This window comes from Streptomyces sp. B15 (assembly GCF_018070605.1).
GTDB lineage: Bacteria > Actinomycetota > Actinomycetes > Streptomycetales > Streptomycetaceae > Streptomyces > Streptomyces smyrnaeus.
Genome location: NZ_JAGPXJ010000028.1, coordinates 1 through 87089, shown reverse-complemented (window position 1 = coordinate 87089; position 87089 = coordinate 1). Strand labels below are relative to the sequence as shown.

Genomic DNA, 87089 nt, shown 5'->3' with positions numbered 1-87089 from the left:
CCCCCCCCCCCCCCACCACCCCTCACGGCGCAGCAGCCGTCAGGCTCCCCGGTGGCTCAGTAGACCGGCTTGTCCGGCTCGATCTGATTGACCCAGCCGATGACACCGCCACCGACGTGCACGGCGTCGGAGAAACCGGCGTTCTTGAGCACGGCCAGGACTTCCGCGGAGCGGACACCCGTCTTGCAATGCAGGACGATCTTCTTGTCCTGCGGCATGTCCTGCAGCGCGTTGCCCATGAGGAACTCGTTCTTGGGGATCAGCCGCGCGCCGGGGATCGAGACGATCTCGTACTCGTTCGGCTCCCGCACATCGATGATGTCGACGCTCTCGCCGTCGTCGATCCACTCCTTGAGCTGCTTGGGAGTGATCGTGGAGTCGACGGCGGCCGCCTGCGCCTCGTCGGAGACGACACCGCAGAACGCCTCGTAGTCGATGAGCTCGGTGACCGTGGCGTTCGGGCCGCATACCGCGCAGTCGGGGTCCTTGCGGACCTTGACCTGGCGGTAGGTCATCTCCAGGGCGTCGTAGATCATCAGACGGCCGACCAGCGGGTCACCGACACCCGCCAGCACCTTGATGGCCTCGGTCACCTGGATGGAGCCGACGGAGGCGCACAGCACGCCCAGCACGCCGCCCTCGGCGCAGCTGGGCACCATGCCGGGCGGCGGGGGCTCCGGGTACAGGCAGCGGTAGCACGGCCCGTGCTCGCTCCAAAAGACGCTGGCCTGACCGTCGAAACGGTAGATCGAGCCCCACACGTACGGCTTGTTCAGCAGCACGCAGGCGTCGTTGACCAGGTAGCGGGTGGCGAAGTTGTCCGTGCCGTCCACGATCAGGTCGTACTGCGCGAACATCTCCATCACGTTGGAGGAGTCCAGCCGCTCCTGGTGCAGGTTGACCTGGGTGTAGGGGTTGATCCCCAGCACCGTGTCCTTGGCCGACTCCGCCTTCGACCGGCCGATGTCCGACTGGCTGTGGATGATCTGCCGCTGCAGGTTGGACTCGTCGACCTCGTCGAACTCGACGATGCCGAGCGTCCCCACGCCGGCAGCCGCCAGATACATCAGGGCGGGCGAACCGAGGCCGCCCGCGCCCACACAGAGGACCTTCGCGTTCTTGAGCCGCTTCTGACCTTCCATCCCGACATCCGGGATGATCAGGTGACGTGAGTACCTGCGGACCTCGTCGACGGTGAGCTCGTCGGCTGGCTCGACCAGGGGTGGCAGTGACACGGAGACTCCGATGGTCGGTGGGACGTGCGGGAAGTCACCCGCTCGGGGGCGGGCCGTTCCTCTCGTAACACTGCCACGCGCTATCTCATTCCGAGACACCTGGTCCAAGGCACGAGACGATCTCGTCCCAGTAGCCGGGCAGGGCCGCCCATGGGTCCTGTCCTCTGTCCCGGGTCCGATCGGTGAAGCAGACGGTGCCCGCGCCCTGCCAGCGGGCGGTGCGCAGCGCCTCCTCCAGATGGGTGCGCGGCAGCGAGTGCACCAGGTGGCAGAAGCACTCGGCGGGGTACGCCGCCGTCCACTCCTCGCACTGCGACCAGCGGTAGTCCGCCCAGCTTCCGGCGTAGGTGACGAGCTGGTCGGCGCATTGCAGATAGTCCGGATGCGGATGGAAGCCGGGCGCCAGCACCAGCCGCCCGCCGTGCCCGCCGTCGGCACCGCCGCACAGCGCGCGCAGGGTCGCGGTGAGGCGCTGGGTGTGCCCCAGCCGGGCCGGGTCGCCGGGGCAGTGCGCCAGATAGAAGCCGTCGACCCGGTACCAGTCCAAAAACCGGTGTGCTTCGGAGACCAGCTCACCGAATGTCCGCGTACCGTCTCGCATGTCGAGACGCCCCAGTACGGCGACGCCCGCGGAGCGCAGCGCCGCCGCCGCGGGGGCGCAGAAGGGGTCGGGCCGTGCGCCCGGCCCGCCGTCCCCGACGTCCAGCACCACCCAGTGCAGCGGCCCCGCGACGCGGTCCGGCCCTGGATCGGCGCCGAGACCCGGCCGGGTCAGCTCCGCCCACTCCATCGGCGCCAGCATCGGATGGGCACAGCCCGGCACTGCCAGCCCCAGCCGCTGTCCGACCGCACCGCCGATGTCACCGGCCGGACGAACCTGCCCGGGAGGTGTCGTCAGATACGGCATGCCGCCTCCATCCAGATGTCGGCCAACGACTCCTCCAGACCGATCCGGGGCCGCCAGCCGAGCCGGTCACGCGCGGTGCGCACATCCGCCTGCTGCCAGGCGCCGCAGCCGTCGGGGTACGGATACGAGGCCTGCTGCGGCTGCGGAGGGTGGGCCTGGACCGCATGGGGACCGTGCGCCTGCGCAGGAATCACGGGAGCGTTGCCGCCCAGCCCGCCGCCCATCGCGCCCGGACCACCGGGGCCCGCGGGGCCTCCCAGCCCGGCCGGACCGGCGGGACCGCCCGGGCCGCCGACGACACCGGCCGGGTGGTGGCTCTCCCCGGCCCCCGGTCCGGGCGGGCCGCCACCCTGCTCGTGGACGGCCCCCGCGTACCCGGCGACACGCGCCAGCAGGGACGCGGCGTCACGCAGCCGCACCGCCCTGCCGGTGCCGATGTTGACGATGCCCTGCGCCGCCGAAAGCGAGGCGGCGTGCACGGCACGCGCGACGTCACGGACGTCGACGAAGTCGCGCTGCGCACTCAGCCCGCCCAGTTTCAGCTCGCTGTCGCCCTGCTGCATCGCCCGCCGCATCGCCTCCGCGACCCTGCCCAGCGGCGAGCCCGCTGGGGTGCCGGGGCCGATCGGCGAGAAGACCCGCAGCACGACGGCGTCCAGCCCGGAGGCGAGTACCAGTTCGGTGCCGGCGAGCTTGCTCACACCGTAGGGCCCTCCGGGGCGCGGCACCGCGTCCTCACCGGTGGAGGAGCCCACCTGGGAGGGGCCGTACTCGGCGGCACATCCCACGTGCACCAGACGGGCGCCGCAACCGCTGCGGCGCAGCGACTCGCACACGGCCGCGGTGGCCACTACGTTGTGCCGGATCAGCTCGCGCCCGTTGCCCCTGGTGGTCCCGGCGCAGTTGATGACGACGCCGGGGTGCACCGCGTCCAGGAAGCGGGTGAGGGCGCCCGGGCTCCCGGTGGACAGGTCGAAGCGGACATCCGCCTCGTCGCCCCGGCCGAGGGCGGTGAGCTGTACGGCGGGGTCGGCCAGCAGCCTGTCGGCGACGAAGCGGCCCAGGTATCCGCTGGCGCCCAGCAGCAGCACTCTCATCGTGCGACCTCCCCGTGCGAGAGGGAAGTCCGGCGCCGCCGCACGCTGGTGTGCGGTCGTCGCCCGGCGGTGCCACGGTGTGCCAACTGCGGATGGGTCATGGGGGCTTGCTCCTTGTCGATGTCGCACGGGCGGGTCCATAAGTCCGTGCCGGAACGAGGGATCGGGGGCGGCCCTGCGCTCATGCGGGCACCGCCTCCCGGTGGTGTGCGGAGGCGCCGGCCAATGCGACGGCCGCGTACGCCAACAGAACGAGGGCCGCGCAACCGCAGGCGACGACGGGGACGGTCGCGGCTGCCTGGTGGGCGGTCAGGGCCTCGACGGGGCGGCCCAGCACCGCCAGCCCCGGCAGCCGTGCGACCGGTACGGAGAGCAGCGCCGCGGCCTGCAGAGCGCAGGCGACGGCCGACCCGGCCGAGGCCGCGCGCCGGAAGCCGTGCGCGGACAGCAGCAGCACGGCGAACAGCAGCATGCCGAGCGCGCCCGCGCCGACCGCGGCGGACTGCCAGGTCTCCTGCGCCTCTTGGTCGCCTCCCGGTACGCCCGGGGCGGCCGGGGCGCCGGACAGGGCGAGAGGGCCGGCGACGAGGGCGTGGGCCGCCCACTGGAGCACCGGGAGGCTCACCGCGACAGTGCACACGGCGAGCACCAGCAGTGGCCGCACACCTGCGGCGAACTCCTCCAGGCTGCGGCTGCCCGCCAGTCTGCGCCGCGCCGCCCGTGCGAAGCCGCGCGCACACCAGACGGCAGGCGCGACCGCCAGCGCGAGGCCCAACGTGAGACCCGGTGAGGGCAGGCGCGGGGCACCGCCCGGCAGCAGCTCCGGCCCACCGGCCAGGAGCTGTTCCAGCAGCCAGTCGCCGTAGAGCGCGTATCCGGTCAGCCAGCAGCCGGAAAGGAAAAGGGTGGTGGGAAAGGCGGGCCCGCCGACAGCACGCGGAACGCGGGGCACCAGGCGGACGGCCACGATGACGCTGCCCAGCACCGCCGCCGCACCCAGAGCGCACAGGGCGGCACGTACAGCCGGAGGGCTGCCGCCCAGCACGACGAGCCAGGCGAGCGTGCCGGCGCACAACAGTCCGGGCAGCAGTGGCAGAACGAGCGTCGCGCACCAGGAGAACAGCCGCTGTCCCAGTCCCGGCTGCGACTGCTGCGGCCACCCGGCATCCGGCGCGGTGGGTCGGATCCCGGGCCGACTGCCCGCCACGGCGCCGCTCCCGGCGTCGTCGGCGCCTTCGGAGTCCACCGCGCTTCCGGCGTTCGCAGCGTCACCTGTCTTCTTGTCGCTCCCCGTGTTTTGCGCGCTGTCCGGGGTCTCCGAGCTCTCCGCGCTCCATGCGATCCCCGTGTGCGCCGCGCGCGATCCGGCGTACGGGGCGCGTGCGTACAGCTCTTCGGCGAGGGAGAAGACATCGCGGTGGCGGCACCGGGCAGCCGTCCGGTCCGTGATCCCGCTGGCCTCCAGGCCGGCGGCGATCTCCAGCGGATCGACGGCGCACTCGCACAACGCGCGGTGCCGGCGCAGCAGTACGCGCACGGGATCGCCGGGCGCGGGACGGGGCGTCACGGTGCTGTCGCCTCCCCGGGTTCGGCTCCGACGGCTGCCCGCTCGACAGCGGGGCGCTGCGAGGCGGCACCCTCGCGCGCCGTACGGTCCGGACGGGCCCAGCTCGGTACGTGCGCGGAGCTGCCTTTGGTGGTCCGCGTCCCGCTCGGGCGACGAGCGGGACGGCTGCCCGGGCGGCGCCCTTCCGGGCTGTTGGCGGCGCTGCCCGGGGCACCGCTCTCGCCGTTCACGGCACTGCTCGAAGCGCCGCTCACCAGGCCACTCGACACCGGGCTGCCGCTGCGCCGCGCAGCGGCAGCCGCCCAGCGGCCCGGCAGATGGGATTCGGCGGGGTGGGCGAAGGGGTGCACCTGGGCCTTCGGCTGGGCGTCCTCGGCCGGGGCCTCCTCCCGGCCGACCGGGTGCCGGGACATCAGTTCCAGGTAGATGCCGCGGAACGCCTCGACGTTCTGCCGCACCGTGAACAGCTCCAGCGCCCGCGCACGCGCGGCGGCACCCAGCCGTGCGGCGCGCGCCGGGTCGCGCAGCAGTGCGGTGCAGGCGTCAGCCAGCGCCCCGGGATCGCATGGCGGGACGAGGAGCCCGGTGCCGCCGACGACCTCCAAGGCGGCACCGACATCGGTGGAGACCGTGGCCCGGCCGCAGAACATCGCCTCCACCAGCGACACCGGGAACCCCTCCAGCACGCTGGAGAGCACCACGACTCCGCCCAGCGCATAGGCGTCCGCCAGGGTGGGCACGGCGGTGCCGCCCACTTCCTCGAAGGTGACCGGTTCTGCCCCGTCCGCCGATCCGTGGGGGAAGAGCCGCGCCGCGAGCGCGCGGCAGTGCGCCGTATAGGCACCGTCCCGCTCGGCGGCACCGTCGTGGGCGGCCGGCCCGTGCGGGGTTCCCGGTCGGCCCTGCGAAGCGTCTCCTCCCGGTGGGGACGCCGAGGGCTCCGTACGGCCGCTCGCCCCACCCGTCTCGACGATCCGCAGCCGCGCCTCGGGCACCGCCTCCCGCACCTGGGCGAAGGCGTGCAGCAGCGTGCCCAGGTCCTTGGCCGGGCCGCCGACGCCCACCCACACCAGCGTGGGCCGTGCGGTGGGCCGCGCGCCGTCGGGCGGCGGCAGCAGCGTGGTCTGCTCGCCCACGGCCTCGAAGGGAGCCGCGTCCATGCCGGGATAGACGGTGCGCAGCCGCTCGTTGTCGGCACCGCAGCGTTGCTGCCAGCGCCGCGCGTGGGAGTTTCCCGGGGTGATCAGCTGCGCCTGGGCGTACGCCTCGCGGGCGAGTCTCCGTTGGAAGGAGGCGAGCAGCGCGCGTACGGGGGCGCCGGCGACCCCGCGCGCCACGGCGCCGGCGGCGCTGGTCAGGTAGTGCTCGCGCAGCCGCACGCCGTACTCCGTGATGAGCAGCGGCACTCCGTACGCCCGCTTGGCCAGCAGTCCGGGCAGCGCGGCGGGTCCGGCGCCGACGGCGTGGCACAGATCGGCGGCCGACAGTCCCGGGTCCTGCCCCCGCTGCCCGTACCAGTCCAGTGACAGGGGGCGCAGGGCTCGCTCCAGGCGCTCGACCACGGCCAGCAGATCGGGTACCTGGGCGGCGTGTGCGGCGGGGAGCGCGCCGGGCGCACGGCAGACGGACTCCAGGATGCGCACGGCGCTCTCGGAGCGGAGCGCGGTGGCCAGTCCGCCGCGCTCGGCGGCGAGTTCGGCGAGCCCGTACAGACCTGCGGCGAAACGGTCCGCCTGCCCGGTGGCGGGATCGGCGTCCGCCTCGGTGCGGCAGACGGCTTCGGCCAGCGCCGTGAAGTGTTCGCGGAAGCGCCGCTTGTCGCGCCGCCCGTAGGAGCCGCACGCGAGCCCGCGTACGCCCCCGGTGGCGGGCCCGGGGCCCCACAGCGGCGCGGTGCGCACCCGGGCGACATTGGGGGGCAGAGCACACCAGCCGGCCTCCTCCTGCCGGGCGCTGCGGCTGAGGGCGAACACCGCGAACTCGTGGCCGTCCAGGCCGCGCAGCAGGCGGTCGCACCACAGCGCGGACTCACCCCTCACATAGGGGTAACCACCCTCCGTAAGCAGTGCGATGCGCACGTGCGCACCCCCGATCACTCTCGTGGCGTGTCGCGCGCCTGACGCGGCTCAGCGCGTGGCGCGGCGGTAGGACGTTGAAGACGCACCAGACGCTATGCGTGCGCCCCCACCGCGTGCTGGACGGTTGTCCGTCACGCCACCGGAAGGGGTGAACACCCGTGACTTTCGCGCGAGTCGCGCGTTTGCGCGCCCCGGACCGGCTGCCGGACGGGGCGGCGCGCCCTAACCGCGGGGGTACGGCCAGGCGTTGATACGGCAGGTCTTTCCGCGCGTGGTGAGGTATTTGGTCTGCTGCATCATCACCGGCGCGAGCTTGCCGTCGGCCGAGCAGCCGACGTGCCCGTGGCCGAGCCGGTGGCCGACCTCGTGGTTGACGAGCATCTGCCGGTAGGCGTGCATCCGGTCCGGACCGTAGGTCTCGGCGCCACGCGCCCACCGCCAGGCGTTGATCATGATGCGCTCGGTGGCCGCCGAGTCGCAGGAGACCTTCTCCTCGCTGGTGTCCAGGCCCGATTTGGCGCACCACACATCGGTGGTGCCCGGACTTGCCAGGGTGATGACGAACTTGGCCTTGCCCGAGGAGACCCGCTCGAAGCTGCGCTTGCCGTCGTGCGCCCAACTGCGCTCGTCGTTGAGCGTCTTGTGCACCGCCTGTGCGAACAGCTTGCCGTCCAGCGGCAGCCCGTTCTCGATGTCCACGCGGTAGCGCACCACCTCGCCCTTGCCCGGGCCCTTCTCGTGACCGGGTACCGGGCTGAACTTGCCCGAGCCCTTCAGGTCGTCGGCCAGCGGGTACTGGCGGGCCATCTTGGCCTCGTACGTGTCGGGCTCGCTGCCCGGGGTGGGACGCGCGCCGCGATCGGCACGCTCGTGGTCGGTCGGGACGTCCGGGTCGTTCGGCGTGCGCTCGCCGGTCTTCAGCCCCCGGTCGGAGTCCCCGGCGCTGTGCTCACCGCCCGCCACCTGTGCGGCGACGACGACGGCGAGCACGGTGGTGATGGCAGCGGCGACGATCCCGGTGGCGGTACGGGCGCGGCTGCCCTTCTTCCGTGAGCCCGGTTCCGGTGCCGGCGAGGTCCGCGACGCGCCGGGGGGAGGCTCGCCGGCAGCGCCGTCCCGGTGCTCTCCGGATTCCTGGCGCGGGGTGGGCCCGGACGGTGCGACAGCCGCACCGGCGGCCCCTGGCCGGTTCCTGCCGGGCGGGACGGCGCCGGGGGCACCCGCCGCGAAGACGTCCTCCTCGAAGGCGTCCAGATACTCCTGACGCGGCCCACCGGGCTGCTGCCGCTGTCGGGGCACCTGGTCGTGGGCCGGGCCCTGTCCCGGGCCGCGCCCGTACCCCTGACCGACCCCGCCGGCGGCGTCGGAGCGGGCGGCGCGCCGATGGGGAGCGGCGGGACCGCCCTCCGGGTGCTGCGGGTGGCCGCCACGGGCGGGCTGTTCGTCCGGGAACACCGGTACGCCGTGCGCCGGGGTGCCCTGCTGTCCGGGGAGGCCGGGGTGCCGCCCGTACTCCGGGGGTGCGGCGGGCGACGGCCCGGCAGGGGCCTCGGGTGCGCGGCCGGGACGCGTCCGGGCAGCGGCGGCGGGGCCGGGGTGCTCGGGTATCCGGGAGCGTTCCTCTCTGCGCCCGGTTACAGCCTTGCCCTTGCGGCTATGGCGTCCCACTAGTCACCTTCCGGGGTTGCCGGGGCCTGCCTGCCGGCACCGGCGGCGGAGTCGTCCGACCGCTGCGTCGCCGTGTCCGCGTCGTCGATCAACTCGCGAACCGCACCCGCGACGATCTCGGGGTACTCCATCATGGCGACGTGGCCCGCGTCCGGCAGCGTGAGCAGCCGGGAGTCGCGGAAGGCGGCCGCAGCGCGCCGCGCCATACGGAAGGCGACCAGTTGGTCGCGCCCACCGTAGACCAGAAGGGTGGGTGCCAGCACCCGCTCGGCCTGTCGCCACAGCGCGTGCTGCCCGCCCAGTGTGTAGGCGTCGACGATGCCCCGCGTGGAGCGGACCATGGCGTCCCAGAAATACGGCAGTTCCGCCCTGCGCGCGTACTCCTCGACGGCTGCCGCGAAGTCCTCGGGCGAGACCCGCGCGGGGTCGCCGTAGCAGAGACCGAGTACACCGCCGGTACGCCGTTCGGCGGGCCAGTCCCGGGTCAGCCTGCAGAACAGCGAGGCGATGCCGGGTATCGCCAGCATCGCCGTCGGCCAGGCGGTGCGCTGCGGAGGGATCTCGGGCAGCGCGGGCGAGACGAGCGTCAGTGTCCGCACCAGGTCGGGCCGCACGGCCGCCACCCGGGTCGTCACCGCGCCACCCAGCGAGTTGCCCAGCAGGTGCACCGGGGCGTGGCCGCAGGAGTCCAGATAGCGGATGACGGCGCGGGCGTGCCCGGAGACCGAGTAGTCGCCGTTGTCGGGCGGCGGGGAGTCACCGAAGCCCGGCAGGTCGATCGCCTCGCCGCGCACATCGGGAGCGAGGTGCCGCATCAGCGCGGACCAGTTCAGGGAGGAGCCCCCCAGACCGTGCACGTACAGCGCGGCCGGACGGCTGTCCTTCTCCGGGGCCTCGCCGTCGTCCCGCCGGCCCCGCACGGCCAGCGTCAGTCCGGGCAGCGAGACCGTCCGCAACGTCTCCTGCTCCCCGACGCGGGACCGCGTGAGCGAGGGGTGCGGGGCAGCGGTACGGGCCGCGGAGGCGGGGGCTCCCGGCTGCTCGGTGGAGGACATGGAGCAATGTTACGAGACGATCACACGCGCCCTCACGTGTTCACCGTCACAAGAAGAAGCACACTGGTGTACAGGGGAGGTACGGGCACTCGCCCGTCGCGACCACCACCGGGGAACGCCGGAGAGCATGCGCAGGGAAGCAGGAGGCATGCGGCGTGCGCCCCCGGTGACCCGCTCGTAGTCTCGTAAGTAGGGCCCGCGCACTCGGGCCCCGCCTGGAAAGGGGAGCCGGCATGCCTGTCGATCCGACCGATCCGGAAACCATCGACCCCTATGACGCCTACGACGCCTATGACGCCTACGAGGAGGAACCGGAAGGACCCGGGACCCCTGAGGCCCCCGAGGCGGACGCGGCGGAACAGCAGGCCGACCTGCTGGTGCAACGCGACGACCCGCTGACCGGAAACAGCTACCACGAGGTCGATCCGGCCGACGCGGCGGAGCAGGCCCGCGTGGTGGAGCTGAACGAGGACGAGTACCGCTGACGCGTACCGATCCAGTACCGATAAGAGGACGAGTGCCGCCGAAGCGCCGTCGGATCCGGTACACCGGAGGGAACGGAAGCGGACACCGGAGCGAAAATTTCGTGGGCCGGGAAGCTACCACCCCCGTTACCGAAAAGTACGATGGCGGCGCAGCGCAGCTCGCGCTCAGAAACATTCAGGGAGGCGGCGTGACAGCCATCGAGCAGACCGAGGCGCGCCCGCGTGGCACGCGTCTGCCCCGACGGGCGCGACGTAACCAACTGCTGGGCGCGGCTCAGGAGGTCTTCGTCGCGCAGGGCTACCACGCGGCGGCTATGGACGACATCGCCGACCGTGCCGGAGTCAGCAAGCCGGTGCTCTACCAGCACTTTCCGGGAAAGCTCGAGCTGTACCTCGCGCTGTTGGACCAGCACTGCGAGGCGCTGCTCCAGGCCGTCCGCGCGGCTTTGGAGTCCACCACGGACAACAAGCAGCGGGTGGCGGCGACCATGGACGCCTACTTCGCCTTCGTGGAGAACGAGGGCGGTGCCTTCCGGCTGGTCTTCGAGTCCGACCTGACCAACGAGCCGGCGGTACGCGAGCGCGTGGACAAGGTGAGCCTGGATTGCGCCGAGGCCGTCAGCGAGGTCATCTCCGAGGACACCAAGCTGCCGGCCGAGCAGTCGATGCTGCTGGCCGTGGGGCTGTGCGGGATGGCGCAGATCACCGCGCGCTACTGGCTGGGCGCGGGTCAGCAGATCCCGCGGGACGCCGCGGCCAAGCTGATCTCCTCGCTCTCCTGGCGCGGCATCGCGGGATTCCCGATGCAGTAGAGACGCGGTGCGGCTACGGCAGGAAGCGGTAGCGCAGCACACAGGGGGCGCGGTTGTTCGCTGCCGGCGTGCGACCGCGCCCCCTCGGCGTCCCTGCTGAGAGCTAGGGTTGCTCCGTACGGCGCGGCTGACCGCGCATCGCATCCCGGGCGTCGCCACGGGATACCAGGACAGTCGGAGGGACATAGCCGTGGAGGTCAAGATCGGCGTGCAGCACGCGCCTCGCGAGATCGTCATGGAGAGCAAGCAGACTCCTGACGAGGTCGAGAGCACGGTGGCGGCTGCACTGGAGAAGGGCTCCGGCATGCTCAGCCTCACGGACGAGCACGGCCGGAAGATCCTGGTCCCGTCGGACCGCATCGCCTATGTAGAGATCGGTGAGGCGTCGGGCCGCAGGGTGGGCTTCGGCGCGATCTGACCAGGCGGCGCCGCCCCGGCGCACGCGGGGGCGGCGCACGGGACGCGTGCACGGGAAACGCACAGGTGTACCCCCTGAGCGGCGCAGGTGAACGCAGGCGACGGCGGTCGCGGGATTCGTCCCGCGACCGCCGTTTCAGATTCCGTACCCGAGGGGAGGACGGGAGCGACCGCGGACCGCTGGTACGCGGACCCGCAACCGGCCCCACCCGAGGAGGTCCTCATGATCTGGGAGGCTCTCGGCTCCGCAGCCCTCGGCTTCGCCCTCGCGCTCGTCGCGGCCAGGCGATTCCCCGCGCGGCTCCCCGACCGGCGGCTGGTGCTCGCGACGGGCCCCGTCGCCGCGCTCGTCGGCGGACTCATCAGCCACACCGTGCTCGGCCCCGGCCACCTGGTGGTGACCTGGTGCGTGGCCCTGGGCTTCAGCACGGCACTGCTCTCGCTGCTGCTGCGGGACGATACGCCCGGACGCCGGCAGTGGCGTCAGGACGCCCTGCGCACCGCCCCGGCACCCGCACCCGCGGGGGCCGGGTTCGCGCAGCACTCCGGCTTCCGGCAGGACGCCGGCCGCAGGTAGGTCCCGTCCCTCAGGCCGCAAGGCCGAGGGCGGCCATCCGCTTCGTATGGGCCTCGGTGATCCGGGAGAACATCTTGCCGACCTCCGCGAGGTCGAAGCCGTCGGCCACCCCGCCGACCAGCATCGTCGAGAGCGCGTCCCGGTCGGCCACCACCCGCTGGGCCTGGGAGAGCGCCTCCCCCATCAGCCGCCGCGCCCACAGGGCCAGCCGCCCGCCCACCCGCGGGTCGGCCTCGATGGCGGCGCGGACCTTCTCCACGGCGAAGCTGGAGTGCCCGGTGTCGTCCAGCACACTCAGCACCAGGGCGCGGGTGTCGGCGTCGAGCCTGGCTGCGACCTCGCGGTAGAAGTCGGAGGCGATGGAGTCCCCGACGTAGGCCTTGATCAGCCCTTCCAGCCAGTCGGACGGGGCGGTGAGGCGGTGGAAGTCGTCCAGCGCGGCGGCGAAGGGCTCCATGGCGGCCGTGGGGTCCTCGTCGATCCGGGCCAGCCGTTCCCGCAGCTTCTCGAAGTGGTGGAACTCGGCGGACGCCATCGAGGCCAGCTCCGCCTTGTCCGCGAGGGACGGTGCCAGCTTGGCGTCCTCGGCGAGCCGCTCGAAGGCCGCCAGCTCTCCGTAGGCCAGCGCACCCAGCAGATCGACGACCGCGGCCCGGTAGGTCGGGTCCGCCGACGCCTGCTCCCAGCTCTGGGTGGCGATCGAGGTGGCGGGAGCGGATTCGGGACCGGCGGCCCCGCTGTCGGCGGCCCCGGATTCGGCGGCGGTCTTGTCAGGCGTCTCCATACCTCGCACGATAGCCCGCAACCGCAGGTCGGGAAGGACCTGTCCGGTTCCCGCCGGTCCCGGTGAGCTCCGGGGTGAGCTCGTACACAGCGAGAGCCCCGGTACAGATGCGCGGATCCGGGGTACAGTGATATTGAGTCCACCGGATGGCGTGGACTCGCTGCATGCATGAAATGCGGATGCCCGGTCGGTGGCCCGATCGGCTCCGACCCGACAGCCTTCCGCCGGGCCGTGCTGGGAGCACGGACCGCGCCGAGAGGGACCGCTCGCGCAAGTGAGGCGCTTGAGCGGGAGACAGTGGTCCCGCGCCGCTAGGCGGGCCGCAACGACGGCCGCTTGGCCGCGGTAGATCCTCTCCTCGCTCCGTCGGCCCGCCCAGAAGCTGGGTCGGCCGGACGCCGTAGCCGCATTCGCGCGTCACACAGAAGAGGCAAGCATCCTGTCCACTACGTTCAGAGATCTCGGGATTCTCCCCGAGACCGCCGAGGCACTCGAAGCCGTCGGCATCACATCCCCCTTTCCGATCCAGGAGATGACGCTCCCGGTCGCCCTCGCCGGCACCGACGTCATCGGCCAGGCGAAGACCGGCACCGGCAAGACGCTGGGGTTCGGGCTGCCGCTGCTGGAGTCGGTCACCGTCCCCGCCGACGTCGAGCTGGGCCGCGCCAAGCCCGAGGAGCTGACCGAGGCCCCGCAGGCACTCGTCGTCGTCCCCACCCGTGAGCTGTGCCAGCAGGTGACCAACGACCTGCTCACCGCCGGCAAGGTGCGCAATGTCCGCGTCCTGTCGATCTACGGCGGGCGTGCCTACGAGCCCCAGGTCGAGGCGCTGAAGAAGGGCGTCGACGTGGTCGTCGGCACGCCCGGACGGCTGCTGGATCTGGCGGGCCAGAAGAAGCTGCGGCTTTCCGAGATCAGGACGCTCGTCCTGGACGAGGCCGACGAGATGCTCGACCTGGGCTTCCTCCCCGACGTCGAGAAGATCATCGAGATGCTGCCGACGCGGCGCCAGACGATGCTCTTCTCCGCGACCATGCCCGGCCAGGTCATCTCGCTCGCCCGCCGCTACATGAGCCAGCCCACGCACATCCGCGCCACGGCGCCGGACGACGAGGGCCAGACGGTGGCGAACACCACACAGCACGTCTTCCGCGCCCACTCGATGGACAAGCCGGAGATGGTCTCCCGGATCCTGCAGGCCGAGGGCCGGGGTCTGGCGATGGTCTTCTGCCGCACCAAGCGCACGGCGGCCGACGTCGCCGAGCAGCTCTCGCGGCGCGGCTTCGCGGCCGGCGCCGTCCACGGCGACCTGGGTCAGGGCGCCCGCGAGCAGGCGCTGCGCGCGTTCCGCAACGGCAAGGTCGACGTGCTGGTGTGCACGGACGTCGCCGCGCGCGGTATCGACGTCGACAACGTCACGCACGTGATCAACTACCAGACCCCCGAGGACGAGAAGACCTATCTGCACCGCATCGGCCGCACCGGCCGCGCGGGCAACTCCGGCATCGCGGTCACGCTGGTCGACTGGGACGACATCCCGCGCTGGCAGCTGATCAACAAGGCGCTGGACCTGGACTTCAACGACCCGGAGGAGACCTACTCCACCTCGCCGCACCTGTACGAGGCGCTGCAGATCCCCCAGGAGGCCAAGGGCGTCCTGCCGCGTGCCGAGCGCACCCGGGCCGGGCTGGCGGCCGAGGAGATCGAGGACCTGGGCGAACCGGGCAGCCGCTCGCACGGCAAGTCCGGCAGGTCCGCCGCGGCCGCCGAGCGCACCCAGCCGGCGCGCAAGCCGCGCCAGCGGCGGCGCACGCGGGGTGCGCTGCGCTCCGACGAGTCCGGCGGCGCCGGTGACACCGGTCAGGACGCCACCGGCTCGGCCGGGAGCGCCGCGCGGCAGGCCGTCGCCACCGCCGAGGGCGCCGAGGCAGGCGAGGGCGGTGCCGCACGCAAGCCCCGGCGCCGTCGGCGCACCCGTGCCGGAGCCACCACCTCCGCCTCCGAGGCCGGGGCGAAGGCCCCTGCCACCAAGGAGAGCGGCGAGGCCGGTCAGACCGCCGTCGCCACGGACGAGGCGCCCCGCAAGCCGCGCCGCCGCAGGACGCGGTCCGGCGGCGCGAGCAGCCGCACCGCCGGTACGGCGCAGTCCGCGGAGGGCTGACCGCCGACCTCGGCACCACCCGGCAGCACACGGCCCGGCATCCCCTCGTGGGTGCCGGGCCGCTCGCTGTCCGGCGCACCGACCCGCCGGTTGCCCGGCCGACGCGGGCGCCGGCCCGGCCGACGCGGGCGTTGGAGGCGGAGGGTGGGCTGCGGGTAGCGTCCTGGTATGAGCAAGCCCCCCTTTCTCGCACTGCCCGAGGGCGTGCGCGCGTACCGGATGGCCACCGCACGCGGGGAGTTCGCCGTGCACGACATGGGCAGCCCGGGCAGCACCGGCCGCACCGCGCTGCTGCTGCCCGGATTCACGGGCAGCAAGGAGGACTTCATCGGGCTGCTGGAGCCGCTGGCGCGGGCGGGGTTCCGGGTGGTCGCGGTGGACGGGCGGGGGCAGTTCGAAACCGGCGGGCCGCGCGAGGAGGCCGCCTACACGCAGCTGGACCTGGCCCGGGACGTGCTCGCGCTCGCGACCGTACTCGGCCTCGACCGGCCCGGCACGGTGCATCTGCTGGGCCACTCGCTGGGCGGCCTGGTCGCCCGCGCCGCGGTGCTGCTGGACGCCGCTCCGTTCGCCTCCCTGACGCTGATGAGCAGCGGTCCGGCCGCCGTCTCGCCCTCGCAGCAGGAGCGCGTCAGAACGCTGCTGGGTGCGATGGAGACCATGAGCATGGCGGCGATCTGGGAGGTCATGCAGGAGCTCGACCAGTCGGTCGGCTCCGCGGGTGAGGCGCCCTATTCACAGCGGGAGGTGGAGGAGGCGTCCGCGGCGATGGAGGAGTTCCTGCGCCGCCGGTGGCTCGCGAACGTGCCCGAGCAGCTGTCCGCGACCGGGCGGCAGCTGCTCGCCGAGCCGGACCGGGTGGGGGAACTGGCCACGCTGGAACTGCCGTTCCACGTCGTCTCGGGCGCGGAGGACGACGCCTGGCCGGTGCCCCTGCTGGACGGCATGGCCGAGCGGCTCGGGGCCCGCCGTACCGTCGTCGCGGGCACCGGCCACTCCCCCAACGCGGAGCGGCCCGCCCGGACGGCGCGGGCCCTCGCGGACTTCTGGCTCAGCCTTTCCCCTGGATGAACTGGGTGATGCCGCCGGCGATCTGCTGGACGGCGATGGCCGAGAGCAGCATGCCCGACAGCCGGGTGACGAGCACGACGCCGCCGTCCTTGATGACGCGGATGATCAGCAACGAGTAGCGCATCACCAGCCACAGCACCAGGTGCATGGCCACGATCGCGGTCCATACGGACAGCCGGCCGCCCCAGCCGTCCGCACGCTGCACGGCCAGGATGACGGAGACGATCGCGCCGGGCCCCGCCAGCAGCGGCATACCCAGCGGCACGAGCGCCACGTTGACGTCCTTGGTCTGGGTGGGCTCGTCGGACTTGCCGGTCAGCAGGTCGAGTGCGACGAGCAGGAGCAGCAGCCCGCCGGCGACCATCAGCGCCGGAATGGAGACGTGCACATAGTCGAGGATCTGCTTGCCGCAGATCCCGAACAGGGCGATCACCCCGAACGCGACAGCTGCCGCCTGCCACGCCATCCGGCGCTGGACCTTCACCGGCCGCCCCGAGGTGAGGCCGAGAAAGATGGGGGTGATGCCGGGCGGGTCCATGATCACGAAGAGGGTGAGGAAGACGGACCCGAAGAGCGCTGTGTCGAACACGGTGGTGCCTGTGCCTTGCTGAGATGGAACGGGACGGGGGGACGACGAGGAAAGACGGGGGAAGACGAGGGAGGTGGCGAGCCGGGGCTTCGTAGCGCAGGCGCCGGGCGGCGCGGGCTCGTCCGGCGCGTGCGCCGGGCGCGGGTGTGCTCGGCGCGCCCTGCCCTACGGGGCTCAGGGCATACGGGGCGCGGGCGCGCTCACGCGGGTGGGCGCGGCGTGACGCGAAGAAGCTACCCGCGGTCCCCACGGGGTCCGGTCGGGCGGGAGGAGTACTGCCCGGCTGCGGTCAGCCCGTGACGGGTGTCGCGCCTGAGCCGCGTGCGGCGATCTCGGCGTACACCTCGGGCGCGGTGGTGAAGTCACCGAGCGCGAGGGGTTTGCGGCTGCCGTGGTAGTCGCTGGAGCCGGTGGCCAGCAGACCGAGGTCGGCGGCGAGACCGTGCAGCCGTTCGCGGGTCCTGGGGTCGTGGTCGGCGTGGTCGGCTTCGACACCGTCGAGTCCGGCCGCCGCCAGATCGGCTATCGCGCTCTCCGGGACGCACCGGCCACGCTTGGCGGCCAGCGGGTGGGCGAAGACCGCGACTCCGCCGGCCCCCTTGATCAGCCGCAGCGCGTCGAACGGATCCAGCTCGTGCTTGCTGACGTAGGCGCGCCCGTCGCCCGCGATCCACTCCTCGGTGAAGGCGTCGGAGACGGTTTCGATGACGCCTTCCTCGACCATGGCCTCCGCGATGTGCGGGCGGCCCACCGAGCCGTCGCCCGCGATGCGCAGGACCTGTTCCCAGCTGACGGGCACGCCCAGGTCGCGCAGCTTGCCGACCATCGCCTGGGCGCGCGGTACCCGGTCGTCCCGTACCAGCTCGCGTTCGCGGGCCAGTTCGGGCTCGGCGGGGTCGAAGAGGTAGGCGAGCATGTGCAGGCTGATGCCGTTCAGCCGGCAGGAGAGCTCGGCGCCGGTCACGAGGGTGAGCCCGGCGGGCAGGGCGGCAGCGGCCTCGGCGTGCCCGGCCACGGTGTCGTGGTCGGTGAGCGCCACCACGTCCAGCCCGGCAGCGGCCGCGTTGCGTACCAGTTCGGCGGGGGTGTCGGTGCCGTCCGAGGCGGTGGAGTGGGTGTGCAGGTCGATGCGCACTTCGACGGACTCCGAATGATGGACGGCGGGGTGTGACGGGCTCATGGCGAGCGCTCACCAGGATAGCCGTACCGGCGCGGCGCCCCTTCCGGCCGGGCGAACCGGGCCCTGGCGGCCGGAAGGAGGACCGGGAGCGTGAAGGGCCGGGCGGTGCCGGTCAGGAGATCAGTCGGGGCGACAGCGCGCCGCAGGGCACCAGTTCCACCTCGGCTCCCGCGTCCCGCAGATCGGTCAGCACCAGCTCGTCGTAGAGCAGCAGGCCCGATTCCTGGGGCCACACGATGGCCCACAGCCACAGTCCGCAGGCCTCGCCCGCGAAGACGGCACGGTCGTCGGGCGCGCCGCTGACGTGCCAGAGCGGCGTGGGGTGGCCCGCGGCATGGACCTTGGCCTGCGGTGGCTTGCCCTCGCAGATTGTGGGTCCGGGGTCGGGGCCATCGATACCGGCGTACCGCGCGCCGAGTCCGACGCCCAGTTCCTCGGCGATCAGCAGCAGTTCTCCCGGGCCGCCGAGCGGGGCCGGGCCCGAGCAGGCGACGGCGGTGGCCCGGCCGCCGCTTCTGTCGTCACCCGCGCAGGCGACGCCGGTGAACAGCCACCCCACCGGGAGCGGCCACGGCATCCATACGGGCACCTGCGTGCGGCCCACCACGACGGCGAGCGCCTCGACGCTGGGCGGGAGGACCGGCTGGAGCGGGTGCACGGCGCCGTGCATGCCGCACTGCCAGGTGTCGGCGAAGAGGCCGGGCGCCCTGACCCGGCCACCGCACTTCGGGCAACTGGGTTCGCCCCTCATGAGGCCTAACGGTGCTACCGGGCCGCCCTCCCGTCAAGGACGATCACCCACCTGGAGCTAGGGCCTGACCTGCACGATAAGTGAGGGCCGGAGAAAAGGGGCCGATGACCTGCTGATCATATAGATGTAATTTGCATTAATTAGCGTGCCTAATTTATCGTGTGCACACACCAACTATTTCTCCGAACGAGAACCGGTAAGGAGCGGCAGGCATGAGTGGTGATCCGTTCGACGAGGGCGCGACGAGCCTCCTCCGTCAGCCGAAGGCCGTATGGGCCACGGCGGGCGCCTCCGTCGTGGCCTTCATGGGCATCGGCCTGGTCGACCCGATCCTCCCCTCCATCGCGAAGGGCCTGGAGGCCACCCCGAGCCAGGTCTCCCTCCTGTTCACCTCGTACTTCCTGATCACCGCGGTGGCGATGCTGGTCACCGGTTTCGTCTCCAGCCGGATCGGCGGCCGCAAGACGCTGCTGCTCGGGCTCGCGCTCGTGGTGATCTTCGCCGGGCTCTCCGGCACCTCGCACTCCGTCGGCGAACTGGTCGGCTTCCGCGCCGGGTGGGGCCTGGGCAACGCCCTGTTCGTCTCCACGGCGCTCGCGGTGATCGTCGGGGCCGCCGCCGGAGGGAGCGCGGCGGCCATCCTGCTGTACGAGTCCGCGCTGGGCCTCGGGATGGCCTGCGGCCCGCTGCTGGGCGCCGTCCTGGGCGACGCCAGCTGGCGCTTCCCGTTCTTCGGCACGGCCGCGCTGATGGCGATCGGTTTCCTGGCCATCACCGCGTTCCTCAAGGAACAGCCCAGGCCCGCACGGAAGACCTCCCTGCTCGACCCGGTCAGGGCGCTCGGTCACGGCGGGCTCGCATCGGCCGCGGCCTCGGCCTTCTTCTACAACTACGCCTTCTTCACGGTCCTGGCGTTCACGCCGTTCGTGCTGAACATGTCGCCCTACCGCTCCGGAGCGGTGTTCTTCGCCTGGGGCGTACTGCTGGCGGTCTTCTCCGTACTGATCGCGCCGCGCCTCCAGGAGCGCTTCGGCTCGCTGCGGGTGCTGGGCGCCTCCCTGGTGCTCATGGCCGTCGACCTGGTGGTGCTGGGATACGGCAACCACGCCGTGGCCATCGCCTGCACCGTGGTCTCGGGAGCCTTCATCGGCCTCAACAACACCGTGTACACCGAACTGGCGCTCGGGGTGTCCGACGCGCCCCGGCCGGTCGCCAGCGCGGGCTACAACTTCGTGCGCTGGTTCGCCGCCGCCGCTGCGCCGTTCCTGGCGCCCAAGATCGAGGAGTGGACCGACCTCCACATCCCGTTCGTGGTCGCCGCCCTGGCCGCGCTCGCGGGCGCGGCGATCGTCGGCGTACGGCGCCGGGCGCTGACGATGGAGGCCGCCTCGCACTCCGCCGCGAAGGCGGGCGGCCCGGCGGCGGTGGCCGACGAGGCCGAACCGGCCCCGGCCGGGTGAGTGCGGCACCGCCGCCGCGCAGGAGGTTACAGCGGCACCGCCCTGCGCAGCGGATCGCGAAGGTCCGTCTCGTGGCGGAGCCACTGCTCGCGCAGCGCGTCCGCCCCATGGACGCGCTTCCACGCGGCCTCGGCCGGTGTCATGGGCAGCAGGGGCAGGAACCGGACCGGGTCGCGCTGCTGGGCGTGCCCACCGGCGGCGGCCGGCGGCGGGTCGAGGGGCAAGTCCTCGACGAGCCCGCCGGGTTCGGCGACGAGTACGGAGGTGAAGGGCGCTCCCGGCCACAGCGGCCCGCCGGTGTCCAAGGAGGCGCCCGGCGCCACGACGACGCCTTCGACCTGCGGCGACGCCGCGAGCACGGCCAGCGGCCGCAGCACCTTGTCGGTGTCGGCGACCCCGGCCCGTACGGTCAGCAGCAGTTCGGCGCGCGGCCCCGCCTCGGGGTCGGCCAGCGCCTGGGCCGGGTCGGTCATCGGTGCGGCCGACATGCCGAGGGTGGCATAACGCACAGTGCCCGCCTCGGCGTCCAGGAACCGCAGCACCTCGATGCGCTCGGTTCCCAGAAAGGTGACCGAGGCCCGGGCGTCGGGTTCGCCGAAGGTCCAGCGCAGCCGGGAGTCGACCAGAGTCAGGACGTCGTTCATCCGGCGAGCATAGAGCGCGGTACGCGCGCGTCCCGGGGCGGACCGGCACGTTACCGGCGTGCGAGCAGACGGCAAAGGCCTGTCAGGATCGGGAGCGACGGGCACAGGGACCGTTCTCGCAGTGCTACCGTTGTCTGCCGGTCAAGGCGTGTACACATCGTCCCCCACAGGGGCCCGGCCGGAGGAGGTGGGACTGACATGGATCCGAGTCGACCGTGCAGTACCAGCCGCTCTTCCTGCCCGGCAGCGACCGCGCCATTCAGGCCCTGAGCACCTTCGGCCCTGATTTTCCCGCGGCCATGGGGCGCACTTTTCCCCGAGGACCGGATACCCGCCTTCGGGAGTGCGCACGGCGGAAGAGCGTCCGCGTTTCGCAGTTTCGCATTGTTCCGTCTGTCAGCATCCGCCGTCGTCACGGCTTGCGTGTGGTGCCCGCTTTGCGGACCTCCGGTGGTGGCCCGTAGGCCCCCGTTCCGGGCAGCACGACGCCCGACCTGTGTCACGGCGGCATGGCACGGCACCGTGGAGGGCCTCATGTCGATGATCCGAGAGCTGCGCGCCGCAGTGCGCCCGGCCCTGCGTAGGGACAACCGTTCGGGATACGGCGTCGGGTACGAGCGCATCAGTGCGGCCGGCGCCAGCAGCGCCGTCGTCGACTGCGGCGCCTACCTGGACGGCCGCCGGGACACCGCGCATCTGACCCCGGCCCAGGCGCTTCGCAAGGTGCGGTCGCCGGAAGGGCAGAGCCGGCACGGCTTCGTGTGGATCGGTCTGCACGAGCCGACCGAGGAGGAGTTCTCCGACATCGCACAGGAGTACGGTCTGCACCCGCTGGCCGTCGAGGACGCGGTGCACGCCCACCAGCGCCCCAAGCTGGAGCGGTACGACGAGAGCCTGTTCACCGTCTTCAAGACGATCCACTACGTCGAGCACGCCGAACTGACCGCCAACAGCGAGGTGGTGGAGACCGGCGAGGTGATGTGCTTCACCGGCCGGGACTACATCATCACCGTTCGGCACGGCGGCCAGGGCTCGCTCCGGGCGCTGCGGCACCGCCTGGAGGACGACCCCGAGCTGCTGAGCAAGGGCCCGTCCGCCGTGCTGCACGCCATCGCCGACCAGACCGTGGACGGCTATCTGGCGGTGGCCGACGCCGTGCAGGACGACATCGACGAGGTGGAGATCGATGTCTTCTCCGACCGCTCGGGCAGCGGCAAGCGAGGCGGGGACGCGGGGCGGATCTACCAGCTCAAGCGCGAGGTGCTGGAGTTCAAGCGGGCCGTCTCACCGCTGATGCGGCCGATGCAGACGCTCAGCGAGCGGCCGGTGCGGCTGATCGACCCGGACATCCAGAAGTACTTCCGTGATGTGGCCGACCACCTCACCCGCGTCAACGAGCAGGTGCTGGGCTTCGACGACCTGCTCAACTCGATCCTGCAGGCCAACCTCGCCCAGGCGACGGTCGCGCAGAACGAGGACATGCGGAAGATCACCGCCTGGGCCGCCATCTTCGCGGTGCCGACGATGATTGCCGGAATCTACGGCATGAACTTCGACTACATGCCCGAGACGGACTGGAAGTACGGCTACCCGGCGGTGCTGCTGCTGATCCTCGCCATCTGCTACGGCATCCACCGGGGTTTCAAGCGCAACGGCTGGCTGTAGCCTGCGGCCATGAGCGTGACGCCGCAGCCGCCCGACAGCCATCTGGACCGCGCGCTGATCGAGGAGACGGCCAAGAAGTCCGGGCTCGTATGGGTACGCGGCCCCCAGGGGCCGGCGCGTGGCCTGTGGCATGTGTGGCACGAGGGAGCGGTGTGCCTGGTCGGCGACGGCCCCCTCGAACAGCCGCTCGACGACCTGGGGCTGACGGACGGCGGCAACGCCACCGTCACCGTGCGGGGCAAGGACAAGGGCGCCCGCCTCGTCGTCTGGACGGCGCGGGTACGCGAGCTCGCCCCGCACGGCGAGGAATGGGAGGCGGCCGTCGGCGAGTTGAAGGGCAAGCGCCTCAACGCGCCGGACGCCGACACCATGACCGAGCGCTGGGCCGGCTCCAGCCGCGTCCTGCGGTTGGAGCCGGTGGGCGAGCCGCTGGAGCGGCCCGGCGAGATGCCGCACGACGCGCAGTCCGCACCACCACTGCCGACCCCGGCCACCACCCGGCGGCCCCAGCCCGCCGGACTGCCGCGACTGCTGTTCCGCCGCCGCCGGAAGACCCGCGCCCCCGAGTGACCGGGCCGCGCCGGGCCGGTGCTGCCCCGCACGCCGCGCCGGCGCCCCCGCGCCCGGCCCCCCGGGGGCCGCGCCCCGGGTGCTCCCGGCCGGTCAGCCGCTGTGCTTCTCCGGCGAGATCTTCTTGCCGTAGTCGACGGTCTCCTCCTTCTTCGGCGCGTGCAGCGGGAAGCCGTCGTTCCAGTCGCTCAACCGCACCGTCCCCGCGCCCCCCGCGCGACGCAGCCGCAGCGGGTAGGGGTCACCCTCCAGGGAGACGTCCACGGTGCCGCCGCGGCCCTTGCCGGCCGTCACACGGATCGCCCGGGTGCCGGCCACCGTGGCGCGCTCCCCCGTCTCGCGCTTGCCCTCCATCGTCAGCAGGCCGTCCAACAATGTGTCCATGTCGGTGAAGACGCTCAACTGCTTGTACGCCGGGTCCTGTTCGGGGACCTTGACGTACTTGCCCTTGAGTTTGGCCGCCGCGGCGATGTCGCTCTTGCTGGGCTCCTTGCCGCCCTCCTGCCGGGCCCAGAAGTCGGTGCCCGCCTTCAGATAGAGGTCCCGGCCCGAGCGCAGCAGTTCGAAGGTGGGGCCGCCCTCGGCGGAGACCTCGCCCACGCCGCCGCTCTCCTTCAGCCGCATCTCCAGGCGGTAGGTCTGCCCCTTGCTGACGACATTGCCGGAGACCCGTACGGCCTTGGCCCGCTCCGCCGCCGCCTTCGCCTTCCGCTCGATCTTGGCCGCCGACAGCTTGCCCACCCCGTTGGTGCCCTCGTCCGGGTCGCCGTCTCCTCCTCCGCAGCCGCTCAGCGCCGTACTCGCTCCGACGCAGAAGAGAGCGAGCAGCGCTGCACTCCGGGGTGCGCGGGCGCGTCCAGTCACGGGCGTTCCTCCTGTGCTCGGCGGCGGCAGAGGGCACCCTACCCGGACGGACGCGGCTGCCCGGAAGGCAGCCGTCCGGACCATCGGGCTGCGGCAGCTGTGGCGCCGGTCACGTTAGCCTGAATCCGTCATATATCTGAAAGAGTGGTGAAAGCCGCAAAGGCATACGGATATGCGCTGGAGCAACAATCGGTCGATGCGGCCGAGGAGGGCAGGCAGCTCATGGCAGCGAGCGCTCCACGGGTCTTCGTCTCCCACCTGGCCGGTGTCCCCGTCTTCGACCCCAACGGCGACCAGCTCGGCAGGGTCCGCGACGTGGTCGCCCTGCTGAGTGGCCGCCGGCGGCTGCCCAGCGTCCTCGGACTGGTGGTCGAGGTCGTCAGCAGGCGCCGGGTCTTCCTGCCGATGACCCGGGTCACCGGGGTGGAGTCCGGGCAGGTCATCACCACCGGGGTGCTCAACATCCGGCGCTTCGAGCAGCGCCCCAACGAACGGCTGATCCTCGGCGAACTGCTGGACCGTCAGGTGACCCTCCGGGAGACCGGCGAAGAGGTGACCGTGCTCGACGTCGGTCTCCAACGGCTGCCCGCCCGCCGGGACTGGGAGATCGACCGGCTGTTCGTCCGCAAGGGGCGCAAGGGCGGCGGGCTGCGCGGCAGGCGCGGCGAGACACTCACCGTCGACTGGGAGGCGGTGACCGGCTTCAATCTCGAGGAGCCCGAGCAGGGCACCGCCAACCTGCTGGCCACCTTCGAGCAGCTGCGCCCCGCCGACCTGGCCAACGTGCTGCACCACCTGTCCGAGAAGCGCCGGGCCGAGGTGGCGGCGGCGCTGCACGACGACCGGCTCGCCGACGTCCTCGAAGAACTGCCGGACGACGACCAGGTGGAGATCATCGGCAAACTCGCCGACGAGCGGGCGGCCCTCGTCCTGGAGGCGATGGACCCCGACGACGCTGCCGACCTCCTCGGCGAGCTCCCGGAGGCCGACAAGGAGCGCCTGCTGGACCTGATGCAGCCACAGGAGGCGGCGCCGGTGCGGCGGCTGCTCAGCTACGAGGAGGGCACCGCGGGCAGCCTGATGACGACCGAGCCGATCGTGCTGCGCCCGGACGCGAGCGTCGCCGAGGCGCTGGCCCGGGTGCGCAACGAGGACCTGTCGGCGCCGCTGGCGTCGCAGGTCTACGTGTGCCGCCCGCCGGACGAGACACCCACCGGCAAGTACCTGGGCATCGTCCACTTCCAACGGCTGCTGCGCGAGCCGCCCTTCGCGCTCGTCGGCGCCCTGGTCGACGCCGATCTGCGCCCGCTGCCGCCCACCGCCTCGGTGCCGGCCCTGACGAGCTATCTGGCGGCCTACAACATCGTCTCGGCGCCCGTGGTGGACGAGGGCGGCCATCTGCTCGGCGCCGTCACGGTCGACGACGTACTGGACGATCTGCTGCCCGAGGACTGGCGCGAGGCGGCGGCGGTGGGCGGACTGCCCGGCTTCGCGCCCGGCCCCGGCGAGGAGCACGAAGCACGAGGGAGCGGGAGCGGCGATGGCTGAGCGGGAGGGACCGCGGCTGGACCTGCCGCGCACGCCCCGGCGCACGCTGCTGCCGACCTACGACCCGGACACGTTCGGGCGGGCCTCTGAGCGGATCGCGCGGTTCCTGGGCACCGGCCGCTTCCTGCTGTGGATGACGATCGTGATCATCGTCTGGATCGGCTGGAACATCGTCGCCCCGGTGGGCTGGAAGTTCGACGAGTACCCGTTCATCTTCCTGACCCTGGCCCTCTCCCTCCAGGCGTCCTACGCGGCACCGCTCATCCTGCTCGCGCAGAACCGCCAGGACGACCGGGACCGGGTCAATCTGGAGCAGGACCGCAAGCGCAACGAGCGCAGCATCGCCGACACCGAGTTCCTCACCCGTGAGATCGCCGCGCTGCGGATGGGCCTGGGCGAGGTCGCCACCCGCGACTGGATCCGCTCGGAGCTGGCCGAGATGGTCAAGGAGCTCGAACAGAACGACCGCGGAACCGCGGGAACCCGGGAGCCGGTCCGCAACCGGGAGAGTGACCAAGACCGCTGACCGGCCGCTTAGGAGAGCCCACTACCCGGCCGTACCGCCCACCCGTCACCCGACCCCCGCCCCTTGTCCGACACGCTTCGCGCGGCCGTACCATTCATGCATGGCTACCGAGACCCAGGACACCCACCCCACCGAAGACGCGGTGCGTGCGGCGCTCGCGACGGTGAACGACCCGGAGATCCACCGGCCGATCACCGACCTGGGGATGGTCAAATCCATCGGCATCGCGCCCGACGGCGCGGTCGACGTCGGGGTCTATCTGACGGTCTCCGGCTGTCCGCTTCGCGAGACGATCACCGCGAACGTGACCGAGGCCGTGCAGCGCGTGCCCGGGGTCACCTCCGTGGCGGTCGAGCTGGACGTGATGAGCGACGAGCAGCGCCGCGAGCTGGCCGCCTCGCTGCGTGGCGGCAAGGCCGAGCGGGAGATCCCCTTCGCCCAGCCCGGCTCGCTGACCCGCGTCTACTGCGTGGCCTCCGGCAAGGGCGGTGTGGGCAAGTCGTCGGTGACGGTGAACCTGGCCGCGGCACTGGCCGCCGACGGACTGAAGGTCGGCGTCGTGGACGCCGACATCTACGGCCACTCCGTCCCCCGCATGCTGGGCACGGACGGGCGCCCCACCCAGGTCGAGGACATGATCATGCCGCCGTCCGCACACGGCGTGAAGGTCATCTCGATCGGAATGTTCACCCCGGGCAACGCCCCGGTCGTCTGGCGCGGCCCCATGCTGCACCGCGCTCTCCAGCAGTTCCTCGCCGACGTCTACTGGGGCGATCTGGACGTGCTGCTGCTGGATCTGCCGCCCGGCACCGGTGACATCGCCATCTCGGTCGCCCAGCTGATCCCCAACGCGGAGATCCTGGTCGTGACGACCCCGCAGCAGGCGGCGGCCGAGGTCGCCGAGCGTGCGGGTTCCATCGCGGTGCAGACCCACCAGAAGATCGTCGGCGTGATCGAGAACATGTCCGGCATGCCGTGCCCGCACTGCGACGAGATGGTCGACGTCTTCGGCACCGGCGGCGGCAAGCAGGTCGCCGAGGGGCTGACCCGCACGACCGGCGCCGAGGTCCCGGTGCTGGGCGGCATCCCGATCGACATCCGGCTGCGCGAGGGCGGCGACGAGGGCGAGCCGGTGGTCCTCAGCGACCCGGACTCCCCCGCGGGCAAGGCGCTGCGCACGGTCGCCGACAAGCTCAGCTCGCGCCAGCGGGGCCTGTCGGGCATGTCGCTGGGCCTCACCCCGAGCGACAAGTTCTGAACAGCCACACAGCAGTCGCCGAGCGCAACGCCCGGCAGCACGCGTGGACCCCGTACGGAGATCTCCGTACGGGGTCCATGCGTGCTGGGTGGCCGGGCGGCTGCGTGGGCCCGCGGCGCGGTCAGTCCTGCTCGTACTCGGTGATGTCCTTCACCACGGCGAAGCCGAGGCCGTACGCGCTCATCCCGCGCCCGTAGGCGCCGAGGTGGACGCCCTCCTGGGCCGAGCCGGCGAGCACCCAGCCGTACTCGGACTCGCGGTAGTGGAAGTCGGTGGGGACACCGTCCACCGGCAGCGAGAGGGAGGACCAGCCGGAGCCGTCCAGGTCGTCGGCGAGTTCCCAGGCGACACCGGTCTGCTGGTCGAGCCAGTCCTGCCGCAGACTGCGGTCCATCTCCATCGGGAAGCTGCACGAGAGCAGGCCCGAGCCCGCCAGCCAGGCGGCGGTGGAGACGGAGGTGGCCTCCAGGGTGCCCGTACCGTCCGCGCTGCGCCGCACCGGGCGGCTGGCGAGCGTGACGACGACGGCGAAGCTCTGGTCCTCGGGCGTGGTCTCGGCGCGGAGGGAGGGCTCCTCGCCGTGACCGGTGGAGCCGTGCTCGACCGTGCCGTCGGCCGCCGTACCGACCTGCATCAGCCAGCGCGGTCCGGTGAAGGCCGCGTCCAGGCCGTACCACGGAAAGGCTGCCAGCAGATAGTCGTCCACCGCCCGCCGCGCACCCGGTACTCCCTGCGCGGCGGGCCCGGATTCACCGGCTAGCCGACTCGTCGTCTCCATCTGTGCGACGCCTCCTCATTGCCCTGTTGCCTGGGCAGCCGAGCTCCTCGGACGGCGACCCCCGACACTGGGAGGATAGCCACACCGGTCCACCGTGTCGGGCATGCCCGGTGGATCAGGACGTGGTGCGGGTGGCGAGATGGACGGCAAACGCCGTAGATGTCCCACTGCGGCGAACGCCGAGGTGACGCGATCGTTGCCTCATGAGGTGTCAGGTGAGCCTCATGTCGCGTCCGCGTCGAACGGCGGCGGGTCACTCTTGCGCAGCACATCCCCTTGCACCGGACGGCCGTTCACCCCGTCGGAGGTGTGCTTGGTGAGGTCAGGGCCCTGCTGCCCGGCCGGCTGGGCGCTCTTCTTGACCGTGTCGACCTTGCCGGAGCCGCCGTTGCGGCCGGCGGCGCCACCTGCCGACTCCGTGCCGTTGACCGCGTCGGTGACTTCGGCCAGATCCTTGCGCAGGTCGAAGCTGTTGCTGATCTCCTTGACGCCCAGATCGTCGTTGTCCAGCAGATGCTTGCGCGCGAACGTCTTGGGGTTGAGGTCCTCGAACTCGAAGTCCTTGAACTCCGGTCCCAGCTCGTTCCTGATGTCCTCCTTCGCGCTGTCGGAGAACTGGCGCACCTTGCGGATGAAGGCGGAGACGTCCTGGATCACCTTGGGGAGCTTGTCGGGGCCGAAGACCAGCACGGCGAGCACGATGAGCGCGACCAGCTCCAGTGGTCCTATATCGAAGAACACCGCGCAGCTCCCTCACTCCGTCCACGGCTCCTGCAGCCAGGTGTCACGGTACCCGCCCACGCCCCGCCAGCGGGAGCCCGCCCTCTCCCCGCGCCCGTCCCCGCCGTCAGCCGGTGGCGGAGCCGAGCGTCACGCTCACGGTCCGCTGTGTGCCGTCGGCTCCGCCGCGCCGGACGGTCAGCTCCAAGGCGTCTCCGGGACGGTGGCTGCGGATGCGGACGATCAGCTCTTCCCCACTGGTCACCAACTTGTCACCGACCTTGGTGATCACATCGCCCTCCTTCAGCCCCGCCTTGTGGGCCGGTCCGCCGCGTACGACCGCCTCACCGTTGCCGCCCGCGCCGCCGATCCGCGCCCCCTCGCCCTCGTACTCCGTGTCGAGATAGACACCGATCACCGGGTGGGTGGCCCGGCCCTCGTTGATCAGCTCCTCGGCGACCCGGCGGGCCTGGTTGACCGGGATGGCGAAACCCAGGCCGACGCTGCCACCGCCTGCCTCGGCGTCGGGCATCCCCGGGTCGCCGCCCCCGCCCTTGATCGCGCTGTTCACCCCGATGACCCGTCCTCGGCCGTCCACCAGCGGGCCCCCCGAGTTGCCCGGATTTATCGGGGCGTCCGTCTGCAGTGCGTCCACATAGCTCAACTCGCTGCCCGGCTCCCCGCCGCCCGCCGTGATGGGCCGCTCCTTGGCGCTGACGATGCCGGTGGTGACCGTGCCTTCCAGGTCGAAGGGCGCGCCGAACGCGATGACGGGATCGCCGACCCGGACCGTGTCGGAGTTGCCCAGCGGCAGCGGGGTGAGTCCGGAGACGTGGGAGACCTTGACGACGGCCAGGTCGTAGCCGCCGTCGCTGCCGATCACCTCACCGGTCGCCGTCTGGCCGCCGTTGAAGGTGACCCGCACCGCGCCGCTGCCCTCGGCGGACTCGACGACATGATTGTTGGTGAGGATGTGGCCGCGCTTGTCCAGTACGAAGCCGGTGCCCGTCGCCTCGGCCCCGCCACCGGCGGCGTGCAGCGTGACGACGCCGGGCAGGGTCCGGCGCGCGATGCCCGCGGTGCTGCCCTCGGGGCGCTCGCCGCCCTCTCCCGCAGGCCCTGCCGCGGTCTGCGGCAGCTCCACATCGCTCACCGTGCCGTTCCGCTCGATGTACGCCCCGATGAGCCCGCCCGCGCCGCCCGCCATCAGCGCCAGGACGAGACCGCCGACGACGAGGCGGGAGGCGCGGCGCGGCCGTTGCGGGGCCTGCCGCAGGGGCAGGGCGGGCTGGTGGGCCGGCGTCCCGTCCTGGAGCGGGTCCGGGCCTGGCGGGTCGGTACGACCGCCGTCGAAACCGTCCTCGAAGCCGCCGCTGCCACCGGCACCGCCGCCTCGGTCGGCGGGCACTCCGTAGGGCGGCGTGGTGGTGCCGGACGGCAGGGTGACGCCGTGCGGCGGGGTGGCTGCCGGGCGCTGGACGGGCGGCGCGGGAGCCCAGGGGCCGGGTCCCCCGTACGGGGGTGTGGAGTAGGGGTCCACACCGTGCAGCGGCTCGGGACGGGCGGACGGCACGGAGGCGGCTGCCGCCGTCCCGTCAGGGCCGTCCGGCGCGCTCGACGCGTCCTGTGCCGGAGCGGTCTCGGCGACCACTCCGGCAGCGGTCGCCCGTGCGGACTCGGCCGCGGGCTCGGCCCGCCCGCCCGGGGCCCAGCGTGGTCGGCTCCACCACTTCGGCTCCTGCCTGGTGGCTTTCGGCTCGTCCATGCTCTCCCCAGCTGGTCACCCGCACTCTCACCCTCGCCCAGCCGCCGGCGCCGGACCGACGGCCCGGGTCACCGCCGGACGGGATCCGGGGAGGCGCCCCGGGAGCTCCGCCCCGGCTGGGCTTCAGGTTGTCGAGAGGATTCAACCAGGAACGCGGCGCACCGCACAGCGGGCGTCAACGCGGCACCGCGTCAGCGCCCGCCCGGACTTGGCGCGGCGGCCGAGGCGGAGAGCGAGCCCGTCGCCGCCGGAGCCCGGCCGGGGAAGGAGCGCAGCACCGACGGGTCGTGCCGGGAGGCACCCCCGGCGAGCCGTAGCTCGGCGGACGGCTCCCGCGGGCCGCCGGACAGCAGGGACGCCGATCCGCGCAGCGAGCTCAGGGTCGAGGCGGCGCCGTCGTGTCCGTACCCGCCGGAGGCAGGTGGGACGCGCGGCTGCTTGAGCAACGAGAGCGGTGAGGGCGCCGAGCGCTGCAGCAGGCTCACGGGGGCGGTCAGCCGGGTGCTGGGGGCCGCCGCACCGTGCGAGGCGAGAGGGGCGAAGGTCGGGCCGGAGTCCGAGGCGCGGGTGCTCTGCGCCCCGCCACGCGGCTCGCCGCCGCGCCGCCGCACATCCCGGGAGGCACCGGACCCGGACGCGGCACTGCGCACCGAGTTGGCGGAGGGATTGTCGCCCCCGCCCGCCCCGGCAGAGGTGGTCGTCGCACCGGATGCCAGGGTGCCGCCGAGAGCCAGCGCCGCCAGCGAGAACGCACCCGCCGCGGCGAAGGCGAAGCGGCGCCCGCGGGAGGCGGAGCGCTCCCGCTCCGCGCGGTCGGCCCGCTCGGTGCGCTCCAGGGTCGGCATCTCGTGTATCCGGAAGCCGCGCTGCGGGGTGAGCGGGCCGCGCCCGCCGCCCCGGCCGGCCGGAAGATGGTCGAACACCCACCCGGAGCGGCCGGCACCGCCCGGCAGCGCGGTGGCGGTGAAGGCGCTGCCCGGCGCTGCTTCGCCGCCCGAGGAGCCGCCCGGCGCACCGGGGCCGCGATCGATGTCGTCGAGGCCCGGCGCGCGCAGACCGCTGTCCGCCGGCAGCCCTTGCAGCCGGGCGAGGAGCCCGGCGGAGGGCGGGGGCGGCGCCGCGTCCGCGAAGACGTTCTTGAGCCGGCGTTGCGCGTCGGCCTCGGCCTTGCACCCCTGGCAGGTCGCCAGGTGGGCGAGGACCCGCTCGCGCGCGTCATGTCCGAGCTCGCCGTCCACGAGGGCGGCGAGGCGGTCTCCGAGGTGGTGTTCGGCGGAAGTCACCCCGCGCTCACCTCGCCCGTCCGGGCCGTCGGCACCACCGCGCTCAGGGTGCGCTGCTGCTCGGCCCTGGCGGCGGGCGAGCGGTGCTGGAGCGCCTTGCGCAGGTGGGAGCGGCCCCGGTGGATCCGGCTGCGGACGGTGCCCAGCTTCACCCCGAGGGTGGCGGCGATCTCCTCGTACGACAGGCCTTCGATGTCGCAGAGCACCACGGCGGCGCGGAACTCGGGCGCGAGGGTGTCCAGGGCCTGCTGGACGTCCGCGTCGAAGTGGGTGTCGTTGAAGTGCTGCTGCGGGGTGGGCTCACGGCTGGGGAGCCGCTCGGCCGCGTCGTCGGCGAGCGCGTCGAAGCGGATGCGCTGCTTGCGGCGGACCGTGTCCAGGAAGAGGTTGGTGGTGATGCGGTGCAGCCAGCCCTCGAAGGTGCCTGGCGTGTAGGTCGACAGCGACCGGAAGACGCGGACGAAGACCTCCTGGGTGAGGTCCTCCGCGTCGTGCTGGTTACCGGTGAGGCGGTAGGCGAGCCGGTAGACCCGGGCACTGTGGGTGCTGACGATCTCCTCCCAGGAGGGAGGGGTCCACGCCTGCGCGTCCGCATCGGTCGCGAAAGTCGCCGTGGTCGCGGAGTCGGCGGTGCGGGACTGGTCAGCGGTGTCGGTCACGGATTTCGGCTGTGCCGTCGGCCTGCGGAATCTTGAGAAGACTCGGCGGTCCCGGCCTGCAGCCGCACCTCCCCTGTCGGCTCTGGTGGTGTCCACTGGAGCCCCTACCATAGCCACATCTCCCGTTAGCTCCGGATAAGAAAATTTGCCCGGCTTTGCCGACCGCTTCTTCCGCGGTCCTGCCTCCTCAACGCCTAGTCCCATCAGCAGGTTCCCGGGCCAACGGATACAGTCACGATTGCGTGGAGGACGGGGACAGGAGAGGGCCATTACCGGCAACCGGCAGACGAGCTGGGGGTTCGCCGACGCATACGGCGCCGAGCTGGTCGAGAACGCCGAGAGCGAAGCACTGCGCTGGGCCCGCGACCGGGCCCAGGACGCTGGGCTGCGCACGGTCTCCCCTGCCACCGGAGCGGCGCTGCGGCTGCTGGCGGCGGCCGCCGGAGCCAAGGCGGTCGCGGAGATCGGCACAGGCACCGGCGTCTCCGGGCTGCATCTGCTGCACGGCATGCGGCCCGACGGGGTGCTCACGACGGTCGACATCGAACCGGAGCGGCAGCAGTTCGCACGTGAGGCCTTCCGCGCCGCCGGATTCATCGGCACCGGGGGCAACAGGGTGCGGTTCATCCCCGGCCGGGCGCTGGACGTACTGCCCCGGCTCGCGGACGGCGGGTACGACCTGGTCTTCTGCGACGGCGACCGGACGGAGTGTCTGGACTATCTCGGCGAATCGCTGCGGCTGCTGCGCGACGGCGGACTGATCTGCTTCGCCGGGGTGTTCGCCGAGGGCCGTGCGGGCGAGGCGGCGGCGCAGCCCCCCGAAGTGCTGCGGATGGGCGAACTGTTGCGCACGGTACGGGAGAGCACGGTACTGGTGCCCTCGCTGCTCCCGGTCGGCGACGGACTGCTGTGCGCGGTCAAACGCGGTGAGTGAACGAAGTATGACGCAGGGCTGTCGGCCGCCGGACGCGGACGGTGAGGGCAAGTGGGGGCAGCGGGACCGAGGCGGTCGCGGCCCGGCGCACCGGGACACGACGCCGCCCCGGGGTGCACGCGTTGCGCGTGCACCCCGGGGCGGCGGTCTGCGAAAGAGATCAGCCGCAGACCTTCTTCAGTTCCTCGCCAAGCGCCGTCGCCTCATCCGGTGTCAGCTCGACGACGAGTCGCCCACCGCCTTCGAGCGGAACGCGCATGACGATGCCCCGCCCCTCTTTGGTCACCTCGAGCGGGCCGTCGCCCGTCCGCGGCTTCATGGCCGCCATGCTCGTTCCCCTTCCTGAAACCAGCCGATCGCGCCGGGGGTCCCGTAAGCGGGCACAGTTTCACCGGCATCGAACACATTGCTTCCCGCCCATTATCCCGCATCGCAGGACCCGATGACCAACATCGGTCCACATCTCTTCTTCCTCGACCACTCACAAAACCACCCAATGCGGTGATCAGCCCCGGATGCTCCCCCGCTTCCGCTCCACCGCCGGTTCCCGGCCGTTAGACGCAGGTCACATCCGGCGGCCCCCACAAGCGGGTGCGTGCCCTGTGCGGGCCCGATGATCTACGCCATGCTGAGCACATGTCCGACACCGTGCGCTACGAAGTGAACGAGGGCCTCGCGACGGTCACCCTCAACCGCCCCGACGCGATGAACGCCCTCGACAACGAGACCAAGGTCGCCCTGCGGGACACCCTCCGGCGGGCCGCCGACGACGACACGGTCCGTGCCGTGCTGCTCACCGGCAGCGGCCGGGCCTTCTGCGTGGGCCAGGACCTCAAGGAGCACACCGGATCCCTGGAGCGGGCCGGCGGAAACGCCCTGAACACGGTCGAGGAGCACTACAACCCGATCACGCTGACGCTCGCCGGCATGCCCAAGCCCGTGGTGGCGGGGGTGAACGGGGTGGCCGCCGGAGCCGGGGCGGGCTTCGCGTTCGCATGCGACCACCGGGTGATGGCGGACACCGCGGCGTTCAACACCTCCTTCGCCGGAGTGGCGCTCTCCGCCGACTCGGGCGTCTCCTGGACCCTGCCGCGGCTGGTGGGTCCGAGTCGGGCCGCGGAGCTGCTGCTCTTCCCGCGCAGCGTCAAGGCGGACGAGGCGCTGGCGCTGGGGCTGGTCAACCGGGTGGTGCCCGCCGCCGAGCTCGCCGCCGAGGCCGAGGCCGTCGCCCGCACACTCGCCGAGGGGCCGACCGCCGCCTATGCCGCGCTCAAGGAGTCCCTGGCCTACGGCTCTTCCCACTCCCTGGCAGAGACGCTCGACAAGGAGGCGGAACTCCAGGTGCGGGTCGGCGGTTCCGCGGACCACCGCATCGCGGTGGAGGCGTTCGTGAAGAAGGAGCGGCCCCGCTTCACCGGCCGCTGACCGGCGCGCCCGCGGCGGGCTGCTGCTGACGGCACCAGCAGTCCGCCAGGTGGTCGTCGACCAGACCGCACGCCTGCATCAGCGCGTACGCGGTCGTGGGGCCGACGAAGCGGAACCCGCGCTTCTTGAGCTGTTTGGCCAGCGCCGTGGACTCGGGCGTACTGCCGGGCACCTCCGCCGTCGTACGGGGGGCCCGGCGGGAGGCCGGGTCGGGGGCGTACGACCACACGAGGCGGTCCAGCTCCCCCGGCGCCCACTCCGCGGCCACCCGGGCGTTGGCGAGCGCGGCGCCGATCTTGGCGCGGTTGCGCACGATGCCGCTGTCGGCCAGCAGCCGTCGCTCGTCCTCCTCGGTGAACCGCGCGACAGCGGGGATGTGGAAGTCGGCGAAGGCGGCACGGAACGCCTCGCGCTTGCGCAGGATCGTCAGCCAGGACAGCCCGGACTGGAAACCCTCCAGGCACAGCCGCTCGAAGAGCGCGTCGTCGCCGTGCACCGGCCGACCCCACTCGGTGTCGTGGTAGGCCGCGTAGTCCTCCGGCGTGGTGCCCCAGGGGCAGCGCAGCCGGCCGTCCGGCCCCGGCCGTGCCCCGCCCTCGATCTCGGCGGACACCGCCGTCGTCTCCGGTTCGATGGTCATCTCGCGTCCCCCTCCGGCCCTTCCGCGAACGGGCCCGCGTCGTGTTCTTCGGTCCGCTGCCCGGTCTGCTGCCCGGTCTGCTGTCGCCCCGGCTCGGCCGGGCGGCCCTCCCCGGGGTGACCCGGCTCCGCGCGGCCCATCGCGACGGCCTGGGCGCCGGCCAGGGCCGACTCCAGTTCGGCGATCCGTGCGTCCCGCTCGGCGATTTCGGCGCCGAGCCGGTCGAGGACGTCGTCGACCTGCTCCATGCGGTATCCGCGCACCCCGACGGCCAGCCGCAGCCCGGCGACATCCGCGTGGGTGACGGGGCGCTCGGGCGGCAGCGGCTCGTCCAGCAGATCGGGAGGCGCGTCGGTCAGCCCGCCCGTCGCGCCGCGGATCCCGCTGCCGGGCCGGTCACCGCTCCCGACGATGGCGAGCGTCACCGCGGCGACGACCACGACAAGCGAGAGCAGCAGGAACACGAACACGGATCGACTCCCCGAGTGGTTGCCGGATGTGGGCCGACCCTGATCGTGCCACGGCCCGGTGACAGCTATGGTCGGCGGCGGGGATCGGTGCACGGGCCACGCGGGTGCGGGCAGCAGGCGGGCACCGTCGAGAGGAAGAGGATGGCTGATGCTGCGCCTGGGCACGCGCGAGTTCGGTGAGCGGGAACCGGTGATCATGGCGATCGTGAACCGGACGCCGGATTCCTTCTACGACCGCGGCGCCACCTTCCGCGACGAACCCGCGCTCGACCGGGTCGAGCAGGCGGTCGCCGAAGGCGCCGCGGTCGTCGACATAGGCGGAGTGAAGGCCGGCCCGGGCGACGAGGTGACGGCCGAGGAGGAGGCGCGGCGCACGGTCGGCTTCGTCGCCGAGGTGCGGCGGCGCTGGCCGGACGTGGTGATCAGCGTCGACACCTGGCGGCACGAGGTGGGCGAGGCCGTCTGCGAGGCGGGCGCCGACCTGCTCAACGACGCCTGGGGCGGGATCGACCCCCGACTGGCCGAGGTGGCCGCACGGTACGGAGCCGGGCTGGTGTGCACCCACGCGGGCGGCGCCGAGCCCCGTACCCGCCCGCACCGGGTGGCGTACGAGCCGGCGGCGAAGGCGGGGGCGCAGGGCGCGGGAGGCCCCAGCGGAGTGGTCGACGACATCCTTCGGGTGACGCTCGGACTGGCCGAGCGGGCGGTGGAGCTCGGGGTGCGCCGGGACGGCATCCTCATCGACCCCGGACACGACTTCGGCAAGTCCACCCGGCACTCGCTGGAGGCGACGCGGGAGCTGACCCGGCTCACGGAGACGGGCTGGCCGGTGCTGGTCTCGCTGTCCAACAAGGACTTCGTGGGCGAGACGCTGAACCGCCCCGTCAAGGAGCGGCTGATCGGCACCCTGGCGACCACCGCCGTCTCCGCCTGGCTCGGGGCGCGGGTCTACCGGGTGCACGAGGTGGCGGAGACCAAGCAGGTGCTCGACATGGTGGCCTCCATCGCGGGCCACCGTGCACCTGCGGTGGCCCGCCGAGGGCTCGCCTGACCCTCTCGGGCAGCCTGCCTTCCGCGTTGTTCCGGTGAAGGAAGGGGTGCCCCTGCCTGTCCGATGCGGACTGCACGTCCGTGGGGGCTGTGGGGGCACTCCCCCAGCCTTCGGCCGGGGGCACCCCCACCCGGCCGGAGCCCCCCAGCCTCGGCCGGGAGGTACCCCCAGGGAGCAGTTCCCCGCACTCTTCGGGCACGCCCGGCAAGCCCTAGCCGCCGACCTCCTTGGTCACCAGTGCGACGGCCTCGTCGACGTCGTCGGTGACGTGGAAGAGCTCCAGGTCCCGTTCGGAGGCCTTGCCGCCCTCGACGACGGAGCCGCGCACCCAGTCGATGAGCCCCTTCCAGTACTCCGTGCCGTACAGCACGATCGGGAAGCGGGTGACCTTCTGGGTCTGCACCAGGGTCAGCGCCTCGAACAGCTCGTCCAGCGTGCCCAGCCCGCCGGGCAGGACGACGAAACCGCTGGCGTACTTGACGAACATCGTCTTGCGGACGAAGAAGTACCGGAAGTTGATCCCGATGTCGACGTACTTGTTCATGCCCTGCTCGAAGGGGAGCTCGATACCGAGCCCCACCGAGGTGCCGTCCGCCTCCAGCGCGCCCTTGTTGGCCGCCTCCATCGCCCCGGGGCCGCCCCCGGTGATGACGGCGAAGCCCGCCTCGGCCAGTGCCCGGCCGATACGGACGCCCTTGTCGTACTCGGGCGCGTCCACGGGGGTGCGGGCCGAGCCGAAGACGCTGATGGCCGGCCCGAGTTCGGCCAGGGCTCCGAACCCCTCGACGAACTCGGACTGGATGCGCATCACCCGCCAGGGGTCCTGGTGGATGAAGTCGGAGGGGCCCGCGGTGTCCAGCAGCCGCTGGTCCGTGGTCCCCGGCTGCACCTGGTCGCGGCGGCGCACGACAGGGCCCAGCCGTTGTTCCTTCGGCTCCTTGCCGGGTCCGTCGGTCATTTACGACACTCCTTCCGCCTGCGATCTTTCCGCCTCAGGGTATGCGGACGGCGAAGGGGACCGCCGGGTATTCGCGCGTCCGGCAGCCGTCGGTTCTCCTACCGGCAGATGACCGGGCGGCGGACCGGTGGCCCCACGGGCAGGCCGGGGGGCGCCGGCCGAGCGGCGGCCGCCCGGCGTCCGGGTCAGGCGGTCAGCCAGCTGCGCAGCCGCTCCTCGCACCGGGTGATGAGCGCGGTCTCCACCCGCTCGTCCCGCTTGTGGGCGAGGTTGGGGTCCCCCGGACCGTAGTTGACGGCGGGTACCCCCAGAGCGCTGAAGCGGGAGACGTCGGTCCAGCCGAACTTGGGCTGCGGTTCGCCTCCCACCGCCGCGAGGAAGGCACGGGCCGCCGGATGCGAGAGGCCGGGCAGCGCGCCGGGCGAGCTGTCGTCCACCTCGAACTCCTCGATGTCGCACCCGGCGAACACCTCGCGCACATGCTCCAGCGCCTCCTGCTCGCTGCGGTCGGGTGCGTAGCGGAAGTTGACCGTGACGGTGCACAGGTCCGGGATGACGTTGCCCGCCACCCCGCCCTCGATACCGACGGCGTTGAGGCCCTCCCGGTACTCCAGCCCGTCGATCACCGGCCGCCGCGGCCGGTAGCCGGCCAGGCGCTCCAGCACCGGCCCGGCGGCGTGGATCGCGTTGGCACCCATCCAGCCGCGTGCCGAGTGCGCCCGGATGCCGCGCATGCTCAGCCGCACCCGCAGCGTGCCCTGGCAGCCCCCCTCGACCTGGCCCTCGGACGGTTCGAGCAGCACGGCGAAATCGCCCGCCAGCCAGTCGGGGTGGGCCGCCGCCACATGCCCGAGGCCGTTGAGGTGCGCCGCGACCTCCTCGTTGTCGTAGAAGACGAACGTCAGGTCGCGGTTGGGTTCGGGCACCGTCGCGGCGATCCGCAGCTGCACCGCCACGCCCGCCTTCATGTCGCTGGTGCCGCAGCCCCACAGCAGCCCGTCCTCGTCCAGCCGGGAGGGCACGTTCTCGGCGATCGGCACCGTGTCGATATGACCCGCGAGGATGACGCGTTCGGCCCGGCCGAGGTCCGTGCGGGCCACGACGTTGTTGCCGTACCGGTCGACGCTCAGGTGGGGCAGTCGGGAAAGTGCCTCCTGGACGGCGTCGGCGAGCGCCTTCTCGTTCCCGCTCTCGGAAGGGAAGTCCACCAGCCGCGCGGTGAGCCGGGCGGCGTCCTGCTGCAGGTCGAGTGCGCTGTGAGGCATGCCCACAGCCTACGGCGGCCGCAGCGCGAGGCGCGGCGTGCCCCGTGCCGCAGGCGCTGTCGCCCCCAACGGCTACCTTGGAGCGCGTGCCCCACTCACGATCGGCCCGCCCGCCACGCATGCCCGCGGGCATGTCCCGACCCGGGGGCCGCGGCAGGCTCTTCAGGATCGCCGTGGCCTGCGCCGTGCTGCTCGCCGTCACCGCGTACATCGCGGTGCGCGGACTGTCGGGGCAGGGCGGCGCGATGTGCACCGTGCGCGCCACGGGCGACAAGGACACCGGCTCCGGCACCTCCGGCGCGTCCGGCACCTCGGGCGGCTCCGCCGCCTCCTCCGACCCCGCGCAGACGTACGAACTCACCCCCGTGCAGGCCGCCAACGCCGCGACCATCGCCGCGGTCGCCTCCCAGCGCGGGCTGCCCGAGCGGGCGGTGACGATAGCCCTGGCCACGGCCATGCAGGAGTCGCAGCTGCGCAATATCGGCCACGGGGACCGCGACTCGGTCGGTCTCTTCCAGCAGCGCCCCTCGCAGGGCTGGGGCACTCTGAAGCAGATCCAGGACCCGGTCTACTCGGCTGACCGGTTCTACGACCACCTGGTGAAGGTCCCGGGCTACTCCCGGCTGCCGCTGACCGTCGCCGCCCAGCGGGTGCAGCGCAGCGGATATCCGCAGGCGTACGCCAAGCACGAGATGAACGCCACCCTGCTGACGGGTGCGCTCACCGGCCGCCGGCCTGCCGCACTCACCTGCACGACAGGCGGCCAGGGCACGGCCGAGCCGGGGAACCCGAAGGACGTACGCGAGCGGCTGGTGCGGGAGTTCGGCCGGGACGTGCTCGCCGACGGCACCGGCACGCTGACCGCCCCGGCGGCACGCGGCAGCGCGGCACACACCGCGACCCGCCCCGCGGCGCAGGCTCCCGCGCGTACCACCGCACGCGCTGCCGCCCGCACCACAGCGCGGGCCGGGGCGCACGCCGCCGCGCGGGCCGAGAGCGCGCCCACCGTCTCGGTGCCCGCACACGGCCGGCGCCAGGGCTGGGAGCTGGCCCACTGGGCGGTCGCCAACGCCGCCGGGCTGCACATCGAGCGAATCTCCTACGGCGGCTTCCTATGGACCGCCGAGCGCTCCGAGGACGGCTGGCGCAAGGTCGGTACGGGCGACGCGAAGAGCGGCGGGAAGGACCGCGCCCGGGACGGTGCGGTGGAGCTGCGGCTCGTCACCGGTCACTAGTCCAGCCCTTCCCCCGCAGGGGCGAAGCCGGTCCACAGGGTGGACGTTTCTTCCCTCGCGCGGCGGTCGCCGCGAGGAGTGAACCCGTTCGGCGAATCGTGCCTGGCAGCGACCCGTTCGGCTCCTCCGGTACAGGTCAACCGCCTGCGAGGAATGCCCAGTTTGACGGCTCGCGCGGCAAACCTGGATTGCCAATCCTTTACCCGCGTCCCCCGCAACCTCCATGGCACTTGGGCCGATAGGCACTGCGTCTGACCGGGGGACCCCGGCTGACACGCCAAGAACCCCTCTCCGTCAAAGGAGCACCATGTCCAACCCCCTCACGCGCCGGATCGCCCGCACCGCGCTGCTGACGGCAGCCGGCGCTGCCACCGTCGTCGGTGCCGCCGGAGCCGCGAGCGCCGTGGAACTGCCCGCGAGCCCCGTGGGCGGGGTCAGCAACCTGGACGGCGAGGGCGTCGGCAACACGCTGGACAAGACGGCCCGCGACACCAGCACGCTCGCCGGTGAGACCGGCGGCGAGGCCGTCAAGAAGGCCGTGCCGGCTGCCGGCCGTACCGTGGGCAAGACCGGTAGGACCGTGGCCCCGGCCGCGCAGCACCTGGCGGGCAACGCCGTCGGCGAGGCCGGTGACGTGCTCGGGCAGGCCGCCTCGGCCGCCGCCGACACCCGCCTTCCCTCCACCACCAACCTCGGGGGGCTCCCCCTCGGCTGAGGCGTCCCCGGTCGAGGGCGTTCCCCGCAGTGGTTGCCGGTCCCGCCCGTGCGGCCGGTCCCACTGCGCGGAGGCCACGAAGGGGCCGCCCGGACCTCACCGGTCCGGGCGGCCCCTTCGCATGTCCGCTACTCCCGCAGCCGAAGGGCGGCGGCGGCGACGCGCTCGTCCGTGGCGGTGAACGCGACCCGTACGTGCCGTGCCCCCGCCGGGCCGTAGAAGTCGCCCGGGGCGACGAGGACCCCGCGCTTGGCGAGGTCGGCCACGGTGTCCCAGCAGGACTCGTCCCGGGTGGCCCACAGGTACAGGGACGCCTCGCTGTGCTCGATCCGGAAGCCCGCGGCTTCCAGCGCTCCGCGCAAGGCGGTACGCCGGGCGCGGTAGCGCTCCCGCTGTTCGGCCACGTGGTGGTCGTCGCCGAGTGCGGCGACGGCCGCCGCCTGTACGGGCGCCGGCGTCATCATCCCGCCGTGCTTGCGGATCTGCAGCAGTTCGCCGAGCACATCGCTGTCGCCCGCGATGAACGCGGCGCGGTAGCCGGCGAGGTTGGAGCGCTTGGAGAGGGAGTGGACGGCCACCAGGCCCGCGTAGGAGCCGCCGCACACGTCCGGGTGCAGTACGGAGACCGGCTCCGTCTCCCAGCCGAGCTCCAGGTAGCACTCGTCGCTGACGACCAGCACGTCGTGCTCCCGCGCCCAGGCGACGACGGCGCGCAGCTTCTCGGGGGGCAGCACCTGGCCGGTCGGGTTGGAGGGGGAGTTGAGCCACAGCAGCGCGAGCCCGGCCGGGTCCAGCTCCAGGGGGTCGTCGTAGGCGATGTGGTCGGCCCCGGCGAGCCGGGCGCCGACCTCGTAGGTCGGGTAGGCGAGCCGGGGGAAGGCCACCCGGTCGCCCGGGCCCAGGCCGAGCTGGGTGGGCAGCCAGGCCACCAGCTCCTTGGAGCCGACGACGGGCAGCACGTTCCGGTCGGTGACGTCCTGCGCGCCCAGTCGGCGCTCACACCAGCCGGTGAGCGCGTCCCGCAGCGCCTGGGTCCCCCACACGGTGGGGTAGCCGGGGCTGTCGGCCGCCTCGGTCAGCGCGCGCCTGACCAGCGCGGGTACCGGGTCGACGGGGGTGCCGACCGACAGGTCGACGATGCCGTCGGGGTGCCCGGCGGCGGTGGTCTTGTACGGCTCTAGCCGGTCCCAGGGGAAGGTGGGGAGGCGGTCGGAGACGGAGGGCATGGTGCTCGCTTTCCAAAAGACAGCCGGTTCTCGAAGACAGCCGACCGGTACGGCCCCGAACGCCGCAGTCCCGTACGACAGGACGCTGGGGTCGCCGTACGGGACTGCTGAGGAGCTACTCGTCGTGCCAGTGGCTCACTCGCGGGGTGCACCCGTGGGTCACTCGTCGTGTTCCTGGGGCGGAAGCGCGGCGATGAGCGGGTGGTCCTTCTCGATCAGGCCGAGCTTGCTGGCACCGCCGGGAGAGCCGAGGTCGTCGAAGAACTCGACATTGGCCTTGTAGTAGTCCTTCCACTCCTCGGGAGTGTCATCTTCGTAGAAGATGGCCTCGACCGGGCAGACGGGCTCGCAGGCACCGCAGTCGACGCACTCGTCCGGGTGGATGTACAAGGACCGCTGGCCCTCGTAGATGCAGTCGACCGGGCACTCCTCGATGCAAGCCTTGTCCTTCAGGTCGACACAAGGCTCCGCGATGACGTAAGTCACGCTGTCGTTCCTCCTCGTTAGGGCTGGCGGGCCGGTGCCCGGCTCCGCCGCGGGCGCGCGGGAGCGCTCTTTCGCTTCGGACGGCGGCGATGCCCACACCTAGTATCTCCGTTCGCGGAGACAAGACGAACAGGAGGGGCGATCAGAACTGTGGAATTCACCACGGGCGGACGCTTGGAGGTCCGCATCACCCCTTCCGACGTGGGCAGACGTGTCTCGGTGCGGTCGTTGACGGCGGCGGAAGAGCCGCGCGGACGATTCACGGACACGCTCGGCATTCTCACATCGTGGACCGGGGGCGTGCTCAGGATCACCCGACGCGATGGTGAGCAGGTCGAGATCGAGGAGGCATCGATGGTCGCTGGAAAGGTCGTACCCCGCACTCCGGCGCGCCGCCGGGGGCTGCCCGCCGCCGATGTGGCGGAGCTCGTCACCGTCGCCGCCAGGGGCTGGCCGCCGGTCGAGTCGGAGCAATTGGGCGGGTGGACGCTGCGGGCCGCGGGCGGTTTCACCTCGCGGGCGAACTCCGTGCTCGTCCTGGACGATCCCGGGCTGCCGCTGCGGGCGGCCCTGGAGCGGGTCACCGCCTGGTACGGCGAGCGCGGGCTGCCCGCGCGGGTGCAGGTCGCCGCCGAGAAGGACGCGATCCTCGCCGGTCAGCTGCGCGAGCGCGGCTGGACGGCCGAGCGCCACGCGTTGATACAGGTCGGCGCGCTGGCCCCGCTGGCCGACAGGGAGCCGGACGAAAGGGTGCTGTTGCACCGCGCGCCGGACGAGCGGTGGGTCTCCCTCTACAACAGGGCGGACGGCGGCGGGCTCTCGGACGCCGCGCGGCAGGTGCTGGCGGGCGGGCCCTCGGTGTGGTTCGCGACCGTGCTCGACGAGGACGGCTCCCCCGTGGCGATCGGGCGGTGCGTGGTGGACGGCCGCTGGGCCGGGTTCGCCGCCATAGAGGTCGCCCCCCGGCGGCGTCGGCAGGGGCTCGCGCAGGCGGTGACGGGCGAGCTGGCCCGCGCGACGCTCGCCGAGGGTGCCTCGGCCGCCTATCTGCAGGTGGAGCGGGACAACGCGGCAGCGCGTGCCCTCTACGAGCGGCTGGGGTTCGCCGACCACCACGCGTACTTCTACCTCCGCGCCCCGCAGGACTGAGATGGGCGGCGGAAACGGTGCGGGCGGCGAGGGTGTCGGCGACGAGGGGGCACGGAGCGCGGTCAGGCGGCGGTTCGCCGAGGCGGCCCGTGAGGAGCGCCCTGATCTGGCGCTGCTGTGCCTGCTGATCGGCGCGGAGGCGGTCCTCGGCACCCAGGGGAACGCGACCGGGGACGCGGCCGGGGACGCGGCCGGGGACGCGGCCGGCGAGCAGGAGCACACACCGGACGACGAGTCGGCCCTCGACCGGATCCTGGACGAGGGGCAGGCGGAACTCGACCGGCTGGCCGGACTGTTGCCGTTCGAGCGCGGCCGTACGCCCGCCCAGTGGGCGCGCACGCTGCAGCAGGTGCTCGGCGAGGAGCAGGGGTTCGCCGGCTCCTCCTCGGACTACCAGCGGCTGGAGTCCTCGCTGCTGCCCGAGGTGCTGCGGCGGCGGCGCGGCCTGCCGATCCTGCTGTCGGTGGTCTGGACGGAGGTGGCCCGCCGCGCCGGTGCGCCGGTGTACGGGGTGGCGCTGCCGGGACACTTCGTGGTGGGCTTCGGTGACCCGGGCGCCTCCCACGTACTGGCCGACCCGTTCGCCGGAGGCAAGCAGCTCGGCGAGGAGGAGCTGTCCGTCATGGTCGCCGGTGCCACCGGGGGGACGCCGCTGTCGGCTGCCTCACTGCGGCCTGCCGGACCCCTGGAGACCGTGCTGCGCATCCTCAACAACATCCGCGCCTGGGCCAGCCCGCGGCCCGAGCAGTCCGGTGTGCGTCTGTGGGCGGTCGAGCTGTCCCTGCTGCTGCCCCACCACCCGGGCAGGCTCCGCTTCGAGCGGGCGCAGCTGCTGGTGGAGCGGGGCGAATTCATCCGGGGCGCCCGGGAGATGGAGGAGTACGCGGATATCGTCGCGACGATGGAGCCCAACGCGGCGGAGAACGTACGCCGGGCGGCTCGGGCGGCTCGGGCCCGGCTGAACTGACGTCGCGGACGCCGCGGCGTCGGCCGGCCGCCGGCACGGCCCCGGCCCCCGCTGCCCGTGGCTTTCTACAGCCAGCCCTTGTCGCGGGCGATACGGACGGCCTCGGTCCGGTTGCGGGCGCCGGTCTTCTGGATGGCCGTGGACAGATAGTTGCGGACCGTGCCGTGCGACAGGTGCAGCGCCGCGGCGATCTCGGCGTTGGCCGCGCCCTCACGGGCCGCGCTCAGCACATCGCGCTCCCGGTCGGTGAGCGGGCTGGCGCCCTCGGCGAGCGCGGCTGCGGCCAGCCCCGGGTCGATGACGCGCTCGCCCGCCCGCACCCGGCGCACGGCGTCGGCGAGTTGGGCCGCGGGCGCGTCCTTGACCAGGAACGCGTCGGCGCCCGACTCCATGGCGCGGCGCAGATAGCCGGGCCGGCCGAAGGTGGTGAGGATGACGACCTTCAGCGAAGGGTGCGTGGACCGCAGCCCCTCCAGCGCGTCCAGACCGCTCAGACCGGGCATCTCGATGTCCAGCAGCGCCACGTCCGGCCGGTGGGCCGCGACCGCGTCCAGCACCTCGTCGCCCCTGCCGACCTGGGCGGCGATCTCGATGTCCGGTTCCAGGCTCAGCAGCGCGGCGAGCGCCTCGCGGACCATCGCCTGGTCCTCGGCGAGCAGCAGTCTGATCACCGCCTCAGGGTAGCGACGGCACGGTGGCGCACAGAGTGAAGCCCCCGTTCACGCCCGCCGAGGTCGACAGTGAGCCGCCGACCGGCGCCAGCCGCTCCCGCAGCCCGCTCAGCCCGTTGCCCTCGCCCGCACCGGTGGGGCCTTCGCCGTCGTCCGCGACGGTGAGCCGCAGGAGCCGCCGGCCGTCACCGTCCGGAGCGCCGTCGCCGTCGCAATCCCGCAGGGTCACCGTGCAGCGGGTGGCGCCGCTGTGCCGTACGACGTTGGTGACCGCCTCGCGCAGCGCCCAGGCCAGCGCCGCCTCCTGCTCGGGCGCCGGCCGTACGGGCGGCGGCCGGTGCGGCAGCTCGGCGACGACACCCGCCGCCTCCAGCGCGGTGCGGGCGCCCGCGAGTTCGACGGCGAGGGTGGGGCGCCGGTAGTCGCCGATCGCCTCGCGGACTTCGACCAGTGCCTGTCTGCTGACGCGTTCGATGTCGGCGACCTGGGTGGCGGCCTCTTCGGGGCGTGCGGGCAGCATCCGGCCCGCCAGCTCGCTCTTGAGGGTGATGAGGGACAGCGAGTGCCCGAGCAGGTCGTGCAGGTCCCGGGCGAGACGCAGCCGCTCCTCGTTGGCCGCCAGCTGCGCCACCACCGCCCGGGTCTCGCGCAGCTCCCGCATCGTCAGGATCGTCTTGCGCGCGGACATCAGCACGAAACCGGCCAGCACGCAGGGGATCACGAGGCCGGACCATCCGCTCCAGGTGGGCCGCGCCCCGAAGTCCGTACCGACCGCCGCCAGCGCCAGCACGCACGCCGCCACGCCCGCCACCGCCTGCCGGGTGGGCAGCACAGCACCGATCGCCACCGCGACGTAGACGAACAGCACCAGCCACAGCTCGCTCGCCGTGAGCGAGAGGACGAGGGCCAGGACGTAGAGGAAGAAGAGGAGCGGATACACCACCCGCAGGGGGAAAGGGGTCTTGATGTGCCGGTAGACGAGCGTGAGGTAAGCGGCGAGGAACGCCACGAACCCGGCCACCGCACCGGCGAGTGCCGGACCGCTGTGGTCGCCCGTCCACAGATCGCTCACCGGGCCGCTGAGGAAGACCATCCAGACGCAGATCGTGGCGATCCGGAACCGCTTGCGGCGCCGGGTCTCCAAGGCGTCCCCGAAGGCCGGGACCCGGTCGCGCGCGGGGTTCGGCCGCAGGGCGTCCACGCCCGGGCCGGCGCCCTCTCCGGCCGCGGCCGGCCGCCGGGTGTCCGCCATGCCACGGTTCCTCATGTCGTGCGTGTCCTTACGTCGTACCTGGAGGCATCATGCCTTCCGGGTGTCCTTGCGGTAGAGCCAGGCGGCCACTGCGGCGAAGAGCACCAGATAGCCGAGCAGCAGCCCCGCGTCGGCCAGGTGCGGTGCCTCGCCGACCTCCACGGCCCGGCCCAACCCGGTGTAGGCGTAGGTGGGCATCCATTCACCGATGGCCCGCACCCAGTCGGGGAGGCTCGACATCGGCAACCACAGCCCGCCGGTGAACGCCAGCCCGAAGTAGCACAGCATCGTGATCGGCCGCACCGCGTCCCCCGTCGCCAGATAGCCGATGGCCACCCCCAGCGCGGCGAAGACGAAGCTGCCGGCCCACGAGCACAGGGCGACGGCACCCCACTGCCACGCTGCCAGCCGTACGTCCATGACGGTGGCTCCGGTCAGCAGGACCAGCAGGATGGAGGGCAGACTGACGGTGGCGGCCGAGGCGATCTTCGCGGTGACATAGCCGCGCCCCGGCAGCGCGGTGAGCCGCAGCTGCCGTACCCAGCCGGTCTCCCGCTCCTTGGCGATGCGTTCGCTGTTGCCCATCAGCACGGCGGTCATCGCACCGAAGGCGGCCATGGCGACCATGTAGTACAGCTTCAGGTCCACCGGCAGACCCGGCATGTTCCCCGCGGTGTCCCGGCCCGCGATGATCACATAGAGCACCGGCGGATAGATCACCGAGAAGAACATGAACTTCTTGTTGCGCAGCGAGCGCGTGATCTCCAGCTTGACGAGGGTCTTCACTTGGTGCCTGCCTTGTTCTCGGTCGCCCGGTGGCCGGTCTCCTCGGCGCGGGTGGTGAGGGTGACGAACGCTTCTTCCAGGCCGAGCCCGGTGACCTCCAGGTCATGCGGGTGGAGCCCCAGCGCGTAGAGCGCGTGCACGGTGGCATCCGCGTCGGTGGAGCGCAGCCGTACGGTGGCACCGGCCAGGTCGAGTTCAGCGACTCCGGGAAGGGCACGCAGCTGGGCCTCCAGCACCCCGTCCGGCACCGCGTCCAGCGTGAAGCCGACCCGGCGCACGCCCGCCATGGCCTTGATCCGGGCTGCGCTGCCGTCGGCGAGCAGCCGCCCGCGGTGCAGCACCAGTACCCGGTCGGCGACCTCGTCGGCCTCCTCCAGGTAGTGGGTGGCGAACAGGACCGTGCGGCCCTGTGCGGCCTGCGCCCGCATGGCCGCCCAGAAGGCGCGGCGCGCGGTGACATCCATGCCGGTGGTGGGCTCGTCCAGCACGATCAGGTCGCTGTCCCCGGCCGTGGCCAGCGCGAACCGCACCCGCTGTTCCTGGCCGCCGGACAGCTTGCCCACCATCCGGTCGGCCAGCTCGGTGATCCGGGCGTCCGACAACACCCGTTCGGCCGGGTGGCCCCGCGGGTGCAGAGCGCAGGCGAGCTCGACCAGTTCGCGAACCCGTACGCCCTCCATCAGCCCGCCGGACTGGAGCATGGCGCCCACCCGGCCGCCGGTCACCGCCTGCCGTGGCGTGGCGCCGAACAGCCGCACCCGGCCACCCGGGTCCGGGTTGCGCAGTCCGAGCAGCAGGTCGAGCGTGGTGGACTTGCCCGCCCCGTTGGGGCCGAGGAGGGCGACGGTCTCGCCGGGGTGAAGGCTGACGGTCAGTTTGTCGAGTGCCCGGACGGTGCCGTAGGTCTTGCCGGCCGAGGTGAACTCCACGGCGGGGGCCGTGGCGCGGGTCGATGTCATGCCCCAAGACTCGCCGGAGACCGGGTGCCCGGGGCAGTGTCGGCGGTCGTGACCTGGGGCTGACAGATGTCACCTCCCCCGGGTGACACCGGGCGTCCGGCCCCGGGACACGAGGCCGGCGTACGAGCCCGGGACACGCGCCCGTCGTACGAGCCTCGGGCACGAACCGGCGTACGAGCCCGAGCCGGCAGGCGCTCGGCACCCGGACGCGCCCCGGACCGGTCGCCACGGCCAGGGGCGCCCCGCCACGTCGGCGGGGCGCCCCTGGGTCGGTCCGGTACCCGGCTCGGTGGGAGCCGGGGTCAGCGGGAGCGGGTCGCCGGGACCTCGGCGACGCGCTGGGCCGGCTCGGGCGGTGCCTTCTTGCGAAGGGCGTCCACCATGGCGACCGCCGCGTGCTTCGGCGTCATCTTGACCGTCCCGGCGCCGCCGTCGACCACCACGTTGTCGAACGCCGAGCCGTAGGTCTCCTTCAGCTTCGCGGTGTCGATGACGGGCTGCAGCTTTCCGTTGGCGCTCGCCCGCATCGTGAGGAACTTGCCGATCGTCTTCTGGCTGTAGGGGACCTTCACATCCCCGGCCTCCAGATAGACCCAGCCGGACATCGCGGTACGGCCGAATCCGTTCACCGCCTTGTCCAGCTCGGCCTCGGTCACCTTGGGCTTGCGTACGGGGCCGGGCAGCTCGACCGGTTCGTTCTTGCCGGAGACGGCGCGCTGCTCGAAGGCCTTCTTCAGCGCGGCGGGCGCCTTGTCGACGTCGACGACCTTGTGCGGGCTGCCCTCGACGGCGACCGCCTTGCCGCCCGTGAACTTGACCATGCCCTCGGACGGGGACTTCGCCTCGGCCTTGGCGAGGACGGGCTTGAGTGCGGCACGCACCTTGGCCTCGTCCACCTTGATGGTCGGCTCGGCCTCGCGGGTCCGGCCCATGAGGGAACCGATGACGGAGACGGGGTTGTAGTCCCGGCCCGCGGCGGAGCGCACGGTCGCCTCCGTGTCGAGGGTGACCCCGGCGACGCTGGGCTTGAGCTCCGTCCGGCCGCCACTCGTCTCGATCTTGAACGGCTTCTTCGTCCGGTCGCCCAGTTCGGCGTCCAGCTTGTTGACGGCCTCGTGCTTGCTCAGCCCGCCGATCTCCACACCGAGCACCGTGGTGCCCTTGGGAACGTCCGCGTGATCGAGCAGCAGACCCGTGCCGTAGGCGACGCCGAGGACGCCGACGACCCCGGCCCCGATGAGCACCAGCTTGGAACGGCCGCCCTTCTTGGCCGGCTTGGCGGCCTTCGTGCCGCTCTGCGCGGACGGCGCGCCGGGGGCTCCGGCGCCGGGCGCGGGGGACGAGGGGCCGGGCGGCGGCACGCCGGGGCCCCCGGGCTCGCCAGGATCGCCTGTCTGCGGGACGCCGCTGACCATGGTGTCGCTCGACAGCCGCGCCTCGCTGCCGGGCCCGCCCGGGGGCTCCGCGCCGCCGGCTGCGAAGGGGCTCGCCCCGGTGTCCGCGCCCGGACCCGTGGCGGGCGTACCCGGGCGGTCAGGCGCACCGGCGCCCGGCACCATGGGCGTTCCGGACGGGGGCGTACCGCCGGGGCCGGCCCCGGGGACGCCGTGGGGGTCCGGACGGCCGTGGCCGAACGCGTCCAGTCCGGAGGCGCCCCGCCCCTGGTCGGCGCCGGGAGCGTGCGCGCCGGGAGCCCGGCCCGCGCCGAGATCGGGGCCCGCGCCGGAGCCCTGACCGGCGCCCGGCGCCGCCAGGGAGCCGGGGGCGACGCTGCCCGGGGTGGGCGGTACGCGCATGTCACCGGTGGCCGGGCCCGTGGTGGGACCGGCGGGCCCGCCCGGCGGGTTCTGCCCGAAGTGCGGTACGCCGTCGGGCGGCGTGTCGGTCGGGCCGGCTCCGCCCGGGAAGGCAGGCCCGGCTCCCGGCGCACCGGGAATCCCGTGCGTACCGGTCGACTCGGGAATCCCGTGCGTACCGGTCGACTCGGGAATCCCGTGCGTACCGGTCGACTCGGGCCCCGGCCCGGAGTAGTACGGCAGATCGCCACGATCCCCGGCGCCGGCACCAGCACCGCCCCCAGCGCCTGCACCGGGTGCCGCGTCCGAGCCGGGGCCACCGGCTGCCGGGGCGGACGGCGCCGACGTGCTCCTGGGCGGCTTGCGCGGCGCGAACCAGTCGCTGGTCCGCTGGGTGAACTTCTCCTCCGTCCCGGAGGCGTCGTCGGAGCCGGAGCCCGTTCCGCCGCCCCCGCCCGCGCCCGTGGACGCCGAGGCGGCCGGTGCGGCTTCGGAGCCACCGCCCGGCGCGGGCGGGGGCGCGGCGGCGGGGCCCGTGCCGCCCCCGGTCGCGCGCTTGCCCGCGCCGAGGTCCACGGTGCCCTTCGACTCCCGGCCGCCGGGGCCGTCCTCCGTTCTGTCGGAGGCGCCCTCCTCGCCGTCGTCCGCCACCGGCGTACGCATCACCACGGGCGGAATCGGCCGTGAGCCGGGGATGTTGATGCGGATGCGCGTGGTGAGCGTCGTCTCCGTCTTCGGCTCGTCCGGCTTGGACCCGGCCGGAGGTGGGGCATTCCGGTCGTCCTGGCCCGCGCCGGAGCCTGAGGCACCGTACGGCTCGGTCCCCGAGGGGTACGACGAACCGCCGCGCCGCTTGGGCCCGGAGGACGAACTGTCAGTTTCACGACTCAAAGCAGGTACTCCCGGATGGATTCGCCGTCTTCCTGTCGGCCTGAAGGCGGCTCGCCGGCGCGCACCACTGTACTTGGGGCACAGGGCACCGACCCCGCGACCACCGAATCGCCCCGGTGACGGTCCTCTCAGCGGTTTTTGCCGACGGGCACGGGGGGTGCGGGCAAGGCGATCGTGGTACACATCACAGCCGCGAGCATGCCGCCGAACAGGTAGACATAGCCGGCGATTCCCGCGGCGAACAGAAAGTCACCCTCGGCCCGCGAGGGGGTCGTCAGCAGCACCGCGAGCACCCACCCGGCGCCCGGGGCCGCGGCCCCCACCTTCGTACGGCACAGCGTGGCGCCGCCCCAGAAGACCCCGACGGCGGCGGCCAGCGCCAGCAGCAGCCCGAAGGGGAACCAGCCGCCCTGCACCAGGGTTCCGGCGACGCCGGTCAGCAGTCCGAGGACGACCAGTACCGCGTAGACCGCGACCCTGGCCCCGAGCGCCCGCGGCCAGGCGCTCCGCTCCGCCGTGCCGTTGCCGCCCACCGCGCTCATGCGTCCACCTCCGCGAACAGGTCGTCGGACCCGGCCGGCGCCGCACCGTCGCGGTCCGCTCGCTGGAAGAACTCCGTCCCGCTCAGCGGCTGGGCCAGACCGTTGGAGAGCGCGAAGACCGGACCGCGGGAGGTGTGGCGTACCGACACCTGGGTCTCGTGTGCTGCCATCGCCCTCGCCTTCGCCGCCACGTACGCGTCGGCCTCCACCGTGACATCGACCTCGGCCGCGCTGTCCACCACCCCCGGGACATCGTCCGGCTGTGCGAAGCCCGTTCTGCCCGTGAAGCCCGGAAAGGGAAAGACCTCACCGTCGTCGTCGGCGGCACGCAGCCGGGCGAAGCCCTCGTCGAGCACGGGACGGGGCACCACGTTCCAGTAGACCCGCTGGACACGGTGCGGCTCGCCCTGCGAACGGCCGTTCTTCAGCGCGGCGAGTTCGACGGCGCGCATGGCGACGCGGTGGGCCTTGATGTGGTCCGGATGGCCGTAGCCCCCGTCGGGCCCGTAGGTGACGAGCACCTGGGGGCGTACCTCGCACACCACGGCGGCGAGCAGCTGCGCGGCCTCGTCCAGCTCCGCCTGCCAGAAGCAGCCGGGGCGGTCGTTGGTCGGGGCGCCCATCATGCCGGAGTCGCGGTAGCGGCCGGGGCCGCCGAGGAAGCGGTGGTCGGTGACGCCCAACGCGCGCATGGCCGCGGCGAGTTCACCGATGCGGTGCGGGCCCAGGGTGTCGTCCTGGTCGGGCGCCAGATGGGCCAGCCCGTCCGGGATGACCTCGCCCTCCTCCCCCAGGGTGCAGGTGACGAGGGTGACGTGGACGCCCTCCGCCGCGTATTTGGCCATGGTGGCGCCGGTGGTGATCGACTCGTCGTCGGGGTGCGCGTGCACCAGCAGCAGACGGCGCTCGGGGGCGGCCGGTGAGCCGGGGGCCGCCCCCGGGGTAAACGCAGCGGTCATACCCCCGAGCCTACGACGGACGCCGTACCGGCAGCCTACGCGGCCGCTCCGGACGGCCGCGTAGGCGCGGGAGCGAGGAGAGACGGGATGCGGACAGGAACCGGGTCAGAACTTGAGCTCCCCGATCATCCCGGCGACGTTGGTGGTCAGGTCGTTGATGGTGGGAGCCATCGACGAACTGGCCAGATAGAAGCCCAACAGCACGCAGATCACCGCGTGTCCGGCTTTGAGCCCGGATTTCCTGACGAGCAGGATGACGATGATCGCCAGCAGCACCACCGCCGAAATCGAGAGTGCCACGGCGGTTCACCTCCAAGTACGCACGGTCGGTACGGGATCGGTACGGGTCACACGGACACGGCAGCACGCCTCCGGCATGGAGGAGCCACCGGCTTCATACCCAGCACTCACCATGCGCAACGGATCATAATTATCCGCACGACCGCACGGCTCGGTGCACAGGTGCAGAGGAGGGGCGCATATTCAGTTCCAGCCAACTGCACACCACCCGACGATCTTCCCGGAGGGCACCCGGAGCGGATCACAGCCCGGCTCAAGCGCAGTACGGTCGGCCGCATGGCTACGACTTTCCCGCGGCAGCACGCGCGTACCCACCGATTCACACTTGGCGCCCCGAGGTCCTTCACAGTTGCCCCAGACGGCTCACGAGTAGCCTTTCTGCGCTCCCGCAGCGGCTCTGACCTGGCCCACCTGCTGTGGGTGCGGGATGTGGCGAGCGGCGAGGAGCGGATCGCGGCCGACCCCGAGATGCTGCTGGGCGGCGCCGCCGAGGAGTTGTCCCCCGAGGAGCGCGCCCGGCGTGAGCGGAGCCGCGAGGGAACCGCGGGCGTGGTCGGATATGCCACTGACAGTTCCATGAGGATGGCCGCTTTCGCTCTTTCGGGTCGGCTGTTCACCGCCGACCTGCTCACCGGCAAGGCGGCCGAGCTGCCGACACCCACCCCCGTGGTGGACCCCCGGCCCTCCCCGGACGGACGGCACGTGGCCTATGTGTCGGGCGGCGCGCTGCGGGTGACCGCCGTGGACGGCGAGGACGACCGGGCGCTGGCCGAGCCGGAACCCGGGACCGGGACCGGGACCGGGACCGTCACCTGGGGCCTGGCCGAGTTCATCGCCGCCGAGGAGATGTCCAGGACCCGCGGATACTGGTGGTCCCCGGACGCGGACCGGCTGCTGGCCGCACGGGTCGACGACGCCCCGGTGCAACGCTGGACCATCGCTGATCCGGCCAACCCGCAGCAGGAGCCGACCCGGGTCGCCTATCCCGCGGCAGGCACCGGGAACGCCGAGGTCACCCTGCATCTGCTCGGCCTCGACGGGTCCCGCGTCCAGGTCGACTGGGACCGCGAGCGCTATCCGTATCTGGCCCGGGCGCACTGGTCGTCCGCCGGTCCGCCGCTGCTGCTGGTCCAGAGCAGGGACCAGCGCGAGGCCGCGTATCTGACGGTGGACACCGCCACGGGTGCGACTTCCGTCACACTCACCGAAGATGATCCAATCTGGCTTGAACTCTTCGGCGGGGTCCCGGCGTGGGCGCCGGACGGCGAGCTCGTCCGGATCACCGACGAAGGTGGCGCGGCACAGGGCGACCGAACCGACGCGGCGCGGGGCGGCGGAGGCGCACGGGTGCTCATGGCGGGCGCACGGCGGCTCACCTCCCCGGCGCTGCATGTACGGGCCGTTCTCGACATCGGGGAGGAAGACGTCCTCTTCTCCGCCTCGGAAGGCGACGGGGGCGGTGCGGCGGACCGCCGCGCGCCGGGGGACATCGGGGTCTACCGGGTACCGCTGGCCGGTGGCGAGCCGGTGCGGATCGCCGACGAGGAGGGACCGCACCTCGCCTCCGCCGTACGGGGCGGCGGGACGCTCGTCCTGTCGACCGCGGCCCTGTCCGGGCCGGGTGCGCGGGTGGTGCTGCTGCGGGAGGCCGACTCGGCGCGGCTGGGCGCCATCGAGTCGTACGCCGAGACACCCGTGCTCAGTACCGCGCCGCGGCTGCTGCACACCGGACGGCGCCGCATCCCGGCCGCCGTCGTCCTGCCCACCGGCCACCGGGAGTCGGACGGGCCGCTGCCGGTGCTGATGGATCCCTACGGTGGGCCGCACGGGCAGCGGGTCGTCGCGGCGCACAACGCGCATCTGACGGCGCAGTGGTTCGCGGACCAGGGCTTCGCGGTGGTCACGGCGGACGGGCGCGGCACCCCCGGCCACAGCCCCGGCTGGGAGAAGGCCGTCTCGCGCCGGATCGCCGCCGTCACGCTGGATGACCAGGTCGAGGCGCTGCACGCGCTCGCCGAGGACTTTCCGCTCGACCTGTCCCGGGTCGGCATCCGCGGCTGGTCGTACGGCGGCTATCTCGCGGCGCTGGCGGTGCTGCGGCGGCCCGACGTCTTCCACGCCGCGGTCGCCGGGGCTCCGGTGACGGACTGGCGGCTGTACGACACCCACTACACCGAGCGGTACTGCGGCACCCCGCAGGAGGACCCGGACAGCTACGCGGAGGCCTCACTGATCACCGACGAGGGACTGTCCCTGGTGGACGAGGACAGCCCCCATCGGCCGCTGATGATCATTCATGGGCTCGCCGACGACAACGTGGTGGTGGCCCACGCGCTGCGGCTGTCCTCCGCGCTGCTGGCTGCGGGCCGCCGCCATGAAGTGCTCCCTCTCTCGGGGGTCACCCATATGGCAAGCGGCGCGACGGTCGCGGAGAACCTGTTGCTGCTACAGGTGGGCTTCCTGAAGCGGTCGTTGGGGATCGCCGACTGACCGAGGAGGGGGGGCTGCTCCTGCCTGTGCGCCGCGGGCTGCAGGGGCTCCCCCAGCCTTCGGCCGGGCGGTACCCCCAGTGGTTGCTCGCGCAGTTCCCCGCGCCCCTCACGGGGCGTGGGGAACTGCTGTGCTTGGGCGGTCTGCTCCCCCAGTACCCCTCCCCAGCAGGGCGAAGCCCTAATGCGGGCTGTCCTCCATCGCGTGGAGCGCCTTGTCCATGACGACGGCCTCCTCGCGGGCGGCGGTCGTGGGCTCCTCGGGGAAGTGGCAGGCCGTCAGGTGGTCCGGCTCGTTCCCGGGGAGCCGGACCAGCGGGGGCTCCTCGGTGGCGCACTTGTCCTGGGCCTTCCAGCAGCGGGTGCGGAAGCGGCAGCCCGAGGGCGGGTTGATCGGCGAGGGCACGTCGCCGGCCAGCCGGATCCGCTCCCTGGTCTCCGGCCCCTCCGACGCCGCCTCCTCGTGCAGCACGGCCTCCGGCACCGCGGACAGCAGCGCGTGCGTGTAGGGGTGGCGGGGACGGTTGTAGATCGCCTCGCGCTCGCCCACCTCGACGATCTTGCCGAGGTACATCACCGCGACCCGCTCGGAGAAGTGCCGCACGATCGCCAGGTCATGGGCGATGAACACAAAGGCGATGCCCATGTCGCGCTGCACCTGCTGGAGCAGGTTGACCACCTGGGCCTGGATGGAGACGTCCAGGGCGGAGACCGGCTCGTCGGCCACGATCAGCTTGGGCTCCAGCGCGAGCGCGCGGGCCACACCGATGCGCTGGCGCTGACCGCCGGAGAATTCGTGCGGGAACCGGTTGTAGTGCTCGGGGTTGAGGCCGACGGTCTCCAGCAGCTCACGGATGCGCTTCTCCCGCCCGCCGGGCGGGTTGATGCCGTTGACCTCCATGGGGCCGCCGATGATGGTGCCGACCGTATGCCGCGGGTTGAGCGACGAGTACGGGTCCTGGAAGATCATCTGGATCTCGGAGCGGACCGGTGCCAGCTCCTTGCGCGACGCGTGGGTGATGTCCTGCCCCGCGTAGGTGAGCTTGCCCGCGGTGGGCTCCAGCAGCCGGGTCAGCAGCCGCCCCGTGGTGGACTTGCCGCAGCCCGACTCGCCGACGAGCCCGAAGCTCTCGCCCGCGTGCACGGACAGGTCGACACCGGAGACGGCCTGGACCTCGCCCACCTTCCGCTTGAAGGGGAAGCCCCCCATGATGGGGAAGTGTTTGGCCAGATTCTCGGCCTGCAGCAACGGCTCCCCGGTACGCGCCGGCCGAGTGTCCTGCGGTTCGCCCTCGCCGGGCTCGGTCAGGGTGAGGTCATCGCTCATTGGTCTGTTTCTCCCTCTGCCTGTCCTAGCTCAGCCTGGGCTTGATCTGCTCGACGAAGAACGTCCGCTTCTGCTCCGCCGTCAGATGGCAGGCGGCACCCCGGCCGTCCGGCAGCGGCGGCCGGTCGGCCGTGCAGGACTTGCCGGCGACCTCGTCCACGAAGCCGCAGCGCGGGTGGAAGGGGCAGCCGGGCGGGGGTGCGAGCAGGCTGGGCGGGGAGCCGTGGATCGGTGAGAGCTCCTCGTTGACGTTCCCGGTCAGCCGGGGCATGGAGGTCAGCAGTCCCCAGGTGTACGGGTGCTGCGGGGAGCGCAGCACCTCGGAGACCGAGCCGCGCTCGACGGCGCGCCCGCCGTACATCACCAGGATGTCGTCGGCCACGTTGGCGATGACTCCGAGGTCGTGGGTGATGAAGACGATCGCGGAGCCGAACTCCTGCTGGAGGTCCTTGAGCAGGTCGAGGATCTGCGCCTGCACGGTGACGTCGAGCGCGGTGGTGGGCTCGTCCGCGATCAGCAGGTCCGGGTTGCACACCAGCGCCATGGCGATCATCGCGCGCTGCCGCATGCCGCCGGAGAACTGGTGCGGATAGTCGTTGACCCGCATCTTGGGGTTCGGGATGCCGACCTTGTCCAGCATCTCGATGGCCCGCAGGTGCGCCTCGCGCTTGGAGACACCCATGTGCTTGCGGTACGGCTCGGCGATCTGCCGCCCGATCGTGTAGTACGGCGAGAGGGCGGTGAGCGCGTCCTGGAAGATCATCGCCATCTTGTTGCCGCGCAGCGCCTCCAGGGTCTTCTCCCGGGCACCCGTCAGCTCCTGGCCGTCCAGCATGATCTGCCCGGAGATGTCGGTGGTCCGCGGGTTGTGCAGGCCCAGGATGGACAGGTTGGTGACCGACTTGCCGGAGCCGGACTCACCGACGATGCCGAGGGTGCGGCCGCGTTCGACGTCGAAGGAGAGCCCGTCGACTGCCTTGACGGTGCCGTCCTCCGTGTCGAAGTGCACGTACAGGTCGCGCACCGAGAGGAAGGCGTCACCGCCGCCGCCGTCACGCGGGGCCGGTACGTCGGCTTCCTTGGTCAGGGTGGTCATGTGCCGGTTCTCCTAGGACAGCCGCACGCGCGGATCGATGAACGCGTAGGCGGCGTCCACGACGATGTTGAAGAGGATGATGAAGGTGGCCGCGAAGAGCATCACGCCCATCACCATGGGCAGGTCGGTGTTCTGCACCGAGTTGACCGCGAGAGTGCCGAGCCCGGGCAGCGAGAAGGTCCACTCGGTGATCATGGCGCCGCCGAACAGCGAACCGAGGTCGACGCCGAAGATGGTGACGATCGGGATCAGCGAGCCGCGCCACGCGTAGCGGAAGAAGACGTACTTGCCCGACATGCCCTTGGCCCGGGCCGCTCTGACGTGATCCTCCTGCAACTGTTCGATCATCGAGGACCGGGACAGACGGGTGTAGTTCGCGGTGAAGATGATCTGGACGACCATCCAGGGGATCAGCAGTCCCATGAACCAGCCGGCCGGATCCTGGGTGAGCGGGACGTACTTGGGCTGGTCGAGCAGCTCCAGGTTGTAGACCACCAGCGCCAGCACCAGCGGACCGATGAAGTAGATCTGCATCGAGGAGAGCACCAGCGACATCGAGCTGAACGCCTTGTCGATGACGGTGCCCTTCTTCCAGGCGGCGATCATGCCGGCGCCCAGACCGATGGTCAGGAAGACCACGGCACCGCCGACGGTCAGCGAGACGGTGGTGGGGAAGCGGTCCAGGATGGTCTGCCAGACGGGGTCCTGGTTGGCGAAGGAGTAGCCGAAGCACGGTGCCGGACAGTCCCCCACGTTGAACTGGCGTCCGGCGACGATGCCGACCATGAAGTGGAAGTACTGGACCGGGATCGGCTCGTCGATGCCCATGTTCTTGCGGATGACCGCGAGCGCGTCCGGCGTGCAGTTCTTGCCGCAGGCCAGCGTCGCCGGGTCCCGTGGGACGGCGTAGAAGAGGAAGAAGGTGACGGCGCTGATGATCAGCAGGATCACCACGGCGCCGAGCGACCGGCGGATGAGAAATCGCAGCATGACGGAACGCAGCTCTCGTGCGACAGCGGGATCGAGACGTACGGGACGGAACCGGGGCGGGTCGCCCGGGGCTCCGCCGCCCGGCCTCGACGGGCCGGGCGGCGGAGTCGGCGCCTGGGGCGCGGTGCGTTACTTCTTCACGTAGAGCGACGTCGGGTTGAGGTCGTGCAGCCGCTCGTCGAAGTAGGCGCCACCGATCTTCGAGCCGGAGATCTGGATGGCCTTGTAGTAGTGCATCGGCACGGCGGGGACGTCCTCGACGAGGATCTTGTCCGCGAGCTTCTGCCACTCCTCGGCGGCCTTGTTCGCGTCGGACATGGCGCGGATGCGGTCCATCTCCTTCTCGAACTTGGGGTTCTTGTGGTGCGAGTAGTTCGCGGAACCGTCCTGCACCTGACGCCCGTCGAACAGGTTCGGAACGACGGTCGAGGAGCTCGGCCAGTCGGCACCCCACGAGTTGTGGTAGATGTCGTAGCCGTTCTTGACCTTGCCGATCTGGTCGTAGTACGTGTCCGCGATGATGTCCTTCTTCTGGACGTTGAACCCGGCCTTCTCCAGGTTCTGCGTCGCAGCCACCGCGAACTGCTGCCACTCGGGAGCGTTCTGGTAGGCGAAGGTGAGCTTCATGCCCTTCTTGCCGGACTCCTTCAGCAGCTTGGCCGCCTTCTTGACGTCACCCTGCGGGTTCTTCAGCTTGTTGAAGGGGTCGGTCTTCTTGTGGCCGACCAGCGTCGGGCTGATGTAGTTGCCCGCCATCTCACCGCCGCCCGCGCCACCGAAGGCCGAGACGATGGACTGGTTGGGAATCGCGTAGGCGATGGCCTGCCGGACCTTCTTGTTCTTGATCCGGTCCATGTTGATGTTCAGATAGCTGACGTAGGACTGGAAGCCGCCGACGGTCCGCTTCTTGATCTCCGGGTCGGTGCGCACCTTCTGCAGGCTGGAGGCGTCGACCTGGTTGGTGAAGCTGGTGGCGGTCTGGTTCTCACCCGCGTCGGACATCAGCCGCTTGGTGGAGTCCTCGAAGGAGACACCGAACTGGATGTTGAACGCGTCCGGGTACTGGTTGCGCGCCGGGTCCGTCTTCGGGTCCCACTCGGGGTTGCGGACCAGCTTCATGCTCTTGCCGGACTTGAACGAAGCGATCTTGTACGGGCCGGAGCACAGCGGCTTCTTGTCGTACTTCTCCTTGGTGTCCTTCTTCTCGGACACCACCGCGTAGCCGGCCATCGCCAGCGCGTAGGGCAGCTCGGCCTGCGGCTTCTTGAAGTGGAAGACGATGGTCTTGTCGTCCGGCGTCTCCAGGACGCTGTCCGGCAGGTGCTTGCCCTTGTAGGGGCCGTCCTTGAGCATCTTGCGGTAGTCGGTGCCACCGGTGTCGGCCAGCCACTGCTGGATGAAGGTGGGGCCCTCGGTGATGAACGGGGCGAACGTGCGCTCGATGGTGTGCCGGACGTCCTTCGAGGTGATGGTGGAGCCGTCCTCGAACTTGATGCCGTCCTTGAGCTTGTACGTCCAGGTCTTGCCGCCGTCCGACTTCTTCCCGCTGTCGGTGGCCAGGTCGCCGACGACCTCGTACTTGTCGTTGCTGACCTTCTTGTAGGTGGTCAGACCGCGGTGGATCAGCGTGGCGAGCGCACCCTCGTCGCTGACGTAGATCTGCGCGGGGTCCAGATGCGCGAAGCTGTCGCGCTGCAGCACCTTGATGGTCCCGCCCTTGCGGCCGCCCTCGACCTCCTTGGCCGGGCCCTTGGATGCGGCTTCGTCGGCGAAGGTGTAGGAGACGTCCTGGCCCTGCTGCTTGGCCTTCTCCTCCTTCTCGCTGTCGTCGCCTCCGCCGCCGCTGCTGCACCCGGTGAGGAACAGCGCTCCGGCGGCGAGCGCCGCGAGGGAGGCACGCGCCGTGCGTATGCTCACTCTGCTCATGGTGGTGTCTGCACCTGCCTGTCGGTTGTCCGTCGCTGCCTGACTGATGCCGTACGGGGTGGCAGCACCCCCCACCACTCGGTCGCGCCTGGCCCTCATCGGCCCGACTTGGGATCGAATGCGTCCCTGACCGAGTCTCCGAGCAGGTTGAAGGCGAGGATGAAGATCACCATCGCGCCGCCCGGGAAGAACATGTAGGTGATGTCGCTCTGGTAGATCTCGGCGCCCTTGGCGAACATCCGGCCCCAGTCGGGGGTGGGCTCCAGCAGACCGACACCGAGGAACGAGAGCCCCGCGATGGCGGTGACGTTGTTGGGCAGCATGTAGGTGGCCTGCACCAGAATGGGCGTGACGAGGTTCGGCAGCAGCTCCTTGCGGACGATGCGGCCCGACGGGGTGCCGGCGACCCGCGCCGCCTCGATGAACTCCCGTTCCCGCAACGACAGGGTCTGGCCGCGCAACAGTCGTGCCAGCGTCATCCAGCCCAGCAACCACATCACGTAGACGAGCACGCCGGCCCGCAGCCAGGTCGGCATCTCGTCCCGCGGGTCCACCAGCAGCGCCCCGACGACCGGTGTGAAGGCCACGAAGAACAGCTGGTTGGGGAAGGACATCATCAAGTCGGTGAAACGGCCGAGGAAGTAGTCGACCTTGCCGCCGAAGTAGCCCCCCGCGATGCCGATGATGATGGCCGTCAGCACCGACAGCAGAGTGATGATCACCGCAAGCGCCAGCGAGTTGCGGATTCCGTAGAGCAGCTGGGTGAACACGTCCCGGCCCAGCCCCGGCTCCAGCCCGAACCAGAACTCGCCGTCGATGCCGCCGTTGGGCTTCACCGGGTAGAAGTTCTCGTTCAGCAGGCCGGGCCTCAGCTGCCCGTAGCGGGTGTAGGGGTCCTTGCCGTAGAGCCAGGAGATCACCGGGGCCAGCGCCGCGATCAGGAAGAAGGCGAGCACGATGCACGCCGAGATCACGCCGGTGCGGTCGCGCTTGAAGCGCATCCACATGAGCTGGCCGGGGGATCGGCCCGCGAGTTCGGCCTCCTTGGCAACTCGCGTAGAACTCAGACCGGGGTCGTCGGGACCAGGGGTGTCGGCCCCGGCTGCCGCAGCCTGGGAAGTACTCGTCATCGCGTGTGTGCTCCCGCGCTCAAATCTCGCCGGAACCCGAATCGTTGGGCGTGATGCGGGTGGGTTGAGCCGGACTTTCGCAAGCCAATTACGTGGCAGTCAAGAGGTGTTGGCCAGGCTGGCCGCCGACCGACGCTTTCTTGAGCGAACGTTGCGCAGATCGAGGTCGCAACGTGCTTGACATCACAGCTGCCGAGCGGACATAGCATAATAAATGTTAAGGAAACGCCTTAACGAACCCGCAACACGGTCGACGTCTCACCGATATCCGAAGCTGCCGCTGCGAAGTGCGTACGGCGCCCAACCCCCTCGTACGGCTGGTTTGATGGCGTTCCCATGCGCGAGCGGTGTGCGCCGTGCGAACATGGGCGCGCGGTCGCATCGGCGTGCGTCGCGGCACCGGGGGGCGCTTGTAGCCGCACGGCGATCACAGGTAGACACGGGTGGATCTGGGACGTCGCGACACCGCACACACGGGGGGCCGAGCATGGGCCAGGACAGGACGCTCGCGCGCGGCGCGCGCGCCTTCGGAGCACTGCTGACAGCCGCGCTCGCGCTGATCAGCCTGGCCTGGATCATCCGGGACTTCACCCAGGCCCGCGAGGTCGTCGATGTCTGGTGGAACTGGGCAGGGCTGCCGGCCCGCGCCGAGGACGGCGTGTGGGTCACCTCCTTCCTGGAGCCGACGCTGCTGCTGCTGTACTCGGTCGCCGCCGTGACCGCGTTCCGCTCCTCCTCGTCCGCGGCGATACTCACCTGCACCGGGTTGCTGACGGTGGCCGTGCGTACGCCCGGACTGTGGAACCTGAACGCCGACTGGATGCAGGGCGTCTCGGACGGACTGCTGAGCAAGGTCCTCTTCAGCACCATCGCGGCGGTCGTCATCGGTGCCGCGCTGATCGTCACCGCCGTCGTCGGCCGCCGCACGGCCCCATCCCTCTCCAGCGGCTACGGCTACGGCGGCCCGTCCCGCTCCGACCCCGCCGACGAGCCCCCTGCCGGCCCCACCAGGGGCGGCGCCGTCGCCGCCTTTCTGCTGCTGGGCTCCGGCGGTGTGGTGCTCGCCGCATGGGAGATACGCGCCTGGCACCAGTACGGATGGGACCGCTACGAGCAGACGCTGACCGGAGAGCGGGCCATCGTACGACTGCTGGACGCACCCTCCGGCTGGGTGCTGTGGGCCGTCGTCCTGCTCTGTCTGGTCACCGCCGTCGCGGCGCTGTCGGGTGTCCCCTTCTCCCGGCCCCTCGGCCTGATCACCACCGCCCCCCTGCTCGGCATCGGCCTGTTCGCCGTGGCTTTCGGTATCAAGACGGAACTGTTCGAGCACTTCGGCGATCTCGGCTTCGAAGCCCAGCTTCGGGTGCTCACCAGCGCCTTCGAGGTCGTCACCGGCTGCGCCGTACTGCTGTCCCTCTCCCGCGGCGAGCAGCGTGACTCGCACACCCTCTCGCACTACCGGGGCGGCACCGCCCGCTACGGAACCTCTCCGCAGACTTGAGGGCCCCCACCGCTCTCAGCCGGCCACCGGTGGGACCACCGCGGCCCGTTCGGCGGCGAAGTGGCAGGCCGAGGGGTGGTGCACCGGCTGCTCGGGGAGGGTGTCGGCGAAGTTCTCGGGCACGGCCAGGGCCGGCTCCTCGACCACGCAGCGCTGCTGGGCCTTCCAGCAGCGGGTACGGAAGTGACAGCCCGAGGGCGGGTTGGCGGGCGAGGGTACATCGCCTTCCAGCACGATGCGTTCCCTCCCCGCCTCCGCCTCCGGGTCGGGTACCGGGACGGCCGACAGCAGCGCCTGGGTGTAGGGGTGGGTGGGGTGCTCGTAGATCTCGGTCTCGGTGCCGATCTCCACGATCTTGCCGAGGTACATCACGGCCACCCGGTCGGAGATGTGGCGGACGATGGACAGGTCGTGGGCGATGAACATGTAGGAGAGCCCGAACTCGTCCTGCAGCCGCTCCATCAGATTGACCACCTGCGCCTGCACCGAGACATCCAGCGCCGAGACCGGCTCGTCCGCCACGATGATCTCCGGACGCAACGCCAGCCCCCGCGCGATACCGATCCGCTGCCGCTGCCCACCACTGAACTGATGCGGATACCGGTTGATGTACTCCGGATTCAGCCCCACCACATCCAGCAGCTCCTGCACCCTGCGCCGCCGATCCCCCTTCGGCGCCACCTCCGGATGAATATCGAACGGCTCCCCCACGATGTCACCCACCGTCATCCGCGGATTGAGCGACGTGTACGGATCCTGGAACACCATCTGAATGTTCCGCCGCACCGCCTTCAAAGCACGCCCGGAGGCTTTGGTGACGTCGTTGCCCTTGTAGCGGATGGTGCCGGAGGTGGGCTGTTCGAGATGGGTGATCAATTTGGCGACCGTGGATTTGCCGCAGCCGGACTCCCCGACGATGCCCAGCGTCTCACCCGGGTACAGATCGAAGGAGACGCCGTCGACGGCCTTGACCGCTCCGACCTGCCGCTTGAAGAGGATGCCCTGCGTCAGCGGGAAGTGCTTGACCAGATCCCGCACCTCCAGGATCGGCTCCCCCGCCGCGTACGCGTTCTGTGCGTGCGACCTCGCCGGCAGCTTCCGCGCCTCCCGGGCCTCCCTGCGCCCCGAGTGGTCAGGGTGCATCGAACATCTCCTTCCAGAAGTGGCAGGCGCTGCGCCGCTCGTCGGAGACCTCGTACAGCGGTGGCTCGTCGGTACGGCACACGGCCCGTGCCATGGGGCAGCGCGGGTTGTAGGCGCAGCCGGGCGGGATCTCCAGCAGGCTGGGCGGCATCCCGCGGATGACGTTGAGCTCCTGCCCCTTCTGGTCCAGGCGCGGGATCGAGTCGAGCAGGCCCTTGGTGTACGGATGCGCCGGAGCCCGGTACAACTCCTTGACCGGGGCGGTCTCCACGATCCGGCCCGCGTACATCACCGCGATCTTGTCGGCCACATCCGCGACCACCCCCAGATCATGCGTGATCAGGATCAGCCCCATGTTGAACTCACGCTGCAGATCGGCCAGCAACTCCATCACCTGCGCCTGCACCGTGACATCCAACGCCGTCGTCGGCTCGTCCGCGATGATCAGATCCGGCTCCAACGCCAACGCCATCGCAATCATGATCCGCTGCCGCATACCACCACTGAACTGATGCGGGAAGTCCCCCACCCGCTGGCGCGCCGCCGGGATACGCACCCGCTCCATCAGCTCGACCGCCCTGGCCCTGGCCTCCTTGCGGCCCAGGCCCTGGTGGACCCGGAACATCTCGGCCAGCTGATAGCCCACCGTCAGCACCGGATTGAGCGACGAGAGCGCATCCTGGAAGATCATCGCCATCTTCGAGCCGCGGATCTTGCGCCGCTCCTCCTCCGGGAGCTCCAGCAGATCCCGCCCCTGGAAGAGGATCCGGCCGCCGGTGATGCGGCCCGGCGGCATGTCGAGAATGCCCATCACCGCCTGCGCGGTCACCGACTTCCCGGAGCCGGACTCGCCCAGCACCGCCAGCGACTCGCCCGCCTCGACGCTGTAGCTCACTCCGTTGACGGCCTGCGCCACACCGTCCCGGGTGTGGAACTCAACATGCAGGTCACGCACTTCCAGCAGGCTCACCGCTCTCACCTCAGCTTCGGGTCGAGGGCGTCGCGCACCGCGTCGCCGAGCATGATGAACGCCAGCACGGTGAGGCTGAGCGCCGCGGCCGGGTAGAGCAGGATGTGCGGCGCGTTGCGGAACTGCATGCCCTGGGAGGCCGCCGAGATGTCCGCCCCCCACGAGACGGTGGGCGGCTGGAGCCCGACGCCGAGATAGCTGAGCGTCGCCTCCAGCGAGATGTAGGTGCCCAGCGCGATGGTCGCCGTCACGATCACCGGGGCGACGGCGTTCGGCAGGATGTGCCGCACCATCATCCGTACGGTGCCGGCCCCCAGCGCCCGTGCCGCCTGCACATAGTCGTTCTGCTTGACGGTGATGACCGACCCCCGTGCGATACGGGCCACCTGCGGCCAGCCGAGCAGCACGATGAAGGTGACCACCGTCCACACCGAGCGGCTGCCGGTCATGGAGAGGAAGACCAGGCCGCCCAGGACGATCGGGATGCCGAAGAAGATGTCCGTGACGCGGGAGAGGATCGCGTCCCACACCCCGCCGAAGAACCCGGCCAGCCCGCCCAGCAGACTGCCCAGCACCGCGACCCCCGCCGTGGCGCAGACGCCGACCGTCACCGAGGTACGGGCTCCGTAGACGACCCGCGTGTAGACGTCGCAGCCCTGGGCGTCGTAACCGAACCAGTGCCCCGCCGAGGACGGGTCGAGGGAGCGGCCGAGGCGGCAGGAGAGCGGGTCCCGCGAGGCGATGAGGCCGGGCCAGATCGAGATGAGCACCAGAAAGGCGATGAGCAGGCCCGCGATCACGAACACGGGGTTGCGCCGCAGATCGTGCCACGCGTCCGACCACAGACTGCGCCCCCGCTCAGGGCCCGGCCCGGGCGGGGGCGACCCCTCGATCTCCTGTCCCTCGTCCTCGGCCAGCTCCATGGCCCCGCCGGGCCCCTCGATCGCGGGCGTCCCCGTCACAGCCCGGCCCTCCGTCGGTTCGACGGCGCCCCTCTTCCCACCGCCGGGTGCGTACTGATCGGGCGGTCGCCCACTGCTCGGCACCGCCGGCCCCGTGGGCGGGAGCGTGACGCGCCGTCGGCGGCGTCCGGGCGGGGTGGTGGGTTACACATAGCGAATCCTCGGGTCAAGCACCGCGTACAACAGGTCGACGAGCAGGTTCGCGAGGAGGAAGACGATGACGAGGATGGTCACGAACCCGACCACGGTCGGCGAGTTCTGCCGGACGATGCCCTGCCACAGCTGGAAGCCGACGCCCTGGATGTTGAAGATCCGCTCGGTCACCAGCGCGCCCGCCATCAGATTGCCGACGTCGGTACCCAGAAAGGTGACGACGGGAATCAGCGAGTTGCGCAGCAGATGCCGCACGGTCACCCGCCGCCGCGACAGCCCTTTGGCGATGGCGGTCCGTACGTAGTCGGCGCGGGAGTTCTCCGCGATCGAGGTGCGGGTCAGCCGGGTGACGTAGGCGAGCGAGACGAGGGCGAGGACGAGGCCGGGCAGCAACAGCTCCCCCACCGGCGCGGCGGGCGAGACGGCGGGGGCGATCCACCCCCATTTCACCCCGAGCAGATACTGGGCGAGGCTGCCGGTCACGAACGTCGGTACGGAGATGACGACGAGAGTCATCATCAGTACCCCGGAGTCGACCGGGCGCCCGCGTCGCAGCCCGGTGACCACACCCAGCACGATGCCGATGACGATCTCGATGACGATGGCGATCAGGGCCAGACGAATGGTGATGGGGAAGGCGGTCGCCATCAGTTCGGTGACCGGCCGGCCGTTGAAGGCGTTGCCGAAGTCACCGGTGAAGATCTTTCCCATGTAGAGCCCGTACTGCTGCCAGATGGGCTTGTCGAGGTTGAATTCCTCGCGCAGTTGCTGGGCGGTCGCCGGGTCGGGGGCCCGCTCCCCGAACAGCGCGTTGACCGGGTCCCCGACGGCGTACACCATCACGAAGATGAGGAAGGTCGTCCCGATGAAGACCGGGATCATCTGGAGCAGTCGTCTGATGACGTAGCGCCCCACTGCGGCTCACTTGACCTTGATGTCGGTGAAGACCGGAACGGAGAAGGGGTTGAGTTTGACGTTGCTGACGCGGCTGGAGTATCCGGCGTTCCCGTTCTGGTACCACAGCGGAATGGCCGGGAAGACGTCGAGGATGCGCTTCTCCGCCTGCTGGAAGAGGTCGACGGCGGACTTCTCGTCGGCTGCGGCGTTCGCCTTGTCGATGAGCTTGTCGACCTGGGGGTCGGAGAAGCCGGAGTCGTTGGAGGAGGCGTCCGTGTAGTAGATGGGCTGGAGGAAGTTCTGGATGAGCGGATAGTCCATCTGCCAGCCCGTCCGGAACATTCCCGTCAGCTTCCTGTCGGTGATGTCGGAGCGGAACTCACCGAAGGTCGGCACCGGGTTGATGCTGCAGGCGTTGTTCCTGCCGAGCGTCCGGTTGATGCTGTTGCAGACCGCCTCCATCCACTGCCGGTGGGAGCCGGTGTCCACGTTGGAGGTCAGGGTGATCTTCCCACCTGGCAGGCCGCCGCCCTGCTTGATGAGCTTCTTGGCGCCCTCGGGGTCGTACTCGCACGCGTCGCCGCACAGTCCGGGCTTGTAGCCGCCGGCGGTCTTGAGCACCGGCGAGGTGAGGTCGGTCGCCGGCTCGCGGGTGCCGTGGTAGATCTTGTCGGTCACCTGCTTGCGATTGATCGCCTTGGACAGTCCGCGGCGCACCAAAGCGGCCTTCTTGCTCTGCCACTTCTTGTCGTACATCGGGAAGGAGATGGTCTGGGTGATGCCTGCGGGCTGGTTGATGTAGCGCCCGTTCAGATCCCGCTCGGCATTCTTGAGCTGCCCGGCGGGCAGTTCGTCGACGACGTCCAGATTGCCGGCCTGCAGATCGGTGTAGCCGGTGTTCTGGTCGGTGTAGACCTTCAGCTCGACGCCCTTGTTCCGGGGCTTGTCCTTCCCGGTGTAGTACTTGTTCCGGGACAGCTTCATCGACTGTCCCTTGGTGTACGAGTCCACCTTGTACGGGCCGTTTCCGACGGGCTTCTTCAGCCAGCCGTCGTGGTCGGTGAAGAACGACTTCGGCAGCGGCGCGTAGGCGCTGTAGCCGAGCGTCTGCGGCCAGAGGGAGAACTTCTGGTTGAGCTTCACCGTGAAGGTGCGGTCGTCCCGCACCTTGAGTCCGGACAGCTTTTCGGCCTTGGGCTTCCCCTTCTCCGGGTGGACTTCCTCATAGCCCTCGATGTACTGGAAGAAGTAGGAGTTGATCTGCTTGTTGGTGACCAGCGCCCCGTAGTTCCAGGCATCCACGAAGGAGTCGGCCGTCACGGGCGTCCCGTCGGAGAACTTCCAGCCCTTCTTCAGCTTGATGGTGAAGTTGCGCTGGTCGTCGGTGGTGATGGACTCGGCGACGGCGTTCTGCGCCTCACCCGTGGTGGGGTCGTACTTCTTCAGGCCCCGGGAGATCATGTCGAGGACCTTGCCGCCCTGCACCTCGTTGGTGTTGGCCGGCTCGACCGGATGCTGCGGATCGGTCCAGAACGCGCGTACGACCCCGTCCTGCGCGCCGCCCCCGCTGCTGCTGTTGGCGCCGCCGCCGCAGGCCGTCGCCAACAGTGCGACCGCCCCGGCGGCGACGAGCGCCCGCCTGGTCATGGTGGTGCGGGTGGCTCCACGCATGGGTGCCTCCTGGGTGCGCCGTGGGTCCGAGTACGCCTCGAACCCACATAACACCTTTTGACACCATATGCCTGGCTGCCTTGCCCGCCGTGGAACGGGCCGGAACCCGTTTGGGGGACACCGGCCGCGGCGGCGTCAGGCCGCGACCACCGCCGCGTCCTCCTTGGCGAAGTGACAGGCCGACGGATGCGCGGCGCCCGAGTCGGAGCCCTCGTACAGCGAGGGCACGGCCAGCAGCGGCACCTCGTCGGCACAGCGCTGCTCGGCCTTCCAGCAGCGGGTGCGGAACCGGCAGCCCGAGGGCGGGTTGGCCGGTGAGGGTACATCGCCTTCCAGCACGATGCGCTCCCGCCTGCCCTCCGCCTCCGGGTCGGGTACCGGGACGGCCGACAGCAGCGCCTGGGTGTAGGGGTGGGTGGGGTGCTCGTAGATCTGCTCGTCGGTGCCGATCTCGGCCATCTTGCCGAGGTACATCACCCCGACGCGGTCGGAGATGTGGCGGACGATGGACAGGTCGTGGGCGATGAACATGTAGGAGAGCCCGAACTCGTCCTGCAGCCGCTCCATCAGATTGACCACCTGTGCCTGCACCGAGACATCCAGCGCCGAGACCGGCTCGTCCGCCACGATGATCTCCGGGCGCAACGCCAGCCCCCGCGCGATACCGATCCGCTGCCGCTGCCCACCACTGAACTGATGCGGATACCGGTTGATGTACTCCGGATTCAGCCCCACCACATCCAGCAGCTCCTGCACCCTGCGCCGCCGATCCCCCTTCGGCGCCACCTCCGGATGAATATCGAACGGCTCCCCCACGATGTCACCCACCGTCATCCGCGGATTGAGCGACGTGTACGGATCCTGGAACACCATCTGAATGTTCCGCCGCACCGCCTTCAAAGCACGCCCCGACAGCTTGGTGATGTCCTCACCCTTGTAGCGGATGGTGCCGGAGGTCGGCTGCTCCAGGTTCATCAGCAGCTTGGCGACCGTGGATTTGCCGCAGCCGGACTCCCCGACGATGCCCAGCGTCTCACCCGGGTACAGATCGAAGGAGATGCCGTCGACGGCCTTGACCGCTCCGACCTGCCGCTTGAAGAGGATGCCCTGCGTCAGCGGGAAGTGCTTGGCCAGATCCCGCACCTCCAGGATCGACTCCCGACGTTCGCCCTGCTCAGGCCGCTCAGCCATCGATCGTCTCCTTCCAGAAGTGGCACGCGCTGCCGCGCTTCTCGTCGACCTCGGCGAGCGGGGGCAGATCGGTTCGGCAGATGTCCCGCGCCACCGGGCAGCGCGGGTGGAAGGCGCAGCCGTCGGGCACCTTGGCCATGTTGGGCGGCAGGCCCTGGATCGCGTACAGCTCCCGGCCCTTCTGGTCCAGGCGCGGGATCGAGTCGAGCAGGCCCTTGGTGTACGGATGCGCCGGAGCCCGGTACAACTCCTTGACCGGGGCGGTCTCCACGATCCGGCCCGCGTACATCACCGCGATCTTGTCGGCCACATCCGCGACCACCCCCAGATCATGCGTGATCAGGATCAGCCCCATGTTGAACTCACGCTGCAGATCGGCCAGCAACTCCATCACCTGCGCCTGCACCGTGACATCCAACGCCGTCGTCGGCTCATCCGCGATGATCAGATCCGGCTCCAACGCCAACGCCATCGCAATCATGATCCGCTGCCGCATACCACCACTGAACTGATGCGGATAGTCGTTCACCCGGGCCTTGGCCGCGGGGATCTTCACCCGGTCCATCAGCTCGACCGCCTTGGCCTTGGCCTCCTTGCGGCCCAGGCCCTGGTGGACCCGGAACATCTCGGCCAGCTGATAGCCCACCGTCAGCACCGGATTGAGCGACGAGAGCGCATCCTGGAAGATCATCGCGATCCGGGCGCCGCGGATCCTGCGCCGCTCCTCCTTGGACATGGTGAGCATGTCCTCGCCGTGGAAGAGGATCTCGCCCTTGGGGATGCGGCCGGGCGGCATGTCGAGGATGCCCATCACCGCCTGGGCGGTCACCGACTTCCCGGAGCCGGACTCGCCGAGCACCGCGAGCGTCTCGCCCGCCTCGACGCTGTAGTTGACACCGTTGACGGCCTTGACGACACCGTCCCGGGTCTGGAAGTCGACGTGCAGATCACGCACTTCGAGCAGGGTCATGTTGGACGCGCCTCCCTCAACGGCTCTTCGGATCGAGGGCGTTGCGGACCGCATCGCCGAGCATGATGAACGCCAGCACGGTGAGGGACACCATGACGGCTGGGGATATGAGAATGTGCGGCGCCGTACGCAGCGCGTCCTTGCCGGTGTCGACGTCGACACCCCAGGAGACGGCCGGCGCGGCCAGGCCGATGCCCAGGTAGGAGAGGGTCGCCTCGGCGGCGATGTAGCCGCCGAGCGCGGTGGTGGCGACGACCACGACAGGGGCCAGCGCGTTGGGCACGATGTGCCGGAACATGATCCGCATGGTGCTCGCGCCCAGCGACTTCGCCGCGTGCACGAAGTCGCTCTGCTTGACGGTGATGACGGCGCCCCGGGCCACCCGGGCGATCTGGGTCCAGCCCAGGAAGAGCAGGGCCGCGCTGACGACCCACACGTTCCGGTCGGTGAACGTGGTCAGCACCACCATGGAGCCCAGCAGGAACGGAATGCCCTGGAACATGTCGGTGATCCGGGACAGCACGCTGTCCAGCCAGCCGCCGAAGTATCCGGCCACCATGCCGACGATGCCGCCGCAGAGGGTCACCGACAGGGTCACCAGGAGGCCGACGGTCACCGAGGCACGTGCGCCGTAGACCATCCGGGCCCACACCGAGCGGCCCTGGGTGTCGTAGCCGAACCAGTCGGGGGCGAAGAAGTGCCCGTAGTGGGGGTCGCCCTGGTAGTGGTTGGCCAGGTCGGCGTCGTTGGGCGAGGCGGAGGTGAACAGGCTGGGGAAGGCGACCATCGCCAGCAGCAGCACGATCAGCACGGCGGAGACGACGAACAGCGGGTTGCGCCGCAGGTCGTGCCAGGCGTCCGACCACAGGCTCCGGCCCTTGGCCGGCTTCTCGCCCTTGCCCGCGGGGGCGGGGTCGGGAGCGGTGGGCAGCTTCGCGGCCGTGTCCAGGGTCTCAGTCATAACGGATCCTCGGGTCCAGGACCGCGTAAAGCAGGTCGACGAGCAGGCTTGCGACGAGGTAGACGATGACGATCAGCGTGGCGATGCCGACCACCGTGGATCCCTCACGCCGGTTGAGCGCCTCGAAGATGGCGTTGCCGACACCGTGCACGTTGAAGATGCCTTCGGTGACGACGGCGCCCGCCATCAGGGAGCCGATGTCGGTACCGAGGAAGGTGACCACCGGTATCAGGGAGTTGCGCAGCAGGTGCACACCGACCACCCGGCGCCGGGGCAGCCCCTTGGCGATCGCCGTACGGATGTAGTCGGCGCGCAGGTTCTCGGCCACCGAGGTGCGGGTGAGCCGGGTGACGTAGGCCAGGGAGAGCGCGGCCAGCACGATCGCCGGCAACAGCAGCTGCCCCAGGTCCCGGGAGTTCTGCACGGTGGGGGTGACCCAGCCGAGCTGGAAGGCGAACAGGTACTGGAAGAGGAAACCGAGCACGAAGCTGGGGACCGAGATCAGCAGCAGGGTGAAGACGAGCACGATCCGGTCGAGCGCCTTGTCGGCGCGCAGTCCGGAGACCAGGCCGAGCAGGATGCCCGCGACGACGGTGAAGACGAAGGCGAAGAGCGTGAGCCGGATGGTCACGGGGAACGCCTGCTCGATCACGTCGAACACCGGCCGCTGGCTGGCTATCTGGGTGCCGAAGTCCCCCTGGAAGAGCCCGGTGAGGTAGTTCCAGTACTGGTGCCATAGGGGCAGATCCAGTCCGAGCTGGTGCTTGATGGCCGCGATCTGCGCCGGGTCGGGCGCCTTCTCGCCGTACAGCGCCCGCACCGGGTCGCCCGGCAGCGCGTACATCATGCAGAAGATCAGCAGAGTCGACCCGATGAAGACCGGGATCATCTGGAGCAGTCGCCGCGCGACATAGCGCCCCATAGTGCCTCCGTAACGGAAAAGGAGATCAGGCGACAGCCGGTGCCGTACTGCTACTTGACGGTGATGTCGGTCAGGAGGACGTTGCCGTCGAAGCCGACCTTCACGTCGTCGATGTTCTCGCTGTGCACGATGTTGGCCGCGTAGTCCCACAGCGGGATGGCCGGCATCTTCTTCAGCAGTTCCTTCTCCGCCGCCTGGTAGTCCTTGATGGACTCGTCCAGGGACTCGGCGTGGTCACCCTTGTCGAAGAGCTCGTCGACCTTCTTGTCGGAGAACCGGCCGTAGTTGGTGGAGGCGCCGGTCTTGTACAGGTCCTGCATGAAGTTGATGTTCAGCGGGTAGTCCGCGAGCCAGCCGCCCCGGTACATGCCCTTGACCTTGTTGGCCTGGCGGCCCTCCAGGTCCGTCTGGAAGTCGGGCTTGGAGTCACCGACGCAGGTGACGCCGGTGGCCTTCTTGATGCTGTTGCAGACCGCGGTCACCCACTCCTTGTGCCCGCCGTCGGCGTTGTACTGGATCCAGATCTTGTTGCCCGGGACCCCGCCGCCCTCCTTGATGTACTGCTTGGCCTTCTTCGGGTTGTAGGACAGCACCTCGGTGTCGAGCTTCTGGTAGCCCTTGACCTGCGGCGGGGTGAAACCCTTGGAGGGGATGCGGGTGCCCTGCAGGACCGTCTTGGTGATCGTCTTGCGGTCGATGGCCATCGACAGGCCCTGGATCACCTTGGGGTCGACGTCCTTGAACGGCTTGGAGTAGAAGGCCGGGACGATGCTCTGGGTGCCGGCGTAGGGCACGTCCAGGGCGCGGTCACCGAAGTCGGCCTTGCGCTTGGGCAGGTCCTTGGGGCCGACGCCGTCAACCATGTCCAGGTTGCCGGAGAGGGCGTCCTGGTAGGCGGACTCCAGCTTGGAGTAGTTCTTGAACTGGATGCCCTTGTTCTTGGCCTTGTTCGGGCCCTTGTAGCTGCTGACGGCCTTGACCTGGATCAGCTTGTTGTGGGTCCACTTCTGGAACTCGTAGGGCCCGTTGCCGACCGGCTTCTGGCCGAAGCCCTTGGGGTCCTTGTAGAAGGACTCGGGCAGCGGGGTGAAGGTCTTGTAGCCCAGCTTGTACTCGAAGTACGGGACCGGCTTGGACAGCTCGATGGTGAAGGTGTGGTCGTCGACGACCTTCAGCCCCTCCATCTCGTCCTTCTTCGGCTCGCCCTTCTCCGGGTGGACGTCCTGGTAGCCCTTGATGTCGTCGAACCAGTAGCTGTTGGCCTGCTTGTTCTTGACGTTGGCCATCCAGTTCCAGGCCTTGACGTAGGACTCGGCGGTCACGTCGGTGCCGTCGTGGAACTTCCAGCCCTTCTTGAGCTTGACCGTCCAGGTCTTGTTGTCCTTGGAGTCGACCGACTCGGCGTTCATGTCGGTCAGTCCGCCCTTGGCGTCGTAGCCGACGAGCCCGGTGAACAGCGCGTCGATGACGTAGCCGCCGAACTTCTCGTTCGTGTTGGACGGCAGGAGCGGGTGCTGCGGCTCGCCGTTGAACATCGAGACGTACCCCGCGGGCTTGCCGGCGGCCGAGCCGCCGTCGCCGCCCGACCCGCCGCAGGCCGTCGCCGCCAGGGCGACGGCCGCCGCGAGAGCGGACCACTTCATCGTCTTCGCGCCACGCATGGGCCCGTCCTCCTCAGAGTTTTCGCCAAGAGAAAAGGGGCGGTGCCAGGACCGGCAGCCTGCCGACCCCGCAACAACGCCCCCACGCTCGCTGAGTCGGCGCCCATTTGACGGTGCGTGACCCTTTAACCCGAGCTCGATGGCTTCACTATCCGCCCTCGCACCCCTGTTGAACCAGGGTCAACCGGTTTCATTTTGATTACACGTACAACTTCTTTTCCGTTATTCGGAGACCAACACCGAACAAACACCTGCAAAACAGACAGTGGATGCGGGCTACTGCTCTCTTTCCGGACACCGAGGAGGCGTCAAGACGTCGACAGACAGGACACGGAACGCAGGAAGGGGCCCCATCCTGGCGGATGGGACCCCTTCCTGAACTTCTCCGCGCCGTTACGGAGCGCGACCGACCGGATGAGAAGACGGCCGACGCCCGGCCGCGTCCGACCGACGCCCGGCTAGCGCTTGGCGCGTGCCGCCGCGCGGGCCCGCTCCTTCATGTCGAGGTTGACCTTCCGGATGCGTACCGTCTCCGGCGTCACCTCGATGCACTCGTCCTCGCGGCAGAACTCCAGCGCCTGCTCCAAGGAGAGCTTCCGCGGCGGCACCAGGTTCTCGGTGGTGTCCGCGGAGGCGGCCCGCATGTTGGTGAGCTTCTTCTCCTTGGTGATGTTGACGTCCATGTCGTCGGAGCGGGAGTTCTCCCCGACGATCATGCCCTCGTACACCTCGGTGCCCGGCTCGATGAAGATGACGCCCCGCTCCTGCAGGTTCATCATCGCGAACGGGGTCGCGGTCCCGGAGCGGTCCGCCACCAGCGAACCGCTGCGCCGCGTCCGCAGCTCACCGAACCACGGCTCGTGGCCCTCGAAGATCGAGTGCGCGATACCGGTGCCGCGGGTCTCGGTCAGGAACTCCGTACGGAAGCCGATCAGCCCGCGCGAGGGGACGAGCCACTCCATGCGCACCCAGCCGGAGCCGTGGTTGGTCATGGTCTCCATCCGGCCCTTGCGGCCGGCCATGAGCTGGGTGATGGCGCCCAGATGCTCCTCGGGGGCGTCGATCGTCATACGTTCGACCGGCTCGTGCAGCTTGCCGTCGATCTCCCGGGTGACGACCTCCGGCTTGCCCACGGTCAGCTCGAAGCCCTCGCGGCGCATCGTCTCCACCAGGATGGCCAGGGCCAGCTCGCCGCGGCCCTGCACCTCCCAGGTGTCGGGACGCTCGGTGGGCAGCACCCGCAGCGAGACGTTGCCGATCAGCTCGCGGTCCAGCCGGTCCTTGACCAGCCGCGCCGTGACCTTGTGGCCCTTGCCGCCCTTGCCCACCAGCGGCGAGTTGTTGGTACCGATCGTCATCGAGATGGCCGGCTCGTCAACAGTGATCAACGGCAGCGCGACCGCGTTCTCGGCGTCCGCCAGCGTCTCGCCGATCATGATGTCCGGGATACCCGCGACCGCGCAGATGTCGCCGGGGCCGGCCTCGGCCGCGGGCTTGCGGGTCAGCGCCTCGGTCATCAGCAGCTCGGTGATCCGCACGTTCTGCACGGAGCCGTCCCGCTTCATCCAGGCCACGGTCTGGCCCTTCTTCAGCGAGCCCCCCTTGACGCGCAGCAGCGCGATCCGGCCCAGGAAGTTGTCGGCGTCCAGGTTGGTGACGTGCGCCTGGAGCGGAGCGCCCTCCTCGTAGGTAGGGGCGGGCACCGTCTCCAGCAGGGTGGTGAAGAACGGCTCCAGGCTGTCGCTGTCCGCGGGCACCGCGCCGTCGGCGGGCTGGGTCAGCGAGGCGACACCGTCGCGGGCACAGGCGTAGACGATGGGGAACTCGATCTGCTCCTCGTCCGCGTCCAGGTCCAGGAAGAGGTCGTAGGTCTCGTCCACGACCTCGGAGATCCGGGCGTCGGGGCGGTCCGTCTTGTTGACGCAGAGGATGACGGGGAGCCGCGCCTGGAGCGCCTTGCGGAGCACGAAGCGGGTCTGCGGCAGAGGGCCCTCGGAGGCGTCGACCAGCAGTACGACCGCGTCCACCATCGACAGGCCGCGCTCGACCTCGCCACCGAAGTCGGCGTGACCGGGGGTGTCGATGATGTTGATGGTGACCGGCTCGCCACCGTCCTTGGGGTGGTACTTGACCGCGGTGTTCTTGGCGAGAATGGTGATGCCCTTCTCGCGCTCCAGGTCGTTCGAGTCCATCACCCGGTCGTCGACGGATTCGAGCTGGTGGGCCGCGAAAGCTCCGGCCTGCTTGAGCATGGCGTCGACGAGAGTCGTCTTGCCGTGGTCGACGTGGGCGACGATGGCGACGTTACGGATGTCGTGGCGCGTGGGCACTGAGGGGTGTCTCCCGGGTTGACGGATCGGGCCGCGCTCCCCCGGTTCTCGGCCGGGAGCCCCCGGCCTGTGCGGCCGGGCCGCGCCCCTGACGCCGGGCATGGCTCGCCGCGGCCTCGTCAACCATGGTACGGGCCCCGCCGCGAAGCGCCGGACGGGGCCGCTGTGCGGTCCGCCCGGCGCTCCGCGTGGTCGAAGGCGCTCAGCCCTTGCGGTAGCCCATGTCCTCGTAGACCGGGCCGGTGAACCCGAAGGCCCCCGCATTGGCCAGGCCCCGCTTGGCCGCCACCAGCTGCGGCCGCTGGTAGAGCGGCAGCGAGCCGGCCACGGCCCAAATCCGCCGATCGGCCTTCTCCATCAGCGTCCGGCGCCGCCCCTCGTCCAGCTCGCCCGCCGCCTGCTCGAAGAGCTGGTCGATCCGGTCGGTACCCACCCGGGCGTAGTTCTGCTCGACCAGCAGCGAGCCGTCCGAGGCGGGCTGCGGCTTGGCGAAGATCGGCCGCGCCTCGGTGGCGGGGAACGCCGTCGCGGGCCAGGAGTACAGCGCCAGGTCGTACTCGCCGGTCGCGATGTGGTCCTTGAAGTAGCTGTCGCCCGGCACTTCCTTGATCTGCGTACGGATACCGACCTCGGTCAGCATCCGGGCGATGCGCTTGCCGGTCTCCCGCAGCTGCGCCGAGCCCTTGCCGCCCGGCAGGACGAACCGCAGCGCGAGGGGCTTGCCGTCCTTGCTGCGCACCGCGCTGGCCGGGTCGCCCGCCAGCAGTCGCAGTTCCCGGGCCGTCGCACGCACCTTCTCGGCCGTCTCCAGCGCCGCCTTGGCCCGGCTCAGCTTGCGCTCGGAGCCGGCCTGTCTGGCGGAGGCGAGGCTGGAGTGCGCGGCCTGCGCGAGGATGGAGCCGCGCTGGGCCGTGGCCGAGACGGAGAGGCTCAGCGGCCTGTCGACGACCCGGGCGATCTGGGCGGCGGTCAGCCGGACGACGGACGCCTCGGCCTCGGCGCGGTGCGGCGCACGGCCGCCCGCGTCGGGGGAACCGGCCGCGCCGGGCGGCTCGGCGGGCCCGCCGTCGGCCCGCTTCTCCTTCTCCTTGCCGTCCTCCTCGCCGCGCTCCTTGGACCTGTCCTCGGCCGGGTCCTGCGCGTGGGCGTGGGCGTGGGCATCCTGGGCACGCTTGTCGGCTCCCGTCCCGCCGAGGCCACCGGTCTTCCAGCCCGCGTCGGCCAGCAGGGACTGCGCGGAGTCGAGGTCCGCGCTGCCGAAGGCGCCGCTGTTGTCCCGGTAGCCGTCCTGGTTGGCCATCCGCAGATGGCTGCCGAGCGGATCATCCGGCAGACCGGTGCCCGCGAGCGCCTTCTCGGCCAGCTCGTCCCGGTCGATGGCGCGGGCCACCGCGCGGCGCACCCGCTCGTCGGCCAGGGGGCCGCTCGCGCCGTTGAGGGAGAGCTGGGTGTAGGCGGGGTCCAGCGCCCGGCGCACCTCGTACTTGCCCAGCTGCCGCGCGGCGGAGGCGCCGAAGCGCTCGCGGGCCTTCCGCTTGCGTGCCTCGCGCAGCTCGGCCTCGCGCTTGCGGGCCTCCTGCGCGTTCTTGGCGCCCTTGGCCGCGTCGGGGCGCTGGGGACCGCCCAGCCCGTTCGCTGAGCCGATCCGCTCCGCCGTCGCGGCACCGACGTCGGCGACGTCCACCTTCCCCCTGGCCAGCGCCTTGGCCACCTTGTCGCGGGGGACGGCCGTCAGCACGATGCGGTCCAGCTTCGCCCGCTCGCCCCACCAGCGGTGATTGCGCTTGAGGACGGTGCGGGAGCGGTCCTTGTCCGCCTTGACGACCCGGAACGGGCCGGCCACGGCGGGCAGCGAGGTGCGGACGCCGTCGTTGAAGACCTTGGGACTGCTCATGGCCTGCTTCGGATACAACGGCGTGAACAGCGAGCGCCAGTCCGCGTAGGGCTTGCCGAAGACGACCTTGACCTCGTCGGCCCCCTCCCCTTCGGTGACCTTCCGGATGCGGTCGTACCCGGCGTTCCGTGCCGTCCAGTAGGCGTTGTTCTTGCCGCGCAGCGCCTTCCACTGGGCGCGGAAGTCCGCCGCGCTCAGCCGGCGGCCGTCGCTCCAGCGTGCCTTCGGGTTGAGCTTGTAGACGACGGTCTGCCGCGGTTCGGTCTCGGTGACCTCGGCGCCGCGCAGGAAGTCCTCGTCGGCCTGCGGCCGCCCGTGCTTGTCCAGGGTGAACAGCGTGGGGAGAGTGGCCGCCGCGACCCGCTTGGTGGCCTCGGTCGAGTCGGGCTGGAAGACGTTGAAGGTGCTGGGCGCCGCGTCCACCGCCCAGCGCAGGGTGCCGCCGGAGGCGACCCGCGCCCGCTCGGTGGCCCGTACGTCGCCGGCCGCCTCCGCCGATCCGAGCCCGGCTCCGGCCTCGGAGTCCTGCGAGTCCGAGTCGCCGCACGCGGCCAGCGGCAGTGGCAGCAGCACGCCGGTGACGAGCATCGCCACCCAGCGCCGGGTGCAGCGCCGGTTCCGGCAGGGCCGGACGGTCGCGCCACGGCTCGGGGACTCCCCCGGCTGCGGCGGCCTGGGGGGCCTTGGTGATTCGGCTGGGACGGCTCGCATGCTGAAACCTCCGGGGCTGGCCGCGCGCCCGCGTACGTCCACTTTCGGCGGCTTTGGCGGCTCATCACATCTTTTCGCCCCACTGAAGGCGGCCCCACACCCGGGACCGGGCAGACACGTCGTACGGAGCACATCTGACCACCCGTGCGGAGCAGCCCCGCGGCAGGGCACGGGGGCGCACACCCGGGCTCCGCACCGCCGTGACACCCGAACGGGGTAACCAGCGGGGAAACCTCGCACATGGCTGCGGGGAGGACCGCAGGATGCCCCCCGGGGTGTCCGGCCCCGGCGTAATCTGGGAGAGCCAGCGAGAGGACCAACGATGACCGCCGAACCTGTGATGGAGCCGGCGAAGGCCATGGACCCCGTCGACCTGCTGATCGCATTCGAAGAGGCATCCGACGAGCCGATTCGACCGCAGTACATCGAGGGGATGGTCATCGTGCCGCCGCAGCCTGATGACGAGCACAACGACCTGGGGGCGGAGCTGTACTTCCAGTTGCGCTCGGCCGGTTTCCGCCTGGCGGGCTTCGGCAACGGCTACCGGTACGGCCCGAAGGGCGAAGAGACCCGCGCTCTGCTGATCCCGGACTTCTACGTCCGGCACCGCAGGCCCTCCGATGTCGACGAGGCGTACCGCAAAGCGCGCAAGGGCTGGTATCCGGTCGACATGCTGGTACTCGCCGGTGAGGTCACCTCCAGCAACCACGAAGTGGACTCCGGGCCGAAGTACCGGGCCCACGCCGCGGCCGGCGTCCCCGTACATGTGTTGATCCACCGCAAGGAAGACAAGGCGTACGCCTTCTCCGACCCGGTTTCACACGAAGGCGACCCGCGGTACAAGACGACCTCCGAGGTCAAGCTCGGGGACCCGCTGCCCCTGCCCTCCCCCTACCCCGCCCTCGACACCTCCGCGCCGCTCCGCGGCTGAAGGCCGCCGGCAGGTCTCGTACGGGCGGAAAGGCGTGCCGCACCCTTCACAAGCGGGAGTGTGACGCGCAACACTCGCCACGCGCATCGACCACGCCAGCCGCACCACCGCGGAGGTGGGCACGTCATGTCCTTGCACGATGAACTGACAGCCGCTCAGCGTTGTCTGGACGATCTCGCGCGCTGCGTCAGCCGACTGGAGAAGCATGTCGGCAGCGGCCTGGAGATCCGGCGGGTACGCAGCGACACCGAGCATCTGAAGGAATCCCTCGCCCTGCTGGGAGCCACCGCCCCACGACCGAGGGCCGAGCCGCACGCCGAGATGGTGACCATCACCGACCAGCCCTACGACCCGGGCCTGTGGACGGATGTCGACGACGAGGGGCTCGGAGCGCGCGACCGGCACGCACCGTGACTCGTTGGACAGCGAGTCGTTGAAGGCAGGCGCCTGCTGCCGGGCCTGCCCTGACCCCATCCGTCTCATCCGGAGAAACCGTTGGCCACTGGCACCGAACCACAACAGAGCACGGGGCCCCGCCCAGCCGCGGGCCCCCGGCCCACCGGCGTGCACACCAGCACGCGCGCCGCCATCGCCGAACCCCATCTGCGCAAGGACCGCTGGTGGCTCGCGCCCGCCGCGACCGCGCTCGGGCTGCTGGCGTTCGTCGTCTACTCCAGCTGGCGCGCGTTCGCGAACACGGACTACTACCACGCGCCGTATGTGTCACCGTTCTACTCGCCCTGCCTCGCGGACAACTGCGCGACGATGAAGGGCGGGCCCAACTGGGGTCTGTTCGGCGAGTGGTGGGGGCTGTCCCCCGCGCTGCTCATCCTGATCTTCCCGTTGGGCTTCCGGCTCACCTGCTACTACTACCGCAAGGCCTACTACCGCGGCTTCTGGGCCTCTCCCCCGGCCTGCGCGGTGGCCGAGCCGCACAAGAAGTACACCGGCGAGACCCGCTTCCCGCTCATCCTGCAGAACATCCACCGCTACTTCTTCTACGCGGCGATGCTGGTCGCGGTGATCCTCACCTGGGACACCGTGCTCGGCTTCCGCAACGAGGACTACGAGTGGGGCCACATGGGTGTGGGCACCCTGGTCTTCCTCGCCAACATCGTGCTGATCTGGGCGTACACCCTCTCCTGCCACTCCTGCCGGCACATCGTCGGCGGCAGGCTGCGGCACTTCTCCAAGCACCCGGTGCGCTACCGGCTGTGGGGCTGGGTCGGAAAGCTCAACGGGCGGCACATGCTGCTCGCCTGGGCCTCGTTGCTCAGCGTGGCGCTGGCGGACTTCTACGTCTACCTGCTCGCCACCGGCACCATCACCGACCCGCGGCTCTTCTGAGAGGGACTTGAGCGACATGGCACACGTCGAACGTCAGCAGTGGGACGTCGTGATCGTCGGCGCGGGCGGCGCCGGGCTGCGGGCCGCGATCGAAGCACGGGAGCAGGGCCTGCGCACCGCGGTGATCTGCAAGTCCCTCTTCGGCAAGGCCCATACGGTGATGGCCGAGGGCGGCATCGCCGCCAGCATGGGCAACGTCAACGAGGGCGACAACTGGCAGGTGCACTTCCGCGACACCATGCGCGGCGGCAAGTTCCTCAACCAGTGGCGGATGGCCGAACTCCACGCCCGCGAGGCGCCCGAGAGGGTGTGGGAGCTGGAGACCTGGGGCGCGCTGTTCGACCGCACGCCGGACGGGCGGATCTCGCAGCGCAACTTCGGTGGCCACGAGTACCCGCGCCTGGCGCACGTCGGCGACCGTACCGGCCTGGAGCTGATCCGTACGCTCCAGCAGAAGGTCGTCTCGCTGCAGCAGGAGGACTTCAAGGAGAGCGGCGACTACGAGGCCCGCATCAAGGTCTTCCAGGAGTGCACCGTCACCCAGATCTTGAAAGAACCCGGTTCGGAGGGGGAGGACCGGGTGTCCGGTGTCTTCTGCTACGAGCGCGAGAGCGGCCGGTTCTTCGTCATCGAGGCTCCGGCCGTGGTGCTGGCGACCGGTGGCATCGGCAAGTCGTTCAAGGTCACCTCCAACTCCTGGGAGTACACCGGGGACGGGCACGCGCTGGCGCTGCTGGCCGGGGCCTCGCTGATCAACATGGAGTTCGTGCAGTTCCACCCGACGGGGATGGTCTGGCCACCGTCGGTGAAGGGCATCCTGGTCACCGAGTCGGTGCGGGGCGACGGCGGGGTGCTGCGCAACTCCGAGGGCAAGCGGTTCATGTTCGACTACGTCCCGGACGTCTTCAAGGAGAAGTACGCGGAGTCCGAGCAGGAGGCCGACGGCTGGTACGAGGACCCGGACAACAACCGCCGCCCACCCGAGCTGCTGCCCCGCGACGAGGTGGCGCGCGCCATCAACGCCGAGGTCAAGGCGGGGCGGGGCTCCCCGCACGGCGGCGTCTTCCTGGACGTCTCCACCCGGATGTCCGCGGAGACGATCAAACGGCGACTGCCCTCGATGCACCACCAGTTCCGCGAACTGGCCGATGTGGACATCACGGCCGAGCCCATGGAGGTCGGCCCCACCTGCCACTACGTGATGGGCGGTGTGGACGTCGACTCGGACACGGCGGCGGCGCGCGGGGTGCCGGGGCTGTTCGCGGCGGGTGAGGTCGCCGGCGGTATGCACGGCTCCAACCGGCTGGGCGGCAACTCCCTCTCCGACCTGCTGGTCTTCGGCCGCCGGGCGGGGCTGTACGCGGCGGAGTACGCGCGCGGCTGTGCGCGGGAGCGCCCCCGGGTGGCGGACGAGCAGATCGACACGGCGGCGGCCGAGGCACTGCGGCCGTTCGGCGTCGGTCCGGCCCCGGCGGACGAGGAGGCAGCCGAGGAGTCGACCGAGAACCCGTACGCGGTGCACCAGGACCTCCAGCGGGCCATGAACGACCTGGTGGGCATCATCCGCCGCGAGGAGGAGATGTCCGAGGCGCTGGACCGCCTCGCCGAGCTGCGCGAGCGCGCCCGGCGCGCAAAGGTGGAGGGACACCGGCAGTTCAACCCCGGCTGGCACCTCGCCCTGGACCTGCGCAACATGCTGCTGGTCAGCGAGTGTGTGGCCCGCGCCGCGCTGAACCGTACGGAGTCGCGAGGCGGGCACACCCGCGACGACCACCCCGAGATGGACCGCGAGTGGCGGCGCGCCAACCTCGTCTGCACCCTCGCAGCCGAGGGCGCGTCGGGTGCCGAGGCCGAGACGGGCCGCGCGGGGCGGATCGCGCTGCGGCGCCGCGAGATGCCGCCGATCCGCAAGGACCTTCTTGAGCTGTTCGAGAAGGAGGAGTTGATCAAGTACCTGACCGACGAGGAGCTGACGAGCGAGTGACTACCCAAGCGCATCACGGTGCGGGCCCCGGAACCGAGGGGATCGGTGGCGCGGTCAGCGGCGAAGCCCCCGACACGACACGGCCGGAGACGAGTTACGACGCGCACTTCAAGGTCTGGCGCGGCGATGTGGACGGCGGCGGTCTGGAGGACTTCACCGTCGAGGTGAACGAGGGCGAGGTCGTCCTCGACATCATCCACCGCCTCCAGGCGACCCAGGCCCCCGACCTCGCCGTCCGCTGGAACTGCAAGGCGGGCAAGTGCGGCTCGTGCAGCGCGGAGATCAACGGGCGGCCCCGGTTGCTGTGCATGACCCGCATGTCGGTCTTCGACCGGGACGAGACCGTCACGGTGACCCCGCTGCGCGCCTTCCCGGTGGTCAGGGATCTGGTGACCGATGTCGGCTTCAACTACGAGAAGGCCCGCCAGGTGCCGGCCTTCGTGCCGCCGCCGGACCTGGGGCCGGGTGAGTACCGGATGCAGCAGGAGGACGTCGGGCGCTCGCAGGAGTTCCGCAAGTGCATCGAGTGCTTCCTGTGCCAGGACACCTGCCATGTCGTGCGCGACCACGAGGAGAACAAGGCGGCCTTCGCGGGGCCGCGCTTCCTGATGAGGGTCGCCGAACTGGACATGCACCCGCTGGACGCCGCCGAGGACGCGGGCCACGACCGCAAGTCCGCGGCGCAGGACGACCACGGGCTCGGCTACTGCAACATCACCAAGTGCTGCACGGAGGTCTGCCCGGAGAACATCAAGATCACGGACAACGCCCTCATCCCGCTCAAGGAGCGGGCCGCGGACCGCAAGTACGACCCGCTGGTCTGGCTCGGCAACAAGATCCGCCGCCGGACGACATGACGGCGTAAGGACGCGGGGCCGGGCCCCAGGAGAGCCGGCCCGGTGGCGGATCGCCGGTGGCGGATCGCCGGTGGCGGATCGCCGGTGGCCGGTGCCGGGTGGCCGGTGGCTCTACGACTTTCGGCAGTGTCACCGGCCGACGGAGCGCGGCTACCGTCGCCCTTGTGACTGTGACGGATGTACGCGGTCGGACCATCACTCACACCCTCACCGCCGCCGCGGGGGTGGCGGCGCTGCTGGGTGTGCTCGTCGGCCCGTGGTGGATCGCCCTGGCCGCCGGGTGCGCCTTTCTGGCCGGTCGGCGCCCCGGCAGCGCGCTCGTGCCCACCCTGTTCCTGGCCGGGGCCCTCGCCGCGGGCATGACGGCGGCCCTGGCCCGTCCCGCCTGGCTGACACCGGGCACCCGGTTCGTCGCGGTGGCGCTCACCGCGGGGATGCTCTCCTGGTGCGCGGGCCGGTTCTGGCGGCAGTACCAGGAGCTGGCCCGTGCGGGCTGGGAGCGGGCCGAACAGCTGACGCGGGAACGCGAACTGGTCGCCGGGCAGGCCCGGCTGCAGGAGCGGTCCCGCATCGCACAGGACATGCACGACGCCCTCGGCCACGAGCTGAGCCTGCTGGCGCTCTCCGCCGGTGCCCTCAAGCTGGCGAACGGCCTGGCGGCCGAGCATCGCACGGCGGCCGAGGAGATCAGAGGCCGCGCCGAGTCGGCGGTGGACCGGCTCGGGGAAGTCATCGGCGTGCTGCGGGAGACCGCTCAGGAGGCCCCTACCCGTCCGCCGGACACCAGCGTCCGGCAGCTGGTCGAGGACGCGTCGGCCGCCGGTCTTTCCGTCACGGCGCGGATCGAGGGCGAGGCGGACGGCGAGCACGGTCCGCCGCCGCACGCGCTCCGGGCGGCGTACCGCGTCGTCCAGGAGGCCCTGACGAACGTCGCCAAGCACGCGCCGGAGGCCGACGCCACGGTCGCGGTCACCTATGGGGCGGACGGGATTCTGGTGACGGTGGAGAACGGTCCGGGTGCCGGGCCGGACGCCGGGCAGGAGGAGCGCCCCCGCGTCGGCGGGCGCGGGCTGGTCGGGCTCGACGAGCGGGTCCGACTGGCGGGCGGCACCTTCGGCTGCGGGCCGACGCCGGAGGGCGGCTTCGCCGTACGAGCCGCCCTCCCCCGCGCCCGTACCCCCCGGCCGCCGGCCGCCCCCGCCACCGTGTACGCGGGGCCGGCGCTGGAGCAGCGGCACGCCCGCCGCAGGCTGGGCCGCACCGCGCTCGTCGCCGTCACCGCCTGTCTGGCCCTGGGCGCCCTGTTGGGCGGAGCACTGACCTGGTGGGACATCCTGGTGACCGAGCGGGCCGTGCTGCCGGCCGAGGACTTCGACCGGCTGCGGGCCGGGCAGCAGCGGGCACGGATCGCCCCGTACCTGCCCGACGAGCAGACCCGGCACCGGCCCGCCGATGCCCCGCCCCCGCCACAGAGAGCCGGAACGACGTGCGAGTACTACGCGATCACCGCCAACCCCTTCGACGACCGCTCGGGGGACGCCTACCGGATCTGTTTCCGCTCGGACACGCTCGTCTCGGCCGAGGTGCTGCGGGCGTGAGGGGCCGCGGGCGATGACCGCGGCACCGATCCGGGTACTGATCGCCGACGACGAACCGATGGTGCGCACCGGCGTACGCACCATTCTGGCCACGGACCCCGCCATCGAGGTCGTCGCCGAGGCGGGCGACGGGCACGAGGCCGTCGAACTGGCACGCAGACACCGCCCCGACGTGGCCGTGCTCGACATCCGGATGCCCAAGGCCGACGGCATCGAGACGCTTGCCGCACTCGGCCGGACCGTGCCCGGCACCCGCGCGGTGATCCTGACGACGTTCGGCGAGGACGACTACATCCTGCGGGCCCTGAGCGGCGGCGCCGCCGGATTCCTGGTCAAGGCCGGGGAACCGGAGGAACTTCTCGCGGGCGTACGGGCGGTGGCCGACGGCGCCGCCTATCTCTCCCCGAAGGTGGCCGCCCGCGTCGTCGCCCACCTGGCGGCGACCGGCGCCGGATCGGCGGCCGGCCGCCGCGCCTCGGCCCGTGCCCGGACCGAGGCGCTGACCGCCCGCGAGCGGGAGGTCCTCTCCCATCTGGGGGCGGGGCTGTCCAACGCGCAGATCGCGCGCCGCCTACGGGTGGTGGAGGGCACGGTGAAGGCCCACGTCAGCGCCGTCCTGGCGGGGT

At 71.2% G+C, this 87089-nt stretch carries 78 protein-coding genes; 28 read left to right on the top strand and 50 right to left on the bottom strand.

The annotated features are described in order from the left end of the window. Positions 1–56: 56 nt before the first annotated feature. From moeZ to KBY19_RS15550, 7 genes are all read right to left on the bottom strand, one after another. Positions 57–1235 (bottom strand): adenylyltransferase/sulfurtransferase MoeZ, encoded by a 1179-nt coding sequence (gene moeZ / locus KBY19_RS15580; protein ID WP_099883943.1) that lies wholly within the window; start codon positions 1233–1235, stop codon positions 57–59. Between the two features lie 85 nt (positions 1236–1320). Further along, positions 1321–2142 carry a spherulation-specific family 4 protein gene (locus KBY19_RS15575; RefSeq protein ID WP_099883941.1) on the bottom strand — a complete coding sequence of 274 codons (822 nt, stop codon included), beginning with the start codon at positions 2140–2142 and terminating at the stop codon, positions 1321–1323. Further along, complete coding sequence (locus tag KBY19_RS15570; protein ID WP_210965979.1) at positions 2130–3239, bottom strand: NAD-dependent epimerase/dehydratase family protein; 1110 nt, start codon at positions 3237–3239, stop codon at positions 2130–2132. The genes KBY19_RS15575 and KBY19_RS15570 overlap by 13 nt, the downstream gene beginning before the upstream one ends. Positions 3240–3420: 181 nt before the next feature. Continuing rightward, entirely contained in the window at positions 3421–4806 is a 1386-nt protein-coding gene (locus KBY19_RS36505; protein WP_307843516.1) for a hypothetical protein, read from the bottom strand. Next, positions 4803–6884, bottom strand: coding sequence for a DUF3492 domain-containing protein (locus KBY19_RS15560; RefSeq protein ID WP_210965978.1), 2082 nt, complete (start codon positions 6882–6884; stop codon positions 4803–4805). The genes KBY19_RS36505 and KBY19_RS15560 overlap by 4 nt, the downstream gene beginning before the upstream one ends. A gap of 222 nt (positions 6885–7106) precedes the next feature. Beyond that, complete coding sequence (locus KBY19_RS15555; protein ID WP_210965977.1) at positions 7107–8552, bottom strand: DUF3152 domain-containing protein; 1446 nt, start codon at positions 8550–8552, stop codon at positions 7107–7109. Then, the gene (locus tag KBY19_RS15550; protein ID WP_099883936.1) at positions 8552–9607 is read right to left on the bottom strand and encodes an alpha/beta fold hydrolase; all 1056 of its coding nucleotides are present in this window, start codon (positions 9605–9607) and stop codon (positions 8552–8554) included. The genes KBY19_RS15555 and KBY19_RS15550 overlap by 1 nt, the downstream gene beginning before the upstream one ends. Before the next feature lie 233 nt (positions 9608–9840). Here KBY19_RS15550 and KBY19_RS15545 point away from each other — a divergent pair, with 233 nt between their 5' ends. The 4 genes from KBY19_RS15545 to KBY19_RS15530 all read left to right on the top strand — a co-directional run bounded on the left by KBY19_RS15545 (position 9841) and on the right by KBY19_RS15530 (position 11898). Next, complete coding sequence (locus tag KBY19_RS15545; protein WP_099883934.1) at positions 9841–10092, top strand: hypothetical protein; 252 nt, start codon at positions 9841–9843, stop codon at positions 10090–10092. A 188-nt stretch (positions 10093–10280) separates the two neighbouring features. Continuing rightward, a complete protein-coding gene (locus KBY19_RS15540) occupies positions 10281–10904 on the top strand; it encodes a TetR/AcrR family transcriptional regulator (protein ID WP_099883932.1) in 624 nt (207 codons plus the stop codon). Between the two features lie 190 nt (positions 10905–11094). Next, positions 11095–11322 carry a DUF3107 domain-containing protein gene (locus KBY19_RS15535; RefSeq protein ID WP_099883930.1) on the top strand — a complete coding sequence of 76 codons (228 nt, stop codon included), beginning with the start codon at positions 11095–11097 and terminating at the stop codon, positions 11320–11322. Positions 11323–11544: 222 nt separating this feature from the next. Then, positions 11545–11898 (top strand): hypothetical protein, encoded by a 354-nt coding sequence (locus KBY19_RS15530; protein ID WP_099883928.1) that lies wholly within the window; start codon positions 11545–11547, stop codon positions 11896–11898. 10 nt (positions 11899–11908) lie between these two features. Here the strand turns inward: KBY19_RS15530 and KBY19_RS15525 are convergent, their stop codons facing one another. After that, the gene (locus tag KBY19_RS15525; protein WP_185018071.1) at positions 11909–12682 is read right to left on the bottom strand and encodes a ferritin-like fold-containing protein; all 774 of its coding nucleotides are present in this window, start codon (positions 12680–12682) and stop codon (positions 11909–11911) included. 532 nt (positions 12683–13214) lie between these two features. Here KBY19_RS15525 and KBY19_RS15520 point away from each other — a divergent pair. Both KBY19_RS15520 and KBY19_RS15515 read left to right on the top strand, forming a co-directional pair. Beyond that, positions 13215–14843, top strand: a complete 1629-nt coding sequence (locus KBY19_RS15520; RefSeq protein WP_247691007.1) for a DEAD/DEAH box helicase — start codon at positions 13215–13217, stop codon at positions 14841–14843. Between the two features lie 168 nt (positions 14844–15011). Then, on the top strand, positions 15012–15914 hold the full coding sequence (locus KBY19_RS15515) for an alpha/beta fold hydrolase (RefSeq protein ID WP_210965976.1): 903 nt from the start codon (positions 15012–15014) through the stop codon (positions 15912–15914). Here the strand turns inward: KBY19_RS15515 and KBY19_RS15510 are convergent. From KBY19_RS15510 to KBY19_RS15500, 3 genes are all read right to left on the bottom strand, one after another. Then, positions 15895–16503, bottom strand: a complete 609-nt coding sequence (locus KBY19_RS15510) for a MarC family protein (protein WP_099883922.1) — start codon at positions 16501–16503, stop codon at positions 15895–15897. The two genes, KBY19_RS15515 and KBY19_RS15510, sit on opposite strands and share 20 nt — an antisense overlap. Before the next feature lie 289 nt (positions 16504–16792). After that, positions 16793–17638, bottom strand: coding sequence for a PHP domain-containing protein (locus tag KBY19_RS15505; protein ID WP_099883920.1), 846 nt, complete (start codon positions 17636–17638; stop codon positions 16793–16795). 157 nt (positions 17639–17795) lie between these two features. Continuing rightward, complete coding sequence (locus KBY19_RS15500; protein ID WP_099883918.1) at positions 17796–18434, bottom strand: DUF6758 family protein; 639 nt, start codon at positions 18432–18434, stop codon at positions 17796–17798. A gap of 212 nt (positions 18435–18646) precedes the next feature. On the opposite strand from KBY19_RS15500, the gene KBY19_RS15495 reads away from it, so the two are divergent. Next, the gene (locus tag KBY19_RS15495) at positions 18647–19894 is read left to right on the top strand and encodes an MFS transporter (RefSeq protein ID WP_099883916.1); all 1248 of its coding nucleotides are present in this window, start codon (positions 18647–18649) and stop codon (positions 19892–19894) included. 26 nt (positions 19895–19920) lie between these two features. Here KBY19_RS15495 and KBY19_RS15490 read toward each other — a convergent pair whose 3' ends face one another. Next, complete coding sequence (locus tag KBY19_RS15490; RefSeq protein ID WP_099883914.1) at positions 19921–20538, bottom strand: suppressor of fused domain protein; 618 nt, start codon at positions 20536–20538, stop codon at positions 19921–19923. A 534-nt stretch (positions 20539–21072) separates the two neighbouring features. Between KBY19_RS15490 and KBY19_RS15485 the strand changes: the two genes are divergently transcribed. Continuing rightward, positions 21073–22203 (top strand): magnesium and cobalt transport protein CorA, encoded by a 1131-nt coding sequence (locus tag KBY19_RS15485; RefSeq protein ID WP_099883912.1) that lies wholly within the window; start codon positions 21073–21075, stop codon positions 22201–22203. Positions 22204–22212: 9 nt separating this feature from the next. Next, entirely contained in the window at positions 22213–22773 is a 561-nt protein-coding gene (locus tag KBY19_RS15480) for a hypothetical protein (RefSeq protein ID WP_099883910.1), read from the top strand. 93 nt (positions 22774–22866) lie between these two features. Here KBY19_RS15480 and KBY19_RS15475 read toward each other — a convergent pair whose 3' ends face one another. Further along, entirely contained in the window at positions 22867–23637 is a 771-nt protein-coding gene (locus KBY19_RS15475; protein WP_180289753.1) for a hypothetical protein, read from the bottom strand. Between the two features lie 222 nt (positions 23638–23859). Here KBY19_RS15475 and KBY19_RS15470 point away from each other — a divergent pair, with 222 nt between their 5' ends. The 3 genes from KBY19_RS15470 to KBY19_RS15460 all read left to right on the top strand — a co-directional run bounded on the left by KBY19_RS15470 (position 23860) and on the right by KBY19_RS15460 (position 26969). After that, on the top strand, positions 23860–25185 hold the full coding sequence (locus KBY19_RS15470; protein WP_099883908.1) for a CBS domain-containing protein: 1326 nt from the start codon (positions 23860–23862) through the stop codon (positions 25183–25185). After that, the gene (locus KBY19_RS15465; protein WP_099883906.1) at positions 25178–25711 is read left to right on the top strand and encodes a DUF1003 domain-containing protein; all 534 of its coding nucleotides are present in this window, start codon (positions 25178–25180) and stop codon (positions 25709–25711) included. Before KBY19_RS15470 ends, KBY19_RS15465 begins: the two co-directional genes overlap by 8 nt. Before the next feature lie 100 nt (positions 25712–25811). Further along, positions 25812–26969 (top strand): Mrp/NBP35 family ATP-binding protein, encoded by a 1158-nt coding sequence (locus tag KBY19_RS15460; RefSeq protein WP_210965975.1) that lies wholly within the window; start codon positions 25812–25814, stop codon positions 26967–26969. Between the two features lie 121 nt (positions 26970–27090). Here KBY19_RS15460 and KBY19_RS15455 read toward each other — a convergent pair whose 3' ends face one another. The 5 genes from KBY19_RS15455 to sigE all read right to left on the bottom strand — a co-directional run bounded on the left by KBY19_RS15455 (position 27091) and on the right by sigE (position 32285). Further along, complete coding sequence (locus KBY19_RS15455) at positions 27091–27747, bottom strand: hypothetical protein (protein WP_099883902.1); 657 nt, start codon at positions 27745–27747, stop codon at positions 27091–27093. A gap of 222 nt (positions 27748–27969) precedes the next feature. Continuing rightward, positions 27970–28488, bottom strand: a complete 519-nt coding sequence (locus KBY19_RS15450) for a sec-independent translocase (protein ID WP_185018069.1) — start codon at positions 28486–28488, stop codon at positions 27970–27972. Between the two features lie 106 nt (positions 28489–28594). Continuing rightward, positions 28595–30232: a S1C family serine protease gene (locus KBY19_RS15445; protein WP_210965974.1), complete on the bottom strand. Its 1638-nt coding sequence runs from the start codon at positions 30230–30232 to the stop codon at positions 28595–28597. Between the two features lie 191 nt (positions 30233–30423). After that, positions 30424–31515 (bottom strand): anti-sigma factor, encoded by a 1092-nt coding sequence (locus KBY19_RS15440; RefSeq protein ID WP_210965973.1) that lies wholly within the window; start codon positions 31513–31515, stop codon positions 30424–30426. After that, positions 31512–32285, bottom strand: a complete 774-nt coding sequence (gene sigE, locus KBY19_RS15435; protein ID WP_180289752.1) for an RNA polymerase sigma factor SigE — start codon at positions 32283–32285, stop codon at positions 31512–31514. The genes KBY19_RS15440 and sigE overlap by 4 nt, the downstream gene beginning before the upstream one ends. Before the next feature lie 127 nt (positions 32286–32412). On the opposite strand from sigE, the gene KBY19_RS15430 reads away from it, so the two are divergent. Continuing rightward, positions 32413–33108: an O-methyltransferase gene (locus KBY19_RS15430; RefSeq protein ID WP_099883892.1), complete on the top strand. Its 696-nt coding sequence runs from the start codon at positions 32413–32415 to the stop codon at positions 33106–33108. Positions 33109–33268: 160 nt separating this feature from the next. On the opposite strand, the gene KBY19_RS15425 is transcribed toward KBY19_RS15430, so the two are convergent. Continuing rightward, positions 33269–33436, bottom strand: a complete 168-nt coding sequence (locus KBY19_RS15425) for a DUF3117 domain-containing protein (protein ID WP_016469583.1) — start codon at positions 33434–33436, stop codon at positions 33269–33271. Positions 33437–33744: 308 nt separating this feature from the next. On the opposite strand from KBY19_RS15425, the gene KBY19_RS15420 reads away from it, so the two are divergent. Further along, a complete protein-coding gene (locus tag KBY19_RS15420; protein ID WP_099883890.1) occupies positions 33745–34533 on the top strand; it encodes an enoyl-CoA hydratase-related protein in 789 nt (262 codons plus the stop codon). Here the strand turns inward: KBY19_RS15420 and KBY19_RS15415 are convergent. Together KBY19_RS15415 and KBY19_RS15410 are read right to left on the bottom strand one after the other, a co-directional pair. Then, positions 34520–35173, bottom strand: coding sequence for a DNA-3-methyladenine glycosylase I (locus KBY19_RS15415; RefSeq protein WP_099883887.1), 654 nt, complete (start codon positions 35171–35173; stop codon positions 34520–34522). The genes KBY19_RS15420 and KBY19_RS15415 overlap by 14 nt on opposite strands. Further along, positions 35170–35643, bottom strand: coding sequence for a DivIVA domain-containing protein (locus KBY19_RS15410; protein ID WP_210965972.1), 474 nt, complete (start codon positions 35641–35643; stop codon positions 35170–35172). Before KBY19_RS15410 ends, KBY19_RS15415 begins: the two co-directional genes overlap by 4 nt. A 148-nt stretch (positions 35644–35791) precedes the next feature. Here KBY19_RS15410 and folP point away from each other — a divergent pair, with 148 nt between their 5' ends. Beyond that, complete coding sequence (gene folP / locus KBY19_RS15405) at positions 35792–36694, top strand: dihydropteroate synthase (protein ID WP_099883883.1); 903 nt, start codon at positions 35792–35794, stop codon at positions 36692–36694. 211 nt (positions 36695–36905) lie between these two features. On the opposite strand, the gene KBY19_RS15400 is transcribed toward folP, so the two are convergent. Together KBY19_RS15400 and dapE are read right to left on the bottom strand one after the other, a co-directional pair. Next, positions 36906–37652 carry a TIGR00730 family Rossman fold protein gene (locus tag KBY19_RS15400; protein ID WP_099883881.1) on the bottom strand — a complete coding sequence of 249 codons (747 nt, stop codon included), beginning with the start codon at positions 37650–37652 and terminating at the stop codon, positions 36906–36908. Positions 37653–37837: 185 nt separating this feature from the next. Continuing rightward, complete coding sequence (dapE, locus tag KBY19_RS15395) at positions 37838–38917, bottom strand: succinyl-diaminopimelate desuccinylase (RefSeq protein WP_210965971.1); 1080 nt, start codon at positions 38915–38917, stop codon at positions 37838–37840. A gap of 131 nt (positions 38918–39048) precedes the next feature. On the opposite strand from dapE, the gene KBY19_RS15390 reads away from it, so the two are divergent. Both KBY19_RS15390 and KBY19_RS15385 read left to right on the top strand, forming a co-directional pair. Then, complete coding sequence (locus KBY19_RS15390; protein ID WP_247691006.1) at positions 39049–40152, top strand: heavy metal transporter; 1104 nt, start codon at positions 39049–39051, stop codon at positions 40150–40152. A gap of 307 nt (positions 40153–40459) precedes the next feature. After that, positions 40460–40867, top strand: a complete 408-nt coding sequence (locus KBY19_RS15385; RefSeq protein ID WP_099883875.1) for an ATP-binding protein — start codon at positions 40460–40462, stop codon at positions 40865–40867. 128 nt (positions 40868–40995) lie between these two features. Here the strand turns inward: KBY19_RS15385 and dapC are convergent, their stop codons facing one another. Together dapC and fdxA are read right to left on the bottom strand one after the other, a co-directional pair. Then, complete coding sequence (gene dapC, locus KBY19_RS15380) at positions 40996–42093, bottom strand: succinyldiaminopimelate transaminase (RefSeq protein WP_210965970.1); 1098 nt, start codon at positions 42091–42093, stop codon at positions 40996–40998. Positions 42094–42252: 159 nt separating this feature from the next. Next, a complete protein-coding gene (gene fdxA / locus KBY19_RS15375; RefSeq protein ID WP_016469573.1) occupies positions 42253–42579 on the bottom strand; it encodes a ferredoxin in 327 nt (108 codons plus the stop codon). 150 nt (positions 42580–42729) lie between these two features. Between fdxA and KBY19_RS15370 the strand changes: the two genes are divergently transcribed. Both KBY19_RS15370 and KBY19_RS15365 read left to right on the top strand, forming a co-directional pair. After that, positions 42730–43728 carry a GNAT family N-acetyltransferase gene (locus KBY19_RS15370; protein WP_099883873.1) on the top strand — a complete coding sequence of 333 codons (999 nt, stop codon included), beginning with the start codon at positions 42730–42732 and terminating at the stop codon, positions 43726–43728. 1 nt (position 43729) lies between these two features. Continuing rightward, positions 43730–44695, top strand: a complete 966-nt coding sequence (locus tag KBY19_RS15365) for a transglutaminase-like domain-containing protein (RefSeq protein WP_210965969.1) — start codon at positions 43730–43732, stop codon at positions 44693–44695. A 65-nt stretch (positions 44696–44760) separates the two neighbouring features. On the opposite strand, the gene KBY19_RS15360 is transcribed toward KBY19_RS15365, so the two are convergent. From KBY19_RS15360 to KBY19_RS15325, 8 genes are all read right to left on the bottom strand, one after another. Then, on the bottom strand, positions 44761–45333 hold the full coding sequence (locus KBY19_RS15360; RefSeq protein ID WP_247691012.1) for a response regulator transcription factor: 573 nt from the start codon (positions 45331–45333) through the stop codon (positions 44761–44763). Between the two features lie 37 nt (positions 45334–45370). Beyond that, positions 45371–46633, bottom strand: a complete 1263-nt coding sequence (locus KBY19_RS15355) for a sensor histidine kinase (RefSeq protein WP_247691005.1) — start codon at positions 46631–46633, stop codon at positions 45371–45373. A 33-nt stretch (positions 46634–46666) separates the two neighbouring features. Next, positions 46667–47404 carry an ABC transporter permease gene (locus tag KBY19_RS15350; protein ID WP_185018061.1) on the bottom strand — a complete coding sequence of 246 codons (738 nt, stop codon included), beginning with the start codon at positions 47402–47404 and terminating at the stop codon, positions 46667–46669. Further along, positions 47401–48363, bottom strand: coding sequence for an ABC transporter ATP-binding protein (locus tag KBY19_RS15345; protein WP_185018060.1), 963 nt, complete (start codon positions 48361–48363; stop codon positions 47401–47403). Before KBY19_RS15345 ends, KBY19_RS15350 begins: the two co-directional genes overlap by 4 nt. Before the next feature lie 302 nt (positions 48364–48665). Beyond that, complete coding sequence (locus tag KBY19_RS15340; protein WP_185018059.1) at positions 48666–51050, bottom strand: hypothetical protein; 2385 nt, start codon at positions 51048–51050, stop codon at positions 48666–48668. 128 nt (positions 51051–51178) lie between these two features. Beyond that, the gene (locus tag KBY19_RS15335; RefSeq protein ID WP_210965968.1) at positions 51179–51592 is read right to left on the bottom strand and encodes a DUF6113 family protein; all 414 of its coding nucleotides are present in this window, start codon (positions 51590–51592) and stop codon (positions 51179–51181) included. Next, positions 51589–52551, bottom strand: coding sequence for an N-acetyl-1-D-myo-inositol-2-amino-2-deoxy-alpha-D-glucopyranoside deacetylase (gene mshB / locus KBY19_RS15330; RefSeq protein ID WP_210965967.1), 963 nt, complete (start codon positions 52549–52551; stop codon positions 51589–51591). The genes KBY19_RS15335 and mshB overlap by 4 nt, the downstream gene beginning before the upstream one ends. 105 nt (positions 52552–52656) lie before the next feature. Further along, positions 52657–52851 carry a hypothetical protein gene (locus KBY19_RS15325; protein ID WP_099883855.1) on the bottom strand — a complete coding sequence of 65 codons (195 nt, stop codon included), beginning with the start codon at positions 52849–52851 and terminating at the stop codon, positions 52657–52659. Positions 52852–53127: 276 nt separating this feature from the next. On the opposite strand from KBY19_RS15325, the gene KBY19_RS15320 reads away from it, so the two are divergent. Next, positions 53128–55341 carry a S9 family peptidase gene (locus KBY19_RS15320; protein ID WP_210965966.1) on the top strand — a complete coding sequence of 738 codons (2214 nt, stop codon included), beginning with the start codon at positions 53128–53130 and terminating at the stop codon, positions 55339–55341. A 180-nt stretch (positions 55342–55521) separates the two neighbouring features. On the opposite strand, the gene KBY19_RS15315 is transcribed toward KBY19_RS15320, so the two are convergent. The 5 genes from KBY19_RS15315 to KBY19_RS15295 all read right to left on the bottom strand — a co-directional run bounded on the left by KBY19_RS15315 (position 55522) and on the right by KBY19_RS15295 (position 61809). Then, positions 55522–56667 (bottom strand): ABC transporter ATP-binding protein, encoded by a 1146-nt coding sequence (locus KBY19_RS15315; protein WP_185018055.1) that lies wholly within the window; start codon positions 56665–56667, stop codon positions 55522–55524. A 25-nt stretch (positions 56668–56692) separates the two neighbouring features. After that, the gene (locus tag KBY19_RS15310) at positions 56693–57763 is read right to left on the bottom strand and encodes an ABC transporter ATP-binding protein (protein WP_099883849.1); all 1071 of its coding nucleotides are present in this window, start codon (positions 57761–57763) and stop codon (positions 56693–56695) included. Between the two features lie 12 nt (positions 57764–57775). After that, positions 57776–58753 carry an ABC transporter permease gene (locus tag KBY19_RS15305; protein WP_099883847.1) on the bottom strand — a complete coding sequence of 326 codons (978 nt, stop codon included), beginning with the start codon at positions 58751–58753 and terminating at the stop codon, positions 57776–57778. Between the two features lie 129 nt (positions 58754–58882). Then, positions 58883–60679 (bottom strand): ABC transporter substrate-binding protein, encoded by a 1797-nt coding sequence (locus KBY19_RS15300; protein WP_099883846.1) that lies wholly within the window; start codon positions 60677–60679, stop codon positions 58883–58885. 95 nt (positions 60680–60774) lie between these two features. Further along, a complete protein-coding gene (locus tag KBY19_RS15295) occupies positions 60775–61809 on the bottom strand; it encodes an ABC transporter permease (protein WP_099883844.1) in 1035 nt (344 codons plus the stop codon). Between the two features lie 487 nt (positions 61810–62296). Here KBY19_RS15295 and KBY19_RS15290 point away from each other — a divergent pair, with 487 nt between their 5' ends. Then, the gene (locus KBY19_RS15290) at positions 62297–63310 is read left to right on the top strand and encodes a hypothetical protein (protein ID WP_099883842.1); all 1014 of its coding nucleotides are present in this window, start codon (positions 62297–62299) and stop codon (positions 63308–63310) included. Positions 63311–63325: 15 nt separating this feature from the next. Here KBY19_RS15290 and KBY19_RS15285 read toward each other — a convergent pair whose 3' ends face one another. From KBY19_RS15285 to KBY19_RS15230, 12 genes are all read right to left on the bottom strand, one after another. Continuing rightward, positions 63326–64453: an ABC transporter ATP-binding protein gene (locus KBY19_RS15285; RefSeq protein WP_210965965.1), complete on the bottom strand. Its 1128-nt coding sequence runs from the start codon at positions 64451–64453 to the stop codon at positions 63326–63328. After that, complete coding sequence (locus tag KBY19_RS15280; protein ID WP_099883838.1) at positions 64443–65423, bottom strand: ABC transporter ATP-binding protein; 981 nt, start codon at positions 65421–65423, stop codon at positions 64443–64445. Before KBY19_RS15280 ends, KBY19_RS15285 begins: the two co-directional genes overlap by 11 nt. Positions 65424–65428: 5 nt before the next feature. Then, on the bottom strand, positions 65429–66346 hold the full coding sequence (locus KBY19_RS15275; protein WP_221506816.1) for an ABC transporter permease: 918 nt from the start codon (positions 66344–66346) through the stop codon (positions 65429–65431). 183 nt (positions 66347–66529) lie between these two features. Next, positions 66530–67453, bottom strand: coding sequence for an ABC transporter permease (locus KBY19_RS15270; protein WP_099883833.1), 924 nt, complete (start codon positions 67451–67453; stop codon positions 66530–66532). A gap of 6 nt (positions 67454–67459) precedes the next feature. Continuing rightward, complete coding sequence (locus KBY19_RS15265) at positions 67460–69106, bottom strand: ABC transporter substrate-binding protein (protein WP_099883831.1); 1647 nt, start codon at positions 69104–69106, stop codon at positions 67460–67462. Between the two features lie 135 nt (positions 69107–69241). Next, on the bottom strand, positions 69242–70297 hold the full coding sequence (locus KBY19_RS15260) for an ABC transporter ATP-binding protein (protein WP_185018053.1): 1056 nt from the start codon (positions 70295–70297) through the stop codon (positions 69242–69244). Then, complete coding sequence (locus KBY19_RS15255) at positions 70290–71321, bottom strand: ABC transporter ATP-binding protein (protein WP_099883827.1); 1032 nt, start codon at positions 71319–71321, stop codon at positions 70290–70292. The genes KBY19_RS15260 and KBY19_RS15255 overlap by 8 nt, the downstream gene beginning before the upstream one ends. Next, on the bottom strand, positions 71284–72228 hold the full coding sequence (locus KBY19_RS15250) for an ABC transporter permease (RefSeq protein ID WP_099883825.1): 945 nt from the start codon (positions 72226–72228) through the stop codon (positions 71284–71286). The genes KBY19_RS15255 and KBY19_RS15250 overlap by 38 nt, the downstream gene beginning before the upstream one ends. Continuing rightward, positions 72221–73150, bottom strand: coding sequence for an ABC transporter permease (locus KBY19_RS15245; protein ID WP_099883823.1), 930 nt, complete (start codon positions 73148–73150; stop codon positions 72221–72223). The genes KBY19_RS15250 and KBY19_RS15245 overlap by 8 nt, the downstream gene beginning before the upstream one ends. A 50-nt stretch (positions 73151–73200) precedes the next feature. After that, on the bottom strand, positions 73201–74811 hold the full coding sequence (locus tag KBY19_RS15240) for an ABC transporter substrate-binding protein (protein ID WP_210965964.1): 1611 nt from the start codon (positions 74809–74811) through the stop codon (positions 73201–73203). A 458-nt stretch (positions 74812–75269) separates the two neighbouring features. Next, positions 75270–77141, bottom strand: a complete 1872-nt coding sequence (gene typA, locus KBY19_RS15235) for a translational GTPase TypA (RefSeq protein WP_099883819.1) — start codon at positions 77139–77141, stop codon at positions 75270–75272. Between the two features lie 202 nt (positions 77142–77343). Next, positions 77344–79623, bottom strand: a complete 2280-nt coding sequence (locus KBY19_RS15230; protein WP_247691010.1) for an ABC transporter family substrate-binding protein — start codon at positions 79621–79623, stop codon at positions 77344–77346. A 445-nt stretch (positions 79624–80068) separates the two neighbouring features. On the opposite strand from KBY19_RS15230, the gene KBY19_RS15225 reads away from it, so the two are divergent. The 7 genes from KBY19_RS15225 to KBY19_RS15195 form a co-directional block, all read left to right on the top strand. Beyond that, positions 80069–80677, top strand: a complete 609-nt coding sequence (locus tag KBY19_RS15225; RefSeq protein WP_210965962.1) for a Uma2 family endonuclease — start codon at positions 80069–80071, stop codon at positions 80675–80677. 126 nt (positions 80678–80803) lie between these two features. Then, entirely contained in the window at positions 80804–81091 is a 288-nt protein-coding gene (locus KBY19_RS15220) for a hypothetical protein (RefSeq protein ID WP_099883813.1), read from the top strand. Positions 81092–81172: 81 nt separating this feature from the next. After that, positions 81173–82024: a hypothetical protein gene (locus KBY19_RS15215; RefSeq protein ID WP_099883811.1), complete on the top strand. Its 852-nt coding sequence runs from the start codon at positions 81173–81175 to the stop codon at positions 82022–82024. Between the two features lie 16 nt (positions 82025–82040). Next, a complete protein-coding gene (locus KBY19_RS15210) occupies positions 82041–84008 on the top strand; it encodes a fumarate reductase/succinate dehydrogenase flavoprotein subunit (protein WP_185018048.1) in 1968 nt (655 codons plus the stop codon). Positions 84009–84049: 41 nt separating this feature from the next. After that, positions 84050–84865 carry a succinate dehydrogenase/fumarate reductase iron-sulfur subunit gene (locus KBY19_RS15205; RefSeq protein ID WP_099886761.1) on the top strand — a complete coding sequence of 272 codons (816 nt, stop codon included), beginning with the start codon at positions 84050–84052 and terminating at the stop codon, positions 84863–84865. 164 nt (positions 84866–85029) lie between these two features. Further along, positions 85030–86463: a histidine kinase gene (locus KBY19_RS15200; RefSeq protein WP_307842652.1), complete on the top strand. Its 1434-nt coding sequence runs from the start codon at positions 85030–85032 to the stop codon at positions 86461–86463. A 13-nt stretch (positions 86464–86476) separates the two neighbouring features. Then, the coding region (locus tag KBY19_RS15195; protein ID WP_210965961.1) for a response regulator transcription factor at positions 86477–87089 on the top strand (613 nt) is incomplete at its 3' end.

What these genes read in the sequence shown, in the direction of transcription:
- KBY19_RS15515 (WP_210965976.1), top strand. Translation starts at nt 15,012, where the DNA reads ATGAGCAAGCCCCCCTTTCTCGCACTGCCCGAGGGCGTGCGCGCGTAC.
- dapE (WP_210965971.1), bottom strand. Translation starts at nt 38,917, where the DNA reads ATGCCTCACAGCGCACTCGACCTGCAGCAGGACGCCGCCCGGCTCACC.
- KBY19_RS15545 (WP_099883934.1), top strand. Translation starts at nt 9,841, where the DNA reads ATGCCTGTCGATCCGACCGATCCGGAAACCATCGACCCCTATGACGCC.
- KBY19_RS15355 (WP_247691005.1), bottom strand. Translation starts at nt 46,633, where the DNA reads ATGAGGAACCGTGGCATGGCGGACACCCGGCGGCCGGCCGCGGCCGGA.
- KBY19_RS15225 (WP_210965962.1), top strand. Translation starts at nt 80,069, where the DNA reads ATGACCGCCGAACCTGTGATGGAGCCGGCGAAGGCCATGGACCCCGTC.
- KBY19_RS15290 (WP_099883842.1), top strand. Translation starts at nt 62,297, where the DNA reads ATGGGCCAGGACAGGACGCTCGCGCGCGGCGCGCGCGCCTTCGGAGCA.
- KBY19_RS15490 (WP_099883914.1), bottom strand. Translation starts at nt 20,538, where the DNA reads ATGAACGACGTCCTGACTCTGGTCGACTCCCGGCTGCGCTGGACCTTC.
- KBY19_RS15315 (WP_185018055.1), bottom strand. Translation starts at nt 56,667, where the DNA reads ATGAGCGATGACCTCACCCTGACCGAGCCCGGCGAGGGCGAACCGCAG.
- KBY19_RS15445 (WP_210965974.1), bottom strand. Translation starts at nt 30,232, where the DNA reads ATGGACGAGCCGAAAGCCACCAGGCAGGAGCCGAAGTGGTGGAGCCGA.
- KBY19_RS15285 (WP_210965965.1), bottom strand. Translation starts at nt 64,453, where the DNA reads ATGCACCCTGACCACTCGGGGCGCAGGGAGGCCCGGGAGGCGCGGAAG.
- KBY19_RS15345 (WP_185018060.1), bottom strand. Translation starts at nt 48,363, where the DNA reads ATGACATCGACCCGCGCCACGGCCCCCGCCGTGGAGTTCACCTCGGCC.
- KBY19_RS15250 (WP_099883825.1), bottom strand. Translation starts at nt 72,228, where the DNA reads ATGACTGAGACCCTGGACACGGCCGCGAAGCTGCCCACCGCTCCCGAC.
- KBY19_RS15305 (WP_099883847.1), bottom strand. Translation starts at nt 58,753, where the DNA reads ATGCTGCGATTTCTCATCCGCCGGTCGCTCGGCGCCGTGGTGATCCTG.
- KBY19_RS15295 (WP_099883844.1), bottom strand. Translation starts at nt 61,809, where the DNA reads ATGACGAGTACTTCCCAGGCTGCGGCAGCCGGGGCCGACACCCCTGGT.
- KBY19_RS15335 (WP_210965968.1), bottom strand. Translation starts at nt 51,592, where the DNA reads ATGAGCGCGGTGGGCGGCAACGGCACGGCGGAGCGGAGCGCCTGGCCG.
- KBY19_RS15210 (WP_185018048.1), top strand. Translation starts at nt 82,041, where the DNA reads ATGGCACACGTCGAACGTCAGCAGTGGGACGTCGTGATCGTCGGCGCG.
- KBY19_RS15390 (WP_247691006.1), top strand. Translation starts at nt 39,049, where the DNA reads ATGTCCCGACCCGGGGGCCGCGGCAGGCTCTTCAGGATCGCCGTGGCC.
- KBY19_RS15575 (WP_099883941.1), bottom strand. Translation starts at nt 2,142, where the DNA reads ATGCCGTATCTGACGACACCTCCCGGGCAGGTTCGTCCGGCCGGTGAC.
- KBY19_RS15240 (WP_210965964.1), bottom strand. Translation starts at nt 74,811, where the DNA reads ATGCGTGGCGCGAAGACGATGAAGTGGTCCGCTCTCGCGGCGGCCGTC.
- KBY19_RS15530 (WP_099883928.1), top strand. Translation starts at nt 11,545, where the DNA reads ATGATCTGGGAGGCTCTCGGCTCCGCAGCCCTCGGCTTCGCCCTCGCG.
- KBY19_RS15365 (WP_210965969.1), top strand. Translation starts at nt 43,730, where the DNA reads ATGGGCGGCGGAAACGGTGCGGGCGGCGAGGGTGTCGGCGACGAGGGG.
- KBY19_RS15245 (WP_099883823.1), bottom strand. Translation starts at nt 73,150, where the DNA reads ATGGGGCGCTATGTCGCGCGGCGACTGCTCCAGATGATCCCGGTCTTC.
- KBY19_RS15425 (WP_016469583.1), bottom strand. Translation starts at nt 33,436, where the DNA reads ATGGCGGCCATGAAGCCGCGGACGGGCGACGGCCCGCTCGAGGTGACC.
- mshB (WP_210965967.1), bottom strand. Translation starts at nt 52,551, where the DNA reads ATGACCGCTGCGTTTACCCCGGGGGCGGCCCCCGGCTCACCGGCCGCC.
- KBY19_RS15320 (WP_210965966.1), top strand. Translation starts at nt 53,128, where the DNA reads ATGGCTACGACTTTCCCGCGGCAGCACGCGCGTACCCACCGATTCACA.
- KBY19_RS15520 (WP_247691007.1), top strand. Translation starts at nt 13,215, where the DNA reads ATGACGCTCCCGGTCGCCCTCGCCGGCACCGACGTCATCGGCCAGGCG.
- KBY19_RS15300 (WP_099883846.1), bottom strand. Translation starts at nt 60,679, where the DNA reads ATGAGCAGAGTGAGCATACGCACGGCGCGTGCCTCCCTCGCGGCGCTC.
- KBY19_RS15570 (WP_210965979.1), bottom strand. Translation starts at nt 3,239, where the DNA reads ATGAGAGTGCTGCTGCTGGGCGCCAGCGGATACCTGGGCCGCTTCGTC.
- KBY19_RS15265 (WP_099883831.1), bottom strand. Translation starts at nt 69,106, where the DNA reads ATGCGTGGAGCCACCCGCACCACCATGACCAGGCGGGCGCTCGTCGCC.
- KBY19_RS15310 (WP_099883849.1), bottom strand. Translation starts at nt 57,763, where the DNA reads ATGACCACCCTGACCAAGGAAGCCGACGTACCGGCCCCGCGTGACGGC.
- KBY19_RS15465 (WP_099883906.1), top strand. Translation starts at nt 25,178, where the DNA reads ATGGCTGAGCGGGAGGGACCGCGGCTGGACCTGCCGCGCACGCCCCGG.
- KBY19_RS15460 (WP_210965975.1), top strand. Translation starts at nt 25,812, where the DNA reads ATGGCTACCGAGACCCAGGACACCCACCCCACCGAAGACGCGGTGCGT.
- KBY19_RS15480 (WP_099883910.1), top strand. Translation starts at nt 22,213, where the DNA reads ATGAGCGTGACGCCGCAGCCGCCCGACAGCCATCTGGACCGCGCGCTG.
- KBY19_RS15470 (WP_099883908.1), top strand. Translation starts at nt 23,860, where the DNA reads ATGGCAGCGAGCGCTCCACGGGTCTTCGTCTCCCACCTGGCCGGTGTC.
- KBY19_RS15495 (WP_099883916.1), top strand. Translation starts at nt 18,647, where the DNA reads ATGAGTGGTGATCCGTTCGACGAGGGCGCGACGAGCCTCCTCCGTCAG.
- KBY19_RS15500 (WP_099883918.1), bottom strand. Translation starts at nt 18,434, where the DNA reads ATGAGGGGCGAACCCAGTTGCCCGAAGTGCGGTGGCCGGGTCAGGGCG.
- sigE (WP_180289752.1), bottom strand. Translation starts at nt 32,285, where the DNA reads ATGGTAGGGGCTCCAGTGGACACCACCAGAGCCGACAGGGGAGGTGCG.
- KBY19_RS15550 (WP_099883936.1), bottom strand. Translation starts at nt 9,607, where the DNA reads ATGTCCTCCACCGAGCAGCCGGGAGCCCCCGCCTCCGCGGCCCGTACC.
- KBY19_RS15415 (WP_099883887.1), bottom strand. Translation starts at nt 35,173, where the DNA reads ATGACCATCGAACCGGAGACGACGGCGGTGTCCGCCGAGATCGAGGGC.
- KBY19_RS15275 (WP_221506816.1), bottom strand. Translation starts at nt 66,346, where the DNA reads ATGGAGCTGGCCGAGGACGAGGGACAGGAGATCGAGGGGTCGCCCCCG.
- KBY19_RS15255 (WP_099883827.1), bottom strand. Translation starts at nt 71,321, where the DNA reads ATGCGGTCCGCAACGCCCTCGATCCGAAGAGCCGTTGAGGGAGGCGCG.
- KBY19_RS15420 (WP_099883890.1), top strand. Translation starts at nt 33,745, where the DNA reads ATGTCCGACACCGTGCGCTACGAAGTGAACGAGGGCCTCGCGACGGTC.
- dapC (WP_210965970.1), bottom strand. Translation starts at nt 42,093, where the DNA reads ATGCCCTCCGTCTCCGACCGCCTCCCCACCTTCCCCTGGGACCGGCTA.
- KBY19_RS15485 (WP_099883912.1), top strand. Translation starts at nt 21,073, where the DNA reads ATGTCGATGATCCGAGAGCTGCGCGCCGCAGTGCGCCCGGCCCTGCGT.
- folP (WP_099883883.1), top strand. Translation starts at nt 35,792, where the DNA reads ATGCTGCGCCTGGGCACGCGCGAGTTCGGTGAGCGGGAACCGGTGATC.
- KBY19_RS15220 (WP_099883813.1), top strand. Translation starts at nt 80,804, where the DNA reads ATGTCCTTGCACGATGAACTGACAGCCGCTCAGCGTTGTCTGGACGAT.
- KBY19_RS15525 (WP_185018071.1), bottom strand. Translation starts at nt 12,682, where the DNA reads ATGGAGACGCCTGACAAGACCGCCGCCGAATCCGGGGCCGCCGACAGC.
- KBY19_RS15260 (WP_185018053.1), bottom strand. Translation starts at nt 70,297, where the DNA reads ATGGCTGAGCGGCCTGAGCAGGGCGAACGTCGGGAGTCGATCCTGGAG.
- KBY19_RS15455 (WP_099883902.1), bottom strand. Translation starts at nt 27,747, where the DNA reads ATGGAGACGACGAGTCGGCTAGCCGGTGAATCCGGGCCCGCCGCGCAG.
- KBY19_RS15360 (WP_247691012.1), bottom strand. Translation starts at nt 45,333, where the DNA reads ATGGTCCGCGAGGCGCTCGCCGCGCTGCTGAGCCTGGAACCGGACATC.
- KBY19_RS15400 (WP_099883881.1), bottom strand. Translation starts at nt 37,652, where the DNA reads ATGACCGACGGACCCGGCAAGGAGCCGAAGGAACAACGGCTGGGCCCT.
- KBY19_RS15230 (WP_247691010.1), bottom strand. Translation starts at nt 79,623, where the DNA reads ATGCTCGTCACCGGCGTGCTGCTGCCACTGCCGCTGGCCGCGTGCGGC.
- KBY19_RS15385 (WP_099883875.1), top strand. Translation starts at nt 40,460, where the DNA reads ATGTCCAACCCCCTCACGCGCCGGATCGCCCGCACCGCGCTGCTGACG.